The 114,337-nt window shown below is 68.8% G+C and carries 99 protein-coding genes and 3 pseudogenes; 34 read left to right on the top strand and 68 right to left on the bottom strand.

All coding sequences use genetic code 11. The annotated features are described in order from the left end of the window. Positions 1-492: 492 nt before the first annotated feature. Positions 493-1,320, bottom strand: coding sequence for a cyclase family protein (locus tag ABB55_RS24000; RefSeq protein ID WP_054361071.1), 828 nt, complete (start codon positions 1,318-1,320; stop codon positions 493-495). A gap of 164 nt (positions 1,321-1,484) precedes the next feature. Here ABB55_RS24000 and ABB55_RS23995 point away from each other — a divergent pair, with 164 nt between their 5' ends. Next, positions 1,485-2,327, top strand: coding sequence for a hypothetical protein (locus ABB55_RS23995; RefSeq protein ID WP_054361070.1), 843 nt, complete (start codon positions 1,485-1,487; stop codon positions 2,325-2,327). 115 nt (positions 2,328-2,442) lie between these two features. Here ABB55_RS23995 and ABB55_RS23990 read toward each other — a convergent pair whose 3' ends face one another. Next, positions 2,443-2,931: an RICIN domain-containing protein gene (locus ABB55_RS23990; RefSeq protein WP_160321309.1), complete on the bottom strand. Its 489-nt coding sequence runs from the start codon at positions 2,929-2,931 to the stop codon at positions 2,443-2,445. A 215-nt stretch (positions 2,932-3,146) separates the two neighbouring features. Between ABB55_RS23990 and ABB55_RS23985 the strand changes: the two genes are divergently transcribed. Next, positions 3,147-5,054, top strand: a complete 1,908-nt coding sequence (locus tag ABB55_RS23985; protein ID WP_054361068.1) for an ABC-F family ATP-binding cassette domain-containing protein — start codon at positions 3,147-3,149, stop codon at positions 5,052-5,054. A 16-nt stretch (positions 5,055-5,070) separates the two neighbouring features. Here the strand turns inward: ABB55_RS23985 and ABB55_RS23980 are convergent, their stop codons facing one another. The 6 genes from ABB55_RS23980 to ABB55_RS23955 all read right to left on the bottom strand — a co-directional run bounded on the left by ABB55_RS23980 (position 5,071) and on the right by ABB55_RS23955 (position 12,004). Then, on the bottom strand, positions 5,071-6,750 hold the full coding sequence (locus tag ABB55_RS23980) for a methyl-accepting chemotaxis protein (RefSeq protein ID WP_210168261.1): 1,680 nt from the start codon (positions 6,748-6,750) through the stop codon (positions 5,071-5,073). A gap of 450 nt (positions 6,751-7,200) precedes the next feature. Next, on the bottom strand, positions 7,201-7,992 hold the full coding sequence (locus ABB55_RS23975) for a M15 family metallopeptidase (protein ID WP_244472112.1): 792 nt from the start codon (positions 7,990-7,992) through the stop codon (positions 7,201-7,203). Continuing rightward, the gene (locus ABB55_RS23970) at positions 7,989-8,648 is read right to left on the bottom strand and encodes a TetR/AcrR family transcriptional regulator (RefSeq protein WP_054361066.1); all 660 of its coding nucleotides are present in this window, start codon (positions 8,646-8,648) and stop codon (positions 7,989-7,991) included. The genes ABB55_RS23975 and ABB55_RS23970 overlap by 4 nt, the downstream gene beginning before the upstream one ends. Positions 8,649-8,739: 91 nt before the next feature. After that, on the bottom strand, positions 8,740-9,192 hold the full coding sequence (locus ABB55_RS23965; protein ID WP_054361065.1) for a DNA polymerase III subunit chi: 453 nt from the start codon (positions 9,190-9,192) through the stop codon (positions 8,740-8,742). Between the two features lie 59 nt (positions 9,193-9,251). Then, the gene (locus ABB55_RS23960) at positions 9,252-10,226 is read right to left on the bottom strand and encodes a GSU2403 family nucleotidyltransferase fold protein (protein ID WP_160321307.1); all 975 of its coding nucleotides are present in this window, start codon (positions 10,224-10,226) and stop codon (positions 9,252-9,254) included. Positions 10,227-10,501: 275 nt separating this feature from the next. Continuing rightward, entirely contained in the window at positions 10,502-12,004 is a 1,503-nt protein-coding gene (locus ABB55_RS23955; RefSeq protein WP_054361063.1) for a leucyl aminopeptidase, read from the bottom strand. Between the two features lie 291 nt (positions 12,005-12,295). On the opposite strand from ABB55_RS23955, the gene ABB55_RS23950 reads away from it, so the two are divergent. The 8 genes and pseudogenes from ABB55_RS23950 to ABB55_RS31015 form a co-directional block, all read left to right on the top strand. Next, a complete protein-coding gene (locus ABB55_RS23950) occupies positions 12,296-13,483 on the top strand; it encodes an LptF/LptG family permease (protein WP_054361062.1) in 1,188 nt (395 codons plus the stop codon). Continuing rightward, positions 13,480-14,574 (top strand): LPS export ABC transporter permease LptG, encoded by a 1,095-nt coding sequence (lptG, locus tag ABB55_RS23945; RefSeq protein WP_054361061.1) that lies wholly within the window; start codon positions 13,480-13,482, stop codon positions 14,572-14,574. The genes ABB55_RS23950 and lptG overlap by 4 nt, the downstream gene beginning before the upstream one ends. A 71-nt stretch (positions 14,575-14,645) precedes the next feature. Further along, entirely contained in the window at positions 14,646-17,135 is a 2,490-nt protein-coding gene (locus tag ABB55_RS23940) for an LPS-assembly protein LptD (RefSeq protein WP_054361060.1), read from the top strand. Between the two features lie 458 nt (positions 17,136-17,593). Beyond that, positions 17,594-18,562, top strand: a complete 969-nt coding sequence (locus tag ABB55_RS23935) for a SurA N-terminal domain-containing protein (protein ID WP_054361059.1) — start codon at positions 17,594-17,596, stop codon at positions 18,560-18,562. Positions 18,563-18,635: 73 nt separating this feature from the next. Then, complete coding sequence (gene pdxA / locus ABB55_RS23930) at positions 18,636-19,685, top strand: 4-hydroxythreonine-4-phosphate dehydrogenase PdxA (protein ID WP_054361058.1); 1,050 nt, start codon at positions 18,636-18,638, stop codon at positions 19,683-19,685. Between the two features lies 1 nt (position 19,686). Further along, entirely contained in the window at positions 19,687-20,529 is an 843-nt protein-coding gene (rsmA, locus tag ABB55_RS23925) for a 16S rRNA (adenine(1518)-N(6)/adenine(1519)-N(6))-dimethyltransferase RsmA (protein WP_054361057.1), read from the top strand. Positions 20,530-22,064: 1,535 nt separating this feature from the next. Beyond that, the gene (locus ABB55_RS23920; RefSeq protein ID WP_160321306.1) at positions 22,065-24,089 is read left to right on the top strand and encodes a glycosyltransferase; all 2,025 of its coding nucleotides are present in this window, start codon (positions 22,065-22,067) and stop codon (positions 24,087-24,089) included. Positions 24,090-24,135: 46 nt separating this feature from the next. After that, a pseudogene (locus ABB55_RS31015) lies at positions 24,136-24,396 on the top strand (IS630 family transposase); the annotation flags it as partial. 102 nt (positions 24,397-24,498) lie between these two features. On the opposite strand, the gene ABB55_RS23915 reads toward ABB55_RS31015, so the two are convergent. Then, a protein-coding gene (locus ABB55_RS23915) for an IS3 family transposase (RefSeq protein ID WP_140943327.1) occupies positions 24,499-25,631 on the bottom strand; the annotation gives its coding sequence in 2 pieces (ribosomal slippage) (positions 24,499-25,367 and positions 25,367-25,631; 1,134 coding nt in all). Between the two features lie 222 nt (positions 25,632-25,853). Further along, positions 25,854-26,453, bottom strand: coding sequence for a hypothetical protein (locus tag ABB55_RS29985; protein ID WP_152982158.1), 600 nt, complete (start codon positions 26,451-26,453; stop codon positions 25,854-25,856). A gap of 210 nt (positions 26,454-26,663) precedes the next feature. On the opposite strand from ABB55_RS29985, the pseudogene ABB55_RS31010 reads away from it, so the two are divergent. Further along, positions 26,664-26,969 (top strand): annotated as a pseudogene (locus tag ABB55_RS31010) (helix-turn-helix domain-containing protein); the annotation flags it as partial. Positions 26,970-26,996: 27 nt separating this feature from the next. On the opposite strand, the pseudogene ABB55_RS31235 reads toward ABB55_RS31010, so the two are convergent. Continuing rightward, a pseudogene (locus tag ABB55_RS31235) lies at positions 26,997-27,134 on the bottom strand (IS256 family transposase); the annotation flags it as partial. A 308-nt stretch (positions 27,135-27,442) separates the two neighbouring features. Between ABB55_RS31235 and ABB55_RS23900 the strand changes: the two are divergent. After that, on the top strand, positions 27,443-28,489 hold the full coding sequence (locus ABB55_RS23900; protein WP_054361053.1) for an alcohol dehydrogenase: 1,047 nt from the start codon (positions 27,443-27,445) through the stop codon (positions 28,487-28,489). Between the two features lie 90 nt (positions 28,490-28,579). On the opposite strand, the gene ABB55_RS23895 is transcribed toward ABB55_RS23900, so the two are convergent. The 10 genes from ABB55_RS23895 to ABB55_RS23850 all read right to left on the bottom strand — a co-directional run bounded on the left by ABB55_RS23895 (position 28,580) and on the right by ABB55_RS23850 (position 38,262). Beyond that, positions 28,580-29,353 (bottom strand): type IV pili methyl-accepting chemotaxis transducer N-terminal domain-containing protein, encoded by a 774-nt coding sequence (locus ABB55_RS23895; RefSeq protein ID WP_054361052.1) that lies wholly within the window; start codon positions 29,351-29,353, stop codon positions 28,580-28,582. Positions 29,354-29,514: 161 nt separating this feature from the next. Continuing rightward, positions 29,515-30,189, bottom strand: coding sequence for a guanylate kinase (gene gmk, locus ABB55_RS23890; protein ID WP_054361051.1), 675 nt, complete (start codon positions 30,187-30,189; stop codon positions 29,515-29,517). A gap of 5 nt (positions 30,190-30,194) precedes the next feature. Beyond that, entirely contained in the window at positions 30,195-31,082 is an 888-nt protein-coding gene (locus ABB55_RS23885; RefSeq protein WP_054361050.1) for a YicC/YloC family endoribonuclease, read from the bottom strand. A gap of 168 nt (positions 31,083-31,250) precedes the next feature. Further along, positions 31,251-31,682: an NUDIX hydrolase gene (locus tag ABB55_RS23880; protein WP_054361049.1), complete on the bottom strand. Its 432-nt coding sequence runs from the start codon at positions 31,680-31,682 to the stop codon at positions 31,251-31,253. Positions 31,683-31,883: 201 nt separating this feature from the next. After that, entirely contained in the window at positions 31,884-33,323 is a 1,440-nt protein-coding gene (mltG, locus tag ABB55_RS23875) for an endolytic transglycosylase MltG (RefSeq protein ID WP_244472111.1), read from the bottom strand. A gap of 378 nt (positions 33,324-33,701) precedes the next feature. After that, a complete protein-coding gene (fabF, locus tag ABB55_RS23870) occupies positions 33,702-34,964 on the bottom strand; it encodes a beta-ketoacyl-ACP synthase II (protein WP_054361048.1) in 1,263 nt (420 codons plus the stop codon). 163 nt (positions 34,965-35,127) lie between these two features. Continuing rightward, complete coding sequence (locus ABB55_RS23865) at positions 35,128-35,364, bottom strand: acyl carrier protein (protein ID WP_054361047.1); 237 nt, start codon at positions 35,362-35,364, stop codon at positions 35,128-35,130. Positions 35,365-35,710: 346 nt separating this feature from the next. After that, on the bottom strand, positions 35,711-36,448 hold the full coding sequence (gene fabG, locus ABB55_RS23860) for a 3-oxoacyl-[acyl-carrier-protein] reductase (protein ID WP_054361046.1): 738 nt from the start codon (positions 36,446-36,448) through the stop codon (positions 35,711-35,713). A gap of 37 nt (positions 36,449-36,485) precedes the next feature. Further along, positions 36,486-37,427, bottom strand: coding sequence for an ACP S-malonyltransferase (fabD, locus tag ABB55_RS23855; RefSeq protein ID WP_054361045.1), 942 nt, complete (start codon positions 37,425-37,427; stop codon positions 36,486-36,488). Positions 37,428-37,533: 106 nt separating this feature from the next. Then, positions 37,534-38,262, bottom strand: coding sequence for a superoxide dismutase (locus ABB55_RS23850; protein WP_054362271.1), 729 nt, complete (start codon positions 38,260-38,262; stop codon positions 37,534-37,536). A gap of 198 nt (positions 38,263-38,460) precedes the next feature. On the opposite strand from ABB55_RS23850, the gene ilvD reads away from it, so the two are divergent. Continuing rightward, positions 38,461-40,305, top strand: coding sequence for a dihydroxy-acid dehydratase (ilvD, locus tag ABB55_RS23845; protein WP_054361044.1), 1,845 nt, complete (start codon positions 38,461-38,463; stop codon positions 40,303-40,305). Positions 40,306-40,538: 233 nt separating this feature from the next. On the opposite strand, the gene ABB55_RS23840 is transcribed toward ilvD, so the two are convergent. Both ABB55_RS23840 and ABB55_RS23835 read right to left on the bottom strand, forming a co-directional pair. Beyond that, the gene (locus tag ABB55_RS23840; RefSeq protein ID WP_160321304.1) at positions 40,539-41,729 is read right to left on the bottom strand and encodes a glycosyltransferase family 61 protein; all 1,191 of its coding nucleotides are present in this window, start codon (positions 41,727-41,729) and stop codon (positions 40,539-40,541) included. Between the two features lie 346 nt (positions 41,730-42,075). Next, positions 42,076-42,903 carry a sulfotransferase family 2 domain-containing protein gene (locus ABB55_RS23835; protein ID WP_054361042.1) on the bottom strand — a complete coding sequence of 276 codons (828 nt, stop codon included), beginning with the start codon at positions 42,901-42,903 and terminating at the stop codon, positions 42,076-42,078. Between the two features lie 385 nt (positions 42,904-43,288). Between ABB55_RS23835 and rpsF the strand changes: the two genes are divergently transcribed. The 7 genes from rpsF (at position 43,289) to ABB55_RS31170 (ending at position 48,687) form a co-directional block, all read left to right on the top strand. Next, positions 43,289-43,771 (top strand): 30S ribosomal protein S6, encoded by a 483-nt coding sequence (gene rpsF / locus ABB55_RS23830; RefSeq protein ID WP_054361041.1) that lies wholly within the window; start codon positions 43,289-43,291, stop codon positions 43,769-43,771. Beyond that, positions 43,771-44,019, top strand: a complete 249-nt coding sequence (gene rpsR, locus ABB55_RS23825; RefSeq protein WP_054361040.1) for a 30S ribosomal protein S18 — start codon at positions 43,771-43,773, stop codon at positions 44,017-44,019. The genes rpsF and rpsR overlap by 1 nt, the downstream gene beginning before the upstream one ends. Positions 44,020-44,266: 247 nt before the next feature. Then, the gene (locus ABB55_RS23820; protein ID WP_083463886.1) at positions 44,267-45,223 is read left to right on the top strand and encodes a DUF2232 domain-containing protein; all 957 of its coding nucleotides are present in this window, start codon (positions 44,267-44,269) and stop codon (positions 45,221-45,223) included. 29 nt (positions 45,224-45,252) lie between these two features. Next, positions 45,253-45,807, top strand: a complete 555-nt coding sequence (gene rplI / locus ABB55_RS23815) for a 50S ribosomal protein L9 (protein ID WP_054361038.1) — start codon at positions 45,253-45,255, stop codon at positions 45,805-45,807. Positions 45,808-46,023: 216 nt separating this feature from the next. Continuing rightward, positions 46,024-46,818 carry an extensin-like domain-containing protein gene (locus ABB55_RS23810; RefSeq protein ID WP_160321303.1) on the top strand — a complete coding sequence of 265 codons (795 nt, stop codon included), beginning with the start codon at positions 46,024-46,026 and terminating at the stop codon, positions 46,816-46,818. A 113-nt stretch (positions 46,819-46,931) separates the two neighbouring features. Further along, positions 46,932-48,191, top strand: coding sequence for a type III PLP-dependent enzyme domain-containing protein (locus tag ABB55_RS23805; RefSeq protein ID WP_054362270.1), 1,260 nt, complete (start codon positions 46,932-46,934; stop codon positions 48,189-48,191). Positions 48,192-48,552: 361 nt separating this feature from the next. Further along, entirely contained in the window at positions 48,553-48,687 is a 135-nt protein-coding gene (locus tag ABB55_RS31170; RefSeq protein ID WP_276326412.1) for a hypothetical protein, read from the top strand. Positions 48,688-48,741: 54 nt separating this feature from the next. On the opposite strand, the gene ABB55_RS23800 is transcribed toward ABB55_RS31170, so the two are convergent. From ABB55_RS23800 to ABB55_RS23785, 4 genes are all read right to left on the bottom strand, one after another. Beyond that, positions 48,742-49,554: an ABC transporter permease gene (locus ABB55_RS23800; protein WP_054361036.1), complete on the bottom strand. Its 813-nt coding sequence runs from the start codon at positions 49,552-49,554 to the stop codon at positions 48,742-48,744. Further along, positions 49,551-50,591: an ABC transporter permease gene (locus ABB55_RS23795; protein ID WP_054361035.1), complete on the bottom strand. Its 1,041-nt coding sequence runs from the start codon at positions 50,589-50,591 to the stop codon at positions 49,551-49,553. Before ABB55_RS23795 ends, ABB55_RS23800 begins: the two co-directional genes overlap by 4 nt. Continuing rightward, positions 50,584-51,672, bottom strand: a complete 1,089-nt coding sequence (locus ABB55_RS23790; protein WP_054361034.1) for an ABC transporter ATP-binding protein — start codon at positions 51,670-51,672, stop codon at positions 50,584-50,586. The genes ABB55_RS23795 and ABB55_RS23790 overlap by 8 nt, the downstream gene beginning before the upstream one ends. Positions 51,673-52,043: 371 nt before the next feature. Next, on the bottom strand, positions 52,044-53,162 hold the full coding sequence (locus tag ABB55_RS23785; RefSeq protein WP_054361033.1) for an extracellular solute-binding protein: 1,119 nt from the start codon (positions 53,160-53,162) through the stop codon (positions 52,044-52,046). Positions 53,163-53,439: 277 nt separating this feature from the next. Between ABB55_RS23785 and ABB55_RS23780 the strand changes: the two genes are divergently transcribed. The 4 genes from ABB55_RS23780 to ABB55_RS23765 all read left to right on the top strand — a co-directional run bounded on the left by ABB55_RS23780 (position 53,440) and on the right by ABB55_RS23765 (position 57,393). Further along, positions 53,440-54,957, top strand: coding sequence for an alkaline phosphatase family protein (locus tag ABB55_RS23780; protein WP_054361032.1), 1,518 nt, complete (start codon positions 53,440-53,442; stop codon positions 54,955-54,957). Between the two features lie 157 nt (positions 54,958-55,114). Continuing rightward, positions 55,115-56,098 (top strand): aldo/keto reductase, encoded by a 984-nt coding sequence (locus ABB55_RS23775; protein WP_054361031.1) that lies wholly within the window; start codon positions 55,115-55,117, stop codon positions 56,096-56,098. After that, on the top strand, positions 56,095-56,796 hold the full coding sequence (locus ABB55_RS23770; RefSeq protein ID WP_244472110.1) for an HAD hydrolase-like protein: 702 nt from the start codon (positions 56,095-56,097) through the stop codon (positions 56,794-56,796). Before ABB55_RS23775 ends, ABB55_RS23770 begins: the two co-directional genes overlap by 4 nt. A gap of 309 nt (positions 56,797-57,105) precedes the next feature. Beyond that, positions 57,106-57,393 carry an acylphosphatase gene (locus ABB55_RS23765; protein WP_054361030.1) on the top strand — a complete coding sequence of 96 codons (288 nt, stop codon included), beginning with the start codon at positions 57,106-57,108 and terminating at the stop codon, positions 57,391-57,393. Between the two features lie 186 nt (positions 57,394-57,579). Here the strand turns inward: ABB55_RS23765 and ABB55_RS23760 are convergent, their stop codons facing one another. Further along, a complete protein-coding gene (locus ABB55_RS23760; protein WP_054361029.1) occupies positions 57,580-58,797 on the bottom strand; it encodes an ABC transporter substrate-binding protein in 1,218 nt (405 codons plus the stop codon). A 31-nt stretch (positions 58,798-58,828) separates the two neighbouring features. Further along, positions 58,829-59,785 (bottom strand): alpha/beta fold hydrolase, encoded by a 957-nt coding sequence (locus tag ABB55_RS23755; RefSeq protein ID WP_054362268.1) that lies wholly within the window; start codon positions 59,783-59,785, stop codon positions 58,829-58,831. A 173-nt stretch (positions 59,786-59,958) separates the two neighbouring features. Here ABB55_RS23755 and ABB55_RS23750 point away from each other — a divergent pair, with 173 nt between their 5' ends. Continuing rightward, on the top strand, positions 59,959-60,420 hold the full coding sequence (locus ABB55_RS23750; RefSeq protein ID WP_244472109.1) for a MarR family winged helix-turn-helix transcriptional regulator: 462 nt from the start codon (positions 59,959-59,961) through the stop codon (positions 60,418-60,420). 565 nt (positions 60,421-60,985) lie between these two features. Here ABB55_RS23750 and ABB55_RS23745 read toward each other — a convergent pair. The 4 genes from ABB55_RS23745 to ABB55_RS23730 form a co-directional block, all read right to left on the bottom strand. Further along, positions 60,986-61,678 (bottom strand): SDR family oxidoreductase, encoded by a 693-nt coding sequence (locus ABB55_RS23745; RefSeq protein WP_054361028.1) that lies wholly within the window; start codon positions 61,676-61,678, stop codon positions 60,986-60,988. A gap of 298 nt (positions 61,679-61,976) precedes the next feature. Then, a complete protein-coding gene (locus tag ABB55_RS23740) occupies positions 61,977-63,251 on the bottom strand; it encodes an amidase (protein WP_054361027.1) in 1,275 nt (424 codons plus the stop codon). 346 nt (positions 63,252-63,597) lie between these two features. Then, entirely contained in the window at positions 63,598-64,122 is a 525-nt protein-coding gene (locus ABB55_RS23735; protein WP_054361026.1) for a GNAT family N-acetyltransferase, read from the bottom strand. Then, positions 64,119-65,606: a replicative DNA helicase gene (locus ABB55_RS23730; RefSeq protein ID WP_054361025.1), complete on the bottom strand. Its 1,488-nt coding sequence runs from the start codon at positions 65,604-65,606 to the stop codon at positions 64,119-64,121. Before ABB55_RS23730 ends, ABB55_RS23735 begins: the two co-directional genes overlap by 4 nt. Positions 65,607-65,696: 90 nt before the next feature. Between ABB55_RS23730 and ABB55_RS23725 the strand changes: the two genes are divergently transcribed. The 3 genes from ABB55_RS23725 (at position 65,697) to alr (ending at position 68,161) form a co-directional block, all read left to right on the top strand. Beyond that, positions 65,697-66,326, top strand: coding sequence for a hypothetical protein (locus ABB55_RS23725; protein WP_210168260.1), 630 nt, complete (start codon positions 65,697-65,699; stop codon positions 66,324-66,326). Between the two features lie 230 nt (positions 66,327-66,556). Beyond that, the gene (gene copM / locus ABB55_RS23720) at positions 66,557-66,898 is read left to right on the top strand and encodes a CopM family metallochaperone (protein ID WP_083464193.1); all 342 of its coding nucleotides are present in this window, start codon (positions 66,557-66,559) and stop codon (positions 66,896-66,898) included. Positions 66,899-67,036: 138 nt separating this feature from the next. Continuing rightward, positions 67,037-68,161 (top strand): alanine racemase, encoded by a 1,125-nt coding sequence (alr, locus tag ABB55_RS23715; protein WP_054361023.1) that lies wholly within the window; start codon positions 67,037-67,039, stop codon positions 68,159-68,161. 37 nt (positions 68,162-68,198) lie between these two features. Here alr and ABB55_RS23710 read toward each other — a convergent pair whose 3' ends face one another. The 13 genes from ABB55_RS23710 to yajC form a co-directional block, all read right to left on the bottom strand. Beyond that, positions 68,199-69,167, bottom strand: coding sequence for a transglycosylase SLT domain-containing protein (locus ABB55_RS23710; RefSeq protein WP_054361022.1), 969 nt, complete (start codon positions 69,165-69,167; stop codon positions 68,199-68,201). Between the two features lie 776 nt (positions 69,168-69,943). Next, entirely contained in the window at positions 69,944-70,954 is a 1,011-nt protein-coding gene (locus ABB55_RS23705) for a lytic transglycosylase domain-containing protein (RefSeq protein ID WP_054361021.1), read from the bottom strand. Positions 70,955-70,965: 11 nt separating this feature from the next. After that, positions 70,966-71,826 carry a peptidoglycan recognition protein family protein gene (locus tag ABB55_RS23700; protein WP_054361020.1) on the bottom strand — a complete coding sequence of 287 codons (861 nt, stop codon included), beginning with the start codon at positions 71,824-71,826 and terminating at the stop codon, positions 70,966-70,968. A 31-nt stretch (positions 71,827-71,857) separates the two neighbouring features. Next, positions 71,858-72,559 (bottom strand): J domain-containing protein, encoded by a 702-nt coding sequence (locus ABB55_RS23695; RefSeq protein ID WP_054361019.1) that lies wholly within the window; start codon positions 72,557-72,559, stop codon positions 71,858-71,860. Between the two features lie 47 nt (positions 72,560-72,606). Next, positions 72,607-73,494, bottom strand: coding sequence for a cation diffusion facilitator family transporter (locus ABB55_RS23690; protein ID WP_054361018.1), 888 nt, complete (start codon positions 73,492-73,494; stop codon positions 72,607-72,609). A gap of 270 nt (positions 73,495-73,764) precedes the next feature. Further along, on the bottom strand, positions 73,765-75,780 hold the full coding sequence (locus ABB55_RS23685; protein WP_054361017.1) for an acetyl-CoA carboxylase biotin carboxylase subunit: 2,016 nt from the start codon (positions 75,778-75,780) through the stop codon (positions 73,765-73,767). Positions 75,781-76,033: 253 nt separating this feature from the next. Beyond that, a complete protein-coding gene (locus tag ABB55_RS23680; protein ID WP_152982156.1) occupies positions 76,034-76,837 on the bottom strand; it encodes a transglutaminase-like cysteine peptidase in 804 nt (267 codons plus the stop codon). Between the two features lie 471 nt (positions 76,838-77,308). Then, the gene (locus ABB55_RS23675; protein WP_054361015.1) at positions 77,309-78,406 is read right to left on the bottom strand and encodes a TRAP transporter substrate-binding protein; all 1,098 of its coding nucleotides are present in this window, start codon (positions 78,404-78,406) and stop codon (positions 77,309-77,311) included. Positions 78,407-78,614: 208 nt separating this feature from the next. Continuing rightward, positions 78,615-79,472, bottom strand: a complete 858-nt coding sequence (locus ABB55_RS23670) for a phytoene/squalene synthase family protein (RefSeq protein ID WP_054362265.1) — start codon at positions 79,470-79,472, stop codon at positions 78,615-78,617. A 44-nt stretch (positions 79,473-79,516) separates the two neighbouring features. Next, a complete protein-coding gene (locus ABB55_RS23665; protein ID WP_054361014.1) occupies positions 79,517-79,903 on the bottom strand; it encodes an Mth938-like domain-containing protein in 387 nt (128 codons plus the stop codon). Between the two features lie 9 nt (positions 79,904-79,912). Then, positions 79,913-80,860 carry a protein translocase subunit SecF gene (gene secF, locus ABB55_RS31005; RefSeq protein ID WP_054361013.1) on the bottom strand — a complete coding sequence of 316 codons (948 nt, stop codon included), beginning with the start codon at positions 80,858-80,860 and terminating at the stop codon, positions 79,913-79,915. A 65-nt stretch (positions 80,861-80,925) separates the two neighbouring features. Then, positions 80,926-82,527 carry a protein translocase subunit SecD gene (gene secD / locus ABB55_RS31000; protein ID WP_054361012.1) on the bottom strand — a complete coding sequence of 534 codons (1,602 nt, stop codon included), beginning with the start codon at positions 82,525-82,527 and terminating at the stop codon, positions 80,926-80,928. 87 nt (positions 82,528-82,614) lie between these two features. Further along, positions 82,615-82,950: a preprotein translocase subunit YajC gene (gene yajC, locus ABB55_RS23650; protein WP_054361011.1), complete on the bottom strand. Its 336-nt coding sequence runs from the start codon at positions 82,948-82,950 to the stop codon at positions 82,615-82,617. Between the two features lie 374 nt (positions 82,951-83,324). On the opposite strand from yajC, the gene ABB55_RS23645 reads away from it, so the two are divergent. Both ABB55_RS23645 and ABB55_RS23640 read left to right on the top strand, forming a co-directional pair. Further along, positions 83,325-84,161, top strand: coding sequence for an ATP-binding protein (locus ABB55_RS23645; protein WP_244472197.1), 837 nt, complete (start codon positions 83,325-83,327; stop codon positions 84,159-84,161). A gap of 427 nt (positions 84,162-84,588) precedes the next feature. After that, positions 84,589-86,172: a peroxidase family protein gene (locus tag ABB55_RS23640; protein WP_054361010.1), complete on the top strand. Its 1,584-nt coding sequence runs from the start codon at positions 84,589-84,591 to the stop codon at positions 86,170-86,172. A gap of 258 nt (positions 86,173-86,430) precedes the next feature. On the opposite strand, the gene ABB55_RS23635 is transcribed toward ABB55_RS23640, so the two are convergent. From ABB55_RS23635 to nifB, 8 genes are all read right to left on the bottom strand, one after another. After that, positions 86,431-87,897 (bottom strand): peptidoglycan DD-metalloendopeptidase family protein, encoded by a 1,467-nt coding sequence (locus tag ABB55_RS23635; protein WP_160321302.1) that lies wholly within the window; start codon positions 87,895-87,897, stop codon positions 86,431-86,433. Positions 87,898-88,098: 201 nt separating this feature from the next. Then, positions 88,099-88,896, bottom strand: a complete 798-nt coding sequence (locus ABB55_RS23630) for a glucose 1-dehydrogenase (protein WP_054361008.1) — start codon at positions 88,894-88,896, stop codon at positions 88,099-88,101. A 93-nt stretch (positions 88,897-88,989) separates the two neighbouring features. After that, positions 88,990-89,859, bottom strand: coding sequence for an SIR2 family NAD-dependent protein deacylase (locus tag ABB55_RS23625; RefSeq protein ID WP_054361007.1), 870 nt, complete (start codon positions 89,857-89,859; stop codon positions 88,990-88,992). A gap of 1 nt (position 89,860) precedes the next feature. Further along, positions 89,861-90,073 (bottom strand): putative nitrogen fixation protein NifT, encoded by a 213-nt coding sequence (gene nifT / locus ABB55_RS23620; protein ID WP_054361006.1) that lies wholly within the window; start codon positions 90,071-90,073, stop codon positions 89,861-89,863. Positions 90,074-90,131: 58 nt separating this feature from the next. Then, positions 90,132-90,488, bottom strand: coding sequence for a nitrogen fixation protein NifZ (locus ABB55_RS23615; protein WP_054361005.1), 357 nt, complete (start codon positions 90,486-90,488; stop codon positions 90,132-90,134). Beyond that, entirely contained in the window at positions 90,488-91,258 is a 771-nt protein-coding gene (locus ABB55_RS23610) for a 4Fe4S-binding leucine-rich repeat protein (protein ID WP_054361004.1), read from the bottom strand. Before ABB55_RS23610 ends, ABB55_RS23615 begins: the two co-directional genes overlap by 1 nt. A gap of 48 nt (positions 91,259-91,306) precedes the next feature. Then, positions 91,307-91,504 (bottom strand): 4Fe-4S dicluster domain-containing protein, encoded by a 198-nt coding sequence (locus ABB55_RS23605; RefSeq protein WP_054361003.1) that lies wholly within the window; start codon positions 91,502-91,504, stop codon positions 91,307-91,309. Between the two features lie 65 nt (positions 91,505-91,569). Then, positions 91,570-93,057, bottom strand: a complete 1,488-nt coding sequence (gene nifB, locus ABB55_RS23600) for a nitrogenase cofactor biosynthesis protein NifB (protein ID WP_054361002.1) — start codon at positions 93,055-93,057, stop codon at positions 91,570-91,572. 228 nt (positions 93,058-93,285) lie between these two features. On the opposite strand from nifB, the gene ABB55_RS23595 reads away from it, so the two are divergent. After that, positions 93,286-93,981: a DUF2239 family protein gene (locus ABB55_RS23595; protein ID WP_083463880.1), complete on the top strand. Its 696-nt coding sequence runs from the start codon at positions 93,286-93,288 to the stop codon at positions 93,979-93,981. A 40-nt stretch (positions 93,982-94,021) separates the two neighbouring features. On the opposite strand, the gene nifA is transcribed toward ABB55_RS23595, so the two are convergent. Next, positions 94,022-95,914 carry a nif-specific transcriptional activator NifA gene (gene nifA / locus ABB55_RS23590; RefSeq protein ID WP_152982155.1) on the bottom strand — a complete coding sequence of 631 codons (1,893 nt, stop codon included), beginning with the start codon at positions 95,912-95,914 and terminating at the stop codon, positions 94,022-94,024. Between the two features lie 236 nt (positions 95,915-96,150). Continuing rightward, positions 96,151-96,963: an SDR family NAD(P)-dependent oxidoreductase gene (locus ABB55_RS23585; protein ID WP_054361000.1), complete on the bottom strand. Its 813-nt coding sequence runs from the start codon at positions 96,961-96,963 to the stop codon at positions 96,151-96,153. Positions 96,964-97,677: 714 nt separating this feature from the next. Here ABB55_RS23585 and ABB55_RS23580 point away from each other — a divergent pair. After that, the gene (locus ABB55_RS23580) at positions 97,678-98,160 is read left to right on the top strand and encodes a hypothetical protein (RefSeq protein WP_152982154.1); all 483 of its coding nucleotides are present in this window, start codon (positions 97,678-97,680) and stop codon (positions 98,158-98,160) included. Positions 98,161-98,238: 78 nt separating this feature from the next. Here ABB55_RS23580 and ABB55_RS23575 read toward each other — a convergent pair whose 3' ends face one another. From ABB55_RS23575 to ABB55_RS23545, 7 genes are all read right to left on the bottom strand, one after another. Beyond that, entirely contained in the window at positions 98,239-99,258 is a 1,020-nt protein-coding gene (locus ABB55_RS23575; protein WP_054360998.1) for an ABC transporter ATP-binding protein, read from the bottom strand. Then, positions 99,245-100,315 carry an ABC transporter ATP-binding protein gene (locus ABB55_RS23570; RefSeq protein ID WP_054360997.1) on the bottom strand — a complete coding sequence of 357 codons (1,071 nt, stop codon included), beginning with the start codon at positions 100,313-100,315 and terminating at the stop codon, positions 99,245-99,247. Before ABB55_RS23570 ends, ABB55_RS23575 begins: the two co-directional genes overlap by 14 nt. After that, positions 100,312-101,832: a chlorohydrolase family protein gene (locus tag ABB55_RS23565; protein WP_054360996.1), complete on the bottom strand. Its 1,521-nt coding sequence runs from the start codon at positions 101,830-101,832 to the stop codon at positions 100,312-100,314. Before ABB55_RS23565 ends, ABB55_RS23570 begins: the two co-directional genes overlap by 4 nt. After that, positions 101,832-103,031 carry an amidohydrolase family protein gene (locus ABB55_RS23560; protein ID WP_054360995.1) on the bottom strand — a complete coding sequence of 400 codons (1,200 nt, stop codon included), beginning with the start codon at positions 103,029-103,031 and terminating at the stop codon, positions 101,832-101,834. The genes ABB55_RS23565 and ABB55_RS23560 overlap by 1 nt, the downstream gene beginning before the upstream one ends. Positions 103,032-103,072: 41 nt before the next feature. Further along, entirely contained in the window at positions 103,073-104,017 is a 945-nt protein-coding gene (locus ABB55_RS23555) for an ABC transporter permease (protein ID WP_054362262.1), read from the bottom strand. Next, the gene (locus ABB55_RS23550; protein ID WP_054360994.1) at positions 104,007-104,996 is read right to left on the bottom strand and encodes an ABC transporter permease; all 990 of its coding nucleotides are present in this window, start codon (positions 104,994-104,996) and stop codon (positions 104,007-104,009) included. Before ABB55_RS23550 ends, ABB55_RS23555 begins: the two co-directional genes overlap by 11 nt. Before the next feature lie 87 nt (positions 104,997-105,083). Next, positions 105,084-106,664: an ABC transporter substrate-binding protein gene (locus tag ABB55_RS23545; protein ID WP_152982153.1), complete on the bottom strand. Its 1,581-nt coding sequence runs from the start codon at positions 106,662-106,664 to the stop codon at positions 105,084-105,086. 406 nt (positions 106,665-107,070) lie between these two features. Here ABB55_RS23545 and ABB55_RS23540 point away from each other — a divergent pair, with 406 nt between their 5' ends. Together ABB55_RS23540 and ABB55_RS23535 are read left to right on the top strand one after the other, a co-directional pair. Beyond that, on the top strand, positions 107,071-107,769 hold the full coding sequence (locus tag ABB55_RS23540; RefSeq protein WP_054362260.1) for a GntR family transcriptional regulator: 699 nt from the start codon (positions 107,071-107,073) through the stop codon (positions 107,767-107,769). Then, entirely contained in the window at positions 107,769-108,464 is a 696-nt protein-coding gene (locus ABB55_RS23535) for a flavin reductase family protein (RefSeq protein WP_083463878.1), read from the top strand. The genes ABB55_RS23540 and ABB55_RS23535 overlap by 1 nt, the downstream gene beginning before the upstream one ends. A gap of 58 nt (positions 108,465-108,522) precedes the next feature. Here ABB55_RS23535 and ABB55_RS23530 read toward each other — a convergent pair whose 3' ends face one another. The 5 genes from ABB55_RS23530 to ABB55_RS23510 form a co-directional block, all read right to left on the bottom strand. After that, positions 108,523-109,293: an SDR family NAD(P)-dependent oxidoreductase gene (locus ABB55_RS23530; protein ID WP_054360993.1), complete on the bottom strand. Its 771-nt coding sequence runs from the start codon at positions 109,291-109,293 to the stop codon at positions 108,523-108,525. A 4-nt stretch (positions 109,294-109,297) separates the two neighbouring features. Then, the gene (locus ABB55_RS23525; protein ID WP_054360992.1) at positions 109,298-110,779 is read right to left on the bottom strand and encodes an aldehyde dehydrogenase family protein; all 1,482 of its coding nucleotides are present in this window, start codon (positions 110,777-110,779) and stop codon (positions 109,298-109,300) included. 8 nt (positions 110,780-110,787) lie between these two features. Further along, a complete protein-coding gene (locus ABB55_RS23520; protein WP_054360991.1) occupies positions 110,788-112,239 on the bottom strand; it encodes an aldehyde dehydrogenase family protein in 1,452 nt (483 codons plus the stop codon). Positions 112,240-112,277: 38 nt separating this feature from the next. Then, positions 112,278-113,243 carry an aldo/keto reductase gene (locus ABB55_RS23515; protein ID WP_054360990.1) on the bottom strand — a complete coding sequence of 322 codons (966 nt, stop codon included), beginning with the start codon at positions 113,241-113,243 and terminating at the stop codon, positions 112,278-112,280. Between the two features lie 268 nt (positions 113,244-113,511). Further along, positions 113,512-114,258 (bottom strand): GntR family transcriptional regulator, encoded by a 747-nt coding sequence (locus ABB55_RS23510; RefSeq protein ID WP_244472107.1) that lies wholly within the window; start codon positions 114,256-114,258, stop codon positions 113,512-113,514. Positions 114,259-114,337: the final 79 nt, after the last annotated feature.

The raw sequence follows: 114,337 nt of genomic DNA, 5'->3' as shown, positions 1-114,337 counted from the left end.
CGGGGCACCCGCTGGGCCGCACTTTCCTCGCCGCCTTTCAAAGACCCTCAAGGTTACCGAATTCCTAACATCCACCGCCGTCCACAGGACATGCGCGGGCGGGCCGGACCCGGCCGGATCGGCGCCCTTTGAACCCAAACACGGACATCGCGGGCGCCGCGAGGCGACCCGTCCGCGCCGCCAAGAGCGGATCGGGGCCAAAATCTTGGATACGATCGGAAACAGGGTCCGTGCCGCGCCGGCACGGGGCGCCCGCCATGGCGCAGTAGCGTCGATGCCGCCCGGGCGGGACCGCGCCCGGCGGACATGGCCGATGTACGGGTGCGGGGCGGCGCCGGTCGCAGAGACCACCCGCCGCCCCTCTCTGCCTCATACCAACGGCCCAGGATGCTGACGCATCGGGCCGTTGAAGCAACGCGAATTTCTCATAGGCGTCAGAAGCATGAGAAATTCGCGTATCGAATACCGACGATCATTCCATGACCGTCGGTATCAGACCAGGGCGAGGATGCGGCTCGGGCCGCCGGTGGCGTCCTTGACCTTGGGCTGGCCGACCACGATGGTCGCGCCGACCGGCGGCACGGCGCCGAGATTGGCGACGCATTCCAGGCCGAAGCGGCCCGACGGCAGCCACATGTAGTGGACCTTGAAGTCCTTCGACGGGCCGTGATCGAGCGAGGCGGAATCGACCGCCATGCCGCGCACGGTGCGGTTCTTGATCAGGAATTCCGCCGCCTCGGCCGAGAAGCCGGGGAAATGCAGCACCCCGCCGGCATCCTTGCCCATGAATTTCGGGGTGGTGACATGCTTGTCCCAGCCGGAATTCATCGCCACCACGCAATTGTCCGGCAGCTTGCCGTGCGCCTTCTCCCAGGCCTCGATATCGGCGACGGTGACCAGGGCGTCGACATCCGCCGCCGCCTTGGCGCTGATGTCGATCACGGCCAGCGGCGCGACCAGCTGGTCGGCGGCGATCTTGTCGATCGTGGCGCCGGCCTCGGAGAAGTGGATCGGGGCATCCATGTGGGTGCCGGCATGCTCGATGATACGCCACCAATAGAGATTGAAGCCGTCCTTCTTGAAGTCGAACTGCTTCTGCATCTCGATGCCGGGCACGCCGAAGAAGGTCGGGAAGTCCGGGCTCATCGTATGGGTCAGGTCGACCACCTTGGAGAAGCTGCGCGCGGGCGCCTGGGCCGCCGCGACGCCCGGTACCGCCGTTGCCGCGAAGCCGGCCGCCGTGACCGCACCGAAGCCCTTGAAGAGACCGCGCCGGGACAGGCGCTTCAGCACCGCTTCCTCACATCCGGGTACGCACATTCGGTCATCTCCCTCGCTGACGGACCTGTCATGTCCGGCCCGTTCACCCGGAGACTATTGCCCTTAACCGTGGATCGTCATCCCGTTATTAAGTAACACTCGGCTGTCGGCCGGCGGCCCTGCGCCGAGGCAAGAGAGAACCGGCAGCGACGGGAGGATTACGCGTGAGAAGGCCCATCAGCCGCGTCGTCGGCCTCGCACTCGGTGGCCTGATGCTGCCCGCCCTGCCCGCCCTGACCGCCCTGGCCGCCCCGGCCGGGCCGGCGCCCACGACTTCGACCGCCGGGATCCTGGCCGATCCGGCCGCCGGCTATGGGCTGATCAAGCGGCTGGTCGCCGGGATGCCGGAGGTCGCCGAGCGCCTCGCCGCCCCAGAGGCGGTCGGAACCGGCAGCGCAGAGTGGAATTTCGGCTGCCCGATCGTCACGGCCGCGGTGGGTCCGGACGCCGACCATGCCGGACTTCTGACCGATCTCGCCCTGATGTCGGTCGTCGAGCGCGCCGAGATCGTCAAGCTCGGCTATGCCAAGGCCGAGGTCGACCGGATTTTCGACGGGCTAGAGGCGAAGCGCCTCGCCGCCCTCAAGGCCGTGCTGCGGAACGCGGCCGATGCCGACATCGCCTATGGAAAAGTCCAGCGCGACACCGAGAAGGCCGCCGTCGCCGCCTTCGCCAGGCTGCGGGCCGGCATGAAGCGCAAGCCGATGCGGATCGTCGTGCCGGAGGAGTGCTTCGACGAGGGCTTCTCGAAATCCGTCGTCACCGAGCCGCCCGGCGGCAAGGTGCGGTTGCTGGCCGACTTCGCCGAACGCCTGTGCCGCGCCCAGGGTCTCGATCCGACCGATCCGGCGCGCTGCGACCGCTGGACGGAGGCCGACGCCGAGGCTTCCGCCGCGCATTGGGGCCGCTACCGCTTCACCATCGTCTGGACCGACGGGCGCTCGGCAAGCGGGACCGTCGACATCGCCGTCGACGGCAGCGAGACGGTGACGATCCCGCCCCGCTGAACCGTGAGGCGCAGGCCGGCAGCCGCCCGCGGCACGACCTGGTCAGTTTGCGGCCGGGCGCCTTCGCGCGCGACGTCGTCCGGCCGGATGGCCGTCCGCGCCGGTCTTTCGCCGCTCAGTAGCGCCAGCGCTGGTCGGTCACCGAACCGTTCGGGTTGCGGCCGCTATTCTCGCAGTCCCAGAGCTGGACCGGGGCGCCGTTGCCGACGCCCGGCGCGCCCGACACGTCGATGCACTTGCCGGAATTCTGGTTGACGATGAAGCCGTCCGGACGCAGGGCCCAGAGCTGATCGGTCAGGGCTCCGTTGGAACTGCGGCCCGAGGTTTCGCAGTCCCAGAGCTGCAGCCGCGCCCCGTTGACCACGCCCGGCGCACCCGACACGTCGATGCACTTGCCCGACAAAGCGTTGCGGATGAAGCCGCCGGAAAAGACCCAGAACTGGTCTGACGGCGTGCCGTTCGGATTGTATCCGGAGCGCTCGCAATCATAGAGAATCAGCGGTGCGCCACGATTGACGCCGGGCGCGCCGGAAACGTCCAGGCACTTGCCCGAGAGCGTGTTGACGATCATCCGGCCCTGCTGCTGGGCCTCGGCGGCCGGCACGACCAGGAGGGCGGCGACGGCGATGGCGAAGAGACGCTACATTATGGTTCCCCGTTGACCGGCGCAGGGATCCCGACGCCCGCCACGAAGTCAACACGGGCAGGCGGCCGCGTTACCCGACCTGGGTCCGGGTCCGGCGATCCCACACCGCATTCCGGCGGCCCGCCGCCGTTTCGGTCTCGACGGGGCGCCGTTCCGCGGCTATGCCCTGCCGCATGATCAGCATCTCCGAACTCACCTACCGGATCGCCGGGCGCACGCTCCTGGACAAGGCCTCCGTCGTGGTGCCGACCGGCGCCAAGGTCGGGCTCGTCGGCAAGAACGGGACCGGCAAGACCACCCTGTTCAAGCTGATCACCGGCGACATCGCCGCCGAATCCGGCGCGATCGGCATGCCGCGCGCCGCGCGCATCGGCGGCGTCGCCCAGGAGGCGCCCGGCAGCGCGATCACGCTGATCGATTTCGTGCTCGCCGCCGATACCGAGCGGGCCGCGCTCATGGCCGAGGCCGAGCATGCCACCGACCCGCACCGGATCGCCGAGATCCACACAAGGCTGGCCGACATCCGCGCCCATTCGGCCGAAGCCCGCGCCGCCACGATCCTGGCCGGCCTCGGCTTCGACCACGAGGCGCAGCGGCGCCCCTGCTCGGACTTCTCCGGCGGCTGGCGCATGCGCGTCGCGCTCGCCGCGGTGCTGTTCGCCGAGCCGGACCTGCTGCTGCTCGACGAGCCGACCAACTATCTCGACCTCGAAGGCACGCTCTGGCTCGAGACCTATGTGGCGCGCTACCCGCACACCGTGCTGATCATCAGCCACGACCGCGACCTGCTCAACGTCGCGGTCGACACGATCGTGCATCTCGACCAGGGCAAGCTCGTCGCCTATCGCGGCGGCTATGACAGCTTCGAGCGGCAGCGGCGGGAAAAGATGATCCTGACGCAGAAGATGCGCGAGAAGCAGGACGCCCAGCGCGCCCATCTGCAGGCCTTCATCGACCGCTTCAAGGCCAAGGCGACCAAGGCGCGCCAGGCGCAGAGCCGCGTCAAGGCGCTCGCCCGGATGGAGCCGATCGCCGCGCTCGCCGCCGACGAGGTGATGCCCTTCACCTTCCAGGCGCCGGCCGTGAAGCTGTCGCCGCCGATCATCGCCCTCGACAAGGCCTCGGTCGGCTACGAGCCGGGCCGGCCGATCCTGAAGAACCTGACGCTGCGCATCGACGACGACGACCGGATCGGCCTGCTCGGCGCCAACGGCAACGGCAAGTCGACGCTCGCCAAGCTGATCGCCGGCCGGCTCGATCCGATGGGCGGCGAGATCCGGCGCGCGACCAAGCTCGACATCGCCTTCTTCGCCCAGCACCAGCTCGACGACCTGATGCCGAACGGCTCGCCGGTCGACCATGTCGCGCCGCTGATGAAGGACCAGCCGGAGGCGCGCATCCGCTCGCGCGTCGCCCAGATGGGCCTGCCGACCAGCCGCATGGACACGCCCGCCAAGGATCTCTCCGGCGGCGAGAAGGCGCGCCTGCTGATGGGGCTCGCGACCTTCGCCGGCCCCAACCTGATGATCCTCGACGAGCCGACCAACCATCTCGACATCGACAGCCGCGAGGCGCTGGTCCAGGCGCTCGCCGACTACGACGGCGCCGTCATCCTGATCAGCCACGACCGGCATCTGGTCGAGGCGACCGTCGACCGCCTGCTGATCGTCGCCGACGGCACCGTCTCGGCCTTCGACGGCGACATGGACGACTACAAGAAGTTCATCCTCGACCGCGCCAGCCGCGAGGCGCGCCAGGACGGCCAGGCCGGCGCCGCCGAGGCGCCGAAGCTCTCCGCCCAGGACCGCCGCCGCATCGCCGCCACCCTGCGCGAGCAGATGGCGCCGCTGCGCAAGAAGATCCGCGAGGCCGAACAGCGGATCGAGAAGCTCCAAATCGAGCTCGCCAAACTCGACCGCGACCTCGCCGACCCGGCCCTCTTCACCAAGGACCCAGCCCGCGGCACCCGCCTCTCCAAGCAGCGCGCCGACACCGAGAAGGCGATCGCCGAGACCGAAGAGGCCTGGCTGATAATGTCCGCCGAATACGAGGCGGCCGAGAAGGCGGCGGTCGAGGGCTGAGGATCGCGGGACCGCCTCAGGCGGCCCGGACCATCGACAGGAACGAGGAAACCTCGGCGGCGAGATTGCCGGCCTCCGCGGTCAGGCTGTTCGCCGAGGCCAGCACGTCGTGGGCGCCGAGGCCGGTCCCCCGGGCGGATTCGCTGACGCCCGCAATGTTGCGCGTGACGTCCTGGGTTCCTTTCGCGGCCTCCTGGACGTTGCGGGCGATCTCGCTGGTGGCCGCCGATTGCTCTTCGACGGCGGCGGCAATGGCCGACGCGATGGCGCTGATCTCGCCGATGCGGTCGACGATGCCGCTGATCGCGTGAACCGCCTCGCCGGCGGCGGCCTGCACGGCGTCGATCTGCTGGCCGATCTCGTCGGTCGCCTTGGCGGTCTGGCTGGCGAGGCTCTTGACCTCGCTGGCGACGACCGCGAAGCCGCGGCCGGCCTCTCCGGCCCGCGCGGCCTCGATGGTGGCGTTCAAGGCCAGAAGATTCGTCTGGCTGGCGATGTCGTTGATCAGATTGACGACGGCGCCGATCCGGCCGGACATCTCGGCGAGGCTCTTCATGGTCGCATCGGCGGCTTTCGCATCGCTCGATGCGGCCGCCGCGACGCGCGACGAGCGGTCCATCTGATGGCCGATTTCCTTGATCGAGACGGCGAGTTCCTCCGCGGCGCTGGCGACCGTTTGCACGTTGCCGGCAGCCTGATTGGAGGCGGCCGCAACGGCCGATGTCTGGCGGGAGGTCTGTTCGGCCATGGCACTGAGCGAGGTCGCCATGGTCTGCATCCGATCGGCATTGCCCGATACCGAGGTCACCACGCCGCCGATCGCGCGTTCGAAATGTTCGGCCATCTGGCGCATCTCCGTGCTGCGCTGGGCCGCCGTCTCCTCCCTTTGGCGCGTGAAACGCATCTCGGCCTCGCGGGCCGCGGCGAGGCTGCTGCGCAAGTGATCGAAGGAGCGCGCGAGACTGCCGATTTCGTCGGATCGGTTCGAACCGGCCGCCTGGACCGCGAGATCGCCACGGGCAAGCGCCCCGATCGCCGCGGTGAGCTCGGCGATCGGACCGGTGACGAGGCGCCGGCTGGCCAGAACCGATGTCACCAGAGACAGAATGGTGATGACCGCAATGGCCGAAATCGCCAGCGTCACATCGCGATGGGCCGTGGCGGACACCTCGGCGCCGAGATCCTGGGCGATGCCCCGGATCCGTTGGGAGGCCTCGGTCAAAAGCTCCGTCGGCGCGCGGTCGATCCCGGCGACAGCCTTGTCGCCGACCTGCACGTTGAAGTCGGAGGACTTGAACTTCTCGAAGCCTTCCTTGTAGGCCACCCCCATGCGCTCATGGGCGAGCACGAACTTGTTGATCAGGTCGCGCGACTGAGGATCGCTGCTGGTTGCGAGAATCGCATTCACGCTTTTTCGAACGGACTGCTCTCGGGCCAGAAATTCACTCCAGTGCCGCTTCAGCGCCACGGGGTCGGCACCGCGAATGAGCGTATTCTTCCACTCCTGGACTTGCGTCTTGAACTCGACCTGCGCCATCAAGATTTGGGCGGCCTCGGATTGGCGGGCGGCCACGCTATCGGAAAAGTCGTCGATACTTTCCCAAAGGCGCCAATAGCCGAATGTCGATGCGGCAAGACAGAGCGACATGAACAGACAGGTCAAAATCGTCAGTTTTTTACCAAGAGTGCTGCCCACGCTGCCACCCTCCATATTCAAAAAGTAATGACCAACAATTGGATTCACTCATTAATATCAGTTTAACATATCGATATATTTCAAAATGATGATCTGGACGTTCCGCAACCGCGCCGCCCCGCTATTCGCAACGATGCCTCCCCCCGAAGGCGCGACCGGCCCCCATAGCCCTAGCCCAACCCGCCGAAGACGCGGCACCGCCGGGACCTGCGGGCGCCGTCATACGGCCGAGCGATGCACACCCGCCATTGGTGCAAACGCACCGGCCACATATTCTGAAATATCCACTCGGCAGTTTCAAATGTCGAAGTTCACCACCCAGGGTCGATGCCACCTTGCGGATGGCGACGCCGGAATGGCTGCGGAAAATCTCCGATCTGCAGGAGCAGATGGATGCGGGATACCGGCCCTGGCGAACCGGGCGGATGGCCGTGAAGCCCGCCGTCCCCCTCACCGCACCGGGAAGTCGAAATAGGTCTCGGGGAACGGCTCCGGCGACAGCGTGAAATGCCACCATTCCGTTGCGTAGCCGACGAAGCCGGCGGCCTGCATGGCCCGGGCGAGGTGGGCGCGGTTCTCGGCCGGGGTGCCGGTGACGGCGGGGTGGCGGGTCGCTGCGCGCGGGTCGAAGCAGTCGAAGGCGGTGCCCATGTCGAGACTGTCGTCGGGCGCGCGCTCGGCGTGAGGGGCGACGCAGGCACCGTGAGGACCGGCGGCGCCGCGCAGGCCCGACGAGCCGGCCGGCACGAGCGTGAGATCGACGGTCGAGCCGCGCGAATGGCCGGACCGGCCGGAGATGTAGCCGTGGCCGAACAGACGCGACTTGTCGACCTCCGGATAGAATTCCGGCTTGGTCGTCTGGTCGGGCGAGCGCGCCCAGCGGCCGAAATCGGCGACCGCCCGGGCCGGGCGGTAGCAGTCGTAGACCTTGAGCGACAGCCCGTCGGCGGCAAGCCGCTTCTGCACCTGCGACAGCGCCAGCGCGGCTGCCCGGGTCAGGATGCAGACCGGCTTCTCGTAGCCGGCGACCGGCCGGCCGACGAAATTGTGCGCGCCGGCATAGCGCATGTCCTGGCGGATGCTCGGGTCGATCTCGGCGAGCCTGACGAAGCCGGGCGGCAGATCGTCGGCCGCATGGGCGGGCGCGGCAGCGGCGACGGACGCCGCCGTCAGCGCTACGGCAAGGACCCGGCACGATCGCGTCGGCATTCGGTCGGCCGCGCCGCGCTTCACGGCCGTCATCGCCCTGCCCCCGCTGCGGAACCGGGACCGCGCCCGGCAGGGCGCGCGACCCGCCCGGCGGGACCGGGATCCCGCTCGGCGCGCGCGCCGGCCAGGAAGGTGACCACCAGCCGATCGGCCAGCGCGCCGGCGGATTCCGCCGTGACGATGCCGAGCTTGCCGCGCAGCGCCAGCGCGGTGATGCCGTGGACCGAGGCCCAGAGCACGTCGACCGAGGCCTTCACGTCGGCGCCCGAGCCGTCCAGTGCCGCCGCCGCATGCGCCTGCACGTCGGCGACCAGGCGCGCGATCCGTTCCAGATGCCAGTCCGGCATCGGCCGCTCCGAGGCGGTGGTATATTCGAACAGCATGGTCCAGAGCCGCGGATGGGCGACCGCGAAGGCGAGATAGCGCTGGGCGAGATCGCGCAGCGCCGCCACCGGCTCGTCCGGCAGCGGCGCGGCGAACAGCGCGTCGTGCATCTCGTCGAGCACGGTCGCGGCGACATGGACGATCAGGTCGTCGAGATCGGCGAAGATGTTGTAGATCGTGCCGACCGAGCAGCCGATCGCCTCGGCGACCCGGCGCACGGTCAGCGCCGCCGTCCCCTCCCCGACCACCAGCCCACGCGCCACCGCAACGGCGTCCCGACGCAGGTCGTCATGCGACTTTGCCATCCGCCTCGCCATGGTGCGCCCGTCCTGTCATTGCTCCGAACCGGATCTAGAGCGGAAATGAGCACCGTTCAATGACGATCCGCGGCGTCCCTCAGGCCTTCTTGATCCAGCGGCCGCGCTCGTCCTGCTGCCAGTAGGTGACATCGAAGCCGGCCGCCTTGGCCTCGCGCCAGCGGCGGCGGGCATCCTGCAGGGCATCGGGGTCGTTGCCGTCGAAGATGTAGACCGCGCGGGCATAGCCGGCGAGGTCGGGCGGCTCGGCCCGGTCGACCAGGAAGCGCACCGTGGCGCCGTTCGGATTGTCGGTCTCCGCGGTCAGGTAGACCGGCTGCAGGGCCGGATCGCCGTCCTTCCGGGTGCCGTGCGGCAGGAAGGACTCGTCGGCATAGGTCCAAAGATGCGCGTCGAGCGCATCGCGCCGCTCCTCGGAGCCGGCCTGCACCACCACCCGCCAGCCGCGCTCCAGAGAGCGTTCGACGAGGCCCGGCAGGACCTGTTCGAGCGTGCGGTCACGCAGGTGATAGAACCAGGCTTCGACGGGCACGGCGGCTGGTCCCACGATTCAAGGATTGAAGAGGCGCCCGAGTCCCGGGCCGCCTCGCCTCACCATTCTAGCTTCGGCGGCCTGTGCGCGGCAAATAGCGGCGCGGCCGCCTCGACCAGCTCGCGCGGCATCATGCGCAAGGCCTCCGCCTCGAACGGCAGATGCAGGAGCCGCGTCGCCACGATTTCCGCCACCGCCCGCGCCTGCCCGGCATCGCGCTGGCGCTTCGCGGGGTCGCGGGCCGGATCCTTCGCGATCCAATCCTTGTGGATGGCGAAGACGCGCGGATCGACCGCGACGATCCGGAGCGGCAGGCCCCTCTGGTCGATGGCGATCGCTTCGAAGGACGGGGCGCTCTCCAGCCAGGCGAGCTTTTCGATCTCGACGGCGATCAGATCGTCCGCGCCGCCGATGGTCTCCCGTTCGCGCGTCCATGGTGGATCGCGCATCGGCTTGATCAGGTCGACCATGAAGCCCGCATCGTTGGCTGCCGTGAAGGTTCGCGGCAAGCGCCGATAGCTCTTGTCGACCTGGCGCAGAACGGCGAGCAGCGTCCGCTCGTCGAGATCGGCCTGGGCACTGAAGCGCAGGCGCGATCGGGCATCGAACAGAAGATCGAGGTCGGCCGTCGCCATCAAATGGGAGGAGAGATGGACCGCCGCCGCGGCCTCGTAGGCATAGACGGCGTTGGTCCCGACCACCCTGAGCCCCGCCCCGAGCAGCCCGGCACGATCGACCGCGCGCATCACCCGCGCCGCCTGGAGCGGCACGCGGCCAAGCCCGAGCGCGACATTCACCCGGGCCAGCACGGCCAACCGAGCTTCAACGGCCTCCAGCGAGGCGTCCGCTTCGGCCTTGCCGGCATCGAACCGAGCCTTCATGCCCTCCGTCTCGGGACTTCGACGGCCGAGCGAGCGGTTGCGCCGGACACGGGTGGCGGGTTCGCGGACCGATCGCGTCAGATAGTCCTGTCCGCGAACGGCATTCCAGTACATCGTGCCGTCATAGGCCGCAGCCCGACGCCGAGCCGCCACGGCGATTTCATAGGCTTGGCGGGCATCGATGAGCGCGCGCGCCTGATCATCGCTCAAATCTTTGATAAGATTGGATTTGTGCAGATCGCTCATAAGAACAGTGTATCTGCACAAACCCTTTGAAATCAAGAGGCTATGGTCAGAACCTTGAAATACCGCACTCAAGGCGCGCAATTTCATTTTTCAACAGTCGAGTGCCGTTTTCCCACTCGACTGTTGAAATCGTTGCAAACGTTCAAGAATGTGCCGTCGGCGGATCGCCCGAGCGGCTCATTCTACCCCTCATAGTTGTCTTTTACCATCCGGTCGAGCAGGCGCACGCCCCAGCCGGAGGACCAGGCCTTGTTGATCTCGGAGGCGCTGGCCTCCATGCCGGTGCCGGCGATGTCGAGATGCACCCAGGGCACGTCGTTGGTGAAGCGCTTGATGAACTGCGCCGCGGTGATCGAGCCGCCGTAGCGGCCGCCGGTATTCTTCATGTCGGCGAAGGTGGAATCGATCATCTTGTCGTAGTCGGGCCCGAGCGGCATGCGCCAGACGCGCTCGCCGGTCGCCTCGCCGGCGGCCGAGACCTGGGCGGCGAGTTCGTCGGAGGTCGAGAACAGGCCCGCATGGGACTTGCCGAGCGCGACCAGAATCGCGCCGGTCAGGGTCGCCAGATCGAGCATGAAGCGCGGCTTGAAGCGATCCTGGACGTACCAGACCACATCGGCCAGCACGAGCCGGCCCTCGGCATCGGTGTTGATGATCTCGATGGTCTGGCCCGACATCGAGGTGACGATGTCGCCCGGACGCTGCGCGTTGCCGTCGGGCATGTTCTCGACCAGACCGATCGCGCCGATCACGTTCGCCTTGGCCTTGCGGGCGGCGAGCGCGTGCATCAGTCCGGTGACGCAGGCCGCGCCGGCCATGTCGCCCTTCATGTCCTCCATGCCGGCGGCCGGCTTGATCGAGATGCCGCCGGTGTCGAACACCACGCCCTTGCCGATGAAGGCGATCGGCTGATCCTTCTCCTTGCCGCCGTTCCAGCGCATCACCACCAGCCGCGGCGGCCGCGTCGAGCCCTGGCCGACGCCCAGAAAGGCGCCCATGCCGAGCTTCTTCATCTCCTTCTCGGTCAGGATCTCGACCTCAACGCCGAGCTTCTGCAGTTCCTTGGCGCGGCGGGCGAACTCCTCCGGCGAGAGCACGTTCGGCGGCTCGATGACCAGGTCGCGCGCGATCGTCACGCCATCGGCGACCGCCTGCCGGCCGGCCCAGGCCTTCTTCGCCGCCGCATGGCCCTCGACCGCGAGCGAGAGCTTCAAGCCCTTGGCGCCGTTGGCCTCGTCGTCCTTCTTCTTGGTCTTGTAGCGGTCGAAACGGTAGTGGCGCAGCGACGCGCCGAGCGCGATGTCGGCCGCCTGGGCCGCCTCGACCGCGACGCCGTCCGGCCGCTCGACGACCAGCGTGGCGGCCTCGGCCTTGATCTCGCCGAGCTTGCCGGCGATCGCACCGCCAAGCCGGGTCCAGTCATATTCCGTCATCTCGGCCGGCTTACCGAGTCCGACCACCAGCACCCGGTCGAGGCTGGAGCCGGCCGGCGCGATCAGGTCGAGCACCGCGAACTGCTTGCCCTTGTAGGCCGCCGCCGCGATCGCCCGCGCCAGCGTTCCGCCCGTGGCGGTGTCGAGTTCGCCGGCCAGCGGACCGAGCGCCGCGCCGTCGCCGGCGAGAAGAACGACGATGCCGGCCTCCGGGAGGACAGGTTTCTGGAACGCAATCGTGGCGGCGGACATCGGCTCTCCTCCGAGGCGGGTATCGGTCTCAGCCGCGCGGCAAGGGCGCGCGAATGGGGCGGGACAGCGAAGATGGCGGGGCGGAGCCCGGACGGCAAGGGCTGCGGCGCATCTGTGGCCTGCACGCGACACCGGCACGCAGACGTTCGGGCGCCGCCGGGCCACGACAGGAATCCGCTGCGTCATCCGGGCATTAACCATAACTCTTGGTCAAGCATTAGGTCTTCTTCGGTGGCATGGGGATAGGGTAAAGAGGGCGTACCGGCCGCGCGCGCCGGGGTCGGACGGTGCATGGGACTGATCGAGCGATACCTGCTCAAACGGCTGACGGCAGCGTTTCTCACGACGCTGGTCGCCCTGGCCGGCGTCGTCTGGACCACCCAGGCGCTGCGGCAGATGAGTCTCGTCACCGCCAAGGGGCAGACGCTGCTGATCCTGGTCGAGATCTCGGTTCTGGCGCTGCCCTATCTGTCGGTCGTGATCGCCCCCTTCGCGCTTCTGGTTGCCGCGATCTTCACGCTCAATGCGCTCAACGCCGACAGCGAACTGGTCGTGATCAATGCCAGCGGCGGATCGCGCATGGTCGTGTTGCGCCCGCTCCTGATTCTCGCCGGCCTGGTCGGCGTGGCCATGCTGGCGATCGCCACGGTCGCGGCGCCGGAGGCCCAGAAGCTGCTGCGCACCGAGATCACCAAGGTCAACGTCGATCTGATCGCCACCATCGTCCGGCCCGGCCGGTTCACCGAGATCGAGCCCGGCCTGACCTTCCACATCCGCAGCCGCGGCGGCGACGGGTCGCTGGTCGGGCTGGTCATCGACGACCGGCGCGACAAGGAGATCGCCTACACCTACATCGCCGACCGCGCCGTGGTCCTGGAAACGCCCGGCCGGACGCTGCTCGTCATGCGCGACGGCGTGCTGCAGCGCATCCAGACGCGCGACGATTCGCTGTCGATCGTGAAGTTCGAGGCCTATGCCTTCGATCTGTCCGAACTGACGCCGCAGAATGCCAAGCCGGTCTTCCGCGCCAACGAACGCAGCACGGCGGAACTTCTGGCGCCGGATCTCGCCGACGAATACACCGCGAAGAATCTCGGCCGCTTCCGCTACGAACTCAACGACCGCCTGTCGCAGCCGCTGCTGCCGGTCGCCTTCGCGGTGATCGCCTTCCTGTTCCTCGGCGATGCCCGGACCAACCGCCAGGGCCGCGGCCTGGCGGTCGCGCTGACCCTGGTGGCGGCCGTGCTGGTGCGCGGCCTGCATTTCGCGGCGCTGAGCGGCTCGATCGGTTCGGCCGCCGCCGCCGGGCTGACCTATGTCGTTCCCGTGGCGGTGATCGTGGCCGGCCTTGCCATGATCCGGCTCGACCGCCAGTTCGCGCTGCCACGCACCGCCGAGCGCCTCCTCGAGGCGCTGGCCGATTTCGGCCAGTCGATCGTCGACCGCTTCGGTCCGCGCACGCGGGGGGAGCCCGGATGATCGGTCGCACCCTCGCCACCTATTTCGCCAGCCGCTTCGTCCGCGCGATCCTGATCGTGTTCGGCTTCTCCTGCGCGATCATCTGGCTGTTCGACTTCCTGGAGCTGTTCCGGCGCACCGCCGACGCCAAGGCCTTCTCGGCCGGCGGGATCGCGCTGATCTCGCTGTTCCGGGTGCCGTCGATCGCCGAGCAGGTGTTGCCCTTCGCCACCCTGTTCGGCGCCATCGCGGCCTTCCTGGGCCTGTCGCGCAACCTCGAACTGGTCGTGGCGCGCGCGGCCGGCATATCGGTCTGGCAGTTCATCGCGCCGGCCCTGGTCGTGGCGGTGACGCTCGGCGCGGTCGGCACCACGCTGTGGAACCCGATCGCCGCCGGCCTGAAGGACCGGGCGGAAGAGCAGCTCTATGAGCTGACCGGGCGCGACAAGCGCCTGAACCCGATCGCATCGACCAGCGATGTCTGGCTGCGACAGGACGGGCCGAACGGCGAGTCGGTGATCAGGGCCCGGCAGTCGCTTGACCAGGGCGCCCGGCTCGGCGACGTGACCGTGATGAGCTTCGACCGGCAGGGCCGCTTCCGGGCGCGAATCGATGCCCGCGAGGCGGTCTTTGCCGACGGCGCCTGGGTGCTTTCGCAAGCGCTGGTGCGCAGCGAGGATCAGGCGCCCGCGGAACATGCGACCTATACGATCCCGACCTATCTGACGATCGAGCAGATCCGGGAGAGCCTGTCGACGCCGGAGACCATCTCGTTCTGGGCCCTGCGGAGCTATGTGGAGATCGCCCGAAATGCCGGATTGCCCGCCTACGGCTACGAACTGCAGTATCAGATGCTGATGGCGCGCCCGCTTCTGCTGGCCGCCATGGTGCTGATCGCGGCGACCGTTTCCCTGGGAGTGTTCCGGTTCGGCAATGTCGGCCGCTTGATTCTCGGTGGCGTGTCCGCGGGCTTCGTGCTTTATGTCGTGGTCGAGGTAGCCCGGGATCTGGGCGGGGTCGGAATCGTCAATCCGGCGCTCGCAGCCTGGACACCGGCAGTGATCGGTTCCTTGATGGGATTTACGATTTTGCTGTACCGGGAGGATGGCTAGGCATGTCGCCGCCCCTCCATGAACGGCGCCAAAGCCGAGCCGCGGAACCCGTCGTTCCGCGGAACGGGAAGTTGCGTGCCGACGAACGGACCCGTGATCCGGGCGGTTCCGGCGCCCCGGCTTCGGCCCGCGCCCAAACCCGGCTCCATGCCCCATCCTGGGGTCGCGCCGCGGCGCTCGGTGCCGTCGTGCTGACGGCGCTGACGCTCGCCGATGCGGGACTTGCCGGCGGGGTCGCCGCGCAGGACATCATGAAGCGCCTGACGCAGCCGAAGAACGGCGCGGCTGCGAAGATGTTCCTGGAGTCCGATCAGGTCGTCTACGACAACAAGCGCAACACCGTGACGGCGGTCGGCAAGGTCGAGATCCGCTACAACGGCTACACGCTGACCGCCGCCCGGGTGACCTTCCATCGCGTGACCAAGCGCGTTGTGGCCGAGGGCTCGGCCCGGCTGGTCGAGCCTCAGGGCAACGTCATCAACGGCGAGACCATCGACGTCACGGAGAATTTCCGCGACGGCTTCGTCACGTCGCTGGCCATCGACACCACCGAACGGTCGCGCTTCTCGGCCGGCAAGGCCGACCGCCGGGACGGCAACGTCACGGTCTTCGAGAACGGCGTCTATTCGGCCTGCCAGACCTGCGTCAACGAGCCGACCAAGCCGCCCTTCTGGCAGATCCGCGCCGCCAAGATCATCCACAATCAGCAGGAGAAGACGGTCTACTACGAGGATGCGAAACTGGAATTCCTGGGCACGCCGATCGCCTACGTGCCCTATTTCTCGCTTCCCGACCCGACCGTCGCCCGCAAGACCGGCTTCCTGGCGCCCGGCTTCCTCGCCTCCAGCACGCTCGGTTTCGGCATGCAGGCGCCCTATTTCTGGGCGCCGACGCACGACTGGGACGTGACCCTGGCACCGACGCTGCTGTCGCGCCAGGGCGTGCTCGGCGACGTGGAGGTGCGCAACCGCCTGGAGACCGGCAAGTGGTCGGTCCGCCTCGTCGGCATCAACCAGAACGATCCGGGCGCCTTTTCCGGCACGAGCGGCGACCGCGTCTCGCGCGGCGCCGTCTTCACCAAGGGCGAGTTCAACATCAACGAGCAGTGGAAGTGGGGCTGGGATGCCGTCCTGCTGTCCGATCGCAAGTTCCTGCTCGACTACAAGCTGGTTCCGTCCGACCGGCAGGAAGCAACCTCGACCATCTATATGACCGGCAAGGGCGAGCGGAACTATTTCGACGCGCGCATCTACCAGTTCCAGGTGTTCGAGGACGACTACTACGTCTTCCGCAAGGACAACGGCAAGCCCCTGCCCTATGGCCGCTTCCTGGAACAGAAGCAGCCGCTGGTGGCGCCGGTCATCGACTATGACTTCGTCTATCCCGACCCGGTCATGGGCGGCGAGCTGGCGGGTCGCTTCAACTTCACCAGCCTCAGCCGGCTGAAGACCGACATCGATCAGATGCGTCAGGTCTATGGCGCATCGGGCAACTACACCCGCATGTCGGCTGATGTGACCTGGCGACGCCAGTATATCGACTCGATCGGCCAGATCTTCACGCCGTTCCTCGGCCTGCGGGCCGACGTATTCTCGTCCCAGAGCACCAATCCGCATATCGGCTGGGTCGATACCGGCACCTATGCGCGCATCATGCCGACCGTCGGCATCGAATACCGCTATCCGTTCATCGCAAACACCACCTTCGGCAACCACATCTTCGAGCCGATCGCCCAGTTGGTGGCACGACCGAACGAGCAGTATGTCGGTCGCCTGCCGAACGAGGACGCGCAGAGCTTCGTCTTCGACACGAGCAATCTGTTCGACCCGGACAAGTTCTCCGGATTCGACCGGGCCGAAGGCGCGACGCGGGCCAATATGGGCTTCCGTTACACCTTCCTGCCGACCGGCGGCGGGTCGGTGACCCTGCTGGCCGGGCAGTCCTACCTGCTCGCCGGGACCAACAGCTTCGCCGACCCGCAGATCGCCCGGATCATGGCCATGGATCCGCGCCCGCTGACCGGATACGGCTCCGGCCTCGACACCGATCGGTCCGACTATGTCACCTCGATCGCCATCGATACCGGGCGCGGCTTCCGGTTCGGGTCGAGCGCCCGCTTCGACAACCGCAGCCTGGCGCTGAACCGCGCCGAGGTTCAGGCGACCGGCACCAGCGGCCCGCTGAGCGGCTCGCTGACCTATGCCTACCTGCGCACGCCGCAGTATTTCTACAACCTTCTGAACAACACGCCCTATCAGATCGGCAAGCTCGACCCCGCACGCGAGGAAGTGCAGAGCGCCCTCAACCTGCGCATGGCCCAGAACTGGCGCCTGTTCGGCGGCATCCGCTACGATGTCGAGAACTCCTTCGTGGTCAACAACACACTCGGGCTCGGCTTCGACAACGACAGCTTCTCGGCATCGCTCGCCTATACGGAGGATACCGACCGGGCGCTGACCAAGTCGAAGGACAGCCGCATCCTGTCCGACCGCGTGCTCTATTTCCGCTTCGGCCTGCGCACGATCGGCGACGGCGCGGTCTCGAACAGCCTGATGCGCTGAGCGGCCGGCCGCGCGCCGCCTCCGGGTGCCGCGCGAATCGGATCGCATCGGGCTTGCGGGCGACGCCGCTGCGTCGCCGACCGGTCGGGGCGCAGGCGGAGGTCGGGCGGGTATCCCGGTTGCAGGCCCGCCGAAACTGGGCACGCCGATCCGGCGCAAAGGCCGCCCGGCGTGGAATTCCGGGCTCAGCCGCATTTCGTCCGGCTCGAAGTTGCGCTACAGCGGAACCGTTCGGGATGACGGTCGGCCGGCGGGCACGAAACCATGCTTTCGCCACGTCCCGAAGGCATAGGGCGTTCGGGCCTGTCCCGTTCGGATCGTCACGATCCGAACGGGACAGGCCCAAGCGATCGACCTCAGCAGCGAATGACGAGCGGTTCGGGTCCATGGACGGGGCGGATGGTGTCGCCCCGATCGGATCGACGGATGGGTGCCGGACCAAGAGAGGGCTTCGAAGAATGCATCGCATCGGCAGCGCGTTCCTGGGATGCGGCATCGCCGTGGCGGCCTTCGTCATGGCGACGGGCGCAACAACCACCGGCGCTGCGGCGCAATCGGCGATCAAGGCCATCGTCAACGGCGAACCGGTCACCACCAACGAGATCGCGCAGCGCGCCCGCTTCCTGCGCCTGGTGCAGCGCGACCTGTCCGGCGACGCCCTGATGAAGCAGGCGACCGAGGAGATGGTCGAGGAGAAGCTGAAGCTGCAGGAGGCCAAGCGGCTCAAGATCACCGTCAACGAAGCCCAGGTCGATGCCGCGGTGGCGACCATCGCGCAGCGCGTCCGCCTGACGCCCGATCAGCTGCGCATGGCGCTCGGCCAGCAGGGCATCGACTTCGCCACCCTGCGCGGGCGGCTGCGCACCCAGGTGATCTGGCAGCAGATGGTGGTGCAGCGGTTCCAGCGCACCGTCTCGATCACCGACAGCCAGATCGCCGCCGCCCTCAGCAAGCAGCGCGCCAAGGACGGCGGCAAGACGCCGGACAGCGCCGATCGCACGACGGCCGAATACGCCCTCCAGCAGGTCACCTTCGTGGTGTCCAAGTCGCAGCCCGGCTCCGGCGCGCAGCGCCTCAAGGAGGCCGAAGCCTTCCGCGCCAAGGTCAACGGTTGCGAGGGCATGGTGGCGGTCGCCAAGGGCTTCTCGGAAGTCGTGATCAAGGGCATCGGCAAGCGGACCGAAGACGAACTGCCGCCGCAGTTCCGCGGCGTGCTCGCCGAGACCGGCGTCGGCAAGGTCTCCAAGCCGGTCCCGACCCCGACCGGCGTCGAAATGCTGGCCGTCTGCGGCCGGCGCGACATCAAGGGCGACTTCTCGGTGCGCGGCAAGATCGAGGACGAACTGCGCGAGCAGGAAGGCCAGCTGCTCGCCCGGCAATACATCACCGAACTGCGGCGCATCGCCGTGATCGACTACAAGCGGTGACCCCATGGCCGATGCGCGCGCGACCGCTGCGACCGGATCGATCCCCGGGCGATCGGGCCACGGGCGATCGGGCTTGTCCGCCGCTCCCCTGCCGCTGGCCCTGACGCTCGGAGAACCGGGCGGCATCGGCCTCGACGTGACCCTTCAGGCCTATCACCGCCACCGCGACCTGCCGCCCTTCTATCTTCTCGGCGATGCCGACGCCCTCGCGCGCCGCGCCGCCTGCCTCGGTATCGAGGTCCCGATCGAGGCCACGGAGCCGTCCGCCGCCGCCGGGATCTTCGCCCGCGCGCTGCCGGTGGTCGCGGTCGGCCATCCGGTCGTCGGCGAACCGGGCCGTCTGGTCCCGGCCGACGCGCCGGCTGTGATCGCCTCGATCGAGACGGCGGTCGAGCATGTCCGGACCGGCCTCGCCGCGGCGGTCGTCACCAACCCGATCAACAAGCACGCGCTCTACGGCGCCGGTTTCCGCTTCCCCGGCCATACCGAGTTCCTCGGCGAACTCGCCCGCCGATTCGGACCCGGCCCCTCTGCGGGTGGCGCCTGGACGCCGATCATGATGCTGGCCGGCCCGGAATTGCGCACCGTGCCGGTGACGGTGCATGTCGCGCTCGCCGCCGTGCCGGGGCTGCTGACGACGGACCTGATCGTCGAGACCGGCCGCATCGTCGCCGCCGATCTTGCCGCCCGATTCGGGCTCAAGACGCCGCGCCTGGCCGTCGGCGGGCTCAACCCGCATGCCGGCGAGAACGGCACGATGGGCCGGGAGGACGACGAGATCGTCGCCCCGGCGGTCGCCGCCCTGAAGGGCCTCGGCATCGACGCCTTCGGGCCCCTGCCCTCCGATACGATGTTCCACCCGGCCGCGCGCCGCGGCTATGACGCCGCGCTGCTGATGTATCACGATCAGGCCCTCATCCCGGTCAAGACCATCGCGTTCGACGAGACCGTCAACGTCACGCTCGGCCTGCCCTTCGTGCGCACGTCGCCGGATCACGGCACGGCGCTCGATATCGCCGGCACCGGCCGGGCGCGGCCGGACAGCCTCGTGGCCGCCCTGCGCATGGCCGCCCGCATGGCCGCAGCGGATGCCGCGGGCAGCCCTGCCGGGGCGGCCGCCTGACATGGCGCAGATCGACGATTTGCCGCCGCTGCGCGACGTGATCAGCCGGTTCGGGCTCGATGCGCGCAAGTCGCTCGGCCAGAATTTCCTGCTCGACCTGAACCTGACGGCCCGAATCGCCCGGGCCTCCGGCGACCTCGAAGGCGCCACGGTGGTCGAGGTCGGCCCCGGGCCGGGCGGGCTGACGCGGGCGCTGCTGGCCGGCGGCGCACGCCGCGTCGTGGCCATCGAGCGCGACGAACGCTGCCTGGCGGCGCTCGCCGAGATCGCCGCCCACTATCCCGGCCGGCTCGAGGTGGTCTCGGGCGACGCGCTGGCGGTCGACATGGCCGCACTGGCCGGCGGCCCGGCCCGTATCGTCGCCAACCTGCCCTACAATGTCGCGACCCCGCTTCTGGTCGGGTGGCTGCGCACCGAGCCCTGGCCGCCATGGTGGACGAGCGCGACGCTGATGTTCCAGCGCGAGGTCGCCGAACGGATCGTGGCCGCCGCCGGCGACGATGCCTATGGCCGGCTCGGCGTGCTCGCCGGCTGGCGCTCGGAGGCCCGCATCCTGTTCGAGGTCGGCCCCAAGGCCTTCGTGCCGCCGCCCAAGGTGACCTCGGCGATCGTCCATCTGGTGCCGCGCCCGGCGCCGCTCGCCGCCGATCCGGACCGGCTCGAAAAGGTCGTCGCCGCCGCCTTCAACCAGCGCCGCAAGATGCTGCGCTCCAGCCTGAAGTCCGTCTTCGCCGACCCGGAAGCCGCGCTCGCCGCCGCCGGCATCGAGCCGACCCGGCGCGCCGAGGAGATCGACGTGGCCGGCTTCGCCGCCCTGGCGCGAACCGGTTCGCCTGAGACCTGACATCGGCGGCCGGCGGATCGGGCACCCGCCCGCCGCCCCGGCCCCGCCAACGGTCTTCCCACGCCGTCGCGCACGAACACAGCCCGGTCTCGTCAGCCGACCGGCGGACCGGCGATCGGCGGCGGCCGCATGCGAGCCGGCGTCGTCGGAGCGACGGCCATCCCGAGGCGACGGCGAAATCCGCCGCGCGGCTCCGCGCCTTCCCCGGAGCCAGGATCCGGCCAACCCGCCGATCCGCCGCCGATGTGCGTCCTGCCCCCGAGCAGCCGATCCCGACCCGGCACCCAGGCCCGGAACTCCGTGCCGCGCGATCGCGCCGGAGATCATCCGGCGCGATTCCGCGCCCCCGCGCCCCAGCGCCGCAGCGCCCCAGCGCCCCAGCGCCCCAGCGGACTGCGATCAAGGCGACCGGCCCTGGTCGGGAAATATTCCGGCCCATCGGCAAGATGCCGGGGATTCTCCGATCCCTGCAGCTCGGAAGCCGTCTTCGATCGAGAGCCTCATCGCCCTTCTGACGATCGGTCCACGGCCAGGGCGCGGCAAGAGCCGGATCGACCCAGCCTGCGATCGGGCGGGTGGCGACAAGCGGGTGGCGACAGGCCGTTGGTGACGGGCGCGCCGGATTGCCGAGATTCGTATTCGAGCGCCGGTCTCACATATATCTCGAAATCATGTAATTGAGAATGTGTTAAAATTTCTTTTTCTTGCGCAACTCAATGTATATATTCAATGCTGTTGACCATACAATGGAACACTTGTTGTAAATTTGGAATGAATACTATGCGGCTCCAACTGTTTTCCCGAACGCACAAATCTGCGGAGCGGAATGGAAAGTATGCCGGCTGTCTCAGGACCCGCGGGATGCAAAGCCGATGATCGAGCGCCGGTCCGGGGATTTCGACGCGATCGCAATGCCCGCTATTCAATCAGGAAGAGATTTGAAATCCGCATGCAATCAAGATCATGCGGAGCCGACTGACCCCTCGCCGATGCGACTCGATCCTCCCCCTTCGCCACACACAAGCCCGGCCGATCCGGCGGCGGAGTCGATCGATCCGGTCGCCCCTGTGGCATCGGCAGGCGCCGCCACTGCGCCGGCATCGGGCTCACGCGCGGCCCCCGCGCGCAGTCGCCGCCCCGCGCGCCAAGGCGGCTTTCTGACCCGGCTGCTGACCACGGTCGGCGCGCTGCTGTCCCGGCGGGGGATCTCCGGCACCGTGCGGACCCGCTTCGCTTCGGTGTCCCTCCGCAACCGCAGGACGGATGCGGACGCGAAGCCATCGCAGCGCCCGGCCGCCGCGGAGCCAACGCCCGACCAGCGTGCCGTTGTCGCCTCCGCACCGGAGCCATCGGCCAATGCCGGGCTGCCGCCGATCGATCGGGAGACGGTCCCGACGCAAGACCGCACGCCTGTTCCCCCCGAGGGGATCGCGTCCGATCGCGACGCGCAGGCACTCGCGGACGAGATCGCCGGATCCGATCTGTTCGACGCGGATTTCTATGTCGGGCGCAACCAGGGTCACCCGATCGGGGCGATGAGCCCCGCCCTCCACTACATCCTGTTCGGTGCAGCGCGCGGGATGGCGCCGTCGGCACGCTTCGACGGCGAACTCTATCTCGAGCTCAACACCGACGTTCGCGCGTCGGGGATGAACCCGCTGGTCCACTACCTACGTCATGGCCGAGCCGAACGACGACCGATCGCGAAAGACGAACCGACGCGCCCCCTCGAACCGGCCCGCAAGCGCGCCAAGCGCGCGGCCGCCGAGGACGAGGCCAACAGAAGCACCTATTCGCGTCGACGGCTCTATGAATTCGCCGCTCCGGAGCGCCTGGAGACGGACCGCATCCACTACTTCGCTGCGCGCCACGACCGCCGTCGCGTCGGCGTGTTCACGGCCAATGTCGATGCCTATGAGAGCATAAAATACCACGAATACGTCAATCCAGGCTACGACTACATCCTCTTTACGGACCAGCCTCCGCTCTACTGGCATGTCTATGACGTCCGGCCGGTTCCGATGCACGACCAGGACCCGACCCGGAGGGTGCGATACATCAAGAACCATCCGCACCTTCTGATGGCCGACTACGAGATCGCGGTCTGGATCGACAGCAACATCCTGATCCGGGGCGACATCGAGCCGATCGTGCAGGCCTTCAGGGACTCGGGCGAGCCGATCGGCACCATCCCGCACCCCCTGCGCCGATCGGTCTACGAGGAGGGCGAGGCGTGCATCGAGAGGAGCAAGGACGACGCGGACGTCATCCGCGCCCAGATGCTGCGCTATCGCCAGGAGGGCTTCGACTGCGACGATCTGGTCGAAAGCTGCTTGATCCTCTATCGCATCGGGCATCCTCGATTGATGCCGGCCATGGGCAACTGGTGGAAGGAAATCGACGGCGGTTCGCGGCGCGACCAGCTCTCCTTCAACATCGCCCTGGCCCGTGCCGGGGCATCGTATTATCCGGTGATGCAGCGCCCGGTCAGCGCCCGCAACCACCCGGCCCTCGCCTTCTTTCACCATGACTGCGACGGGAGCCCGATCAGCACGTTCCGGGCGGCCGGATGGGAGCCCGTTCCGGCGCGGCGCGACGACCTCGACCGGCGCATCGCCGCCCAGGCGGAGCGGACCGCCGATATCGTCGTCTGCGTCCACAACGCCCCCGACTGGGTCCGACGCTGCCTCGCCTCCGTGGTGGCGACCCGCACGGCCCATCGCCACCGCATCATCCTGATCGACGACGGCTCGGACGCCGAAACGGCCGCCCTGCTGCAGGCTTTCGCCGCCGCAACCGACAATGTCCTGCTCGTCCGCCACGACGTGGCGCTCGGCTACACCAAGGCGGCCAATGTCGGATTGAGGCTCTCCGAGGCCGCGCTTGTGGTGCTGCTGAACAGCGACACCGTCGTGACGCGGCACTGGATCGAGAAGCTGATGGATGTGGCCTTCTCGAAGCCGCAGATCGGCCTGGTCGGCCCCCTGTCCAATGCGGCCTCCAACCAATCCCTGCCCGATTTCCGCGGCACGGCCGGACAGACGGCGGTCAACGATCTGCCGCCCGGGATGGAGCCGGAAGACATGAACGCCTGGTGCGAGGCGCATGCGCGCCGCGAGGGCTGCGTCCATGCCGCCCTGATCCATGGCTTCTGCCTGGGCATCACCCGCGCGTTGATCGATCGGATCGGCGTCTTCGACGAGGAGAACTTCAAGTTCGGCTACGGCGAGGAGGACGACTACAGCTTCCGGGCCGTCGACGCCGGCTTTGCGCTGGCGATCGCGACCCACACCTTCGTCTATCATGCGAAGACCCAGAGCTACGGAACCGACCGGCGCAAGGCGCTCTCCAAGGCCGGCGGCGTCCGGCTGCGCGAACTGCACGGCCGCGTCCGGGTCGATCGCGCGACCAGAAATCTCGCCGAGGACCCCGAGCTGGTGCGGCTGCGGGCGCTCAGCGCGCTGCTCTTTCCGGCGGCCTCGCCGGACGCGGCCGACACGGCCGGGACACCCGAGCCAGCCGTGGCGCCGGCGCTGCCTGCCGGGATGCCGGCACGCTAGGTCACCGACTCATAATCCACATCCGGATTTTGACAGCGGCAAGTTTCACGAGGGCGAGGGCGTTGGCATCGCGTTTCTCGAAGCGGCCGGCACCGAACGGCGCGACCTGCCGCCCGACAGCCTCGACTTCAACCCGATCGAAACGCCTTCTCAAAGCTCAAGGCGCTGCTCAGGAAGGCCGCGGCGCGAACCGTCACGGACCTTCTGGACCACCATCGGCCACCTCATCGACCTCGTTCCGCCCACCGCGTGCGCCAACGACTTAGAGGTGGCCCCGCTTGATTGGACAGCGCCCCGCGAAATCTGAGTGGATCTCCTGCCGGGGTGTCAGATGCGGGGCTTGGCGATTTTGTCGCGGCGTCGGGAGGGCGTAGCCCGACCAGAGCTGCGACAAAATCGCGGGCGATGATCAGGCGGCCAAGGCGATCTGCCGGTCACCGAAATAGGCCTCGTCGGGCGTGCGTCCGTCAAGGCTCGAGTGCGGGCGTCCGGAATTGTAGAAGGTTATGTATTTCGAGATCGACGATCTCGCTTCCGGGACGCTGTCGTAGGCTTTGAGGTAGACCTCTTCGTATTTGATCGACCGCCAGAACCGCTCGACGAAGACATTGTCCCGCCAGGCCCCCTTGCCGTCCATGCTGATCGAAATACCGGCCGCCGTGAGCAGGCTCGTGAACGCGTGGCTGGTGAACTGGCTGCCCTGGTCTGTATTGAAGATCATGGGCTTGCCGTGGTGAACCATGGCCTCTTCGAGAACTTCGATGCAGAACGCCGTTTCCATCGTGATCGACACTCGATGCGCCAGCACCCGCCGGCTCGCCACATCGACGACCGCGGCCAGATAGACGAAACCGCGTCGCATCGGGATATAGCTGATATCCATGGCCCAGACGTGGTCCGCCGCCTCGACCTTCACCCCGCGCAGCAGATACGGGTAGATCTTGTGTCCCGGCGCCGGTTTGCTGGTGTTCGGACGACGATAGATCGCGGCTATACCCATACGCTTCATCAGCGTCGCGACATGTCGGCGGCCGACCGACACGCCCTCGCGCCGTAACAGAGACCGTAGCATCCGCGCTCCGGCGAACGGAAAATCGAGGTGCAGTTCGTCGAGGCGGCGCATCAGCGCCAGGTCTTCCGCCGACACCGGCCGCGGCTTGTAGTAGGCCGTCGACCGGGCGAGGTTCAAAACCTCCGCCTGACGCGAAACCGGCAGGTCGTGCTCCCGATCGATCATCGCTTTGCGCTCGGCAGTCCGGCCTTGCCGAGCGCGCCGGCTAAAAAATCGTTCTCCAATGCCAATTGGCCGATCTTGGCGTGAAGCGACTTCACGTCCACCGGAACCGTGCTCGCCTCGGCCTTGTCCGAGCCGAACACACCGGCAGCCCCTTCCAGGAGCTGGTTCTTCCAGGTCGTGATCTGGTTCGGATGCACGTCATACTGTTGCGCCAGATCGCTGAGGGTCTTCTCCCCCTTCACGGCGGCCAACGCCACCTTCGCCTTGAAGGCCGGTGAATGCGTCCGGCGGATTCTCTTGGACATCGAATGCTCCTGATCGGCGGCGAAATCCTCGCCGCTCTCAGGCAGAAAATCCACTCGCGCTACCGTCCGAATTTGCGGGGCCACCTCTCTTCGCCGCTGCAGGATACGATGCAAACTGATCGGATTCCGCTTTGGTAATTTGCAAATAATTATACAAATTATATTGATATAATCAAATCTATAAAGATAAAAACCACAAACGATTCTTAAAATACAACAAAACTATGGACACGCCCATCCAGGTGCGCATATATCTTTGGGCAATCGAAAGTCGATATTTCTGTCTATACTAGCAATTTTATCTTTCATCGGCGTCGCAAATATGGCTTGACTCGGCTGGCAAGCGTCACGGGCAATCAAAGCATCCTGGAGACAACCCGGGAAATATTCAAAATAAGTCGCATCATTGATCCTAATGAAGCCACCATACCGAGAGTATGATAAAATGCCTTTGGATTCAAGATTCACACAATTAACGGTCCGATGAATTAGCAAAATATAATAACCGCCAACGGTATCGAAGCGACATTCAATTTTCACCGGGCAAAACTGAACATCTTTAGCCGATAGACCTTGCTCCTCGATTGCATCTTTTATTTTATTATCCACTACAATGCCGCTGAACGTCGGCAGAACATGTCTACCTTTTAATGCACTGGAATGCGATCGCGTTCTATAAACGGGAACGCCCACGTCTTCAACGGCAATTATTTCTGATCCCAATATTGAACCCAAAGCCTCTTGATTATAAGAATTATAGTCGAGCTCCAAATCTCCTCCTGGTAAGGACTTAACGTCCCACAATATCCATGCATCTGACATAGATGGTCTCCTTTTCACTGATCATTTGAGGAGCGCCCAGACGTACCGTTTGGTGCGGGATCGGTCGCAGGGGTCCTTTGAGCCTTCATGCGCGCTGCTTTCTCTGCTTCTGTAACGCTAGAACGGAACCCGATCTGACGGAATCGGAAGGGATTCCCAAATCGACTGGAAGCGGATTCAGGCTGTTTGACGGACTGTAGGCTGGCAGGTCTGTCGCGAGCCCTTTCGGTGGACCTTCGAATCCGTGTCTTGGCGTCGGTCGCCGCTGGGGCGACACACCGTGAGGCTGGAGAGCGCTTCGGGGTGAGTGCCGCAAGCGTGAGCCGATGGCGGGCGAGGGAGCGCGAACAGGGCGATCCGCGCCCCAAGGCCCTTAGAGGCGATCGACGCTGCGGTCGGATCGAGGCCCATCGGGACGCCGTCCCGGCGGCGCCGGGGCCGGACCGCGACGCCACGATCGACGAGGTTCGGGCGAGCCTGGCGGCAAAGGGCCTCGTCGGGACTGTCAGGAATTTCGTGTGCGGGCGTGCGGTTGAACATCGCTTACGCCCTTGCGGCCTGGAATCGGTCCGCGAAGAGAATGGCGAACTGGCTCTTGGCCATGACCCCTTCCCTTGGCGCCATCTTCTACTCCTTCTCCGACCGGTTCAAGACCAGGAAGAGCAGCTTCATGGCGACTTCCCCGCTGCAGGATAGGATGCAACCTGAGCGGATTCCGCTCTACCGGCGGGGCCGTAAGGCGCTGCACGGCCCGTTCGGCTCGCGACCCGGCCCGCGGTCGCAGCACGATGACGCCTGAGGCGCCGACGCGTCCGGCAGCCCTGCCCCCGCCCCGGCCCCTCCCCCTACCCCGGCCCCGATCTGAGGATCGGCGGGCACGGCCGCCGGGATTGCGGGGCGCCGGGTTCGGCAGCCTCGCCGGGCCGCTTGATTCGCCTGTCCGCTCCGGCTCTATTCCGTTGCACGACAACGAGAAGGAAGGCGGAGGGATGCTGCGTCAGGCGATCGTCGAATACGGAATGCCGCTCTGCGAGGCGATCGAGCCGACGCCCGAGCCGCGCGGGCGGGAAGTGCTGCTGCGCATCCGCCATTGCGGCGTCTGCCATTCCGACCTGCACCTGCTCGACGGCCATTTCGATCTCGGCGGCGGCAAGAGCCTCGACGTGCGCGGCGGCCGCGAACTGCCGTTCACGCTCGGCCACGAGATCGAGGGCGAAGTCGAGGCGGTCGGGCCGGAGGCGACCGGGGTCGCGATCGGCCAGCGCCGCGTGGTGTTTCCCTGGATCGGCTGCGGCCAGTGCGACAGCTGCCGGGCCGGCGAAGAACAGATCTGCGTCAAGCCGCAGCAGATGGGCATCCAGGTCGACGGCGGCTATGCGACCCATCTCCTGGTGCCGGACGCGCGCTATCTGATCGACTATGCCGGCATCCCGGCCGAGCGCGCCGGCAGCCTGATGTGCTCCGGCCTGACCGCCTATGCGGCGCTGAGGCGGCTCGGCAATCTCGCCGAGCGCGGCCCGGTCCTGATCATGGGGCTCGGCGGGGTCGGCATGATGGGCTTCGCCTTCGCCAAGGCGATGTTCGCCCATGCGCCGGTGGTCGCCGACATCTCCGCGGCCAAGCGCGAGGCGGCGCTCGCCGCCGGTGCCGCCTCGGCCTGGGATCCGTCCGACCCGGAAGCCCGCCGCGCCTTCCTGAAGGCGACCGGCGGCGTCTTCGGCGCGGTCGATTTCGTCGGCGCCGAGGTCTCGTTCAACTTCGCCCAGGCGGCTTTGAAGAAGGGCGGCAAGCTGGTCGTGGCCGGCCTGTTCGGCGGCTCCTTCTCGATGCCGATTCCGTTCCTGCCGATGCGGGCGATCGCCATCGAGGGCAGCTATGTCGGCACGCTCGCCGAGGCCGAGGCGATGATCGATCTGGTCCGCTCCGGCAAGGTGCCGCCGCTGCCGATCGAGACGCGCCCGCTCGCCGCTGCCAACCAGGCCCTGGACGACCTGCGCGGCGGCCGGGTGATGGGTCGGATCGTGCTGACGACCTGACGGAAGCGACGACCGGGTCGGCGGCCGCGCGCCTTCGGCCGGCCTCGACCGGGCCGGCGGCTTCGCGCCTACGGCCGACCGGCAGCGGGCTCAGGCGGACCGGGCGCGCTTGCGGTTCGGACGGGCGCGCTCGGCCTTCTCGGCCGGATCAGCCGGACGGGGCGCGACCTCCGTTGGGACCGACGCGGCAGGCTCCGGTGCCTGGCCGTGCAACGCTTCGGACATCATCTTCAATTCCTCGGTCAGCGCCGCCAGGGCGGTGCCGAGCGGGCCGATCCGGGCGGCCGCAACCTTGGCGTTGAAGGCGACGGAGAGGCCGGCCGCGGCCTCGCCGGTCGCCGCCGGGGACGCGTTCGGTTCGGAGGGCTGCCGACCGCCGCCGGCACGCGGACGCGCGGCCAGGATGGCTGCGCGCTCGGCCTCCAGGGTGACGACGACCTCGCCGAGCGCCGCCAGCACGGCGTCGCAGCGGCGCTGGACCAGGCGGGTCACCGAGAGCGCGACCGGCGTCCCGTCGGCAGGCGCCTCCGCCATCGCACGCACTTCTTCCAGGAAGGTGGTGACCTTCTCGCCGACCGACGCCGTGCCGCCCTCGAACAGGCTGCGGGCGGCGCCGGCGGGCAGCGGCGGAACGCCCATCGCCGGATCGCCGGCGAGCAGATCGCGTTGTCCGGCCTCGAACTGGCCGACGGCCGTCAGCAGGCGCTCGCGCATCGCCGCGCGATCGTCCAGGCCGCCGAACAGCAGGAGTTGCAGCCCGATGCGCTGGCTCAGCATGCGCAGGCGGCCGGCCAGGCTGATCCAATGCGCATAGAGGGCCGCGCCATCATCCTCGCGGCAGTCTGGTTCGCGGTCGGTCGGCATGGACGGCGTCCCTCGGACGAAGCGTTGGCGTGTTTCGATACCGCCATGCTCTAGCCGTCAGGGTTAATGCCGCGTTAACGCCGCGGACCGTCCGTTACGTTTCGTTAAAGACGATGACGGCGCACGGAAGGCGGTCACGCAACGCCGCCGGGCGGCCGGCGTCAGCCGGTCAGTCCTTCGATGAAGCGGCCGATCCCCGTGCGCCGGGCCCGCTTCAGGCGCTCCGCGCGCAGGATGGCGGACACGTCCGCGAAGGCGCCGTCGAGATCGTCGTTGACGATGACATAGTCGAAGCGCTTCCACTCGGCCATTTCGCGCGACGAGTTCTTGAGCCGCTTCTCGATCACCTCCGGGGCATCCTCGGCCCGGCGCTGCAGGCGCAGGCGCAGCTCGGCCATGGTCGGCGGCAGGATGAAGATGGTCGCCACATCGTCCGGCATCCGGTCGATCAATTGCACGGCGCCCTGCCAGTCGATGTCGAACAGCACGTCGCGCCCGGCCGCGATCGCCCGTTCGACCGGCGCGAGGGGCGTGCCGTAATAGTTGCCGTGAACCTCCGCCCATTCGAGCAGGCCGTTGCGGTCGCGCAGCGATTCGAATTCCGGCACCGAGATGAAATGGTAGTGGACGCCGTTGACCTCGCTCTGCCGGCGCTCCCGGGTGGTCACCGAGACCGACAGCACGATCTGCCGGTCGGTGTCGAGCAGCAGCCGCGACAGCGTCCCCTTGCCGGCGCCGGACGGCGAGGACAGCACCAGCATGACGCCGCGCCGGCCGATTTCTGTGCGGGAGCGGCCCGCTTGCTGCAGGCTCTGGGGAAGGTCGGCGGAGGCCATCGGTTTCACTCGACGTTCTGGATCTGCTCGCGGAACTGGTCGACCACCGTCTTCAGGTCGAGACCGATCGCCGTCAATGCCCGATCGTTCGATTTCGAGCAGAGCGTGTTGGATTCGCGATTGAATTCCTGGGCCAGGAAGTCGAGCCGGCGGCCGACCGCACCGCCGTCGCGGATCAGGGCGCGGCCCTGGGCGACATGGGCGAAGAGCCGGTCGAGTTCCTCGCGAATGTCGGCACGCGTGGCGATCAGCACGGCCTCCTGGTGCAGGCGTTGCGGATCGAGCGCCGGCACGGCGTCCAGAAGCGCCCGCACCTGCTCGGCGAGACGCTCGCGGATCGCCTCGACGCTGCGCGCCGGATTGGCCTCCGCGGCCTTGGCCAGCGCCTCGACGGTGTCGAGATGGCCGGTCAGCACGGCGGCCACCGCGGCCCCCTCGCGCGCCCGCGCCTCGACCAGGGCGTCGAGCGCGCGGTCGAGGCCGGCCAGCACCTCGGCATCGAAGGCCGCCCGCGCGGCTTCGTCATCCTCCGCGTCGGCGGTCTCGACCACGCCCTTGACGGCCAGGATGCCGTCGAGGCTCGGCGGCGCGGTCTCGATGCGCTCCGCGATCAGGCGCATGGCCTCGACGACGGCCGCGAGCGCCGCCTCGTTGATGCGGAGCTGGGTCGCCGCATGCTCGCGCAGGACCGTCAGGGTGAAGCTGCAATTGCCGCGCACCAGCCGCTTCCCGGCCCGCTCGCGCGTCGGGATCTCCAGGCGCTCCAGGCCGGGCGGCAGGCGCAGGCGCACGTCGAGGCCCTTGCCGTTGACGCTGCGCAGTTCCCAGGTCCATCGCTGACCCGCACTGGAGCCGTCGGTGCGGGCAAACCCGGTCATGCTGTTGAGGGCCATGACGCCTCCGTGAGTTCAGATTGTCCGACCGATCGTCAGGCCGATTGTCAGCCCGGGCGGCGCCATGCCGATGCCCGCCGAACGGACCGGCACCTTACCGGCTGCCGTTATACGGCGAAATTGCTCATTGGTGTCACGGCCGCCGAATTCTTCCGGGTGCGCGCCCGCTCACCGGCGCCCCCAGCCGGCGCGAAGGGCGGGCATGATGTGGTCGCGCGACAATTCCGCGATCTCGATCGGCGGCAGGTCGAAGGGATCGACCCAGACGATCTCCTCGATCTCGGCCGCCGGCCGGACCGGCCGATCGATCCGGATGCCGAACACCTCAGCCTCGACCCGGTGGCCGGCCTCGTGGGCCGCCCGGGCCGCGAAGCGGCCGAGCGGTTCCGCCACCCCGGCGCCGAGATCGAGAAGCAGTTCCTCGCGCAGTTCCCGGCGGAGCGCCTCGGCCGGGCTTTCGCCAGGTTCGATCTTGCCGCCCGCCTGCATGAAGATGCGGCTGCCGCGCTTGCGCACCAGCAGGACACGGCCGTCCGGATCGGCAATGACCGCTGCGGCAATGCGGATGACCGATTCCTCGGGCGGGTTCGCGGGCGTCATGGCCGATGGAGATCCGGTCGATGCGGCCGAAGACCGGCGCGGCGCCGACAACCGCTACGTTGGCACATAGCCCGTCGGTGGTCCGCGTCGGCACGCGCCCTGCACACACGCGCCCTGAAAACGAGCGCCCCGGAAACGAACTCCGGCGCCGCCGCATCGGCGCGGGCCTTGTCCATGGCTCGGCGTGTCACGTCCGCGTCCCTACTGCGGGGGCGGCGGGGGCGGTGGCGGCGGCGGGGCCGCCGTAGTGCCGGCCGCCGGCGGCCGGACGGTCGCCGGGGCGCCGGGGGTCGCGGGCGTGCCGGAGGATCCGGCCGGACGTGCTGCGGTCCCGGGCGTCGGCCCGACGGGCCGCGGGGTTGCCGCCGTGCCGGCAGCCGGCGTGACCGGACGCGGCGCGACGGCTCCGCCGGCAGCCGGCGGGGTCCCGGCGGGACGGACCGCAGGGGCGCCGCCGACCGGAGGCTTGGCGGCGGGAGCGGCAGTTCCGGCCGGCCTGGTCCCGGCCGGCGCCGGCAGGCCGCCCAGGCCCTGCGCCACCGGTTCGCCCTCGGACCCGGCCGCGCCGCCCCGGCGCGCCGCCTCGATCAGGCGCCAGCGCTGGACGTTGCGGTTGTGCTCTTCGATCGTCTCGGCGAAGGCATGCCCGCCGGTACCGTCGGCGACGAAGAACAGCTCGTTGGTGCGCGACGGGTTGGCGACGGCCTCCAGGGCCGCCCGCCCCGGATTGCCGATCGGCCCCGGGGGCAGGCCGGCATTCTTGTAGGTGTTGTAGGCATTGGGCGCGGCGAGGTCGGCCTTGGTGATCGTCCGTCCCTCGAGCCAGGCCTTGCCGCCATAGAGCCCGTACAGGATGGTCGGATCGGTCTCCAGGCGCATGCCCTTGCGCAGGCGGTTGATGAACACCGCGGCGACGCGCGAGCGCTCGTCGGCGCGCGAGGTCTCCTTCTCGACGATCGAGGCCAGGACGACCATGTCGCGCGGCGTGGCCAGCGGCAGGCCGTCGACGCGCTTGCCCCAGATCTCGGCGAGGCGGCGTTCCTGGGTCGCCTTCATCTGGGCGATCAGGCTCTCGCGGGTCCGGCCGCGCTCGAACTTGTAGGTGTCGGGCATCAGCGAGCCCTCTTCGGGCACCGCCGCGATCTTGCCCGTCAGCATGGTGTTTTCCAGCAGGCGCGCCACGATCTGCTCGCTGGTCCAGCCTTCCGGGAAGGTCAGCGAATGCTGCACCACCTTGCCGTCGGCGATCAGGTCGGCGACCTCGCGCATCGAGATGCCGGCCTTGAACTCGTACTCACCCGGCTTCAGCCGGTCGGCGAGGCCGGACAGCCGCACCCCCCAGGTGAAGACGAGGTCGTAGGTGATGACGCCGTTCTTGGCGAGGATGTCGGAGATTTCGCTCAGGCCGACCCGCTGCGGGATGGCGACCACCTTGGTCTCCTTGAGCGGGCCCGGTTCCTCGAACTCGCTGCGCCCCATATAGACCGCCGCGCCGAGGCCGAGCAGAATCAGCGTCAGGAAGGTGATCAGGCCGCTCATGAAGCCGAGCGTGGAGGAGCGCGCCATCCGGGAGCGGACGCGCTTGGCCGGCGGCGGCGGGACTTCGCCGGTGACGATCGATTCGCGCGGCGATTTCGGCACGGCTTCCCTGACCGCCTTTGGCGCCGGACGCGGCGCGAGTTGATCGGAGCGGTCGGCCATGAGGATGCCAGGATCGCGAGCCGGGCCCGCGGTCGGCCTTCTCTCCTCCGGTTCCGGTGCTACGTCGGACATCGTGCTGGTCAACTCCCCGCGGCCACGGATGCGGGCCGCAGATTCGGCCCAGCCTCGTCGCTTCTCGTACGAGAGGGTGGCGAGAATACGCCGAATCCTCCCGTCACGACGGAGTTAATCCATTTCGCGCCGCAATTGCCAGCCGCACCGTTACGGCAGGGCGAGCATCGAGGGCAGCATCGCGCCACCGGCGGCGCCCGGCAGGACGACCGCCGGACGGGCCGAACGACGCGCCGACGGCGCCGTTCAGGCGACGCGGCGCAGGATCAGGGTGGCGTTGGTGCCGCCGAAACCGAAGGAATTCGACAGCACCGTGTCGATCCGACGCGGCTTGGCCTGCAGCGGGACCAGATCGATCGGCGTCTCCACCGACGGATTGTCGAGATTGATGGTCGGCGGGGCGATCTGGTCGCGGATCGCCAGGATCGAGAAGATCGCCTCGATCGCGCCGGCGGCGCCGAGCAGGTGGCCGGTCATCGACTTGGTCGACGACATCGAGATGCCGGCCGCGGCATTGCCGACCAGACGCTGAACGGCGCCGAGTTCGATCTCGTCGCCGAGCGGCGTCGAGGTGCCGTGGGCGTTGATGTAATCGATGTCGGCGGCCGTGATGCCGGCCCGCTTCATGGCGGCCGACATGCAGCGGAAGGCGCCGTCGCCGTCCTCGGAGGGGGCGGTGATGTGATGGGCATCGCCCGACATGCCGTAGCCGACGACCTCGGCATAGATCTTCGCGCCGCGGGCCTGGGCGTGTTCCAGGCTTTCGAGCACGACGCAGCCGGCGCCCTCGCCCATCACGAAGCCGTCGCGATCCTTGTCGTAGGGCCGCGAGGCGCGGGTCGGATCGTCGTTGAAGCCGGTCGACAGCGCCCGGCAGGCGGCGAAGCCGGCGATCGAGATGCGGTTGACCGGCGATTCGCTGCCGCCGGCGACCATCACCTCGGCATCGCCCAGCGCGACCAGCCGCGCCGCATCGCCGATCGCGTGGGCGCCGGTCGAGCAGGCGGTGACGACGGCGTGGTTGGGTCCCTTCAGGCCGTGCTGGATCGAGACATGGCCGCTGGCCAGGTTGATCAGACGGCCGGGAATGAAGAACGGCGAGACGCGCCGCGGACCGCGCTCCTTGAGCGTGATCGAAGCCTCGTAGATGCCGCCGATGCCGCCGATGCCGGACCCGATCATGACCCCCGAGGCGATCTGCTCCTCATAGGTCTTCGGGTGCCAGTTGGCGTCGTTGAGGGCCTGGGTGGCAGCCGCGACGGCGTAGACGATGAAATCGTCGACCTTGCGCTGCTCCTTCGGCTCCATCCACTGGTCGGCATTGAAGGTGCCGTTGGAGCCGTCGCCGCGCGGAACCTGGCAGGCGATGCGGCAGGCGAGATCGTCGACCTCGATCGAAGTCACCTTGGCGGCACCGCTCTTGCCGGCAAGGATGTTGGCCCAGGTGGCCTCGACGCCGCATCCGAGCGGCGAGACCATGCCCAATCCGGTGATGACGACCCTGCGCATCGTGATGAGATTTTCCCGGTCCGGTCCGGCGCGAGGGACCGCGCCGCTTCAGAAAACCCGGCGCGGTGAATCCGCGCCGCTCCACAAAAAATGCCGACCGGGCACGGTTGCGCCCGGCCTGGCCGGTTCGACGAAGGCCCGCGCGCGAACGCGCGGAAAACCTTCAGCCCGCGTTCTTCTCGAGGAACTTGACGGCGTCGCCGACGGTCAGGATCGTCTCGGCCGCGTCATCCGGGATCTCGACGCCGAACTCTTCCTCGAAGGCCATCACCAGCTCGACAACGTCGAGCGAGTCAGAGCCGAGGTCGTCGATGAAGCTCGCGTTCTCGGTCACCTTCTCGGCGTCGACGCCGAGGTGCTCGATCACGATCTTCTTCACCCGCTCCGCGATATCGCTCATGTCATTCTTCCTCGAAGTGATACGACTGTTTCGACCTAGGTCTTTTGCGAACATCGTCGCCGGGGACCGCAGTCCAGCCGGTTCCGATACCATCCGATCGTCGCGGGGAAAAGGCTCGTGCTCTTTCGACCGATCGCCGCCGGGCCGCTCAGGCCGCCCGGACCCAAGGCCGGACCACCGTCGCTTCCGGCCTCATGGACCGCCCCCAGCCTCGCGACCGCCCTCATCGCACCCGTTTTGCCGACGAGACGCGCGTGGTGCTAGCATACTTTAAATTCCTTGACCAGCCGCCGGAGTGGCCGGAAAGCGCGCTTCCCGCCCCCTGGTCCGGCGGTTGTTTTCGTCGTCAGATCATGGCCATGCCACCGTTGACGTGAAGCGTCTGACCGGTCGTGTAGGCGGCTTCGTCGCTCGCCAGATAGACCGTGGCGGCCGCGATCTCCTCGGAGGAACCGAGCCGGCCGGCCGGCACCACGCCGAGAATCGTTTCCTTCTGCTTCTCGTTCAGCGCATCCGTCATGGCCGTGCCGATGAAGCCCGGCGCGATGCAGTTGACGGTGATGTTGCGGCTGGCGACTTCCTGGGCGAGCGACTTCGACATGCCGATCATGCCGGCCTTGGCGGCCGCATAGTTGCCCTGGCCGGGATTGCCGGTGACGCCGACCACCGAGGTAATGCCGATGATGCGGCCGAAGCGGCGCTTCATCATGCCCCTGAGCGCGGCGCGGGCAAGGCGGAAGCCGGCGGTGAGGTTCACCTCCAGCACCTTGTCCCATTCCTCGTCCTTCATGCGCATGAACAGGTTGTCGCGCGTGATGCCGGCATTGTTGACCAGGATGTCGACCTTGCCGAGGGCCGCCTCGACGGCCGGCACCAGGGCGTCGACCGAGGCGCGGTCGCCGAGATCGGCGACGAAGACATGGGCACGCTCGCCCAATTCGGCGGCCAGGTCCTCGAGCACCGCCGCGCGGGTGCCGGACAGCGCCACCGTGGCGCCCTGGGCATGGAGGGCTCGGGCGATCGCGCCGCCGATGCCCCCGGTCGCGCCGGTCACAAGCGCGGTCTTGCCGGTCAGGTCGAACATGCGGTCGGACTCCAGTGAGAGAACGGAAGAAATCGGATCAGGCGAGCGCCGCGGCGGCCTTGGCCACGTCGTCGGGCGTGTTGACGGCGAGGCCCTCGACGCCGTCGGCGATGCGCTTGACGAGACCGGTCAGCACCTTGCCGGAGCCGATCTCGACGAGCCGCGTGACGCCGTTGGCGGCGAGCCACTGCACGCTCTCGCGCCAGCGCACCGTGCCGGTCACCTGCTCGACCAGGCGGCGCCGGATCTCGTCCGGATCGTTGATCGGCGCGGCGAGCACGTTTGAAATCAGCGGCACGATCGGCGCCTTCAGGTCGACCTCGGCCAGCGCCGCCGCCATGGCGTCGGCGGCCGGCTGCATCAGCGCGCAATGGAACGGGGCGGAGACGTTGAGCAGCATCGCCCGCTTGGCGCCGCGCGCCTTGGCGAGCGCGACCGCGCGCTCGACCGCGGCCTTGCTGCCGGAGACGACCACCTGGCCGTCGGCATTGTCGTTGGCGGCCTGGCAGACTTCGTTTTCGGCCGCCGCGGCGGCGACCTCGGTGGCGGTGGCGAAGTCGAGCCCGAGCAGCGCCGCCATGGCGCCCTCCCCGACCGGCACCGCGGCCTGCATGGCGCGGCCGCGAATCTTCAGGAGCCGCGCCGCATCGGCGATGGTCAGCGAGCCGGCCGCGGCCAGCGCAGAATATTCGCCGAGCGAATGGCCCGCCACATAGGCGACCGCCCCACCGATCCGGACGCCCTCGGCCTCGAGTGCCCGCAGCGCCGCGAGGCTGACGGCCATCAGGGCCGGCTGGGCATTCTCGGTCAGCGTCAGCTCGGCCTCGGGTCCGTCCCACATCAGGGCCGAGAGCTTCTGACCGAGCGCCGCGTCGACCTCCTCGAACACGGCGCGCGCCGCCGGCACGGCCTCGGCCAGCGCCTTGCCCATGCCGACCGCCTGGCTGCCCTGACCCGGAAAGGTGAATGCCGTCGTCATCGCTCGCGTTCCGCCCTGGCTGGATTTTGGCGCGATCAAGCGGAGATACGGAAGCGAGTCAAGACGAGGCGCGCCGTTTTCGCGGGACGGGTCCGGAATATCAGGCTCAGATCGTCAGCGTGCCGGCCTTGGCGGCCGCGTAGCGCTCGGCGACCTTGTCCCAGTTGACGACGTTCCACCAGGCCTTCAGATAGTCGGCGCGCTTGTTCTGATACTTCAGATAGTAGGCGTGTTCCCACACGTCGTTGCCCATCAGCACGCGGGCGCCGTCCATCAGCGGGGTGTCCTGGTTCGGCTTGGCGACGATCGCGAGCTTGCCCTCGCGGGTCACCGTCACGAACACCCAGCCCGAGCCGAAGACGCGGGTGCCGGCGGTGTTGAAATCGGTCTGCAGCTTGTCGAGCCCGCCGAGATCGCGCTCGACAGCGGCGGCGAGTTCGCCCGCCGGGGCGCCGCCCTTGCCGCCCATGATCTGCCAGAACATGGTGTGGTTGGCATGGCCGCCGCCATTGTTGCGCAGCGCCGTGCGGATCGCCTCCGGCATTTCGCCGAGCTTGGCAAGGATATCCTGCAGCGGCAGCTTGGCGGCCTCGCCGTTCTGGGCCAGCGCGGCGTTGAGGTTCGACACATAGGCGGCATGATGGCGGTCGTGATGGATCTCCATCGTCATGGCGTCGATATGCGGCTCGTTGGCGGCCGGCGCATAGGGCAGCGGATCGAGCTTGAACGGCCCCGCGGGCGCCTGCGCCCGGACGCGCGTGCCGGTGCAGGCGGTCAGCGTCAGGGCGGCGGCGCCGAACAGCATGCCGCGGCGGGTGGTCAGGACGGTGGTCATGGTCGTCTCCTCCACGGCCCGCCTTCGGGTGGGCCTGTCGACCAAGAAGCTATCGCGGCGGCGCCGAAGCACAAGGCCGGACCGCGTGCGTCCCGCGGCCGGCCGGTCTCCTTTGCCGAAAACGACCCTTTTCCGGCCGAACTGTTCTGCTATCACGGTCAGCCGATCGAAAGAGCCACGACAATCCGAGGAAACCCCATGCCCGCCTACCGCTCGCGCACGACCACCCACGGACGCAACATGGCCGGTGCCCGCGGCCTCTGGCGCGCGACCGGCATGAAGGACGGCGATTTCGGCAAGCCGATCATCGCGGTGGTCAATTCCTTCACCCAGTTCGTGCCCGGCCACGTGCACCTGAAGGATCTCGGCCAGCTGGTTGCTCGCGAGATCGAGCAGGCCGGCGGCGTCGCCAAGGAATTCAACACCATCGCGGTCGATGACGGCATCGCGATGGGCCATGACGGCATGCTCTATTCGCTGCCCTCGCGCGACCTGATCGCCGACAGCGTCGAATACATGGTCAACGCCCATTGCGCCGACGCGATGGTCTGCATCTCCAACTGCGACAAGATCACGCCCGGCATGCTGATGGCCGCCATGCGGCTCAACATCCCGGTGGTGTTCGTCTCCGGCGGCCCGATGGAGGCCGGCAAGGTCGTGCTGCGCGGCGCCAACCGCGCGCTCGACCTGGTCGACGCCATGGTGGCGGCGGCGGACGAGAAATACACCGACGAGGAGGTCAAGGTGATCGAGCGGTCGGCCTGCCCGACCTGCGGCTCCTGCTCGGGCATGTTCACCGCCAACTCGATGAACTGCCTGACCGAGGCGCTCGGCCTGTCGCTGCCCGGCAACGGCTCGGTGCTCGCCACCCATGCCGACCGGCGCCGCCTGTTCGTCGAGGCCGGCCATCTGATCGTCGATCTCGCCCGCCGCTATTACGAGCAGGACGATGCCAGCGTGCTGCCGCGCTCGATCGGCGGCCTGACGGCCTTCGAGAATGCCATGACGCTCGACATCGCCATGGGCGGATCGACCAACACCGTGCTGCATCTGCTCGCCGCCGCCCATGAGGCCGAGGTGGACTTCACCATGGCCGACATCGACCGGCTGTCGCGGCGCGTGCCGGTGCTGTGCAAGGTCGCCCCGTCGGTGCCGGACGTGCACATGGAGGACGTCCATCGCGCCGGCGGCATCATGGCGATCCTGGGCGAGTTGGAGAAGGCCGGCCTGGTCGACACCAACGTGCCGACCGTCCATGCCGAGACGCTCGGCGCGGCGATCAGCCGCTGGGACATCAGCCGCACCACGTCCGAGACCGCGCTCAAGTTCTTCTCGGCCGCGCCGGGCGGCGTGCCGACCACGGAAGCCTTCAGCCAGGAGGCGCGCTGGGAGCCGGATACCGACCGTGCCAAGGGGGCGATCCGCTCGGTCGAGAACGCCTTCTCGAAGGATGGCGGCCTCGCCGTGCTCTACGGCAACATCGCGGTCGACGGCTGCATCGTGAAGACCGCCGGCGTCGATGCCTCGATCCTGAAGTTCACCGGCCCGGCCAAGGTGTTCGAGAGCCAGGACGATGCCGTCAAGGGCATCCTGGGCGGCAAGGTCGAGGCCGGCGACGTGGTGGTGATCCGCTACGAAGGTCCGCGCGGCGGCCCGGGCATGCAGGAGATGCTCTACCCGACCAGCTACCTGAAGTCGAAGGGCCTCGGCAAGGCCTGCGCGCTGGTCACCGACGGCCGCTTCTCGGGCGGCACCTCGGGCCTGTCCATCGGCCATTGCTCGCCGGAAGCGGCCGAGGGCGGCACGATCGGTCTGGTCGAGGACGGCGACACCGTCGCGATCGACATCCCGAACCGGACGATCAACCTGCTGGTCTCCGACGAGGTGCTGGCCGCCCGCCGTATCGCCCGCGAGGCGGCCGGCTGGAAGCCCGCCAAGCCGCGGCCGCGCAAGGTGACCGCCGCGCTGAAGGCCTATGCGGCCATGGCGACCAGCGCCGCCAAGGGCGCCGTGCGCGATGTCGAGCAGCTGACCCGCAAGTAATTCCGGCGCGGCGATCATCCGATCGGGGCATCTGATGATCGGGAGCATCTGACCGGACGGCGCGGCGGGAGGCCTGGAGCTTCCCGCCGCGCTTTCGTTTCGGCAGGCGCCTAGTGGTCAATTCAATCTGACATTTGCGTCCCGCAAATGTCAGATTGAATTGACCACGTCGTCAAAGAGTTAGTGGTTTGGATTCACGAGACGGATGGGTACCATCCGTCTCGATCAAACCACTAGCCCGCCGCGATCAGGCCGGCGATCCGATCGACCAGCGCCTCGACGTCCAGCCGCCAGTTCGACGGTTCGTCGGGCACGCCGCCGATATCGATGTGCCGGCCGCGCAGTTCGGCCGCATATTCGATCACCGCCTGGTTGACCAGCAGCCGGGTCGCCAGCGAGATCACCATCGTGCCCGGGCGTGCGAACAGCGCCATGTGCAGGGCCGAGCCGTCGAGCCCGGCGACGATCTCGGCATTGCGGATATGGGCGATCTGCCGCTCGACGCTCAGCCCCTCGGGGTAGATGACCTTGAAGCCCAGCGCCTCGGCGAGGCGGGCCTCCAGGGCGCGCTCGTTGACCGGCGTCGGCCGCGTCGGCCTGAAGCGCGATCGCGACAGGTAGATCCGGCGATGGGCCCCGACCGGCGGCAGCAGCATGCGCCGCGCGATGCGCCGGTAGACATCGTGAAATCCGGCCCGGATGCTCTGGCTGATCGCGACCGTCGGCTGCGGCACCAACAGGTCCTCGCACAGGATCGGCCGCCTCACCACCACGATCCGCCGCCGCCCGATGCCGGCGGCCAGGAGCAGCGGCCCGAGATAGGGCCAGACCTCGTCCATGCGGTTCGCCGGCGATTGGACCTGGTGGAACACCACCGGACGCCGGTCGCCCGGATCCGGACAGGCCCAGAGCCGTCCGGGCAGTTCCAGGAGGTTGTGGCCGAACTGCGGATAGATCAGACCGCCATAGACGGCCGGGCGCCGGATGACGCGGCTCGGTACGAATTGGGCGGGATCGATGGCTACGGGCGCGAAGGCCAGGCTTTCGGGCCGCCGTCCCGAAATGGGCACCACGAAGCCGTGGCGATCATAGACCGCCGAGGCGTAGGTCTGCTCCCAATTCGGCGTCGCCTTGGGGGCGATCGGCGGCGTCAGCGGCAGCAGGGCGCCGCCGACCGGCACCATGGTCGGCATCTGGCGGTAACCGTTCGGAATGTCGGCGATCGCCCGCCGCAGACTATCGAATTCGGACGCCTCGAAGCCGATCAGACGGACCCGATCCAAAAGCCCGGTCAGATCGGTCTCGGCCCGGCCGGCCGGCCTGGCGGACCGTCGGCCCGCAACGCGATCGATCGCCGCGCCGGGCGGAGTCCGATCCGCCTCGCCGCGCGACGCCGCACCGCCGCGCACCGACGGCGCAGCCACACCGATTTCCGCCTGCATCGATCCGTCACCGACCGTCCCGCCGTCACAATTCTTGACAGCCGGCCGTCATGATAGAACATCTTGCGTGCAAACAGGAATATCCGGCGTTCGGAACGCGCGTCCCGCCGGGGACGAAGAGGCAGGTGTGCCTGGGCGGCCACAACGCCCCGCCTGCAGACGCGTCACGCCCGAGGCGGCCCCGAGGCCGCCCAAAGGCCGCCCAAAGGCCGCCCCGCCCCGGCCGCGTCCCGAGACGTCCCGTCGGGTCCAACCGCCGGCGTCGCTGCGCGCCGAACGGGCCGGCACCGGCCCCGCAGCGGCCTGTCGGCGGCATCGGGCGGGGCCGTCAGAGCCAGCGGCGATAGGCCTCGAAGTCCCGCGCATAGAGCTGCTCGATGCGCTCGCGCGCCTTGGGCGTCAGCAGCGAGGCTTCGTCCGGCCAAGGGTCGTCCCCCTTGGCATTGCGGATCGTCAGCAGGGTCTGGTCGTCGGCACCGGTCGACGCGATGCGCGCAGGCCGCCGGCTCGCTTCGAGCGAATGCAGCCAGGAGATCGACGAGAAGTCGGTCGCCTTGAGTCCGAGCCGGCGTTCGACCCGGTTCAATTCCTTGAACAGGTTCCGGCGCGAGACGTTGATCACCGTGTCCGGATCGAGATGCTCCTCGATCGGGTGCCATTGCTGCCGGAAATGCGGGTCGCAGGACACGACACCGACATGTTCCATGTAGGTCAGGAAGTCGGACAGCGAATAGCCGCGCACCCGGTGCAGCCGTCCATGCGCCCAGTCGATCGAACCGGCAGCGTTGAGACCATAGATCAGGGAATGGCGAAAGCTGGACAGGAAGCGGGAATAGGGGTCCCGGAACACCCGGACGATCCGATAGGTCGACAGGTTGCGGGCGATCGCCGCCTTGGTCTCCGGCGAGACCTCATAGACGGCGGTGCGATGATCGTGCGGCCACGTGCTGTGGGCGAGGACGTCCTCCAGACGGCCCGTGATCCCGGCGAACCAGGTGTAGACCGTCGTGCAGGCCGATTTCGGCGACCACAACACCATCAGCTTCAGGTGCGGGTCGACCAGTGGCAGATTGGTGCTGCGCAGGATGCGCGGCTGCCCCTTCGGCAGCGGCAACTCGCGCCCCCAGAACCGCAACCATTGCCGTTTCGAGATCATCGCCTACCCGACCCTCCGACGCCGCTGCCATGCCATGACCTTGCGATCGGCAACAGGACGAATGAACCCGTAGTCCAGGCGGACGCCGGATCGCAAGGGCGGCGAGGCCCATCGAACCGGCACGCAGACCGCGATTGCCGCTTGCAATCCGGCCGGGTTTCTGTAGAACCCGCGCATTCCGTCGGGCACCCGGCCGGGGGCTGAACGGACGGTCATGCGCGTATCACGGCAACGTGGCCCGCACATGGCAGGAGCGATAGACGTGCTCCGTCGTCCGGTGTCTCCGCTCTCCGACAGCTGAATTTCTTTCCGTGTGTCCTCGTCCGGGGGCTCCGGGAGGCTTGGCGCCGGTGCCCGATGGCGACGAGGAAAGGTCTGAATATCCATGGCGCTCTACGAGCACGTCTTTATGGCTCGCCAGGACGCGTCGCCCCAGCAGGTCGACGCCCTGATCGAGCAGTTCAAGTCCGTCATCGAATCCAATGGCGGCAAGATCGCGAAGGTCGAGAACTGGGGCCTCAAGTCCCTGGCCTATCGCATCAAGAAGAACCGCAAGGCCTTCTATGCGCTCCTCAACATCGACGCCCCGTCGGCGGCGGTCGTTGAGCTCGAGCGTCAGATGCGCATCAACGAGGACATCCTCCGCTTCATGACCATCCGGGTCGAGGCGCACGAGGAAGGCCTCTCGGCGATGATGCAGAAGCGCGACCGCGACGACCGTCGCGGCGATCGCGACGACCGCCCCGGCGGCCGTGACCGCGACCGTGGCGATCGCGGTGATCGTGGCGACCGCCGCGGCCCGCCGCGCGACCGTGCGCCGCGCCGTGAGGAATTCGTCGCCGCTGTCGAAGCCGAGGAGAACGACTGATGGTCGACATCAACCAGTTGCCCACCCGCCGTCCCTTCTTCCGCCGGCGCAAGACCTGCCCGTTCTCCGGCGCCAACGCCCCGAAGATCGACTACAAGGACGTGAAGCTGCTGCAGCGCTTCATCTCCGAGCGCGGCAAGATCGTGCCGAGCCGCATCACCGCGGTCTCGACCAAGAAGCAGCGCGAGCTCGCCCAGGCGATCAAGCGCGCCCGCTTCCTCGGCCTGCTGCCCTTCGTCATCAAGTGACGGCAGCCGCAAGGCTCTGACCATCGGTGGCCCCGTCGCGACGGGGCCACATCTCTTTCGAAGCCCGTTCCGGTCCGGCGCCTCCGCGGCGCGGTCCGGAACCGGCTTCGAAAGCCGTCGGGCGGTCCCTCCGTTCCGACCCGTGGAAGATCGCGCGCCGCAGCCGGCCGAACCGAACGGGCTGCCATATTTGTCGGGTTGGGGTCCTTGCGGCTCCTAACCGCTCGAAAGGCGGGACAGCTGGACGATGCCCATGCTCGCATCGCCCTATGCACTGATGATGGCGCTCGGCTCCGGCCTGGCGTCCGCGGTGCTGTTCGCCTCGGTGATCGCCGGCACGACGCTGGCGCTGCCGCTGTTCATGATGTCGGCGCTGCCGATCGTGATCGCGGCGCTCGGCTGGGGCACGCGGGCCGGCATCCTGGCCTCGATCGTCGCCGGCGCCGTCGTGGCGGCCGGCCTGACCGGGCTTTCGGCCGCCTCCTATCTGGCCAATATCGCCTTTCCGGCCGTGGTCGCCTCGCACCTGATCGGCCTCGCCCGCACCGAGGGCGACCATGTCGAATGGTATCCGCTCGGCCGCGTCCTGGTCGCCTCGGCGCTGATCATGGCGGTGCTGGCGGTGATCATCGGCAGCGTCTACGGCTACGCGCCGGAAGGGATGCTGCCGCGGCTCGCCGGCATGTTCGCCGAAATGTCGCGCGCGCCGGGCGATACCACCCCGATCGAGACGCTGCGCGTCCAGTACGAGCCGGTCGCCCGGCTGACGCTGCGCATGCTGCCGGTGGTCATCCCGATCGTCTCGACCGTGGTGCTGGTGCTCAATCTCTGGCTCGGCGCCAAGGTCGTGGCGCGCTCCGACCGGCTGGCGCGGCCGTGGGAGGATCTCTCCGCCGTTCGGGCGCCGGGCAGGCTCGGCGTCGCCTACGGGGTGGCGGTCGCCGGAACGGCGCTGCCGGATCCGATCGGCCTCTTCGCCGGCCCCTTCTTCGGCGCCCTCTCGGCCGTCTACACGCTGATCGGCCTCGCCGTGATCCACAACGTCACGCGCGGCGCCGGTCCCCGGCCGATCGTGCTGGCGACCGTCTACGGCCTCCTGTTCCTGATTCCCTTCGCGGCCCTGGTTCCGATCCTGATCGGGCTCCTGGACCCCGTGTTCAAATTTCGCGACCGGCGGCGCAACGGCCCGCCCGCAGCGACCTGACAATCCCGCGCATTCGAAGGAGAGAAGCCATGGAAGTCATTCTGCTGGAACGCGTCGGCCGCCTCGGCCAGATGGGCGACATCGTCCGCGTCAAGGACGGCTATGCCCGTAACTTCCTGCTGCCGCGCCACAAGGCGCTGCGCGCCACCAAGGCCAACAAGGAGCGCTTCGAGGGCCAGCGCGCCCAGCTCGAGGCCCGCAACCTCGAACTCAAGAGCGAAGCCCAGACGATCGCCGAGAAGATCGACGGTCACGTCTCGATCGTGATCCGTTCGGCCGGCGACATGGGCCAGCTCTACGGCTCGGTCTCCGCGCGCGACATCGCCGAACTGCTGACCAAGGACGGCTTCTCGGTCGACCGCTCGCAGGTCGTTCTGCACACGCCGATCAAGACCATCGGCCTGCACAACATCGTCGTTGCCCTGCATGCCGAGGTCCAGGCCAAGGTCGTCGTCAACGTCGCCCGCAGCCAGGACGAAGCCGAGCGCCAGGGCCGCGGTGAGGAAGTCCTCGCCCGCGAGGAGGATGTCTACGAGCGCGAAGTCGGCCCGATCACCGACGAGGAAGGCTATTCCGACCTCTGATCCCGGATCGGCGGCGGCCTCGTGCCGCTGCCGACTGCCGGGCCGTTGTCGGCCTCAATCAGACGCCTCCGGACCCGGCCAGCACGGCCGATCCGGGGGCGTTTTCATGCGCGCGCGGCCGCGAATCGGGCCGGCCGCGCCGCCGCCGGCCGGGCGCGGAGAATCCGATCGCCGTTAACGCATCCTTTCCGGATTGCGCGTCATTTTCGATCCATGATGCGCTCAGCCCCTGGTATTGCGTTGCTGATCGGCGCCTCGCTCCTGCTCACGGGTTGCGCTGGCCTGTTCGGATCCTTCGGGCCGGCCCGCCAGGCATGGCGGGGTGCGGCCGAGAAACAGTGTCTCGCCTCCGGGCGGGTCAAAGTCTCCGCCTATGTCCAGCCGATGAGCGAGATGGACGGCCCGGGCAATTGCGGCGCCGACAACCCGTTCCGCGTCTCTGGCGCCCTGGATGGTCAGGTCGGCATCCGCCCGACCGCCAACATCAACTGCCCGATGACCGCCGCCCTCGACGATTGGCTCTACAATGTCGTCGAGCCGGCCGCGATGCAGACCCACGGCCAGCCGGTCGTCGAGGTCAAGCTGCTGTCCTCCTACAGCTGCCGCCGGATCAACGGCGCCGCCTCGGGCTCGATGTCCGAGCACGCCTACATGAACGCGCTCGATGTCGGCGGCTTCAAATTCGCCGACGGCAAGGACATCAGCGTCAAGAACGGCTGGCGCTCGCAGGATCTGGCCACCGTCACCTTCCTGCAGGAGGTCGGCGACCGGTCCTGCCTGATCTTCAACACCGTGATCGGCCCGGACGGCGACATCCACCATCAGGACCATTTCCACATCGATCTGGCCAACCGGCGCAGCGGCAAATACTGCAAGGGCGGGCCGGTCCGCGGCGGCACCGGCCTGATGTCCTATATGGGCGGCGACAAGTCCTTCTTCCGCAACTCGCCCTTCTTCGGGGCGCTCGCCGACAAGCCCCTGCCCGGCCACGACCCGAACCACGACGACTGACGGCGGCCGCCGGCACCGTCGTCTTCCGGTCACCGTCGTCCCGCATCAGGACCGAGCCGCCGTGACGGACACGGGGCGGCCCGCAGGAGAGATCGATCGTGAACGGACAGGTGATGCAGCGGTTTGCCAGCGGCCGGGAGGCGGCGCTGGCCTTGCGCCCGGACCACCCGGTCTACTGCTTCCGGCCTTCGGTGCTCTACGCCGATACCCGGGCCTTCCTGAAGGCCTTTCCGGGCAAGACCGCCTATGCGGTCAAGACCAACGGCGAACCGATGGTCCTGGAGACCATCGCGGCGGCCGGCGTGACCGCGTTCGATGTCGCCTCGCCGGCGGAGTTCGAGGCGGTCGCCGCCGTCGCCCCGAAGGCCGAACAGCTCTACATGCACCCGGTCAAGGCGCAGGCCGACATCCGCCTGGCGCTCGAAGGCTTCGGCATCCGCACCCTGTCGCTCGACCATCCGGTCGAGTTCGACAAGATCCAGCGCATCGTGCAGGCCTTCGACATCGACCCGGGCGAGGTCAGCCTGTTCGTCCGCCTGCAGACCCGCGGCGCGGCCGCCTACGAATTGTCGAAGAAATTTGGCGCCGCCCCGCGCGAGGCGGTGGAACTCGTGCAGCGGATCGACCGCCAGGGCTTCCGCGTCGGCCTGTGCTTCCATGTCGGCAGCCAGGTCGAGGATGTCGAGACCTATGATGCGGCCCTGAAGGTCGCCGCGCAGGTGCGGGCGCAGGCCGGGGTCGCGCTGGTCGGGCTCGACATCGGCGGCGGCTTCCCCGCCCCCTACGGCCGCGATCCGCGCGGCGCGCAGCGCCCGGTGCCCGATCCGGTCTCGCTGATCGGCGAGATCGGCGCGGATCTGCGCCGCCACGGCTTCGGCGATCTGCCGCTGGTGGCCGAACCGGGCCGGGTCATCGTCGCCCGCTCGCTGTCGGTGATCGTGCGGGTGCTGCTGCGCGACGGCAAGCGGCTCTACATCAACGACGGCATCTGGGGATCGCTGTCGGACAGCTGGACCGGCAAGATCACGCTGCCGGCCCGCCTGATCCCCGATCCGGCCCGCAAGCGCCGCACCGGCGACCCGAACCGGCTCGACGACTTCCGCATCTGCGGCGTCACCTGCGATTCGGTCGACATCCTGTCCCGGCCGTTCTGGCTGCCCGAATCCGTCGATACCGGCGACTTCATCGAGATCGGCCATATCGGCGCCTATTCGCTGTCGCTCAGGACCCGCTTCAACGGCTTCTATCCGGACACCATCGTCGAGGTCGAACATCCTTTCGAGGACGATCGCGACGGTCTGGAAGGCTTCGCCAATGTCGAGACCTGGGGCGAGGCGACCGTCGAGCCGGTCAGCGGCACCGAAGCCGTCTGAGCCGGTCGCAGAAGAAGAAAGGCCCGGCGCTCGATCCCTTGCGGGAGAGCGCCGGGCCTGCGGACGCCTCGAAATGCCGCCCGCCACTACCGTCGATCAGACAACGCAGCTCCGCCGCGCCGGTTCCCGGCCGTTCGCCATGATCCCTCCCCGATCAATGGCGCCCGATCGAGAGCGCCCGATCGAGAGCGCCCCTTCGATACCGACGGCCGCACCACAAGTTGTACACACAGACGTGACGCCGCTGCGGCGGGCGGGCGGAAACCATCCTGGCTCCGGAGTGTTGTATTGATAAGTTTCACGATGGAGCCGAACCATGTGGCCAATGAATAAGCCAGAAGAACTAAAGCTAAGCTTGAGAATGCGAACGATCTATCCGCCGGCCGATTCCAGCGCAATGCCGGAGCGGATGACCGCATTGTTGAACCGGCTGGCCACGATGACCGGCACGGGCAAGCCGGTCGGGACCGATGACTCGCGGCAGGACAAGCGTTGATCGATCCCCGTCCGGGTACCGTCCGGGCGCTGCCCGGGCAGGCCGCTCCGCCGGTCAAGACGCGCGCGCATCCGAAGCCACGTGGCGCCGGCTGAGCAGCACATAGAGGGTCGCGACGGCGACCGTCAGCACGACGAAGACCACGCCGACGACATTGACCACCGGCGACAGGCCGAAGCGCAGGCGCGAACCGACCTCGGTCACCAGCGTCCAGTCGCCGCCGATCGAGAAGACGGTGGTGTTGTAGTTCTCGAAGGACTGCAGAAAGGCGATGGCCGAGGCGGTGATCGCGGTCGGACGCAGGTAGGGAAACAGGATCCGCCGCATCACCATGAACTTGGAGGCCCCGAGATCGAGCGCGGCCTCCTCCAGCGTCAGGTCGAAGCGTTCGAGCCGGGCCAGGAACATCAGCATGCAGTAGGAGGCGATGAAGCTCGCCTGGGCGACCATCGCCAGGAACAGCCCGCCCGGCACGCTGAAATGGCGCCAGAAGATCAGCGTCGACAATCCGATGATCAGGCCCGGCATCAGCACGGGCGAGACCATGATGGCATAGAGCAGCCCGCCGGCGCGCGACTGCAGCCGATGCAGGACCAGGGCGCCGGCCAGGCCGAACGGGATCGACAAGGCGATCACGCCGAGCGCGATCACGATCGAATTGAACAGGCCGCGCATCAGCCGCTCGTCGCGGAACAGCGCCGGAAACCACTCCAGCGTGAAGCCGCGCCACTGCGTCACCGACGGATACGGGTAGGCGTTGAACGCCGCCACCGACATGACCACCAGCGGCGCGAACAGATAGACCAGGAACAGCCCGATATAGACGTCGAGCACGATGCGGGCGGCGCGTCCTTCGGACCGGGTCATCGCGCGATATCCTTCAGCCGGATGCCGAACACCGTCATGACCAGGAACACGAAGACCATGCAGGCGGCCAGCAGCGAGAAGGCATAGGCCGCGCCGATATTCCAGTTGTTGGCTTCGAAGAACTGCCGGTAGACGAGTTGGCTGAACCAGTCGCCGCCCTGCCCGCGCGTCATGATCTGCGGCACCGAATAGGAGCCGGCCGACAGCATGAAGGTCATGATGCAGCCGACCGCGATACCGGGCTTGGCATGCGGGATGATCACCCGGGCGTGGATGCGCGGGACCGAGGCGCCGAGGTCGCGCGCGGCCTCGATCTGGTTGCGGTCGAGCGTCTCCAGCGTGTTGTAGATCGGGAAGACCATGAACAGGACGTAGGTGTAGACCATGGCCATGAACACCGCCGCCGGGCTTTCCAGGAACGGGATCCAGCGCCGCGCGGCCAGGTCGGTCACCCCGAACCACTCCAGCACGCCGTTGATCACGCCCTGGTAGTCGAGGATCATCAGCCAGGCGTAGATGCGCAGAAGCTCGTTCAGCGCGTAGGGAATGACCAGCGCGAGCAGCAGCAGCGTCGCGCGCAGGCCCGACGAGGCGAGCGCCGCCATATAGGCGACCGGATAGCACACGACCAGCGCCAGCAGCGTGACCATCACGGCATAGAAGATGGTCTTCATGAAGATCTGCAGGTGGATGTCGGTCATCCGCGTATAGTTCTGCAGGCCATAGACCTTGTCCGGCCGCTTTTCCTTGAGCTCCAGCTCGGCGATCTTCTGCGTCAGGCCTTGGATGCGGATATCCAGCGCGAGCCGCGCCTCGGCGTCCTTGCTGTGCTCGTAATCGTATTTGGCGGTCGACAGTTCGTTGTAGGTGCGGTCGATCTCGACGGTCAGGTCGGCGGTGCCGCGTTCGAGCGACCACAAGGACTGGTCGAGCATGGTCGCCTGCGGGGCGATCACCATGCCGAGGGTCCAGATCGCCACCAGGAGCAGCAGCACCGTGGTGATCCCGGCGCCGTAGGCGTCGACGAGCTTACGCATCGGACGCCTCCACCGGGAACACGACCGCATCGTCGGCATCGAAGCCGATGGCGTGGACGGAGGCGAGCCAGTGCGAGCGGATGCCGAGATTCGGCGCCTGCGCCACCATGGTGCCGCCGTCCATGGCGAATTCGTGCGTGACGACGGGTCCTTCCAGCACGCGGTTGGTCAGATGCGCCTCGAAGCGGTTGGCGGTCTCCCGGTCGCCGACCAGGCCGACCCGTTCCGGCCGGACCATCGCGAGGGCCGCGGCACCGACCGCGACCGGCTGGGCGGCGCGTCCCCTGATCCGGCCGATCGGCGTATCGACGGCCGCATAGCCGTCCGCCGTTTCGACGACACGGCCGCGATAGCTGTTCTGCTCGCCGACGAAGCCCGCCACGAAGGGCGTCGCCGGCAGCGCATAGAGGCGGTCGGGGGTGTCGACCTGCTCGATCCGCCCGGCATTCATCACCGCGATCCGATCCGACATGGCGAGCGCCTCGGACTGGTCGTGGGTGATGTAGATGAAGGTGACGCCGGTGCGGCGCTGGATCGTCTTCAGCTCCGCGCGCATGTGCTGGCGCAGCTTCAGGTCGAGCGCCGACAGCGGCTCGTCGAGGAGCAGGACGGCCGGTTCGACCGCCAGGGCGCGGGCCACGGCGACGCGCTGGCGCTGACCGCCGGACAACTGCCCCGGCATGCGGTCGCCCATGCCGGACAGCGCGACCAGGTCGAGCAGTTCGTCCGCCCGCCGCCGCCGCTCCTTGCGGCCGACGCCGCGCGCCTCGAGCCCGAAGGCGACATTCTCGGCGACCGTCATCAGCGGAAACAGCGCCAGATTCTGGAAGATCAGCGCGGTCGGCCGCTCGTTGGGGCCGAGATCGGTCATGTCGGTGCCGCCGATCAGGACGCGGCCCGCCGTCGGCGACAGAAAGCCCGAGATCACGCGCAGCAGCGTGGTCTTGCCGCAGCCCGACGGCCCGAGAATCGAGAAGAACTCGCCGGCCTTGACCTCCAGGTGGTTCGGCGCCACGGCCGTGAAGGTGCCGAAGGTGACCGACACGGCCTTGAGGTGAACGTCCCTGCCATGCGTTGCCATGAGCCCCCCCGAGCGCCCGACGGACGCCACGTCCGATCGAGGTGTAACCATCGGCCGTTCCGCGGCTGCCTGGAGGCGGTCCGCGGCGGGCCGATGGCCGACTGTGTTCAATTCCGGACCTTGAGGAAAGACCGCCCGAACGCCGCGACGGCGGGCCACCCCCGCAGGACCGCACCACCGGCCCGCGCCGGGAGGCCGGCCAGGCGCGGCCGCCGCCGGCCAAACGCCCCCGCGAGGACGCACGCGGTCAAAGAGCGAGTGGTTCGGGTTCGCGAGACGGATGGGAACCATCCGTCCCGATCGAACCACGAGGCACGGGCCGGACGCGTTTCCGCCCCGTGCCGATCCGACATGACCGAAGCCCGCGCCGGTCAGGCGTTGGTGAGCTTCTCGACATATTCGCCGCGCAGCTTGCTGAAGAACGGCGTCATGATCGGCCACCACCACAGATTGTCGATGGTGCCCGGCGCATAGGCCATCTCGAAAGCCGCCTTGGCCTCGTCGCTCAGATACTTCTCGGCGCCGACCGCGCAGGAATTGTAGCCGGTCGTGTTGGCGAAGACGCCGCCGGTCTCGGGCGTGAAGATGTAGTTCATGAAGGCATAGGCCTGTTCGACATTGGCGGCGCCGGCCGGCATCGCGACGGTGTCGGTCCAGGCGAGGCCGCCCTCCTTGGGCATGCCGTATTTCCACTTCTTGTTGGTCTTCCGGTTCAGGAGGATACCGGTCGTATCCCAAGTCTGGCCGATCACGCAGCCGGCGTCGGTGAAGGCCGCCGTCGCCTCGGTCGCGTTGTTCCAGTAGGCGCCGAAATTCTTCTTCTTGGAGACGGCGAACTTCAGGCAGGCTTCGAAGATCCGGCGCGAATCATCCTCGGACTTGTACATGTCGAGCGCGCGGTTGGTCTTCAGCTGGCCGGTGGCGTCCAGATAGATGGCGATCGAGGTGAAGATCGACTTCTGGCGCAGCGCCACCTTCTTGTCGAGGCCGTCGGCCCAGAGGTCGGCATAGGAAAGTTCGCCGGATTTCTTCGGCAGGATCGCGCTGTCATAGGTGATCGCCTCGGTGCCCCAGTCGAACGGCACCAGATAGCGCTTGCCGCGATTGGTCGCACCGAGCGTGATCGAGTTGCGGTAGATCGACGGCACCACCGCCGCCACGTTGAACTTCTTCTCGTCGATCTCGGCGAGGAGATTGTCCTTGTAGTAGTTCGGCCCGGTATCGACCGAGGGCGTCACGATGTCGAAGCCCTTGGCGCCGGCGGCGCGGAGCTTGTTCTCGGCCTCTTCGTTCGATCCGAAGGTCGAAAGATTGACCTTGATGCCGGTCTTCTTCTCGAAATCCGCCAGGATGGTGTTCTTGTCGAAATAGTCACCCCAGGCGAACACGTTGACCGAGCCGGACGTGGCCAGCGCGTCGTGGGCGCGCAGGATCGCCGGCAAGGCCACGGCGGCAGCCCCGGTCTTGAGCAGGGAACGACGGTTGATCATGATAGTCCTCCATGGCCTTCCCGGTCCGATCGCGCGGGCGACCGCCCCGAGTGCTCCTCCCCGCGAGCGCCCTTGCGTCCGGTTGGACGGAAGCGGGCGCTCTCTCTTTGGTTCCGGAGCATCCAAAACGCGACCGGGCGATTCTGTCCGATCCCGGGATGCTCTAGTGGTCGACGCTGAAATGCCGATGACACCGGAACGACGATAGGATCGAGTCCCGATGCTGGGCAAGCGATCGCACGGAGCAATCCGCGCAAACCGAGGACAAGTGACACCGATGCGCAATGTCGTCTTCATCACGGCCGACCAGTGGCGTGCCGATTGCGTCGGCGCGGCCGGCCATCCGGTCGTCCGGACGCCGAATATCGACCGGCTGGCCGCCGAGGGCGTGCGCTTCGCCCGGCACTTCACCCAGGCCGCGCCCTGCGCCCCGGCGCGGGCTTGCCTCTATACCGGCCTCTACCAGATGACCAACCGGGTGGTGCGCAACGGCACGCCGCTCGACGCCCGGCACCTGACCCTCGCCCAGGCGATGCGCGCGCTCGGCTACGACCCGACCCTGTTCGGCTATACCGATACCGGCCTCGATCCGCGCTCGACCGTGCCCGAGGATCCGTGGCTGCGAACCTACGAAGGCATCCTGCCGGGCATGACGGTCCGGACCTTCCTGCCCGAATATCCCGGTCCCTGGCTGTCCTGGCTCGCCGCCCGCGGCGTCGACATCCCCGGCTCCTGGCAGAATGTCTACATGCCCGCCGACGGCGAGCCGGCGCTCTGGGGCAAGCCGCCGCGCTACGGTGCCGACGAGACGCAGACCGCCTTCCTGGTCGGCGAATTCGAGCGTTGGGTCTCCGAGCAGCGCGCCCCCTGGTTCTGCCATCTCTCCTTCCTGATGCCGCATCCGCCCTTCGTGGTGCCCGAGCCCTACTGCTCGATGTACGATCCGGCCTCCGGCCCGGCCTTCGCCCGCGCCGCGCATTTCGAGGTCGAGGCGCAGAAGCATCCCTATCTGCGCTACGTCCAGGAGGCCCTGCGCAAGCATGAGCGCATCTACGGCCCGCCCGGCCCGACCACCGACGGCTCGGAGGCTGACGCCCGCCAGGTGCGCGCGACCTATTGGGGCATGGTCAGCGAGGTCGATGCCCAGATCGGCCGCATCCGGTCGATCCTGGAGAAGGCCGGCCAGTGGGACGACACCCTGTTCATCGTCACCTCCGACCATGCCGAACAGCTCGGCGACCATCACCTGTGGGGCAAGCTCGGCTTCTACGATCAGAGCTATGCGGTGCCGCTGATCATCCGCGATCCGGGCCGCCGCGCGAGCGCCGGCCGGGTGGTCGAGGACTTCACCGAGGCGGTCGACCTGATGCCGACCATCGTCGACCTCCTCGGCGGCGCGGTCCCGAACCATCTCGACGGCCGCCCGCTGACCGCCTATCTCGACGGCGGCGCTCCCGCCGAGCCCCGCCGCGAGGTGCATTGGGAGTTCGATTTCCGCGACGGGGCCAGCCAGCGCCCGGCGAAGCATCTCGGCATCGGCTTCGACGACTGCGCGCTGGCGGTGATCCGCGACGAGCGCTTCAAATATGTCCACTTCGCCGGCCTGCCGCCGCTCCTGTTCGACATCGCCAACGACCCGGCCGAGCTGGTCAATCTGGCCGAGGACCCGGCCTACCAGTCCGTCCGCATCGCCTATGCCGAACGCATGCTCGCCTGGCGCGCCCGCCACCTCGACCGCCGCCTGAGCGGCATCGAACTGACGGAGGCCGGACCGGTCGACGGACGGGCGGAATAGTCGACACCGTGGCTGCGCCGCGATGCCCGGCGCAGCCTCGCCCGCCACGGCCTTTCCCACGGCCGCCCAGGCCGCCGCCACACCGCGCATACCCGGGCTGCGGTTCACTCCGCGGGCTGTTCCCGTTATGGTGCCGCCGGTTCAGGAGTTTCAGACGATGAAATACACCCGCCTCGGCCGGACCGGCCTGGAAGTCTCGCGCATCTGCCTCGGCTGCATGACCTATGGCGACCCGACCTGGCGCGGCTGGAATTGGGTCCTGACCGAAGAGCAGTCGCGTCCCTTCATCGTCAAGGCGCTGGAACTCGGCATCACCATGTTCGACACCGCCGACTATTACAGCGGCGGCGAGAGCGAGCGCATCGTCGGGCGGGCCCTGAAGGACTATGCCCGGCGCGAGGACGTGGTCATCGCCACCAAGGTCTGCCTGCCGATGAACGATCGGCCGAACGGCAAGGGCCTGTCGCGCAAGCACATCATGGAGGGGATCGACGCCAGCCTGAAGCGGCTCGGCACCGACTATGTCGACCTCTACCAGATCCATCGCTTCGACTATGCGACCCCGATCGAGGAGACGCTCGACGCGCTCAACGACGTGGTCAAGGCCGGCAAGGCGCTCTATCTCGGCGCCTCGTCGATGTGGGCACGCCAGTTCGCCCGCATGGTCATGACCCAGCGCGCCAAGGGCTGGGCCGAGTTCGTCTCGATGCAGAACTTCTACAACCTCGCCTATCGCGAGGAGGAGCGCGAGATGATCCCCTTCTGCCAGGAGGAGGGCATCGGCCTGATCCCGTGGTCGCCGCTCGCCCGCGGCTTCCTGGCCGGCAACCGGCCGAAGGACGGCGAGGCCTCGACCCGCGCCAAGGTCGACACCCTGGCGCAGGGCTATTTCGGCACCGAGCAGGACTATCGGGTCAAGGACCGGCTCGACGAGACCGCCGCGAAGCTCGGCCTGAAGCCGACCGTGCTGGCGCTCGCCTGGGTGCTGGCGCGCGACGGTCTGACCGCGCCGATCGTCGGCGCCTCGAAGCCCTACCATCTCGACGACGCCGTCGCCGCGCTCGACGTGACGCTCGATGCCGAGACCATCGCGGCCCTGGAAGAGCCCTACGCGCCGCGCGCCGTACAGGGCCACCAGTGACCGTGCCGGCCGCGGCCCCGCTCTCCCTCGAAGGCCGCCGTATCGAGGCCCTGCTGGTCGATCTCGACGGCACGCTGACCGACCCGTTCGATGGCATCACGCGCTCGCTGCGCGAGGCCGCGGCGGCGATCGGATACCCGGTCTCGCCGGCCGACGATCTCGCCTGGGCGATCGGGCCGCCGCTGTTCGAGAATATCCGCCGCGTCGCGCCCGGCGCCGACGAGGCGACCGTGTGGGCCGGCGTCGCCGCCTACCGGGCCCGCTACGGCGCGGTCGGCAAGTTCGAGAATGCCGTCTATCCGGGCATCCCGGAGGCGCTCGCCGCGCTCAAGGCAGCCGGGCTGACGCTGCATCTCGCGACCTCGAAGCTGGAAGCCCACGCCATCGAGATCCTCGAGCATTTCGGGCTCGCCGGCTATTTCGCCTCCGCCCACGGCTCGCAACTCGACGGCTCGCGCGGCAACAAGGCCGAGTTGATCGCCCATATCCTGGCCGATCGCGGCCTTCCCGCCGGGCGCCTCGCCATGGTCGGCGACCGCAAGCACGACTGCCTCGGCGCCGCCGCCCACGGCATTCCGACCATCGGGGTCGCATGGGGCTATGGCGGACGCGCGGAACTGACGTCGGCCGGCGCCGCGGCGATCGTGGCGACGCCGGAAGACTGGGTGACGGTCGCCAGGACGGCGGCGGGCGTCTAGCAGATAGCTGAAAAACACGTCGGAACGCGATCAGACGCGGGTCGTTTCAACTCTGTCATCCCCGGGCTTGTCCCGGGGATCCAGACTTTCCAAGGACTTGGCCATCGCACTGGATCCCCGGGACGAGCCCGGGGATGACAGAATGGCGGGTTCGGAGTGATTTTCAGCAGCCTGCTAGAGCAAGATCCGATCGGAGCGACCAGCTCTGATCGAAAAAAGCTTGCGCAAACAAAAACATCCAGAGCATTGTCCGAGCCCTTCAGGTCGGACGACGCTCTGACGGCGGCCACCAGCGGGGAGCAGGCCAGCATGGCGGATCGAACGGTGCACGCGACGGTGTCGGGCCGGGTGCAGGGCGTCGGCTATCGCGAATGGACCCGGCGCAAGGCCGTCGCGGCGGGCCTGGCCGGCTGGGTGCGCAACCGGCGCGAGGGGACGGTCGAAGCCGTCCTGTCCGGGACCGACGCGGCGGTCGCCGAACTGGTCGAGCGGCTGCGGCACGGACCGCGCAGCGCCGAGGTGACCGACATCGCGATCGAGGAGATCGAGACACCCGAAGGCCTTCCGGCGGACTTCGAAATCCGCCCGACGGTCTGACCGGCCGACCGCTCGCGGTACCGACGCCCACCATCCCGCCGCCGCCACCCAGACGCGCGCCATTCCGAGGGGCCACGCCCGCGACGGCCGGAGCCGCCGGGAGCGTCGGGTGCGTCGGGTGCCGACGACCCGTCGTCGAGACGGGCCGCCGCTGCGCCGTTCGTGCCGGCCGGACCGGCCCGGCCCTCAGCCCTTGTCGGCCGCCTTGACCAGCGGGCACTTGCTGTCGGCGAGCGGCCAGACGGTCTCCTCCGGCGGGATCTTGCGGACGATCTCCAGATAGTCCCACGGATATTTCGAGGCGGCCGGCGCCTTGACCCGGGCCAGATACATGGTCCGCGTCACGCGGCCGTCCGGACGGATGCGGGCATCCTGCGAGAAGAGATCGTCGACCGGGATCTCGCGCATCGCGGCCGCGACCTTGTCGGCATCGTCGGTGCCGGCCTTGGCGACGGCCTTCAGATAGTGCCGCACCGCGCCGTAGACGCCGGCATGCAGCATCGAGGGCATCATGCCGGTGCGCGCCATGAAGCCTTTCGACCAGGCACGCGTCTCGTCGTTCAGGTCCCAATAGGAGGCCGTGGTCAGGTAGGTGCCCTGCGCGGCGGCGAGGCCGAGGCCGTGGATGTCCTGGAGGAAGAGGATCAGCGCCGCCAGGCTCTGCCCGCCCTGGACGAGGCCGAAATCGTTGGCCTGCTTCATCGCCGTGACCGTGTCGTTGCCGGCATTGGCGAGGCCGACCACCTTGGCGCCGGACGCCTGCGCCTGCAGCAGATAGGAGGAGAAATCGGCCGTGTTGAGCGGGTGGCGCACCGCCCCCTTCACGCTGCCGCCGGCCGCCGTCACGACCGCGGTGGCATCGGCCTGCAGCTGATGCCCGAAGGCGTAGTCCGACGCCAGGAAGAACCAGGACGTGCCGCCGGCCTTCACCACCGCGGAGGCCGTGCCGTGCGACACCGCGTAGGTGTCGTAGGTCCAGTGGAAGCCGTAGGGCGAGCAGCGGTCGTTGGTCAGCGCCGTGGTGCCGGCGCCGGAATAGAGCACGATGCGCTTCTTCTCGCGCGCCAGGTCCTGGATGGCCAGCGCGACGCCCGAATTGGGCACGTCGGCGATCGCGTCGACCCCATCGACATCGAACCAGCGCCGGGCGATGCCGGTGCCGATATCGGCCTTGTGCTGGTGGTCGGCCGAGACGATCTCGATCCGCTTGCCGAGCACCGTCCCGCCGAACTCCGCGACGGCGATCTCGGCGGCGGCGAGCGAGCCCTTGCCGGTGATGTCCGCGGTCACGCCGTTCATGTCGGTCAGAACGCCGATCTTGACCACGTCCCCGCTTACCTGCGCTTCGGCGGCTGGCGTCATCAGCAGGCCGGCCAGGCCTGCCGCAAGTAGTGCCGGCTTCATGACATATCCTCCCTTGGTGCTTCTTGGTCGTTCAGGCCCGATCGACCGGCAGCCCGTCGAGCCATTGGCCGATCAGGCGGGCGATCGCATCGGAATTGTCCTCGATCATCATCATGTGCCCGTTGCCGGTGATGCCGTGATCCGGCAGCCAGAGGAACGTGGCGCCGAGATAGGCGGCGGTCGCGCCATCGACGGCCCGCGGGTGGCGGCGGTCGTGGTCGCCGGTGACGATCAGGATCGGCCGGCCGGCGACGTTGGCCGGATCGCGGATCCGCAGGCCGCGCCCGCCGATGTTGAAGCGCTCGTTGAGCACGCGCGCGCTCTCCGGGACGATCGAGCGCAGATAGGCGGCGAGGCCGGCCTGCGGGAAGCGCGGGGCATTCGCCCAGTAGGCGGCCGCAAAGGCCTCGCCGAACCAGACCGGCCGGTCCTCGGGCGCGTAGACCGGGCAGCCGACGCTCTCGTCGTCCTTGAGCGCCAGGATGGCGGCCGGATCCCCCGGCAGATCGGGCAGCAGATTGGCCGGCGGCCCCGGCGCGATGCCGACGATGGCGGCGACGAGGTCGGGCCGCTGCTCCGCCATCCACCAGCCGATCGGACCGGCGGCCGAATGGGTCATCAGGATCGCGGGGCCGACATCCTCGAGCACGGCCAGCAGGGCGCGGGCGATGTCCTCGGTGCCGAGGCCGGCGAAATCGGCCGCCATGGGCGAGCGGCCGTGACCGGGCCAGTCGGCCACCAACACGTCCCGCCCGCCGGCGGCGAAAATCGGCGCCCAGCCGGGTCGGCCGTCGGGCGTCGCCATCCAGCAGGTGCCGGTATGACCGCCGCCATGCAGCATGACGAGCGGCAGGCGCCCGGCCGCTGCGGACGGCGGAAAGAAGCGGTCGACATAGACCGGGTGGCGCCTGGTGCCGGAATAGAAGCACCGCGCGCGTGCGCCTTCGACGGCCGCCGGGACCGCCGCCCCTTCCGGAGCCTCGCCCATCATCCCCTCCCCTTCGATCTCTGCGGATCGTTTCTTGTGATCGGGCGCGATGCTAGGATGCGGCCTCCGAAACCGCAAGAGTAATGTCTCATATGAGACTATTATCGATCGCAGATGAGACCAACTCCCCGCCGGCCTCTTTGCCCGACGACCCGGCGCAGGGCAGTCCCGGCATGGCCGGCGTGCTGGGCGGCACCGAAATCGCGATCGCCTACAAGATCGGCTATGTGCTGAACTTCTACCGCGAACCGTCTTTCCGGCGGATCGAAACCGAGTTCGGCATCACGCGCCCGGAGATCGTGACCCTGATCGTCCTGAACTACCGGGAGGGGGTGACGGCGAGCGACATCTGCGAGTTCTCGGGCCATCTGAAGGCGAATATCAGCCGCGGCATCCTGGCCCTGGAGAAGAAGGGGCTGCTGCGCCGCGAGGCCGACGCGGCGGACCGGCGGCGGCAGTTCCTGTTCATGACCGAGGCCGGCCGCGCGCTCTATGCGCGCTACATCCCGATGCTGCGCGAGCGGGAGAAGGCGATGCTCGCCTGCCTCACGGCCGCCGAAAGACGCAGTTTCGAGCGCATCCTGGACAAGCTCGCCGCGCATGTGCCGGACTGGGCCGCGGCCGGAGAATTGTAGTGGCCGGAGAATTGTAGCGGTCAGAGAACTGTAGCGGCCGGTCGCCACGGCCGGCTTGCCGCTGCCGGCTTTCAACTGCCGGCTTTCCGCTGCCGGGTCGGCGGCGCCGCTTGACGCAGTGCGGCATGAACGCGGCCGCCGAAAAGCGAAATCGGCCGATCCAGGGGGCGGAACCGGCCGATTTGCTTGATTCTCTTCCATCCAACCGATGGTGCCTTGACCGGCTCTTGTTGGGTCCGGGACCGCCGCCGCTGGTGCCCCGTCTCCGCCGTCGGGACGCCCCCTTCAGAGCGCTCCAACCAGAACTGCGCCAACAAACGCGAACGCGGCGCAGATCATGAAGAACTCCATGCTACGGGTCATGGTCATGAGTGGCCTCCGCAGTCGTTCTCCGATGGGATGACCTTAAGGCGTGGCGCGGCCGCAACGAAGCAAAAAAGTTTGTGCGCCGCCGCGCGATGTGGCGGAGATTGGGCCATGACGCCCGGGTCCGCCAGATTTGTGCCACAGAGATTGACGCTTAGACCATGCTGCAGTGCAGCAACGATTCTGCGTGGCGGCGGCCTCACCAGGGCAGTTCGGAGCCGTCGTAGTTGTAGAAGCGCGGACTGTCCTTGGCCCGCATCTTGTCGATCACCCGGACGATTCCCGCCGCGCTGACATCCGGCGACAGGTCGGCGCCGGTGCCGCCCATGTCGGTCGCGACCCAGCCGGGATGCACCACCGAGACCGCGATCCCCTCCCCGCGCAGATCGGTAGCAAGGCCCTGCATGACCTTGTTGACCGCCGATTTCGAGGAGCGGTAGGCGATCCGGTCGGAGCGATTGTAGGCGAGCGAGCCCATCCGGCTGGAGACGGTCAGGATCTTGGCGGCGGCGGACAGGCGGAGATTGGCCAGGAAGGCCTGCACGACGCGCAGCGGCGAGATGGTGTTGATCTCGAAGGTCCGGAGCCAGCCGTCGAAATCGATGTCGAGCGTCGACTGACGCTCCGGACCGAGCACGCCGGCATTGTTGACCAGAATGTCGATCGGCTGGCCGGCGAGCGCGGCGGCGGCCGCCCGGATCGAGACCGGGTCGGCGACGTCCATGCCGATCACCTCGACGGCGAAACCGGGGCTTGCGGCGAGCGCCTTCAGGTCGACGGCCTCGGCCGGCCGCCGGCAGGTCGCGTGGATGCGGTCTCCGCGCATGGCGAGACTCCTGACGAGCGCCAGACCGATGCCTCGGTTCGCTCCCGTGATCAGGACCTCAGCCACGCCGTGCCTCCGACACGCCTTCGAGCCGGTACGGCCGTCGGGCCGCCCATGCTTCTCTCGTCTTGACCGGCACCGCGTCCCTTTCCTCCGGCCTATCCGGACGAGACGGCGCGAGCCTTGGATCGGACTTATAGCGCAAAGCGCCCTCGGCCACCTCTGCTGTCGGATCACCGTGCCCTGAGGACATGGACGGCGGCGCAAGCGTGGCCGCGACGACACAGAAATCCCACCGTAGTCGGTGGATGGCCCCGGTGGAACAGGCCCGCATCGATTCCCGCCGGCAAATTTCCGAGACCGGTCAGGTCGCGGACAGTTGCCGCTCCAGGAAGCGACCCGCTTCGAGGCAGGCGCGATCGCGGCCGAACGGGGCGACGATCTGGACGCCGAGCGGCAGGCCGCCCGCGCCGGTCAGGCCCGGCACGTTGAGGGCCGGCGTGCCCATCAGGGTCCACAGGCGGTTGAAGATCGACGTGCCGGTGGTGGCGAGCCCCTCCGGCGCGGCACCGGGCGCCGACGGCGTCAGGATGACGTCGATATCGGCAAAGAGATCCCTGAGCGCCAGGCGGGCCTGCCGGGCTGTGCGGCGGGCGCGGTCGTAGTCCTCGGGCTTTAACATCCGTCCGAGCGCCAGGGCATCGCGCAGGATCGGGCTCAGCGCCTGCGCGTGATGATCGTATTCCCAGGCGAGCGCCTGCGCGGCCTGGAAGTCCTGGATCACCTGATGGGCCGCGAAGGCATCGGCGAAGAGGCCGGGCAGCTCGATGTCGACGAGGCGCGCGCCGCCGGCTTCCGCCAGCCGTCCGGCGGTCTCGACCGCCTGGCGCATCTCGCCGCTCGCCTCCTCCCAGAGATGCGTGCGCACGAGGCCGATGCGCGGGGCGGCCGGGTCGCGGCCGTCGACGCGCAGGTCGCGGCCGGTCAGCGCGGCCATGAAATAGGCCGCGTCCGCCACGCCGGCGCCGAACACGCCGACCGTGTCGAGCGACCAGGAGAAGCATTTCACCCCGACCGTCGGGATCAGCCGGAACGACGGCTTGAACCCCGCCACCCCGCAGAAGGCGGCCGGACGGACGACCGAACCGCCGGTCTGGGTGCCGAAGGCGAGCGGGATCAGGCCGGCCGCCACCGCCGCCGCCGAGCCCGATGAGGAGCCGCCGGGCGTATGGTCGAGCCGCGCCGGATTGCGCGTCGGCCCCGGCTGCAGATAGGCGAACTCGGTCGTCACCGTCTTGCCGATCACCGCCGCGCCGGCGCGCCGCGCCAGGGCGACGACCGGGGCGTCGGCGCGCGGCCGGTTGCCGGCATAGAGGGGCGAGCCCATCTCGGTCGCCAGGCCGGCGGTATCGATGATGTCCTTGACGCCGAGCGCCAGCCCGGCCAGCGGACCCGAGGTCGCCGCCGCGGCCCGGGCCTCGTCGAAGCCGGTCGTGACGAAGGCCGACAGCATCTCGTCATGCGCCTCGACCGCCGCGATCGACCGCTCGATGGCTGCGGCGGCGGTCGTCCGGCCGGCCTCGACGGCGGCGGCGACGGCGACGGCGGAGACAGGCGCGGGAAAGCGCGATCCGGACATGGCGACATTCTCCTCAAGGCGGCGGACGGAGGCGATGTCTGCCACGCCAGCGGCCGGAGCGCCACCTCCGGACAACCCCTCCCGCCGCGCCAATGCGCGGTCTCCGGCGGACCCGGGGGTCTCGAACGGCCCGGAAGTCTCGACCAGCCCCGGGGGGGTCCGTCGGCCTCGGGGGTCTCGACCAAACCCGGAAGTCCAGAACGGCCCGGGGGTCCCGACCAACCCCGGAGGTCCCGAACGGCCCGGGGTCCCGAGCGGCCCGGGGGTCTCGACCAACCCCGGGGGCCCGAACGGCCGGGGGTCCCGACCACCCCGGAGGTCCCGACCCACCCGGCGGCCCTGGCTTTCAGGCGCCCGGCGCCGCAAGCCGACGGCGCAGGAAGATTTCCGTCGTGCCGGTCACGGCGAGATCGGGGATCGGCCCGACCGCCTCGAAGCCGAGCCCCTCATAGAAGGCGCGCGCGGGCGCGTTCCAGTCGGAGACGCAGAGCCAGAGATTGGTGCCGCCGGCCTTGAGCCCCTCCCCGGCCAGCCAGTCCATCACCGCCCGCCCGATGCCGCGGCCCTGAAAAGCCGGCAGCACGGCGAGAAGCTCCAGATAGGGCCCGCGCATGAACGGATCACGCACCGCGACCGCTCCGGCAAGCGCACCGTCGGCCAGGATCGCGAACCTGAAGGTCGTCGGATCCCGCCGCCGCCAATAGGCCTCCAGCGAGGCCGCCGGCCGCCCAACCCGCGCCCAGGGGTCGATCGCCGCCAGCGCGAGCCCGAGCGCAGCCTCGTGGCAGTCGACGGGGACCAGCCGGAGGGAGGATCCGAGATCGTAAGCGTCGGCCCGAAGCGGGGCCGGCGCAGGCTCGGCCGCGCTCACCCCATGCGCTCCGGCAGCTGTTCGTCGCGGATCAGGTCGGAGAAGCGGGTGTACTCGCCGGCGAAGTGCAGTTCGACCGTGCCGGTCGGGCCGTGGCGCTGCTTGCCGACGATGACTTCGGCGACGCCGCGCATGCGGTTCATGTCGGCTTCCCACTTGAACCAGGCTTCCGAGCCCTTCTCGGCCGGTTCCTTGCTCTTCAGGTAGTATTCCTCGCGGTAGATGAACATGACCACGTCGGCGTCCTGCTCGATCGAGCCGGATTCGCGCAGGTCGGACAGCTGCGGGCGCTTGTCGTCGCGCGATTCGACCTGGCGGGAGAGCTGGGACAGCGCCAGGATCGGCACCGACAGTTCCTTGGCCAGCGCCTTGAGGCCGGTGGTGATCTCGGTGATCTCCTGGACGCGGCCCTCGCCGGTGCGCTTGGAGCCGGTCAGGAGCTGCAGGTAGTCGACGATCAGCACGTCCAGGCCGCGCTGCCGCTTCAGCCGGCGGGCGCGGGCGGAGAGCTGGGCGATCGAGATGCCGCCGGTCTGGTCCACATAGAGCGGGATCTGCTGCATCATCTGCGAGGCGCCGACCAGCTTCTCGAATTCCATGTCGGTGATGTCGCCGCGCCGGATCTTGTTGGACGGGATCTCCGTCTGCTCCGACATGATGCGGGTGGCGAGCTGCTCGGACGACATTTCGAGCGAGAAGAAGCCGACCACGCCGCCGTCCATGGTCTTGTAGCTGCCGTCCTGCTGCTCCTCGGCGCGGAAGGCGGCGGCGATGTTGAAGGCGATGTTGGTGGCGAGCGAGGTCTTGCCCATGGCCGGGCGGGCCGCGAGCACGATCAGGTCGGAATGCTGCAGGCCGCCCATCATGCGGTCGAGGCTCGAAATGCCGGTCGAGATGCCGGACAGCTTGCCCTGCCGCTGGAAGGCCGCCGCCGCCATGTCGATCGAGCCCTTGAGGGCGTCGGCGAAGGAGACGAAGCCGCCGTCGTAGCGGCCGGTCTCGGCCAGTTCGAACAGCCGCCGCTCGGCATCCTCGATCTGGATCCGCGGCGGCCGGTCGACCGGTGCGTCATAGGCGACGTTGACCATGTCCTCGCCGATGCGGATCAGGTTCCGGCGCATGGCGAGGTCGCGCACCAGGCGGCCGTAATCCTCGGCATTGATGATGGTGGTCGCGTCGGAGGCCAGCCGCAGCAGATACTGCGTCACCGACAGGTCGGCGATCTGGTGATCGGCGGGGAAGAAGGTCTTGACCGTGATCGGCGAGGCGACCTTGCCAGCGCGGATCAGCTGGGTGACGCGCTCGTAGATCTGCCGGTGCGGCTCCAGGAAGAAGTGCAGCGGCTCCAGGAAGTCGGAGACCCGGTAGAAGGTCTCGTTGTTGACCAGGATCGCGCCGAGCAGCTGCCGCTCCGCCTCCGCATTGTGCGGGGCGTGGCGCTCCAGGGTCGGTTCCTGCTCGACGCGGCGGATGGGCAGTTTCATCTGAAATCCCGGTTCTCTCGGAGCCTTCTTAACGGCTCGTTGACGGCTTTGAAGCGGGCGGCCGCTTATACAGGCCGATCCACAGGTATTTTGCGCGCCGCCACGACGGCGCTTGACCGCTGCCGCCCGGCGCCCCGCCGACGGATCGAGGCCAGGTCCGCCGGTATGCGAATCGGGCTTGCGGTTCTGGCCCCCGAGCTTACATCTCAGAGCATGCGGCAACGGCACACCGACATCCTGCGGCGGATCGCGATGCTGGCGATCACGCTGGTGCTCGCCGTCGCGCCGATGCTCGCCCAGGCGCAGACCGCGCTGGCCGCCTGCCACGCGCTGGCGATTCCGGCGCCCGCGTCCCTGCATGCAGCCGCCGGCCCGCCAGGGCACCGGCATCAAGGCCATCAGCACGCCGGACATCAGGCATCCGCGGGGGCCCCCGCCGCGCCGGCCGCAATGACCCCGGCCGCGATGGTCCAGGCCGCGACGACCCCGCCGGATCACGGCAGCGCCGTCGCGGCGGAGAAGGGTCGGCCTGCATCGCCGGAGCCGGGTCCGGCGCGGATGATCGCCGGCCTCGCCTGCGTGCTGCACTGCTCGGTCCTGGCCGATGCCCATCCCGTCCTCGGACCCGCCGCGCATGTCCTGGCCCGGACCGCGCCGGTGGCGCCCCTCAGGCTCGCCTCGCTCGACGCCGAACCGGCCGTGCCGCCGCCCCGTCGCTAAGCCTGCGGCACCATTCTCCCGAACCTAACAGTCATCCCGGCGGACCGAAGCATCCGCGCCTGTCGGACAGTCCCGGCCGTTCCCGCCGGGTCCGCGCGCGGCCGGCCGCCTCCCAACCCGATTGCGGAGTTTCAGACATGAAGACCACCACCCTCGCCGCCACCGCGCTCGCCTTGGGCCTCCTCGCCGTCGGCCCCCTCGCCACTGCGGCCTTCGCCCAATCCCCTGGCATGCCGATGCAAGGCCATGGCGGCATGCACGGCGCAGGTCACGGCGCCATGGCGGGTGCCCCCGCCGCCAAGCCCAAGGGCGACACCAGCCCGTCCAGCCTCGCCTTCGCGGCGGTCAATGCCAAGATGCACGAGGGCATGGACATCGCCTTCTCGGGCAATGCCGACATCGATTTCGTCAAGGGCATGATCGCCCATCACCAGGGCGCGATCGACATGGCCAAGGTGCAGCTCGCCTTCGGCCGCGACGACAAGATCAAGAAGCTCTCCGAGGAGATCATCAAGGCCCAGGAGGGCGAGATCGCGATGATGAAGGACTGGCTCGCCAAGAACGCGCGCTGAGGCCCCACGCCGGCCGTGCTCCCTGAGGCGGACGGACGGCGCCCGGACGGGTTCGCCGCCCGCCCGCATGGGGGCCGTTCCGCAGCACCGCCGGGGTGCCGGGTTGACAGGCCCGCGCCCCGGGGGCACCCAGGTGCGATGCACGATCATGTCCTTGATGCCGGGCGCGCCGGCGCCCGGTTGACGATCGACCTCGCCGCCCTCGAGGCGAACTGGCGCGACCTCGCCGCCCGCGCCGCACCGGCCGAATGCGCCGCGGCCGTCAAGGCGGACGCCTACGGGCTCGGGCTCGAACCCGTCGTCCGCCGCCTGCACGATGCGGGCTGCCTGACCTTCTTCGTCGCCCTGCCCGAGGAGGCGCTGCGCCTGCGCGCCGTCGCTCCCGACGCGACCGTCTATCTCCTCAACGGCCTGCTGCCCGGCTGGGTCGATACGATCGCCGACGCCGGCATCCGCCCGGTGCTCGGCTCGCCGGAAGAATGGGACGACTGGGCCGCCGCGGGCGCACGCGCCGGCCGCCCCCTGCCCGCCGCGCTGCATATCGATACCGGCATGAATCGGCTCGGATTGACGCAGGCGGAAGCCGAGCGCCTGGCAGCCGACCCCACCCGGCGCGCCGCCGTCGCCTTGGCGCTGGTGATGAGCCATCTGGCCACCGCAGACGAGCCCGGCCATGCCCTGATCGGCCGGCAACTGGCCCGCTTCCGGGCCGCGACGGCGCTCTTTCCGGGCGTGCCGGCCTCGCTCGCCAATTCGGCCGGCATCTTCGCCGGGGCGGACTTCCATTTCGGGCTGGTCCGCCCGGGCGTCGCGCTCTATGGCGGCGCGGTGCAGGCCGGGCGCCCCTCGCCGATGATGCCGGTGGTGCGGCTGGACGCGCCGATCCTGCGCGTCCGGCCGGTGCCGGCCGGCGAGCCGATCGGCTACGGCGCGGCCCGGACGCTTCCGCGCGACAGCCGCATCGCCATCCTGTCGGTCGGCTATGCCGACGGCTACCACCGCCTCGCCTCGTCGACCGACGCTCGGCCCGGCGGCCACGTCGCCATCGAGGGCCGCCCGGCACCGGTCGTCGGCCGCATCTCGATGGACCTGATGGCGGTCGACGTGACCGATCACGAGCAGGCCCATCGCGGCACGCGGGTCGAACTGATCGGGCCGCATGTGCCGCTCACGTCGATCGCGGCCGCCATGGGCACGATCGACTACGAGGTGCTGACCAGCCTCGGCCGGCGCTATCGGCGGGTCTATCTGGACGAAGCCTGACGACGCGCCGCCGTCCGGACGCCCCGACCGGCGGCCGTCAGGGCAGCGACGCCATCGCCTGCTTGACCCGGCCGCAATAGGCGAGATGCAGCTGCGTCTGCTTCTCGACATAGTGGCCGCCCTGGAACTTCATGGTCGTGCGGCAGATGTCGCCGTCGGCGCGCTTGTAGGCGCCGGCGAGATATTTCATGCCCCAGCGGATGTTGGTCTCCGGATCCGACAGGGCCTTCTCGCTGCCCTGGTAGCCGAGCGCCCTGGCGATGCGGTAGCTGACCTGGGTCACGCCGATGCGCCCGTCCGGGCCGCGCTTGCCGGCATCGAGCCCGCTTTCCGTCACGAAGACCGCCAGCGCCAGCTTCGGCGGCACCTTGAGCGCCTCCGCCTCGCGCTCGATCAGGGATCGGACGCGGCCGTCGTCCGGCTCGCCGGCGGCCGCCCGGGTCGGCTTCGGCGTCGGCGTGGCGCGCTCGAGGGCGCGGGCGGCGGGATCGGCCGGCGACGCATCGACGTCGATCCTGTCGACCGCCGCCAGGGCGAACGGAACGGGCTCGGCCTCGGGAACCGGCGGCTCGCGCGTGACGCCCGCCGGCAGGTCCGGCGCCGGCTTGCCGAGGGCGATTGGACCGGGCGGCAGCAGCATCCGCGCGGCCGACGGCGGCGGCGCGGCGACGGCGTCGAAGCCGGCGGCGACGCGCGCGGCGATCTGGGCGTCGGCACTCGGCGCCGATCCGCTTCCGGACCCGGTCGTGGCGAGCCGCGGCGCCACCACGCCGGGCGCGGCGGCACCGGTCGGCAAGCCGGGCGCGGCCGCGCCAGTCGGCCCCGGCCGGAAGGCCGGATCGTCGAAATCCGCCCGGCCTTGGGCTTTCGGCAGCGTCGCGGACACGACCACCGAGGTCGCAGCCGGCTCGATCGGGTCGAAGGTTTCGACCAGGATGACCGAGGCCGGCACCGCCGCCGCAACCGCGGCGCCGGCAGCCAGTCCGAGCTTGATCGGCGTGAGCATGTCGAGGTCCCCTCGTTTTGGGTCGGGCAGCGGGAGCCCGGCGGCCGGATCCGATCGGATCCGGTCGTCCCGCGCGGACCGGGCGCCCGACCCTCGCGTCGGGCGCGGAGGCGGGCGGGCGGCCTGAACGGCGCAAGCCTTTCAGAGCCCCTGCACCGACCGTGGTATCGCGCCAGAAGAGACCGTGAATCGTGCGGCAAGGCGGACCGAATGAGGAATCATTGCGGGCGGCGCGTGGTGAATCCGGCGGAATCGCGGCTTGAGCGCCACCGTGGGCGAATGTTTTGCCGCTGTGCTGCGGACGCATCGCCCCGTCGCCGCAAGCGGTTGCCCGGCCCGTCGGGCAGGCGTGGCGACACTCTCAGGAGAATCGGGTCGGGACCTGGGCTGACCGGGAGAGCCGCGCCATGGCGGGCGAGACGGTCTGTGAGACCCGCCCTGCGGAGGCCCGATGCTGGCTGGGAGAGGCGCCCGCCCGCGGGCGATCAGTCCGGATGAGGCCGGCGCGCGATGGCCGGACCGGTCTGGGCCCGGCTCGAACCGACGCGATCCGAACCCTGATCACCGTGGCGATCCGGACGATCGCACCCGGCCAGGCCTGTCGATCAGGTGCATGACGAGAGCGGTCGGGACGCGCCTGCCCGCGCCCGTCAAGTCCCGGCCGTTCGATCGAGACGGATGGCCCCATCCGTCACGTCAATCCGAATCCCCTACGCCTTGACCCGGCAGCCCATTCGATCCGACAGTCGCGGACCGCAAATGTCCGATTTCGGCGCCTAGCGATAGGCCGTCTTGGTGTCGTAGAGCGGCGCGCCGAGCTTGACGTAGTTGACGCCGTCCATGCCGGTCACGGCGCGCAGCTGGTCGCAATAGCGGCGGGCGCCGGCATTGATCGTCTTGGTCATGAAGCCGCCCTTGTACTTGGCGACGGCCAGGCACAATTCGCCCTTGGCGTATTGCAGGTCCTTGGCCAGCTCCTTCATGCCCCATTTCACGTTGACCTCGGGCTTCAGCAGGTCCTGGTTGGAGCCGCGATAGCCGAGATAGCGCGCCGTCGAGGGCATCACCTGCATCAGGCCGACCACCGAATGGGTGCCGCGCAGGTTGGGATCGTATTTGCTTTCCACCCAGATCACGCCGAGCGGGACCCAGACCGGCACACCGTTGGCGGCGGCTTCCCGCTTGATGATGTCGAGATAGGGCGCGGCGCCCTTCGGCATCTTGCGCGGCATGCCCTCGGCCAGGATCGGCGCGGCCTCGGCGGGCGCATTGGGACGGGCGGCGGCGGCCGGAGCCGGCATGGCGAGCGAGGCGACCTGGACTTCGCCGGCCGTCTCGGTCGGCTTGCGCCGCGGGGTGCGGAAGGCGAGCGTCGGGGCGGTCGCCACCGGCAGCACGGTGAAGCGCGCACTCGCGCCGTCGAAGGCCTGGAACACCTCGTCGAAGCGGGCCGCGCCCGCCACCGGATGCCCGGCCGGCTCGCCGGCGGCATCGCCGCCGAGATCGAAGGCCGCGAAGGCGGACACGGTGGCATCGGCCGACGCCGCCGCGAACCGTCCCGAGGGCGGCACGGCGATTTCAGGCACCGCCGCCGACACGTCGCCGGTGCGGATGGCCCAGCCTTCGCCGTCGACCTTGACGGTCTGCACCGTGATGCCGACCCGCGACGCCCGCGCGGGGCCGCCGAGATCGGCCAGGGCAGCCGCCGCGACGGCGCCGCCGGCGATTGCCAGACTGCCCGTCGCGACAAGGGCGAAACCGGCACGGGGAACGGGGAAAAAAGCCATGGCTCGTGCCCTCACGCTGCGTCCGCCAACCGGCAGGCACGCAGGAGCCGGTGGAGGGTCGTTACGGTGGACTGGTCGGCAACGCCGTCGACCAGGGCGGGGCGCCAGTGGCGCTGGAAAGCGGCAACCACGTCGGCGGTGCGCTCGTCGAACACGCCGTCGATCTCGATGCCGTAGCCGAACAGGCCGAACAGGGCCTGCATGGCGGCGACAGGTTCGCCCCGGTCGCCACGGGTCATGAACCGGCCGCCGCCGACCGGTTCGGGGTCGAGCCACAGCCCGACGCCGGACGCAGCCAGCTGCGCCCAGGGAAACTTCTCGCCCGGATCGCGCTTGCGGCCCGGAGCCACATCGGAATGGGCCAGCACGCGCTCGGCCGCAATGCCGTTGCGGGCGACGATGTCGGCGGCGAGCCGGGTCACCGCGTCGATCTGAACGGCGGGGAAATCGCCATAGCCCGGATGGACCGGCGCAGGATCGCGCGGGTCGGCGTCGGGCGCCTTGGCGAGGTCCCAGGGATGGCCCGGATGGGCGATCTCGACGCCGACGGAGCGGGAATTGATGTCGCTGTCGCCCATCCAGGACGAGACGCCGGCATGCCAGGCGCGCCGGCTCTCGGCGACCATCTGGGTGATGCGGCCGTCCTCGGCGACGACGTAATGGCAGGAGACCTGGCTCTCCGGCGCGGCCAGCCAGCGGATGGCGCGCTCGGCCATGTCCATCCCGCGACCGGCCGGCATGCCGGTGTAATGGAGAATCAGGGTGTCGATAGGGGCATGCCCCCTGCGCTCGCCGTGGTTCGGCGAGGGGCGGAGATCCTGGACGAGGCCCGTGTCGGGTTGCTCGATCGATGGTGCGATCTCGACGGTCATCCACACCTTAATAACCGATGAACGACGAAATTCACATCCCCCGTTCGGCCCGTATGGTTTCGTAGGCCTTATTGAGCTCGGCGACCCGGTCGGTGAGCAGTTGCAGGGCCTCTTCCGGCACCCCCTTGGCGAAGTGCAGGTCGGGATGGCTCTCGGTCACGAGCTGTCGCCAGCGCCGCTTGACCGCCTCGTCGGTCGCCTCGCGGGCGAGGCCGAGCACCCGGTAGGGGTCGGGTCCGCCGAGCCGGACATGGCGCGCGGCGGCACGCTCGAAGGCGTTCCGGTCCAGCCCGAAAATCTCTGCCACCCGTTCGAGATAGGCGATTTCCAGGTGGTGCACGAAGAGGTCCGCGGTGGCGATGTGGAAGAGCCCGTCGAGCACATCGGCGAGGAAGATGCCGTCGCCCTCGGCAAGGTCGGCCATGCGCGCCGCATAGTGCTCGAAGCCCGCCACGTCGGCCTTGGCGAGATCGAACAGGCGCTGCACGTTGGCCTCCTCGCCGGGCGGGATCTCGACCACGCGACGGAACGCCGCGACCTCGTCATGGGAGACGATTCCGTCGGCCTTGGCCATCTTGGCGGAGAGCGCGATCAGCGCGACCGTGAAGGCGACCGGCTTCGAATCGGCCCCGAGCCGGCGGATCGCCGTGACCAGCCGATCGATCAGCGGCACGATCCCGGTCGCCTGGCCGAGCGCGGCGACCACATCGCTGACGGCAGTCCAGATCGCCACGTCCCGTTCCCCCGTCAGAGCGCATCCATGCGAGGCCCGGACCGGCCTCAGAGCACCACGATACCGTGATGCTTGGCCTTTTCCTCCGGCTCGATGTGGATGGTCACGATCGAATCCGGCACGTCGGCCTCGATCGCGTCCTCGATCCGGTCGCAGATGTCGTGGGCGTCGGAGACCGTCATGCCGCCGGGCACGACCAGGTGGAAGTCGACGAAGGTGACGCGGCCGGCATGGCGGGTTCTGAGGTCGTGGGCCTCGATGGCGCCCTCCCCGTGGGTCGAAACCGCCTTGCGGATCTTCTCCTGGATGTCCGGCGCCGCCGCCGCATCCATCAGCCCGCCGACCGATTCGGTGACCAGGCTCCAGCCCGACCAGAGGATGTTGATCGCCACCAGACCGGCCAGCAGCGGGTCGAGCACCTGCCAGCCGGTCACCACCGCCAGGCCGACGCCGATGAGCACGCCGACCGAGGAGACCACGTCGGTCAAGAGATGACGCCCGTCGGCGATCAGCGCCGGCGACCGGTTGCGGCGGCCGTAGCCGATCAGGAGCCAGCACCACAGGCCGTTGATCGCGCTCGCCGCCACGTTGACGGCCAGGCCGCGCCAGTCGGCATTGAGCGGCTTCGGGTCGACATAGGCGCCCCAGGCCTCGCGCGCGATCGACAGCGCCGCGATCAGGATCAGCGCGCCTTCCAGCACGGCGGCGAAATACTCGACCTTGTGGTGGCCGTAGGGATGGTTGCGATCGGCCGGCTTGGCCGACAGGCTGACGGCGATGAAGGCCGCCACCGCGGCGACCACGTTGATCACGCTCTCCAGCGCATCCGAATAGAGCGCGATCGATCCGGTCCACAGATAGGCCAGATATTTGAGGCCCAGCACCACGACGCCGACCACGATGCTGCCGAACGCAATCTTGCCGGTCGTGGTCATGACGCCATCCTCGCTTGCGACGGGTTCCGTCCGGGGCGGCCCGTGCCGCCCCATCCGCGCCCCCAATGACGGAAGGGCATGACACGGCCGCTCAGGACCGCATCATGCCCTCATGGGCACCGGCGCCGACCCCTCGATCAAACCGCCTGCGGCGAGGGAATGGCGAAGAAAAAGAAAGAGTTCAACCTCTTTTTTTGCACCTGCGAACGAGTTGCACAGACAACGGTGGACAGCGGATCGATGGTCGATCCGCGTCCGCTCGCCTTCAAATCATTCGAATTCCATGATCACGGCGTCGACCGCGAGGCTATCGCCCGGTTTCGCCTTGACGGCCTTGACGGTCAGGTCGCGTTCGGCGCGCAGAACATTCTGCATCTTCATGGCTTCGACCACCGCCAGCGTCTCGCCGGCCTTGACCTCCTGGCCCTCGACCACCTCGATGGTGACGACCAGACCCGGCATCGGGCAGAGCAGGAAGCGCGAGGTGTCCGGCGGCGCCTTCTCGGGCATCAGCGCCTCGAGCTTGGCGACGCGCGGCGTCATCACCTTGGCGACGACCGAGATGCCGCGATAGCGCAGTTCCGCACCGTTCGGCACCGGGCGCACCTGCACGGTCAGGCTCTCCTCGCCGACGATCCCGGTCCACAGGAGATCGCCCGGCTGCCAGCGCGACACGACGTTGACCGGCGCCGCACCCTCGCCGACCGAGAGATCGAGTTCCAGCGGGATGGCCGCGAAGCCCTCATGGATGGTGACCGGGATATAGTCCTTGTCGAGCCGGACCACCCAGTCCTTGCGCAGGTCGCCGGAGGCCGGACGCAGCCGGCCGGGCAGCGCCTCCAGGCGGTCCTGGCGGATCACCTCCATGGCGACCGCCGCCGCGGCCAGCAGCGGCTTGGCGGCCGCATCGACCGCGCGCACGCCGAAGCCGTCGGGATATTCCTCACGGATGAAGCCGGTCGAGAGCCGGCCCTCGCGCCAGCGCGGATGGTGGTGCAGCGAGGTCAGGAACGGGATGTTGTGCTGGATGCCGTCGATCACGAAGGCGTCGAGCGCATCGGACTGCGCCTCGATGGCCTCCAGGCGGGTCGGCCCGTGGGTCACCAGCTTGGCGATCATCGGATCGTAGAACATCGAGATCTCGGAGCCCTCGACCACGCCGGTGTCGTTGCGCACCGTGATCTCGCCGTCGCTGCCCTCCTCCGGCGGCCGGTAGCGGACCAACCGGCCGATCGACGGCAGGAAGTTGCGGAACGGATCCTCGGCATAGATGCGGCTTTCCACCGCCCAGCCGGTCAGCGTCACGTCCTTCTGGCGGAACGAGAGTTCCTCCCCGGCGGCGACGCGGATCATCTGCTCGACGAGGTCGATGCCGGTGACCAGTTCGGTGACCGGATGCTCGACCTGGAGGCGGGTGTTCATCTCCAGGAAATAGAAGTTCCGGTTCTGGTCGGCGACGAATTCGACCGTGCCGGCGCTGTCATAGGCGACCGCCTTGGCCAGCGCGACCGACTGCTCGCCCATCGCGGCGCGCGTCGCGGCATCGATCAGCGGCGACGGCGCCTCCTCGATGACCTTCTGGTTGCGGCGCTGGATCGAGCATTCGCGCTCGCCCAGATAGACCACGTTGCCGTGCTTGTCGCCGAGCACCTGGATTTCGATATGGCGCGGGTCGACGATGAACTTCTCGACGAAGACACGGTCGTCGCCGAAGCTCGCCGCCGCCTCGTTCTTGGACAGCGTGTAGCCTTCGCGGCATTCGGCATCGTTCCAGGCGATGCGCATGCCCTTGCCGCCGCCGCCGGCCGAGGCCTTGATCATCACCGGATAGCCGATCTCGCGGGCGATCTCGACGGCGTGGTCGGCGCTCTCGATCGTGCCGAGGAAGCCCGGCACGGTCGACACGCTGGCGGCATTGGCGAATTTCTTGGATTCGATCTTGTCGCCCATCGCCTCGATGGCGCGCGGATTGGGACCGATGAAGACGATCCCCTTCTCGGCCAGCGCGACCGGGAAGGCCGCCCGCTCGGACAGGAAGCCGTAGCCGGGATGGACCGCCTCGGCGCCGGTCTGCAGGCAGGCGTCGACGATCTTGTCGATCAGCAGATAGGACTGGGCGGCGGCCGGCGGGCCGATATGGACGCGCTCGTCGGCCATCTCGACATGGACGGCATCCCGGTCGGCGTCGGAATAGACCGCCACCGTCCGGATCCCCATCTTGCGCGCGGTCTTGATGACCCGGCAGGCGATCTCGCCACGGTTGGCGATCAGGATCTTCTTGAACATCGTGGCGAATGCCCCCGCGTGACATGTCGAAGTCGGCTGGTTCTAGGCGGTTCCCAGGAGCGCCGCAACATGGCCGAAGGATTGAGCGGCGCGGCGCACCGGCGCATCGGCGGGATCGGATGCGCCCGTCGGCGTCGGGACGGCACCGAGCGACGGGGAAAGCGGAATCCGGCCCCCGAAATCCGCCCCTTTGGTTGCCGCGCTCAATCCTGGCCGGCGGTGCCGTGTTCAATCCTGGCCGGCGGTGCCGTGTTCAATCCTGGCCGGCGGTGCCGGCGGGGGTCGGCGGTGCGGGGGCGCGGGCGACGAATTCGCGGGCCGACCAGGCGACCCAGCGGTTCGGGTGCTCGCGGCTCTGGCTGGAATGGAAGCGGTGGCCGGTCTTTTCGGGCGGCAGGACCTGATCGGTCATGTTGTCGAGGATCAGGGGGCCCTGGTCGGTGTCGACGGTCAGCACCGCATGCCATTCGCCGTTAAAGGCGAGCACGACCGTCATCAGGAGCGCGGCGCGCGGCCAGCCGAGCGCCATCAGGCGGCGGCGCTTCTCCAGGGCGAAATCCTCGCAATCGCCGGTGCCGTCGATCGGCAGGCTCCAATATTCCTCGCGGCCGAGGAAGGCCTGGTCGGTGACGTAGCGGATCGTATGGTTGACGTCCTGATTGACGTCGACCAGCTGCTGCATCGTCGCCGCGCCGAGCCGGACCCGGCCGAGCGCGCGGTTGTGATGGCTGCAGAGGCTCGGGCTGCGCTTGCACAGATCCGCCCAGCCGGCCGGCGCATCGACCGGACGCAGCCCGGCCCCCTGCCCGCCGTCCAGCGCCTTGGCCGTCGAAACGGTCAGGCCGACGCCCAAGCCGGCGAGGAGAACGCAGCGGAGGGCCCAGCCGGCCGGGACCGGCCCGATCGGCCCGGCCCGCATCGCGATCGCGTCGCGCCCGAAGGCCGCGCCCGGCACGGTGCGGGCGACATGGGAGGCCGCCCCCGTCCGTCCGACCGGCAGGCGCAGGGCGCGCAACAAGGCACCCGCGCGGCGCTTTGCTGCATCCGCAACGTCCACGGCAAACCCCGTCGAATGATCTTGGCAGACTTCTTGAGCAGAGCGTTCAGCGATCGTCTGAATCGCAAAGGCTCTTTTGTTCCCATCACTATGCAAAAAATTTTTGCCGTGTCACACGGATTTCGGCCCGTGTTGGGGACCCGCCGGAAGGCGATGAATTGTCCGTGGCATTCGAGACACAGCGGGTTGTGGCATTCTAGTGATCGATTCGACTGGGCGGTCCGTGCCGGTAACTTGGCCGTGACCATGGCGATGCCTGCAATTCACCGCAACTTTTACCGGTACCGCCCAGACGCCCCCGGGGCGCTGCCTGCCGCCCCCCGGGCGCCGCCGAGGCGCCGCCGCCGAATTTGCCGCCCCCCGGGGGAATCGATCGCGCCGACGGCGCCCGCGGCAACCGGTCCGGCGAACGGCACGAGGGCCGCGCGGCTTGCGCCGGCGGCCCTCGTCACACCCCAAACGGACCTTCGGTCAGATGGCGCGCTTGCGCTGCTGCACCATCATGAAGGTGTCGTAGGTATATTCGGAGATCTGGAACCACAGATACTGATCGCCGCGGAAGGCGGTGATCGAGTCGTAGATCTTCTTGAAGCCAGGGTTCTTGGCGACGACCTCGGCATAGATCTCGTTGGAGGCCTTGAAGCAGGCTTCCATCACCTCGCTCGGGAACGGCTTCAGCTGCGCGCCGCCGGCCGCCAGGCGCTTGATCGCGGCCGGATTGACCGCGTCATACTTGGCCTGCATGTGGACGTTGGCCATCGCGGCCGCCGACTGGACCGCCGCCTGATAGGGCTTCGGCAGTTCGGCATAGGCGTCCTTGTTGATGAAGAATTCGAGCATGGCGCCGCCTTCCCACCAACCCGGATAGTAGTAGTAGGGCGCCACCTTGACGAAGCCGAGCTTCTCGTCGTCATAGGGGCCGACCCACTCGGCCGCGTCGATCGTGCCCTTCTCCAGCGCCGGGTAGATGTCGCCGCCGGCCAGCTGCTGCGGCACGCCACCGAGCTTGGCGAGCACCTGACCGGCAAAGCCGGCGATGCGCATCTTGAGGCCCTTCAGGTCGTCGACGGTCTTGATCTCCTTGCGGAACCAGCCGCCCATCTGCGAACCGGTATTGCCGCCCGGAAGGCCGATGAAGTTATACTTGGCATAGAACTCGTTCATCAGATCGATGCCGCCGCCGTAATAGCGCCAGGCATTCTGCATGCGCGAATTCAAGAGGAACGGCGCCGCGGTGCCGAGCGCGAAGGTCGGATCCTTGCCGACATAGTAGTAGGCGGCGCTGTGCGCCATCTCGACGGTGCGGTTGGTGACCGCATCGGCGGCCTGCAGGCCGGGCACCAGCTCGCCGGCGGCGAAGACCTGGATCTGGAAATTGTTGTCGGTGGCTTCCGCGATGTTCTTGGCGAACAGTTCGGCGGCGCCGAAGATGGTGTCGAGCGACTTCGGGAAGCTCGAGGTCAGGCGCCACTTGATCGGCGGGGTGGACTGGGCGATGGCCGGCATGGCCAGGCCGGTCGAGGCGACGGCGCCGACGGCGGCCGTCTTCAAGAACTGACGACGGGACATTGTTGCTCCTCCACGAGGCCGGCGCTGCATGGACGCGGGCCGATAGTCCGAAGCGGTTGGAACTTCGGGGTTTCCGGGTATAGCGAAGCCGCGGCAACCCGGCTGGCCGGCCGGTGCATGGCAGCCCCCCGGTCGCGCCGAGATCTCGTTGCGGCACCTCGCCGTCACCCCGCGATCCGGCCTGCCGGCGCCATCCGGCCTGCCGGCGCTATCCGGCCTGCCGGGCCGCGCGCCAGAGCACCCATTGCTTGCGCCATTGCGGCAGATCGACGATCTCGCGGAACGGATCCCGGGCCGGCCTGGCCAAGGCTCGCAGGAAGGGCTCGACCAGCGCGACCGGCAGGAAGGCCGGCCGGATCGCCGGACCGACGCGGCCGATCAGCGCCCGGGTCCGCTCCAGATGATCGCGCGCCAGGTCCGCCGCCTCCGCCAGCGCGGCGGCGAGGCCCGGTGTCGAGCGCCCGGACAGGATGTCGGCGCGCGCGACGCCGTGCCGGGCGAGCAGGTCCTCCGGCAGGAAGACCTGGCCGCGCGCGGCGTGGAACGGAAAGGTGCGCAGCAGGCCGGTCAGCGCATAGGCGACCCCGGCATGGCCGGCGACCTCGGCCGTGCCCGGATCCTTGCCGCCGGCCAGCACGATCGCGGCGAGTTGCAGGAGCGCCGAAGCGGTATCCCCGGCATAGCCCTCCAGGTCGTTCACGGTCGGCATCGGATCGTCGTAGAGGTCGAAGATGCGCGCATCGATCAGCCGGATCAGCGCCGCCCGCGGCAGGGCGAAGCGCTCGACCGTATCGAGGAGGGCGGCGGCGAGCGGGTTGGCGTTCGCCTCGCCATGGGCCGAGCCTTCGATCAGGTCGCGCCACCATTGCAGGCGCACCTCGCCGGGCAGCGGGTCGGAGACCACGTCGCGCACCCGCGCGATCTCGGCCGAGAAGGCATAGAGCGCATAGACATGCGGCCGCGCCTCGGCGGGCACGAACAGGCCGGCGAGCCAGCGGTCCTTGTCGAGCGCACGCACGCGCTCCGCAGCCTGGGCGTAGGCGTCGGTCAGGGACGGGGAGATCATGGATGGGGAGATAGGGGCCGATGGCGCCGCGGCGACCGGCTCGGTCATATTTCAACCGCCAGAAAGGCCCCGGCGACCCGCCGATTCTCGGCCAGCAGCACGTTGTAGGTGCTGACCGCAGCGCCGGTCGCCATGGAATCGGAACTGATGCCGCGCTCCCGGAAGCGGGCCTTGAGGGCCGGCGGCAGCGGCACGAGACCGGTTCCGGTGCCGACCAGCAGGATGTCGATCGGCTGCGTCTCGTCGAAGATCAGCCGGAACGCGGCCGGCGTCAGATCGGCCGGCGCGACGGCCGTCCAGGCATGGATCCCGGACGGCAGGCACAGGATCGAGCCGCGATGGCTCATGCCGGCGAAGCGGAAGCCGCCGCTGCCATAGGCCTCGACGGCGGCCCGTCCGGGAAAGAAGCCTGGGGCCGGTGCGCTCGCCATGGCGGCGGATCAGGGCCGGGCCTTGGCGGCGGCCGCCGCATCGGACTTGGCCACCCCCTCGGGGCTGCCGCCGGTGCGCAGCTTGAGGAAGATCAGCATCGGCGCCGAGACCACGATCGACGAATAGGTGCCGATCAGGATGCCGACCAGCATGGTGAAGTTGAAGCCGCGCAGCGCCTCGCCGCCGAAGACGAACAGGGCGAGGACGGCCATGAAGGTGGTCAACGCCGTGCAGATGGTCCGCGACAGGGTCTGGTTGATCGACAGGTCGATAAGCTCCGGCAGCGGCATCTTTTTGTATTTCCGAAGACTTTCGCGGATGCGGTCATACACCACGACGGTGTCGTTGAGCGAATAGCCGACGATCGTCAGAACCGCGGCCAGGGACTGCAGGTCGAACTGCAGCTGGAAGATGATGATCACCCCCATGGTCAGGACGATGTCATGGGCGGTGGTCAGCACGGCGCCGATGGCGAACTGCCACTCGAAGCGGAACCAGAGATAGATCAGCACCAGACCGAGCGAGACCACGACCGCGATGGCGCCGTCGCGGCGCAGATCGGCCGAGACGCTCGGGCCGACCACCTCGGTGCGGCGGATCTCGTAGGCGTCGCCGAGCTTGTCCTTGACCTTGTTCAGCGCCACCTGCTGGGCGGCGTCGCCGCCGGGCTGCTCCGGCAGGCGGATCATCACGTCGTCGCCCTGGCCGAAGCCCTGCACCTGGGCCTCGCCGAGTTCCAGGCCGCCGATCACCTTGCGCAGCTCGGACAGATCGGCCGGCCCGCCCTTGTGGCGCACCTCGATCAGATTGCCGCCTGTGAAGTCGATGCCGTAGTTGATGCCCATGGCGCCCCAGGCCAGGACGGTCAGGACGAGCAGGCAGACCGAGATCGTGAAGGTGACGGACCGCCACCTCATGAAGGGGATCTTGGTATCGTCCGGTATGAGCCGCAGCATGGGTCAATCCATCCGGGGCGGGCGACGTTCGAAGGAGCGCCGCGCCTGGGTGATAAGAAACGGGATCAGAGCGGAACGCGCGCGGGGCGGTAGTGCCGCACCCACAGCGCCACCATCAGCCGGGTGACGGTCACGGCGGTGAAGAAGCTGGTGATGTTGCCGATCGCCAGCGTCACCGCGAAGCCGCGGATCGGGCCGGTGCCGAGGAAGAACAGCACCGCGGCGGCGATCAGCGTCGTCAGGTTGGAGTCGGTGATCGTTCCGATGGCCCGCGTGAAGCCGGTATCGATGGCCGAGATGGCGGACCGGCCGAGCCGTTGTTCCTCGCGCACGCGCTCGTAGATCAGCACGTTGGCGTCGACCGCCATGCCGATCGACAGCGCGATGCCGGCGATGCCCGGCAGCGACAGGGTCGCCCCGAGACTGGACAGGATCGCGAAGGTAAAGAAGACGTTGATGATCATCGCGACATTCGCGAAGATCCCGAGCAGTCCGTAGCTCGCCACCATGAACACGATCACGGCGACGCCGCCGATCACGGTCGCGAGCTTGCCGGCCGCGATCGAGTCCGCGCCGAGGCCCGGGCCGACGGTGCGTTCCTCGACGATGGTCAGCGTCGCCGGCAGCGCGCCGGCGCGCAGCAGAAGCGCGAGGTCGTTGGCCGACTGGACGGTGAAGTTGCCCGAGATCTGGCCGGAGCCGCCGAGGATCGGCTCGCGGATGACCGGATCGCTGATCACGGTGCGGTCGAGCACGATCGCGAAGGGCCGGCCGACATTCTGCTGCGAGATGGTCGCGAATTTCTGCGCGCCCGAGGTGTTGAAGCGGAAGGAGACCACCGCCTCGCTCGACTGCTGGCTGAAGGTCGCCTGCGCGTCGACCAGTTCCTCGCCGGTCAGCATGGCGCGGCGCTGGATCAGCACCGGCACCGGGGTCGGGTCGTTGGTGTAGAGCACCTCGGTGTCGGACGACTTGGCGCCTTCGAGCACGCTCGGGCCGCGGTCTTCGACCATGTGGAAGGTGAGCCGCGCGGTCTGCTGCAGGATCGCCTTCAGCCGGTCGGTATCCTGCAGGCCGGGCACCTGGACCAGGATACGGTTGGCGCCCTGCCGCGCGATCGACGGTTCGGTCGTGCCGAGCTGGTCGACGCGGCGGCGGATGACCTCGATCGACTGCTCGACGGCGCGCCGGACGCGGTGGTCGAGACCGGCCTGGGTCAGCGTGAGGCGGAACAGGCCCGGTTCCGGGGCTTCGACCGTCAGGTCGTTGACCGGCTTGCCGCCGAAGGTGGTGTCGGCGAGATTCTGGATCAGGCCGTTGAGCTTGGTGGTGGCCTTCTCGATCTGGTTCTGGTCGGTGATGCGCACCTGCACGCTGGTCTGCTGGCTGCCGAGACCGGTATAGCCGATGCGGTCTTCGCGCAGCACGCGGCGCACGTCGTCGCGCAGGATCTCGACCCGGTCCTTGACCAGCGCCGGCGTATCGACCTCGAGCACCACATGGGCGCCGCCCTGCAGGTCGAGACCGAGCGTCATCTGGCGCGCCGGCACCCAGGAGGGCAATCCGGCCAGCGTCTCGCGCGAGAAGAAGTTCGGCAGCGTGAATAGGATGCCGGCGAGGCAGACCGCCACGATGGCGATGATTTTCCAGCGCGAGAAATACAGCATGTCTCACCGTTCATTGCCGCCCGGCGCATCCGGGCTGGACATCGGCCGGCCCTGCTCGGCCGGCCGGTCGGGGTTGCCCCGGTGGCGTCACGCCTCCTTGGCGGGCTCGCCCTTGGTGCGGACCTCGGCGATCGCGCTGCGGACGACGCGCACCTTGGTGCTCTCGCCGAGATCGACTTCGAGTTCGGTTTCGCTCACCACCTTGGAGACCTTGCCGATCAGACCACCCGTGGTCACGATCGTATCGCCACGGCGGACGCCGGCGAGCATCTCCTGATGACGCTTGGCCTGCTGGCGCTGCGGGCGGATGATCATGAAGTACATGATCGGCAGAATGAAGAGGAACGGGGCCAACGTCATGAACAGGTCGTTGGCTCCGGCTCCGGGCGCCGCCGCTTGAGCGAAGGCAGGCGTGACGAACATCGAAGACTCCTCGGAGGGCGGACGGGATAGCGCGCCTGATATGGTCCGGGCCGGGCGGTCCGGCAAGCGCGCGGAAACTTGTTTTCGGGACGGAGGCCCCATCCCGAAGCGCGGCGGACTATAGCGACAGTGCGGATCTTTGCAAACGCCGCGTGCCGGCCTTCGACGAATCCGGGTTCCGGATCGCCCTGAAGCGGTCCTCTCGCCGATTCCGGTGCCGAGCGACCATGCAGGCGGCCGGCTTTCGCGCGGCGCGCGGGCCGTGCTATGGCGGCGGCCCGGTTCCGACCGCCCTGCCCCAAGACTGCGCCCGGGAGGCCCCCTTGTCCGACCCATCCGCCGATTTCGCCGCCCTCGCCGCCCGGCTCGACACGCTGATCGGGCTGATCGCCCGCGCGGTTCCGGCCGCCCCGAAGCCGGTCGACCTCGCCGTCGCCGACGCCTTCGTGTGGCATCCGGTCGGCGACCGGCTGCAGCCGGTGCCCAAGGTCAACCGGGTCGAGATGACGCTGCTGCAGGGCATCGACCGGGCGCGCGACACGCTGCTCGCCAACACCGAGCGCTTCGCGCGCGGGCTGCCGGCCAACAACGCCCTGCTCTGGGGCGCGCGCGGCATGGGCAAGTCGTCGCTGGTCAAGGCGGCGCACGCGACCGTCAATCAGACGCTGCGCCAGGAAGGCGCGCTGCCGTTGAAGCTCGTCGAGATCCACCGCGAGGACATCGAGTCCCTGCCGGTGCTGATGGGGCTGGTGCGCGACGATCCGCACCGCTTCATCGTCTTCTGCGACGACCTCTCCTTCGACAGCGACGACACCTCCTACAAGTCGCTGAAGGCGGTGCTGGAAGGCGGCATCGAGGGGCGGCCGGCCAATGTGATCTTCTACGCGACCTCCAACCGGCGCCATCTGCTGCCGCGCGACATGATGGAGAACGAGCGCTCGACGGCCATCAACCCGCACGAGGCGGTCGAAGAGAAGGTCTCGCTGTCCGACCGCTTCGGCCTCTGGCTCGGCTTCCACAAATGCAGCCAGGACGAATATCTGGCCATGGTGCGCGGCTACGCGGCCCATCTCGGGCTGGTGCTGGACGACGAGCGCCTGGTGCGCGACTCGCTCGAATGGTCGACCACCCGCGGCTCCCGCTCCGGCCGCACCGCCTGGCAATACATCCAGGACCTCGCCGGCCGCCAGGGCGTCCGCATCGACGGGTGAGATCGAGGGCGTCGGCCGAAGGCCTATCGCCATCTTGGCTTCAGGCCGAAGCGGGCCGTGCCGGCATCGACCCGGGGATCGGATTCACGAGACCGATGGTTCTCATACGTCTTATGTATCCAAGCCTATAACCCTCTGACCACAAAGGCGATGACCGGCCGTCTTGTCGACGGCCGACCGCCGTTCCCATAAATTCAGCCGGCACCGCAATGGCAGCACTTTCGCCGCGAGGCCTGCAAGGGACACCCCATTTGGTTGTCCATTCGATTGACAAATTCTTTAAGTGGTAATACCACTCTTCGGATAATTAAAAAGTCTTAACACCTTCCGGACGCACCTATTGTCCGTTCCGGACTTTCGTCAGTACGCGCCCGATCGAATTCAATCCGCCCCCGCACGACAACCGGGGCGCGGCAGGGAGGATTCCATGGCCCATGGTGTGACGTTTCGGAATGTTGAAACCGCCAAAGACAAGGGTTTGAAGTCGATCGAGGAAATCCTTGATCCCGGTCGCTTCGGCATCATGTTTCCGTCCCTGCCCGAGTTCCATCCCGACCGGGACCGGCTCGAACAGGTTGCGCTCGGCATGATCGATCCGGCCATCGGACCCGGCGCCGACGGGCAGCCCCACGAGGACCCCGAGGGCGACAACCCGGACATTCCTTCCGGCTTCACCTATCTGGGACAGTTCATCGACCACGACATCACGCTCGATCTCACGTCGCTGAGCGAGCAGATCGAGGACCCCCGCCAGACTGTCAACTTCCGGACGCCCGGCCTCGATCTCGACAGCGTATACGGCCGGGGTCCAGGCGGCAGCCCGCATCTCTATGACCGGCTGTCCGGTTTCACCAAACTCCTGGTCGGCACGGCGGAGGCGTCGCCTTTCCCGAACGGGGGGATCCCTGCGATCGATGGCGGAGACCTTCCGCGCGGTCCGCAGGGCACGGCCCTGATCGGCGATCACCGCAACGACGAGAACTTGCTCGTCGCGCAGACCCATGTCGCGTTCCTGCATTTCCACAACGCCATGGTCGACAGGTTGGCCGGGACGGTGCCCGACGGCGAACTCTTCGACGCGGCGCGCAAGGAAGTCGTCTGGCACTATCAGTGGATGGTCCTGAACGATTTCGTCGCCCGGCTGGCCGGGCCCGAACTGATCAACCGCATTCTCGACGACGGACGGAAACTCTATCGCTTTCCCAGGCACCCCTTCATGCCGACGGAATTCGCCGGCGCGGTCTACCGACTCGGCCACAGCATGGTTCGCCAGATCTACAGCCACAACCGGGTCTTCACAGCCGAGGCGGGGCGGCCAGCCACCTTCGATTTGCTGTTCCATTTCTCGGCTTTGTCAGGACACATCGTCGGCCAACTGGGTAACAAGATCCCGAGTGTCGATCCCGGGAACTTCGCCAGCCTCCCGTCCAACTGGGTGATCGACTGGAAGCGCTTCTACCAGTTCGACACGCCGAATCCGGACGGCATTCCGATCAATCAAAGCCGCAGGCTCGACTGTCGCCTGGTCCACGAATTGGCCGTTCTGAGGGGCTTCCCCGGTGGTCGCGAGCAGAACCTTGCGTTCCGGAATCTGGCGCGCGGAAGCAAGCTTGGATTGCCGACCGGCCAGAATGTGGCTCTCCTCGTGCGGATGCACTATCCGGAGGTCCAGCCGTTGACGACGGCCGAGATCATCTCCGGACACGCTGGCGCGGCGATTCATGATGCGGGTCTCGCCGAAGAGACCCCGCTGTGGTTCTACATTCTCAAGGAAGCCGAAATTCGGGAAAACGGCCAACGGCTTGGCCCGATCGGCGCGCGGATCCTCGCGGAAGTCTTCATCGGGCTGCTGCAAGGCGGCACGCTGGAAAAGGAAGGCAATATGTCCTTCCTGTCCGATCCGGGCTGGCGCCCGTCCATCGGTCCCGACGCCAACACCTTCCGGATGGTCGATCTTCTGACCTTTGCCGATGTCGTCGACCAGATCGACAAGGTTGTTCCGAAGACCTAACGCCACGCCAGATCGAACGGGAGATCAGACACCGACGCCCGATCATCTGCAAAGCGCCCCTCTGTCCGGCGCGGCAGCCGCAAGGTCTGATCTGCCGCTGCGGTCGGGTCCGATTCCCGTCGACCGGTTCGGGCCGAGGGTCCGGGTCGGGCGGCTGCTTTTGGCGCCCCTCAAAAAACAATGGAGGCGGCGGGGGCCTTTCGTGGGACCCTGGTCGCCGCCTCGAGGCTGCCGTCGATCCGGGCGGATCGGCGGCGGTCAGTTGGATGCGAGGAACTGCTTCGGATCGACCGGACGCTGTCCCTTGCGGATTTCGAAATGCAGCTGCGGCTGGTTGACGCCGCCGGTGGCACCGGCCCGGGCAATGATCTGGCCGCGGGTGATGCGCTCGCCCTTGTTGACCAGAAGCTCGCTCGCATGGGCGTAGGCGGTGACCCAGCCGTCCTGGTGGCGGACCAGCACGAGGTTGCCGTAGCCCTTGAGCTCGTTGCCCGAATAGATCACCTCGCCGTCCTCGGCCGCCTTGATCGAGGTGCCTTCGGGAACCGCGAGGTTGATGCCGTCGTTGCGCTCGCCGTTGGCGGAGCCGAACTCCTTGATCACGCGGCCGCGCACCGGCCAGCGGAACGACGGGGTGCCGCTCTTGGCCTCGCCGCGGGTGGCCTGGCCGTCGACGCCGGGCTCCTTGGCGATGGCGATGGTCTCCGGCGTGGACGGGGCCGGGGCGGCGGACGGCGGGGCGCCGATCGCGGCAACCCGGGTCTCACCGGGCTTGCCCGGCATCGGCTTCACGGCGATCTGCGGCGCGGGCACCACGACGGCAGGGGCCGGCGCCGCGACGACGGCCGGCATCGGCTTGACGGCGACCTGGGGCGCCGGAGCGGGCGCGGCGGCCCCCTTGTCGGCGAGGCGCAGCACCGCGCCCGACGGCAGCAGGAGCTTCTGGCCGGGCTTCACGTCGTCATGCTTGAGGCCGTTGGCCTCCTTCAGCTTCGCCTTGGAGATGCCGTAGCTGGCGGCGATCCGCTCCAGGCTCTCGCCGCTGCGCACGATATGCGGACCGACCTTGACGCCGGTCACCGCGGTGGCGGTCACGCTCGGGGCCTTGACGGTCGCGGTCACCACCGGAGCGGGCGCCGGCTTCACGACCACGGTCGGGGCGGCGGCCAGGCGCGGCGGCGCCACGGCGACGTGGGGCGCCGGCGCGGCGGCGACCGCCGGGGCCGGCACCGAATAGGTCGGGATGACGATGCGGGTGCCCGGCGTCACGCGCGAACCATCGGCGAAATTGTTCGCCTGCAGGATCGCCGAGGACGGAATGCCGTAGCGACGCGACAGGGTGTCGATCGTCTCGCCCTGCTTCAGCACGACCGCGTTCGGACCGACCTGCCAGCCATTGGCGGTCGGGGTCGCGATCGGGGCCGGCGCGGCGGCGACGGGCGGCGGGGGGTAGGTCGGCGTGCCGTAGGCCGGAGCCGAGTAGGTCGGCTGGGTGGCGACGCGCGGCGGCTGATAGACCGGGGCGTTCTGGGCGGGCGGCGGCGCATAGCCCTGGGTGGCCGGGGGCGGCAGCACCGCCCGGCTGACCGGCGCGGGTGCCGCGTTGATCGACCCGGTGGTGTCGGACGGGGCCGGCGCCGGGCTGCCCGAAAGGATGGAGCGCTGGTTATCCGTGTCGCCGAAGCGGGCGATTTCAGAGCTGCAGCCGGCCACCGTGGAAGCCATCAGGGCGACCGCGACCGCATGCGAAATCTTAGGAGACCGGGAAATCGTGACGGGCATACGCATCGCAACTCACTCACGCGCACTGGATCAACTTCCGCATGATTAAGCCGCTGTAACGTTGACAAAGCCTTAAGCCGACGGTTGGACTGTTGAAATATCGGACGCGATCGTGGCCGTTCGGCCACAGTCGAGTCGGAATCGTCAGCGCGGCGACGCCGCCGTTCCGGCCAGCAGGCCGCCGTCGATGACCAGTTCGGCGCCGGTCATATAGGCCGCCTCGTCCGAGGCGGCGAGCACGCACAAGGCGGCGACCTCCTCGGGCCGGCCGAAGCGCCTGAGCGGCGTATCGGCCACGAAAGCCGCCATCCGGGCCGCGCGATCGGGTCCGTCGCCGAGCATCGGCTCCCACATCGGCGTCAAGACGGCGGCCGGGTGAATCGAATTGCAGCGGATGGCGAGACCCTGCCCGGCACACCACAGCGCCACCGTCTTGGTATGGTTGCGCACCGCCGCCTTGGAGGCCGCGTAGGCGGCCGCGGCCGGGATGCCGACCAGGCCGGATCGGGACGAGATGTTAACGATCGCCCCCTGCCCGGCCGGCCGCATCGCCCGGATGGCATGCTTGCAGCCGAGAAAGACGCCGTCGAGATTGGTCGCGTGCACGGCGCGCCAGTCCTCGAGGCTGGCATGCTCGGGATCGTGGGCGACGACGCCGGCCTCGAAGCCGGTGATGCCGGCATTGTTGACCAGGATGTCGAGCCGGCCATGCGCGGCGACCGTCGCCCCGACGACCCGCTCCCAGTCCGCCTCGAGGCGCACGTCCAGGCGCGCGAAACGGTGCGGGGCGCCGAGCGCGGCGGCCACGGCCCGGCCGCCGGCCTCGTCGATGTCGGTCACCCAGACGATCGCCCCCTCGGCCGCGAAGGCCGCGGCCACCGCCGCGCCGATGCCGCGTGCGGCCCCGGTGACGATCGCGATCCTGTCCTTCAGCCGTCCCATGCCGCCCTCCGGGTTCGGTTTCGAGGGCCCGGGATTGCGAGTGAAGGCGGCGGAACCATGGCGGCCGCCGCTTTTGGAGGCCCGGCCCGCCGGTCAGCCGACCAGCGCGTCGACCGCGGCGCCGAGCGGCAGGTCGATCGTCCGGATATCCTGGTCGGCGAGAAATTTCGCCTCGTTGCGGGTCAGGGCGGCGGCCGCGACGATGGCGAAATGCGGCCCCGCCGACCGCTTCATGATCTGGCGGGCATAGGTGCGCAGCATCTGGTCGTGGAAGCGGCAGCCGACGAACAGGAAGCCACGCGTCGCCCGCCGCGCCTTCACGGCCGCAGGGATCGGCGACTGGATGTCGATCTCGGTCAGCACCTCGACATAGTCGGAATCGGCGACCAGGAAGTTCCGCGCCGGCCGGATGCCGCCATGCGGCGCATAGAGCACCGTCGCCGCCGTCTCGGCGGCCTCGGGCAGGATCTCGGCGCCCGACGGGTCGTAGGTCCGGGTCCAGATGTCGCGGAACTCGCCGGCGCGGGTCACGCCCTGGATCTCGGCGAAATCGGTCCGGCCGGCATGCCTGAGGCCCGCCGCCATGGCGCCCTCGTACCAGGTGTCGACGATCAGCGAGAGCGGCAGGGCGGCAAGGCCGGCATGCAGCCGGTTCGGGGCGACCGGCGTGGCGAAGATGTCGGCCATGAAGGCCTGCAGCGTCTTGCGGTGGCGCCGGCTCTCGATGAACTGGGCGACCGACCACATCGAAGTCCGGATGCGTCCGGGCGCCGGCGCCCGCTTGTGCAGTTCGTCGGCGACCGCCTCCGGCGTCGCCGGCACCGGCGCGGGGCCGTCCAGGCCGAGCAGGGCCGGCCCGAGATAGGGGACAAGTTCGTCGGCGGCGAGCCGCGCGCGAATGTCGGCCAGCACGGCCGGGGCGGCGGCGGGGGCGACGATGTCGAGATCGATCGTGGCGGCCATGTCAGTCCTCCCCACCGAGCTTGCGGGCATTGACGGTGATCGGCAGCCGGGTATCGGCCGGCATGTCGGGCAGGATCAGGGTCCAGCCGTTCTTCAGGCGCACCGAACCGCCCCAGAGGGTGTCCCTCTCGGTCTCCACGATCGGCTCCTCCAGGTCCTTCTTCGGCACATAGGCCGACAGTCCCTTGTCGCCGCGGCGGATCATCACTTTCATCGGCTCACTCCCGGCAGGTCGCTGCGGCCGGAGCGGGAAGCCCCGGCGCCCTCAGATGTCAGGCGGTCGCCTCGGGCCCGCCGGCCTCGGCCGCGGCGCCCGCTTCGGCCCCGGCCTGGGTCCTGGGGCGCGCCCGGACCGGTTCGGGCTTGTCGAGGCTGACCAGTTCCTTGCCGCGCATGCCCACGATGGTGCCGCGGTCGATCCACTCGACGGCATAGATATAGAATTGCTGCAGGAAGGTTCCGATGTCGCGCACATAGCCGACATCGCCTTTGGCGACCAGCATCTCGCCGATATCCTTGCCCCGATAGGTACCGTCATTCTTGACATACTTGGTCGACCGCACCTTCTCGCCCGGCATGAAGACCGGGGCCTTGCGGATTTCGATCTCCTGTTCGACGCCGAGACCCATCATCGCTCTCCCTGTCCCAGTCGTGATTGCGCCATCTCGCGTACGCCTTCGTCGGCATCGGCCAGCAGGCGCACGACGAGGGCGGCCGGCAGCCGCTCCGCACACAGAAATCGGACCCGGAAATCCGGATCGCCGGTCATCAGCACCAGCCGATCCGGCGCCAGCCGGCGCGCCACCTCGACCCGGACCAGCGGATCGGGATCGGCGACCAACCCGGGCAGCACATAGTCGGGCGCCCGCCGGGCGACCTCGCGGCGCACCGAGGCGTCGACATCGCGGGCGAGCCGGACCAGCAGCGCCGGTTCCGCCCGCCGGGCCGCAGCCAGCCGCACGGTATAATCGGGGTCCTCGAACAGCATGCCGAGGTCGTCGCCGGCGAGCCGCATGGCCAGCGCGATGCGGACGCGCGGTTCCGGATCGTCCTTCAGCGCCCGAACCCGGTTGAGCGGCAGCCGCAGGGCGACCATCGCTCTTACGTCCGGCTCGGGATCGCTCATCAGGCCGACCAGCCGGAACGGCGAGGCATAGCGGGCGGCGAGCGTGCGGACCTCGAAATAGGGATGCTCGAGATAGCGTTCGGCCTGGCGCGGATTGGCCGCGAAGAAGCGGTCGATCCGCCGGCCGCGCCGGTCCATCACACAGGTCCGGCCGAACTCGCAACGGCCCGCTGCCCGGGTCTCCTCGTGCGGACAATCCGAACAGGAGACCGGGTTGCCGAGCCAGTCGGTCGGCCCCTCCTCGGGATCGCATTCGGCACCCGCATCCGCCATGGCGGCCGGTCTCCCCGCTCATCGTCGCGCCGGACCCGAAGGTCCGGCTCAGGCCGCCTTCACGCAGGTGTTCGGCACCGGGCAGACATTGGCGCATTGCTGCACGTCGAAGGCGCCCTCGCATTCCGTGCACTTCTTCGGATCGATGATGTAGGTCTCGCCCTTGAACCGGATGGCCGCCGAGGGGCACTCGAATTCGCAGGCGCCGCAGGCGGTGCACTGGGAGGCGATGATCTTGAACGCCATGGGTCTCTCCTAGGCTTTGGGGGGTGGGCGACCGGCGGCGGGTTCCGCCGGACCGGGGGGCTGGATCAGGCGACGGCCTGCTCGATCGCGCGTCCGAAGGTCGCCGCGTAGAGGGCGCCGATCGCGGTTTCGATGTAGTCGAGGGCGTAGCGGTCGGTCGCCGTGATGCCGGCCGCGGTCAGCATGTCCTGCGGGCAGTCGCCGATCTTGGCGCACAGCACCACCGCGATGCCTTCCAGCGCCGCGATCACACCGTCGAGCGTCGCGTCCTCGCCGAAGCCGCCCATGCAGTAATTGTCGACCTTGCGGTGGCCGACGAAGACGATGCCCTTCGCCGACGCCTCGTAGACCTGGAATTCGCGGGCATGGCCGAAATGCTCGTTGACCCGGCCGCCGCCCTTGGTCGCCACCGCCACCAACAGCGTGCCGCCCTCCTGGGCGCTGTCCTTGACGGCCGCCACGGCGGATTGCTTGGCCGCGACATGATCGCCGCGCTCGCGGGCGACGACCTCGCGATAGGCCGCCCGTTTGGCCGGATCGTAGGCGACGGCCTCGGGCAGCTGGTCGAGCGTGAATTCCTGGCCGCGATCCTCGCCGAGCAGGCCGACCGCATCGGCGCGGCACTGGCGGCAATGGCGCATCAGCTTGGCGCCGCCCTCGAGCCGATCCTGCAGCGCCTTCAGCTCCATGGCGGTCGGCCCGCGCTGGCCGGTCAGGCCGTAATGGGTGCCGTGCGCCGGATCGGAGATCAGCGGCATGACATTGTGCAGGAAGGCGCCGCGCGCCTTGACCCAGCGATTGACCTCGATCAGGTGCTCGTCGTTGACGCCGGGGATCATGACCGAGTTGATCTTGGTCAGGATGCCGCGTGCGGTCAGCATCTCCAGGCCGAGCATCTGCCGCTCGTGCAGGATGCGCGCGGCCTCGACGCCGTGCCAGCGCCTGTGCTGGTAGAAGATCCAGGGATAGATCTTCGCCCCGATCTCCGGATCGACCATGTTGATCGTGATCGTGACGTGATCGACATTCATCGCCGCCAGCTCGTCGACATGGTCCGGCAGGGCCAGACCGTTGGTCGAGATGCACAGCTTGATGTCGGGAATGTCCTTGGAGATCTCATCGAAGGTCGCCCTGGTCTTGTTCCAGTCGTAGCAGGCGTCACCCGGGCCGGCGATGCCGAGCACGGAGAGCTGCGGCACTTCGTTGGCGACCGCGATCACCTTGCGCCGGGCCTGGTCGGGGGTCAGCTTCTCGGAGACGACGCCGGGCCGGCTCTCGTTGGCGCAGTCGTATTTCCGGTTGCAGTAGTGGCACTGGATATTGCAGGCCGGCGCGACCGCGACATGCATGCGGGCGAAATAGTGGTGCGCCTCTTCCGAATAGCAGGGATGGTCCTTGATCCGCTCCCAGACATCCGCGTCCATGTCGTCCGGCTTGGCGGACGATCCGCAGGACGAGGACGCGCAGCCGCCGGACTTGGCGGCGGCCTCGAGCGCCGCGAAGTCGATCGGCTGGGCCAGACTGTCGAGCGAGATCATCAGCGGCTGGTTCATCCTGGTCACTCCCCTCCGAGTGTGGTCGGGAACCGGATCGCAAGCCGCGTGCCAGGATATTTCTCTAGTAATTTCAGGTAGATGATCGAGACCGACACGGCCGCGACACGACACCCGACAGGCCTGTGTCGAGACCCCGACAAAGGCGGACGATATTTTTACCCGGATGATATTGCGTTTGGAATTCTATCCGGGTAGAAATCGCGACCCTTCTGGAGGTTCCCGACGATGACGACGACGACGACGATGACGACCGCAGCGACGACCGTGACCGCCTTCCTGGACGGCCGGCGCCTGGCGGCCGGCCCGCGGGCGGTCGTGGCGCAGGCCTTGGCCGCCCTGTCCGCGGAGGGGCAGGTCATGGCGCTGGTCTTCGACGACAGGTCGGGCGCGCAAGTCGATCTCGATCTGAGCGGGGGGCCCGAGGCGATCGCGGCCCGCTACGCCGAGGTCGCGCCGGCGTCCGGCGCGCCGGACAACAGCAACGACGAAACCGGCAGAGCCGGCACTTTCGACGAGGCCGGCAAGACCGGTGCATTCGACGAAGCCGGCAAGGCCGGTGCTTTCGACGAAGCCGGCAAGGCCGGCAGGGGCCGCCCGAAGCTCGGCGTGGTGGCCCGCGAAATCACGCTTCTGCCCCGGCATTGGGATTGGCTCGCCAGCCAGCCGGGCGGCGCGTCCGTCGTCTTGCGCAAGCTGGTCGACCGGGAACGCAAGCAGGCCGCCTGGGACGACATGGTCCGCGACCTGCGCGCCGCCACGCAGCGCTTCATGACCGCCATGGCCGGCGACCTACCCGGCTACGAGGAGGCCAGCCGCGCCCTCTATGCCGGCGACCACGCCCGCTTCGTCGCCGAGACCGAAGCCTGGCCCGCCGACATCCGCGACCACGCCCGCCGCCTGGCCGAGGGCGCGCTCGCCTGACCGGAGGCTGCGGATCGCTGAGCGCCGCCCGGCCCGTCGGTCAATACCGCTTCATCTCGACGCCGTAGCGCTTCAGGGCGTAGCCGATCTGGCGGGGGGTGATGCCGAGCAGGCGGGCGGCCTTGGCCTGGACCCAGCCGGTCCGCTCCATGGCGTCGATCAGCCGGTCCTTCTCGGTCAGCCGCGAGCCGAGCGCCGGACAGGTGCCGTCGCCGGCATGCTCGCAGGTCTGCGGGTCGGCGGCGCGCGGCGCGGATGGAGCGGTACCCGCAGACGGGATCCCCGGCGCCGCCGGGCCGTGGGATGGGCCGTGGGGGCCGTGGGGGCCGTGGGGGCCGTGGGCCGGGCCGCCGGGGAACGCGGCGGCAGCGGACGGGTGTGCGAGCGGGGCGGCCGAACCGGTCTCCGCCGCGGGCGTCCGGGCGGGTGCCGGAGACGGTGCGGGGGTAGGGGCCGGAGCGCGCGCCAGCACCGGCGTGACCGCGCGGCCGGCCGCAAGTTCGCCGACCGCATCGGCGGGTGCGCGCTTGCCGTGTCCGGTCCAGAGCAGCGCCGACAGGCAGTTTCCGGAGGCGCAGGCGAAGTCGTCATGCTGGATCAGGCTGCCGCGCGCCAAAGTCGCGGTGCGGCGGATGCAGTTCTCCAGTTCGCGCACATTGCCGGGAAAATAGCAGGACTTGAGCAGGTCCATGGCCTGCCCGGAGATGTCCAGCTTGCGCCCGTTCTCGCGGTTGAAGCGATCCAGAAAGGAACGGGCGAGCAGCGCGATGTCGCCGGGCCGCTCGCGCAGCGGCGGCAGGAAGACCGGCACGACGTTGATGCGATAGTAGAGATCGGCGCGGAATTCGCCCTTCGCCACGGCCTCTTCGAGATTCTTGTTGGTGGCGCAGATGAGGCGCACGTCGACCTTCAGCGTGCGATTGCCGCCGACCCGTTCGAACTCGCCCTCCTGCAGCACGCGCAACAGCTTGGCCTGGAAGCTCGCCGAGATCTCGCCGATCTCGTCGAGCAGCAGCGTGCCGCCATGCGCCATCTCGAACCGGCCGGCCCGCTGCGCCAACGCGCCCGTGAAGGCGCCCTTCTCGTGGCCGAACAGTTCCGATTCCAGCACGCTCTCGGGCAGCGCGGCGCAGTTCAGCTTGACGAAAGGCTTGGCCTTGCGCGGGGACAGGTCGTGGATCGCGCGAGCGAACAGCTCCTTGCCGGTGCCGCTTTCGCCGCGCAGCAGCACGGTCGAATTGGACCGGGCGACGATCGCGATCGTCTCCAGCACCTTGCGCACCGGCAGGCTCTCGCCGACGATGCCGCCGACCTTCGGCGCCGGCACCCGCCCGCGCGCGGCCAACTCGTCGCCGAGCGCCTTTTCCAGCGACCGGCGCTCGTCGAGCAGGCGCTGGCGGTCGGCTGCCAGAATCTTGTGCAACCGCACCGTTTGCCCGACCAGGTTCGCCACCATGGCCAGGAAGCGCAGATCCTCGTCGAACCGGAATTGCGCGCCGCCATCCCAGACCCGATCGATGGTCAGCGTGCCGAGCACGCGGTCGTCGGCCTTGATCGGCACGCCCAGGAAGGAGACGCGGCCCTTCAGATCGCGCCCGCCGGAGCCGGCGCTGCCTGCGAACAGCGGATCGTTGGCGATGTCCTGCACCACCATCGGGGTCGCGGTGGCGACCAGCCGGTCGATCACCGCCTGCGGCAGCGTCTCGATCGGTCGCCCCTTGGCGTCGCCGGCCCAGCCGGCGGTGGCGACGATCTCCGGATCGCCCGCCCCGTCCAGGATGACGATCATGCCGAGCCGCATCTGCAGGAACGAACTCATCACATTGACGACGCCGGTCAGCAGGCGTTCGAGGCGGACCGGCTCCGTCAGAATCTTCGAGATCTCGTAGATGCCAAGAAGCGCGATGTCCGACGATGTCTGGCTGCGTCGCATGGGAGCTTTCGCGGGTTCAAATTGACACGCATTTTCGACGAGCGTCACGGCGTGTTGCATGGCCGGTCCCCGTATACGAAAGGCCTGACGGCATTGCGAAGCTTTCAATTGCTATCAGGTTGCCACCGAACGACGGTACTGTCTTGCGCGAATTGCCGGCAAACGCATTCATTACTGCTTATTCGCACTGCACATCGAGACGCCGACTGTCCGTCTTTTTGCGTAGACCGCCGCCGTCAAAGCAGTTGCCCGCCGTTGATGTTGATCTCCTCGCCGGTGACGTAGCTGGCGGCCTCCGAACACAGGAAGGAGACCACGGCGGCGACCTCCTCCGGCCGGCCGAGGCGCTTCATCGGGATCAGCGGCACGAAGCGCTCCTCGGTTCCGGGCGACAGGATGTCGGTGACGATCTCTCCGGGCGCGACCGCATTGACGCGGATGCCGTAGGGGGCGAAGTCGACCGCCATCTCGCGGGTCAGCGCCGACAGCGCGGCCTTCGAGGTCGCATAGGCGGCGCCCGCGAAGGGATGCACGCGGGTGCCGACCACCGAGGTGATGTTGACGACCGAGCCGCGCGCCCGGGCCAGTTCCTCGAACAGCCCGCGGGCGAGCAGCAGCGGCGCCAGGAAGTTGACGTGGAAGACGCCCATCCACAGCGCATCGGGGGTGGTCAGCGCGTTGAGCCTTTCGCCGGCCGCGCCCTTCGGCGAGATGCCGGCATTGTTGACCAGCGCGTCGAGCGGGGCACCGGCGAGCCGCCGGCGGATCTCGGCGATGCCCTCCGGCAGGCCGTTGCGATCGGCGAGGTCGAGGCGGATATGGTCGTCAGCCCCTGTCTCCCAGGGGCAGAGACCGGCATCGAAGGGCTGCCGGGAGCAGGTCATGATGCGCCAGCCCTCGGCGGCGAAGCGCTTGACGATGGCGTGGCCGATGCCGCGGCTGCCGCCGGTGACCACGACGGTGCGCCGGCGCTCCGGTTCGGGGCCGGCGGGCTCGCCATGCGGAAACGGGCAACGGCCGGCGGGGGCGAAATCCGATCGGGCCAGCATGCGCGCCTCCCCTACCCGTCCGCGGCCGCAGCGGCGGCCGCAGCCGATCCACGCGGCACACCGACCCGCTCGAAGGCCGGCAGCTTGTCACCAATTCCGGGCATGGCACCCTCTCCGCAATGCACCGAGGGGCGAAATGCAGGCATCATGCCATCCGGCATGCCATTGATTTCATGATATCTTCCGGCGCGACCGGAATTGTCGGATGTCGCCCCTGTCGGAAAGCCGACAGGCCCCGGGCGGTGCGCGCGAAGGGTCGAGGCGGCCACCGCCCCCGCCTCCGGGGCATGGCCGCCTCTGTGTGCCCCCGGCGACGCGCAAGCCCCGATGACGAAACTGCAAGGCATGCCCGCAATGCGAAAACGTCGCATTGTGCAGTGCCGCAAAATTGGCTATATCCATCCTCGCAACGGTGACGTTGCAGCCCTCCTTGGGCGTTTCCTCCCTAGACTTAAGACCGCCCTCGAAAGAGCCGGCGGTCTTTTTTTTGACCTCGTGGAACGACCCGGCGCCGGGTCGTCGCAGCCGGCAGCGACGGGAGCCCGGCGGCGCGAGCGAGACCGGCCCGGCGGGACGCCGTAAGGCGCTGCCCGGCGGCAAGCCCCAGGGCGGGCGCACGAGGGTGCAGACTCCGGTGGAAAACCTTTGTTAACTTTTCCGTGCCGGGCGGGCTCCTGTACTCTTCAACGAGTCGCGGTTTGGCGAGGGGCGGCCATGGACGACGACATCGATCTTGAAATCGATACCATGTTCGCGCGAACCGCGTTCACGCATCTTCTGCCGCTTAAACGTTTGGGCGTGCCGGTCGCATCGTTGACCGCCTGCGCCCCTGCGGTGGGGGAACGGTCCATGCGAATCCTCGAGACTTTGCTCGAGGAGGCCGGATTCTCGATCAACGATCTGGCCGTCACCCGCGACGGCATGACCTACCGGGTCAAGCCGCATGTCGCGCGTGAACTCGGCTTCCGGCCGATGGTGCTCGACACCCTGTTGCGGAGGGTCGACGGGCGGCGGGTGTGGTCCGCCGTCACGGCCGATCAGCGGCGCGGCCTCGCCGTGACGGAGGCCGGAATCGTGGTCGGGCTGCGCTTCACCGCCGCCGCCGCCGTGCTGCCCATCCAGGCCGCGCCCGCCCAGGCCACGTCCGACCGGATCGCACCCGCGTCCATCACGCCGGTCCGCATCGCGGCGGAATAGGCCGCCGGGCCGGCGCGGCGCCGCTCGCAGCCCGGCACCGACCGCCCGGCACCGACCGCCCGGCCCCCTGATCTTCCGTTACGGTACCATCGCCGCCACGGGACCGGCCGCGTCCGCCCGTGCAGGGACCAGCCGGCAGGCGACGCGGGTGTCGGCATCGACCGCCACCAGGGGCGGCGGCGCCAGGCGGCAGGCCGGCTCGACCTGCGGGCAGCGGCTGGCGAAGGCGCAGCCCGCCGGGCGGTCGATCGGGTTCGGCACCTCGCCGGCCATCGGCGCGCGGTCGCGATTGGGCGCCTCGACATCCGGCACGGTCTCGATCAGCAGGCGGCTGTAGGGGTGGCGCGGGGTCGTGAAGACCGCATCGGCCGGGCCGGATTCCACGAAGCGGCCGAGATACATCACCGCGATATCGTCGGACAGGTGCCGCACCACCGAGAGATTGTGGCTGATGAACAGGTAGGTCAGCCCCAGTTCGGCCTGCAGCTGGCGCATCAGGTTGAGCACCTGCGCCTGGACCGAGACGTCGAGCGCCGAGGTCGGCTCGTCGCAGACCAGGAGATCGGCCTCGGTGGCGAGCGCCCGGGCGATCGAGATGCGCTGGCGCTGGCCGCCGGAGAATTCGTGCGGAAACTTGGCCGCGTCCGAGGCGGCGAGCCCGACCAGGCCGAGCAGCGCGCGCACCCGCGCCGAGATGGCGGCCGCGCCGGTCACGAGGCCCAGTTCCACCAGCGGCTCGGCGACGATGTCCTCCACCCGCCAGCGCGGATTGAGGCTGGCATAGGGGTCCTGGAAGATCATCTGCAGCCGCGGCCGGCGCGGCCGGCCTTCGGCGTCGGGCACGTCGTGGAGACGGATCGAGCCCGATGTCGGCCGCTCCAGTCCGACCACCAGCCTGGCGAGGGTCGACTTGCCGCAACCCGATTCGCCGACCACGCTGAAGGTGCGGCCGCGGCGGACCTGGAACGAGACCCCGTCGACCGCCTTCAGGATGCGGCGCGGCCGGCGCTCGACGATGCGCGTGATCAGCGGCGCGGAGACGTCGAAATGGCAGGCCGCGTCGACGGCCTCGAGCAGGATGGCGTCAGGCGCGGACATCGGCGGCCTCCGGAAGGAATGCGGCCGCCGACGCCGCGTCGGCATGGATGCAGGCGGCGCGATGGCTGGGCGCCGCCCGGAGGCCGGGCTCGGCCCGGGGCCCCTCCCCATGCTGGGCGCCGGCCACGATCTCGGCCAGCAGCGGCACCGCGGCGCGGCAGGCCGGCTCGGCCTTGGGGCAGCGCGGATGGAAGGCGCAGCCCTGCGGCATGGCGTCGAGGCGCGGCATGGAGCCGTCGATCTGGGCGAGCGCGGCGTTGCGCCGGCGCATCGACGGGATCGAGGCCATCAGGCCGGCCGTGTAGGGGTGACGCGGGCGGCGCAGCACCTCGGCGACCGGCCCGATCTCGACGACCCGCCCGGCATACATCACCGCGACCCGGTCGGCGGTCTCGGCGATCACGCCCATGTCGTGGGTGACCAGCATCACCGCCATGCCGCGTTCGCGGCAGAGCCGCTTGATCAGGCTGGTGATCTGCGCCTGGATCGACACGTCGAGCGCGGTCGTCGGCTCGTCGGCGACGAGCAGGATCGGATCGGCGGCAAGCGCCAGGGCGATCACCACGCGCTGGCGCATGCCGCCGGAGAACTGGTGCGGATACTGGCCGATGCGCTCTTCGGCGGCCGGAATGCCGACCTCCTTGAGGAGTGCCAGGGCGCGCGCCTCCGCCGCCGTGCGGTCGAGCGGCAGATGGGCCCGGATCGTCTCGACCAATTGGTCGCCGACCCGGATCAGCGGGTTGAGCGAGGTCAGCGGATCCTGGAACACGACGCCGATGCGCCGACCGCGGATGCGCCGCATGGCGTTGGCATCGAGCCCGTCGATGCGCGCGCCCTCCAGCATCACGGCGCCGCCGGCGACCCGGCCGGGCGGCTCCAGGAGGCCGATCACGGCCGTGCCGGTCAGCGACTTGCCGGCCCCCGATTCGCCGACCACGCCCAGGATCTCGCCCGCCGCGATCTCGAAGCTGACGCCGCGCAGCGCCGGCAGCACGCCGCGGCGCGTGTCGAAGGCGACCTCCAGGCCGCGGATGTCCAGAACCGGTCCCGCGCTCATGGCGTGCCCCTCACAACCGGACCGCTCACCACCGGATAGGCCGAGGAGAAGATGTCCTCGACCGGCGGATGGCCCCAGGTCCGGACCGGATATAGCGCCATCAGCCGCTCGAACTGCGCCTGCGCGCGGCGCTTGTCCGCCGCCTCGTCGACGCCCGGGATGACGCCGTCGAACATCGACCAGCGCCCGTCGACCATGACGTGGCGCACGTCGCGGCCATGGCCGGCGAGCAACAAGGTCTGGATCGGGTCGATCTGCTGGCCGATATGCGGCCGGTCGAAATCCACGACGATCAGGTCGGCCTTGCCGCCTGGCGCCAGCCGGCCGAGATCGGGCCGCCGCAGCGCGTCGGCACCGTTGAGGGTGGCGGCATCGAAATAATGCTCCGACCGGCAGGCGGTCGAGCCGTCCATGACGCGCGCCAGGATGATGCCGACCTGCATGTTCATGATCATGTCGGGCGGCGCGGTGTCGGTGCCCATGGCGATGTTCAGGCCCATCTCCCGGTAGCGCGTGAAGGAGCGGATGGTGTTGCCGTGCCGCCCGGAGACCAGCGGGCAATGCACCACCGTCGCGCCGTGGTCGCGGATGATCTCCAGATCGCGGCCGGGGCGGTCGATGCCGGGCACGCCGGAGACCCAGGTGGCATGCGGCAGCAGCGTCATGGCGCCGAAGAAGCCGAGGCTTTCCAGCCATTCCGGCGGGCTCATGCCGCGCAGCTTGACGACCATGTCGTATTCGATCTTCGACTGGCAGCAGTGTAGCCGGACCGGGATGCCCATTTCGCGCGCGGCCGCCGCGGTGCGGGTCAGCAGGTCCGGCGTGCAGGTCTCGATCCGGTCGGGCGCCAGCATGGCGCGGACCAGCCCGCCGGCCGTGCCGTCGACATCGCGCGCGAAGGCGAGCGCCTCCGCGAGGCTTTCGAGCCCGCGCGCCTCGTCGAACCAGGGCTCGATCTGCCCCTCGCCGACCAGCACCTGATTGCCGGTGCGATAGGCCGGGCCGAGATAGACGCGCAGGCCCAGATCCTCGGCCGCCGCCGCGGCGCCCTCGAACTCGGCGCGCGTCTCGCCCCAGGCCCGATAGAACAGCGAGGCGATCGGCAGCGCCGTGGTGATGCCGTTGCGCAGGAGCGACGCGAAGGCATAGCGCTTCTGGAAGACCAGATCGTCCTCCGACAGCATCTCGAACGGGCCGGCCTTCAGATAGTCCTCCGGCCAGACGCGGCCCTTCTTCCAGGCCGGCTGGTTGTCGAAGCCGAGGATGGTCGTGTCGAGATCCGACAGCGCATCGAGATCGACGAAGCCGGGCGCGATCATGGCATTGCCGAAATCGAGCCGCCGGGCGACCTCGCCGGAGAAGCCGTGGCCGACGAAGACCACACGGTCGTCCTCGACCACCACCTCACCGTCGGCAAAGAGGACGTGCCCGCCGCGCCCGCCGGCGGGATCGGCGCGGTGGCCGACGACCCAGCGGGCGGTCAGGAGCGTGCGGCCGGACAGACGCGCCGGCGCCATCACGGCGCCTCCCGGAGCACGGCGCCGTTGCGGGCGACGACCCGGCCGCGCTTGATCACGATCCGGTTCGAAGGCCGCGACACGACCGCCTCGGTGATCGCCTCGCCGGGCACGATCAGGAGATCGGCGACGCAGCCGACATCGAGCCCGTAGCCGGCCAGGCCCATCACCCGCGCGCCACCATGGGTGACCACGTCGAAGGCCAGCTCGACCTCCTCGTCCTTGCGGAAATTGTTGCGCAGGCCGAGGAACATCGCCCGTTCCAGCATGTCGGCATTGCCGTAGGGACCCCAGGTGTCGCGGATGCCGTCGGAGCCCGAGCAGATCCGCACGCCGGCCGCCGCGAGCTTCGCGATCGGCGGCGCCGGCCGGCTGGCCGGGCCGGTGGTCATGATGGCGATGTCGAGTTCGGCGAGCGCCGCGATCAGCGGATCGACCAGCGCCTGGTCGGGATCGCCGAGGCAGAAGGCATGGCTGACCGTGACCTTGCCGGTCATGCCGAGCGCGCGGGTGCGCTCGATGATCAGCTCCATCGAGAAGGCCCCCATCGTGCCGCCCTCGTGCAGATGGATGTCGACCGGCTTGCCGTAGCGCTCGGCGAGCCCGAAGACCACGTCGAGCTGGCCCTTCGGATCGCGGTCGATGGCGCAGGGGTCGAGCCCGCCGACCACGTCGGCGCCCATCTTCATCGCCTGGTCGAGCAGGTCCGCCGTGCCGGGCCGGATCATCAGGCCGGATTGCGGGAAGGCGACGATGTCGATGTCCATGATGTCGGCATAGTCGGCGCGGGTCTGCAGCACGCCCTCCATGCCCCAAAGGCCGATCTCGGTATCCACGTCGACATGGCTGCGGATCGCGGTCGAGCCCATGCGCGAGGACTGCACCACCTGGCGGGCGGACTGGCGTGCCGGATCGATGTTGATCAGCTTCTTCAGCCGGCGCTCGTTGTCGATCTTGTCGATCAGCCGCGGCCCGGCATCGTGCGGGCGCCAGCCCATGCCCCAGAGCGACTTGTCGAGATGGGTGTGGGCCTCGACCAGGCCGGGCGTCAGGATCGCCCCGCCCCCGTCCAGCACCTCGACGCCCGCCGGCGCCGGCAGATTGGGGCCGATCGCGGCGATCCGGCCGGCCTGGACATGGACATCGGCCGCGGCACCGGCCATCGGGCGGACGTTGCGGATGAAGAGATCGTGGCTCATCGGGCGGTCCTCGGCAGGGGCGCGTGGGGTCGGGACGGGGTTCAGCGGAGCTTCGGGTTCAGCGCGTCGCGCAGCCAGTCGCCGATCAGGTTGACGGCGAGCACGATCAGGCCGAGCTGCAGGGCGGGAAAGACGACCACCCACCAGGAGCCGGAGAAGAGATACTGGTTGCCGATGCGGATCAGCGTGCCGAGCGAGGGCCGCGTCACCGGCATGCCGACGCCCAGGAAGGACAGCGTCGCCTCCGACAGGATGGCGAGGCCGAGATTGAGCGTCGCGGCGACCAGCACCGGGGTCAGCGTGTTGGGCAGGATGTGCCGGCGCATGATGCGCGCGGCGCTGACGCCGATGATGCGCGCGGCGAGCACATATTCGCGCCGCCGCTCGACCATGGTCGAGGCACGCACCGTGCGGGCATATTGCACCCAGCCGGTCAGCGCGATCGCGCCGATCAGGATCACGGCCGAGAAATTGTCGCGGATGCCCGCCGGCAGCAGGCCGCGGAAGATGGCGCTGACCAGGATGGCGACCAGCAGCGTCGGGATGCTCAGAACCGTGTCGGCGAAGCGCATCAGGAGCATGTCGGTGCGCCCGCCGAAGAAGCCGGCGACGAGGCCGATCGAGACGCCGATCGCCATGGCGGCGGCGACGCTGGCCAGCCCGATGGCGAGCGAGACGCGCGTGCCGTAGAGGATCGCCGACAGCATGTCGCGGCCCTGCGGGTCGGTGCCGAGAATGAACGGCCATTCGCCGCCCTGGACCCAGACCGGCGGCAGTTCCGCCTTGTCGACGAAGAGCTGCGACAGGTCGTAGGGGTCCTGGGGGGCGAACAGCGGCGCCGCGAAGGCGCTGATCACCAGGATGGCGAGCAGCAGCGCGCCAAGGACCGCGGTCGGCGACCTGCGGAAGCTCCAGCCGAGATCGCTGTCGAGAAACCGCCGCAGCGCATGCGGGCGGGCCGGCGGGGTCGTCGCATCAGCGGCCATGTCCGCCTCCCACGGTGTCGACGCGAAGGCGCGGGTCGACCAGCGCATAGGTCATGTCGACCAGCGTGTTGACGGCCACGAACACCGCCGAGACCACCATCAGGTAGCCGGCCATGACCGGGATATCGACGAAGCTGACCGCCTGCACGAACAGGAGCCCCATGCCGGGCCACTGGAACACGGTCTCGGTGACCAGCGCGAAGGCGATCAGGTTGCCGATCTGCAGGCCGGTGACGGTAATCACCGGCATCAGGCAGTTGCGCAGCGCGTGACGGAACTGGACGGCCGGCTCGGACAGGCCGCGGGCGCGGGCGAAGCGGATGAAGTCGGCCCGCATCACCTCCAGCATCTCCGCGCGCACCAGCCGCATCACCAGCGTGATCTGGAAGAAGGAGAGCGTGACGGCCGGCAGGACCAGCGCGGTCAGGCCGGACTTGGTCAGAAGCCCGGTCGACCACCAGCCGAACTTGACCACCTCGCCGCGCCCGAAGGCCGGCAGCCAGCCGAGCGTCACCGAGAAGACCAGGATCAGCAGGATGCCGACCGCGAAGCTCGGCAGCGAGACGCCGAGCACGGACAGGAACTGCAGCGTCTGCGCCAGGAAAGATTTCCTATGCACCGCCGTATAGACGCCGAGCGGCAGCCCGATCAGGAGCGACAGGACGGTGGCCACGATGACCAGTTCGAAGGTCGCGGGAAAACGCTCTGCGATCAGCGGGAAGACATCCTGCTGATTGCGGTAGGAGATGCCGAAATCGCCGCGCGCCGCATTGGCGACGAAGGCGAAATACTGCTCGGGGACCGAGCGGTTGAGGCCGAGCCGCTCGCGCAGTTCGTCGCGCTGCTGCTGGCTGGCCTGCTCGTTCAGCATCAGTTCGACCGGATCGCCGACGAAGCGGAAGATCGTGAAGGCGATCAGGGCGACGGCGAGCATCACCCCGACCGCCTCGGCCAGGCGCTTCACCAGAAAGGCGAGCATCGACAATCTCCGTTCAGCACATCCGGACCGACGGGCGGGACCGATCGGCGGCGGCGCGTTCTGCGATCCGCGCCGCCGCCGTCATCGTCACTTCACCTTGGCGAGCCAGAGGCGCGGCTTGTTGTCGGGGCTCTGCACCATCACGTCGACGGAGCCGGACCGGATAGCCCAGGCCATCGGCTGCTGGTGCATCGGGATGAACATGATCTCGTCCTTGGCGATCTTGAGCGCCTCGGTCATCATCGGGATGCGCTTCTTCGGATCGAGCTCGACGCCGCCCTTGTCGGTCAGTTCGTCGATGCGCGGATCGCCCCAGCCGGCCCAGTTGAACACGCCCGCCGACCCGCTCTTGGAATGCAGCACCTGCACCAGCAGCGAATAGGTGTCGATCATCGGCTCGGTCGCCCAGCCGAAGGTGATCACGTCGAATTCGCCCTTGACGCGCTTCGGCGTCTGCTGGGCACGCGGCGCGATCGACAGGTTCGGCTTCAGCCCGGCGCGCGACCACATCGAGGCGACCGCCTGGCAGAGCTCCTCCTCGTTGACGAGGCTGTCGTTGTTGCAGTTCATCAGGAACGAGAAGCCGTTCGGATAACCGGCTTCGGCGAGGAGCTTCTTGGCGCCGTCGAGATCGAAGGGCGGGCGCTTGTCGAGCTCCGGCACATAGCCCGGGATGGCGGGGGCGACCAGCGAGCCGGTCGTCCGCGACAGGCCGCGCATGACGCGCTTCTGCACCGCATCGGCATCAATCGCCTGGTAGAGCGCCTGGCGGACGCGCTTGTCCTTGAAGGGATTCTTGTCGGTCACGTCGCTCTCGACAAGCTTGTCCTTCATGTTGAAGACCATGTAGACGGTGCGCAGCTCGTTCGACTGCAGCACCTTCACGTCCGGCGAGGCGGTCAGCCGCGGCAGATCCTGCAGCGGCGCCAGATTGGTGAAGTCGATCTCGCCCGACAGCATCGCGGCGACGCGGGTCGCCGACGAGGTGATCGGCGTGAACTCGATCCGGTCGATATTGTGGACCGGCTTGTCCCACCAGTCCTTGTTGACCACGAACACCGTCTGCGCATCGGCGCGGCGGGATTCGATCTTGAACGGGCCGGTGCCGTTGGTGTTGCGCGTGGCGTAGTTCTCGACGCCCTTGCCGCTGTCGGTCGGCAGCAGCGCGTCGTTGGCGACCATCCACTCCTTGTCGAGGATGTAGATGTTGGTCAGGTCGTTGAGCAGCAGCGGATAGGGGCCGTTGACCTCGATGTCGACGGTGAAGTCGTCGACCTTGGTGGCCGACTTGTAGGCCGGCAGGTTGCCCTTCAGCGGCGAGGTCGGATGGGTGACGCGCTCCAGCGAGGCGACCACGTCGTCGGCCGTGAAGGCATTGCCGTTGTGGAACTTGACGCCCTTGCGCAGGTGGAAGCGCCAGACGGTCGGCGACACGGTCTCCCAGCTTTCCGCCAGCGCCGGCTCGATCTTCAGATCGCCGGTGTAGCGGACCAGGCCTTCATAGACGTGGTTCAGAACCGAGAGGGTGAAGGTCTCGCCGAACGAGTAGGGATCGAGCGACGCGATCTCGCGGCCGGCACCCCATTTCAGCGTCTTGGCCTCGGCCACGCCACCGGCCAGCATGGAGAGCGCGGCCACGGCCGCCAGGAGATTGCGCTTCATCGACATGGGTTCTCCCCCGATCCCGCGTCGCGGCTCCGTTGCCGCGCGCTTCGTCACGACCATGGGCGGTCGATTTCGTCGACCATCCGATACCCATATGGTATGCAGTATTGTCGCCCGCCGGCCAAGAGGCTTGACGCCACAAATAGAGGCAGGATGGCTGTCCGGGCCGCGGCGCGGCGCGGCATTTTGATGCGAGGCGCCTGCATTTCCTGCTGGATTTCGATCGCCCGGGGTGCCAAAAATTTCCTCACTTGGTATGCGATCGAACGTTCTATATGTATGCGAAATGCCATTGTGGGAGCGCACCGTGCGCGAACCGAAAAACAAGACAGAACCGGCGACATCGGCTCCGGCCAGCCCGGAGCCCGATGGCAAGGCCGGATCGCGGGCGGCGCTCGTCTACCGGGCGCTGCGCCGCGCGATCATCGAGCAGGCCCTGATGCCCGGCTCGAAGCTGCCCGAGGACGCGATCGGCGAGCGGCTCGGCGTCAGCCGCACCCTGGTGCGCGAGGCGCTGGCGCGGCTTGCGACCGAGGGCCTGGTCGAGCTGCGGCACAATCGCGGCGCCACCGTCGCCTATCCGAGCCTTGAGGAGGCACGCGACGTCTTCGCCGTGCGCCGGGCGATGGAGCGGCTGGTGGTCGAGGAGCTGTGCGGCCGGCTGACGCGCGCGCAGGCGCAGACCCTGGAGGCCCATGTCGCGGCCGAGGATCGGGCGCAGGGCCGCAACGGCCCGGAATCGATCCGGCTGGCCGGCGAATTCCACCTTCTGCTGGCCGCGATGACCGGCAATGCCCTGCTCGAACGCTACGTCAACGAGGTCGCCTCGCGCTGCTCGCTGATCCTGGCGATCTACGGCCGGCCGCATTCCTCCGAATGCGCCGTCAACGAGCATCGCGAGCTGATCGCCGCGCTGGCCTCCGGCGATGCCGCGCGCGCCACGCATCTGATGGACCACCATCTGGAAGCCGTCATGGGCCGCGCCCTCATCAAGGCGCGTGCCGAACCCGACATCCGCGACGTGCTCGCCGCCTATGCCGAGACCGAGGGCCTGGAGCCCGGTCCCGCCCGCACGCCGCCCAAAGCCCGCTCGCGCGCGAGGACCTGATGACGCTGACCGACACCCTTGCGGCCGCCCCTGCCCGGCCGGAGACCGACCCGCCCTCGATCGGCTTCGATTTCGCCGCGCTGACGCCGCGCGACCGCTACAAGATCCTGATCGGCACCGTCATTCCGCGGCCGATCGCGCTGGTCACCACCGTCGACCGCACCGGCCGCGCCAATGCGGCGCCGTTCAGCTTCTTCAACTGCCTGTCGGCCGACCCGGCCATCCTGGCGCTCGGCGTCGAGTTCCGCTCGGACGGCTCGTCCAAGGATACCGGCCGCAACATCCGCGATACCGGCGCCTTCACGGTGCATATCGTGTCGGATGCGATCATGGACGCGATGAATGTCTGCGCCGTGCCCTTCGCGCCGGAAATCGACGAACTGGCCGAAGCCGGTCTCGCCACCGCGCCGGGCACCAGCGTGCCGAGCCCGCGCATCCTGGCCGCGCCGGCGGCGCTCGAATGCCGGCTGCACAGCTTCCTGGACATCGGCTCGTCGCGCGAGATCATCCTCGGCGAGGTGCTGCACGTCCATATCCATGCCGATGCGGTCGATCCGGTCCGCCTGCATGTCGACCATCGCGGCATGGACGCGATCGGCCGCATGGGCGGCCACGGCTATGCCCGCACGCGCGACTATTTCGACCTGCCGACCATGTCGGTCGCCGACTACGCGGCGCGGCAGGCGAAGGGGTAGAGGCGGCCCCGCACGGGCGCCCTTGGTGCCCCTTGGCGCTCCTGGCGCCCCGCCCGGCTCAGACCGAGCGGCCGCCGTCGACCTCGATGGTCGTGCCGGTGACGATGCGGGCGAGGTCGGAGGCGAGATAGAGCACGGCGGCGGCGACATCCTCGGGGCGGACGATCTCGCCCATCGGGATCATCGCCGCGAAGGACTGCGCCGCCTCCGCCACCGGCCTGCCATGCGTGAAGCCGCTCAGCATCGGCGTCTCGGTGGCGCCCGGATTGACCGCGTTGACGCGTATGCCCTCTTTGGCCAGTTCCAGCGCGAGCGACTGGGTGACCGCGATCGCCGCCGCCTTCGAGCCGGCATAGGCGGCCAGGCCCGGCTTCGGCCGGACGCCGACATTGGAACAGATGTTGACGATCGAGGCCGCGCCGGCTGCCCTCAGCGCCGGCAGGCAGTGCTTCGCGGTCAGGAACAGCGAGCGCACGTTGACCGCCATGATCCGGTCCCAGGCCTCGACCGCCATGGCGTCGATCGCCGTATAGGACTGCGGAATGCCGGCGCAATTGACCAGAATATGCAGCGGCCCGCCGACCCTGGCGGCCAGCCGGGCGACGCTCGCCTCGTCGGCGACATCGCACTGCCAGCCCGCCGACCCGTCGACCGCCGCAGGCGCGTCGCTCTCGGCAAGCCCGATATCGGCGACAATCACCTCCGCGCCGCTCGCCCGGAACTGCGCCGCGATCGCCCGGCCGATGCCGGAGGCGCCGCCGGTGACGAGCGCGCGCTTGCCGGCGAGGAGCGTCGGCATCGCGCCGGTCGGAACGGAGGGCACAGCCATGGGGTCAGGCCTTGTGGATGTTGATGGCGTGAATCTCGGTGAATTCGGCGAGACCGGCCTCGGCATTCTCGGTGCCGATGCCGCTCTGCTTGATGCCGCCGAAGGGCATGTGGCGCCGACCGAGCCGAGACTGGGCATTCTTGTTGATGAAGGTCATGCCCGCTTCCAGCCGCCGCGCGAGCGCGAGGCCGCGGTCGAAATCCGTCGTCCAGATCGACGAGCCGAGGCCGTATTCGGTGCCGTTGGCGAGCGCCACGACTTCGTCCAGGCTGTCATAGGCGATCACCGGCAGGACCGGGCCGAACTGCTCGCAGGTGACGACCTCGAAATCGGGACCCGGGCGGCGCACCAGGGTCGGGCGGATATAGTTGCCCTCCGCCCAGGTCGCCGGGTCGACCGGCTGGCCGAGTTCGACCAGGTCGCCGCCGGCCGCGCGGGTCTTGGCGACCAGCCCGTTCAGGAAGGCCAGCTGGCCGGGATTGTTGATCGGCCCGAAGGTCGTACGCGGGTCGAGCGGATGGCCGATGCGGACCTTGTCGAGATGGGCGGCGAGCCGCTCGAAGAAGGCGTCGTAGATCGCCTCCGGCACGTAGAGCCGCTTGATCGCGAAGCAGAACTGGCCGGAGCGGTGGAAGGCGCCGGCCGCCAGCATCGGGATGCCCTTGTCGAGGTCGAAGTCGTCGAGCACGATCGCCGCATCGTTGCCGCCGAGCTCGAACTGGACGTTCTTCAGCGTGTCGGCGGCCGTGCGCATGATCGCCCGCGCGGCGACGCCGCCGCCCGTGAACGAGATCAGCCGCACCTTGGGATGGGCGGCGAGCGCGGCGCCGACCTCGGCCCCGCCATGCACGACGTTGATCACGCCCTTCGGGAACAGCGGCGCCAGCGCGGCCATCAGCAGCGCGATGCCGGCCGGGGCGGTCGGCGGGGTCTTGATGACCAGCGTGTCGCCGGCGACCAGCGCGGGGGCGAACTTGCGGATCAGGAGCACGATCGGCGCGTTCCAGGGCACGATCGCAGCGACGACGCCGATCGGGCGGCGCTCGATGCGCACGATCGAGGTGGCATCCTCGATCACGACCGGCTCCAGCGCGGCCTGGGCGGCGGTGACGTTGTCGCGCGCCGCGAAGGCGGCGCCGCGCAGTTCCAGGACGATCTCGGCCGGCAGCATGCCGGTCTCGCGCACGACCACGCCCGCGAGCCCGTCGAGCCCCTTCTCGGCCTCGGCCTCGATCAGGTCGGCGGCCTTCAGGACAAGCGCGGCGCGCTCGGCGACCGGCACCCGCGACCAGCTCTTCAGCGCCCCGGCGGCGGCCGCGACGGCGCGGTCGACCAGCGCGGCATCGGCGGCGGCGACCCGCGCCACCACGTCGGCGGTGCGACCGGGATCGCGCACCTCGAAGCGGGTCTCCCCGCCGATCCAGGCGCCGTCGACGAAGTTATCGATCGTGAGCGGCGCGCTGCCGGCCTTGACGATGTCCAGCATGGCGGTCCTCAGCGGTGATAGTTGATGGCGTGGTAGTCGATATATTCGCGCAGGCCGATCGGCGAGCTTTCCCGCCCGATGCCGCTCTGCTTGACCCCGCCGAAGGGGATGTTCTTCTGGCCGAGCCGCGACGTGCCGGCATTGTTGACGAAGGTCATGCCGGTTTCGAGCTCGCGCGCGACCGCGACGGCGCGGTCGGTGTCGCGCGTCCAGATCGACGAGCCGAGGCCGAGTTCGCCGGCATTGATGCTGTCGATGACGGCATCGAGATCGTCATAGCGCACGACCGGCAGGAGCGGCCCGAACTGCTCGACCTGGACCAGTTCGGCTTCCGGATCGATATCCGAGACCAGCACCGGGCGCATGTAGTAGCCGTCGGCCTCGGACTTCTCGGAGACCCAGCTGCCCAGCTCCTCGACCGTCGCCCCGCTCGCCCGGGTGCGCGCCAGGAGCCCCTGCAGGGCGCGGTACTGGCCGGCATTGTTGATCGGCCCGAAGGTGACGCCCGGTTCCAGCGGATGGCCGACGCGGAACTTGTCGACCTCGGCGCGGATGCGCGCGACGACCTCGTCATAGAGCGAAGACGGGGCATAGACCCGCTTGACCGCGAAGCAGAACTGGCCGGAGCGGCGGAAGGCGCCGCCGACGATGCGCGGGATGGCGAGATCGAGATCGGCATCCTCCAGGATGATCGCCGGATCGTTGCCGCCGAGCTCGAACTGCACGCCCTTCAGCCCCTCGGCCGCATCCTTCATGATCGCGCGCGCGACCGTGCCGCCGCCCGTGAACGAGACCTTGCCGACGAGCGGATGGGTGGCGAGCGCCCGGCCGACCTCGGCGCCGCCATGGACGACGTTGATCACGCCCGGCGGGAACAGCGCGGCCATCTTCTCCAGGAGGAGCGAGAGGCCGATCGGCGCGGTCGGGGCCGGCTTGACCACGACCGTGTTGCCGCAGATCAGCGCCGGCGAGACCTTGCGCATGGCCAGGATGATCGGCGCATTCCAGGGCACGATGGCGGCGATCACGCCGATCGGACGCTTCTCGACGCCGACCCAGCTCTCCGCATCCTCGTAGGCCTCGGGCGCCAGGAAGGCGGCACCGGCCTCGGCATTGTCGCGCACGATATTGGCCGCCATGCCGATCTCGGCGGTGTTGGTGGCGACCAGCATGCCGCTCTCGCGCGCCATGATGCCGACCACCGCGGGCGCCTCGGCCTCCAGCAGATCCGCGGCCTGGCGGAGCAGCGCGGCGCGGGTCTCGACCGGAGTCTCGCGCCAGGTCCTGAAGGCCTCGGCCGCGGTCCGGACGGCGAGATCGACCTCATACGCCCCGCCCCGGGCGACCAGGCCGACCATGTCGGCGAGGCGGCCGGGATCGCGCACCTCGTCGCGCGCCGCGGAGGCGACCGGCGCGTTGCCGATCCAATGGTCGATCCGGAGGGGGGAGTCTGTGGTCATGCTCGGTCCTTTGCGGCCGGGGTCCGGCCGTCGTCCGGTCAATCGATGGTGCGTTCGACTTCGTAGTCGGGTCGCGGCGCCAGCGCGGCGATGCGTGCGCGCAAGTCGGGCGTCATCGCGAAATCGGCCGCGTCGAGATAGTTGCGCATCTCGGCGACCGTCTCGGCCCCGATGATCGGCGCGGTGACGGCCGGATGGGAGGCCGCCCAGGCGACCGCCAGCATGGCCGGATCGACGCCGATCTCGTCGGCGATCCGGCAGAATTCGGCCGCGATCTCGAAGTTGCGCCGGTCCTCGTAGCGCTTCAGGTAGCGCGGTTCGGCCAGCCGTCCGCGCCGCGCGCCGTCGGGATCGGCATTGGCGCGGGTCAGGAGACCGCTCGCCAGCGGCGAGAAGATCATCACCGCGAGGCCCTTGGCCTCGGCCAGCGGGAACAGCTCGTATTCGGCCTGGCGCTTGACCAGGTTGTACATCGGCTGGACCACGTCGAAGGCGACCAGCCCTTGCGCCGCCGAGACGCCGAGCGCGTCGGCGATGCGCCAGGCCGACCAGTTCGACACGCCGGCATAGAGGATCTTGCCCTGGCGCCGCAGGTCCTCGAAGGCCTTGAGCGTCTCCTCGACCCGCGTGAAGGGGTCGTAGTGATGGGCGAAATAGACATCGATCCGGTCGGTGTCGAGCCGGCGCAGGCTCGCCTCGACCTCGGCCATGATGTGCCGGCGCGACAGGCCCGAGCCGTTGGTGTCCTTGGACATCGGCCGGCAGACCTTGGAGGTGATGACGATGTCGTCCCGGTCGGCCTTCATGCAGGCGCCGAGCAGGCTCTCGGCCCGGCCGCCGCCCGCATAGGAATTGGCGCAGTCGAAAAAGTTGATGCCGGCTTCGCGGCAGGCGCCGTAGAGGGCATGCGCCGTCTCGGGCGTCGCATAAGAGCCGAACGACATGGTGCCGAAGCACAGAGTGGAGACGCGGGTCCCGGTCCGGCCGAGCTGCACATACTTCACGCCGACATTCCTCCCGGTGCGGTCCGACCGCCTGCCCTCGTCCGGCCGATCCGCCGGCGGGCCTTTCCCGACAATCGCCCGAAGGCGAGCCTCCCTCGGACCCGACCGAAGGCGAGCCTCCCTTGGGCCAGCCCGAAGGCGGGCCTCCCACGAGCCCGCCCGAAGGCGGGCCTCCCACGAGCCCGCCCGAAGGCGGGCCGTCCGAGGTCTGATGTCACGGCCTCGGCAAAAAGTCAATTTTATAGCTTTTACCTTTTTGCAGACCGGCTCAGCGCAGCTTGAAGTCGATCCGGACCTTGTCGCCGCGATAGATGCCGTCGGCCAAGAGCACCAGTTCGCCCTCGGCATCGACCGCGCAGCGCTCGATCTTGGCGACCGGGTGGCTGAGCGGGATGTCGAGCAGGTCGGCGGTGATCAGGTCGGCGCTGCCGATGGTCAGCGTCTGGGTGGCGTCGGTGATGACGAGGCCGGGCACGTCGGCGACCAGCCGCAGGGCGGTCTTGGCCGAATAGGCCTCCTCGGGGATCAGTGGGCAGATGCGTTCGGCGACATAGACATCGGCGATCAGGAAGGCCTCGCCGTCGCGGGTGTGCCGGCGGCGCAGGTGCCGGTAGGCCGCGGCGGGGCGGCCGATGCGCCGGCCGGCGGTCGGCAGCTGCACGCCGCGCTCGTCGTGCAGGATCTCGATCTTCGCCTTGTCGCGGGCGATCAGCATGCCCTTCCAGTCGGTTTCGACCTGGCACCAGAGGTCCTGCGACGGGCGCTCGCGCACGAAGGTGCCCTTGGCGCGGAAGCGCTCGATCAGCCCCTCGCTCTCCAGGATGTCGAAGGCCTGCCGGATGGTCATGGTCGCGACGCCGCAGTCGCGGGCGAGCGATTCGACGGTCGGCACCTGCATGCCGACGGCCCATTCGCCGGTCTCGATGCGCCGCCGGAACAGGGTCGCGAGCTGGATATAGCGGGAGACCGCGCTCTTCTTCAGCGCTTCTGCCGTCGTCTGCCTGCCGCCCGCCACCTCTGGCCTCCTCCCGCCGACCCGCCCGACCGGGCTTATGTCGATCATATAGATTATGGGTGAATGCCGCGCGCCGCCA

Source organism: Prosthecodimorpha hirschii, from assembly GCF_001305515.1.
GTDB lineage: Bacteria > Pseudomonadota > Alphaproteobacteria > Rhizobiales > Ancalomicrobiaceae > Prosthecodimorpha > Prosthecodimorpha hirschii.
The sequence above is the reverse complement of the archived record's forward strand: the minus strand, read 5'-3'. Positions and strand labels throughout refer to the sequence as shown.

What these genes read in the sequence shown, in the direction of transcription:
- rplI (WP_054361038.1), top strand. Translation starts at nt 45,253, where the DNA reads ATGGAAGTCATTCTGCTGGAACGCGTCGGCCGCCTCGGCCAGATGGGC.
- ABB55_RS23670 (WP_054362265.1), bottom strand. Translation starts at nt 79,472, where the DNA reads ATGATCTCCCCGTCCCTGACCGACGCCTACGCCCAGGCTGCGGAGCGC.
- ABB55_RS23985 (WP_054361068.1), top strand. Translation starts at nt 3,147, where the DNA reads ATGATCAGCATCTCCGAACTCACCTACCGGATCGCCGGGCGCACGCTC.
- ABB55_RS23585 (WP_054361000.1), bottom strand. Translation starts at nt 96,963, where the DNA reads ATGCTGGCCCGATCGGATTTCGCCCCCGCCGGCCGTTGCCCGTTTCCG.
- ABB55_RS24000 (WP_054361071.1), bottom strand. Translation starts at nt 1,320, where the DNA reads ATGTGCGTACCCGGATGTGAGGAAGCGGTGCTGAAGCGCCTGTCCCGG.
- ABB55_RS23785 (WP_054361033.1), bottom strand. Translation starts at nt 53,162, where the DNA reads ATGATCAACCGTCGTTCCCTGCTCAAGACCGGGGCTGCCGCCGTGGCC.
- ABB55_RS23750 (WP_244472109.1), top strand. Translation starts at nt 59,959, where the DNA reads ATGGCCGGCGTGCTGGGCGGCACCGAAATCGCGATCGCCTACAAGATC.
- ABB55_RS23550 (WP_054360994.1), bottom strand. Translation starts at nt 104,996, where the DNA reads ATGCTCGCCTTTCTGGTGAAGCGCCTGGCCGAGGCGGTCGGGGTGATG.
- ABB55_RS23700 (WP_054361020.1), bottom strand. Translation starts at nt 71,826, where the DNA reads ATGACCGTCGAGATCGCACCATCGATCGAGCAACCCGACACGGGCCTC.
- ABB55_RS23760 (WP_054361029.1), bottom strand. Translation starts at nt 58,797, where the DNA reads ATGAAGCCGGCACTACTTGCGGCAGGCCTGGCCGGCCTGCTGATGACG.
- yajC (WP_054361011.1), bottom strand. Translation starts at nt 82,950, where the DNA reads ATGTTCGTCACGCCTGCCTTCGCTCAAGCGGCGGCGCCCGGAGCCGGA.
- ABB55_RS23675 (WP_054361015.1), bottom strand. Translation starts at nt 78,406, where the DNA reads ATGTCCCGTCGTCAGTTCTTGAAGACGGCCGCCGTCGGCGCCGTCGCC.
- ABB55_RS23850 (WP_054362271.1), bottom strand. Translation starts at nt 38,262, where the DNA reads ATGACCACCGTCCTGACCACCCGCCGCGGCATGCTGTTCGGCGCCGCC.
- ABB55_RS23665 (WP_054361014.1), bottom strand. Translation starts at nt 79,903, where the DNA reads ATGGCGAGCGCACCGGCCCCAGGCTTCTTTCCCGGACGGGCCGCCGTC.
- copM (WP_083464193.1), top strand. Translation starts at nt 66,557, where the DNA reads ATGCCGATGCAAGGCCATGGCGGCATGCACGGCGCAGGTCACGGCGCC.
- ABB55_RS31170 (WP_276326412.1), top strand. Translation starts at nt 48,553, where the DNA reads ATGCGAACGATCTATCCGCCGGCCGATTCCAGCGCAATGCCGGAGCGG.
- ABB55_RS23595 (WP_083463880.1), top strand. Translation starts at nt 93,286, where the DNA reads ATGACGACGACGACGACGATGACGACCGCAGCGACGACCGTGACCGCC.
- secF (WP_054361013.1), bottom strand. Translation starts at nt 80,860, where the DNA reads ATGCTGCGGCTCATACCGGACGATACCAAGATCCCCTTCATGAGGTGG.
- ABB55_RS23705 (WP_054361021.1), bottom strand. Translation starts at nt 70,954, where the DNA reads ATGGCTTTTTTCCCCGTTCCCCGTGCCGGTTTCGCCCTTGTCGCGACG.
- ABB55_RS23570 (WP_054360997.1), bottom strand. Translation starts at nt 100,315, where the DNA reads ATGAGCGCGGGACCGGTTCTGGACATCCGCGGCCTGGAGGTCGCCTTC.
- ABB55_RS23625 (WP_054361007.1), bottom strand. Translation starts at nt 89,859, where the DNA reads ATGGCCGCCACGATCGATCTCGACATCGTCGCCCCCGCCGCCGCCCCG.
- nifA (WP_152982155.1), bottom strand. Translation starts at nt 95,914, where the DNA reads ATGCGACGCAGCCAGACATCGTCGGACATCGCGCTTCTTGGCATCTAC.
- ABB55_RS29985 (WP_152982158.1), bottom strand. Translation starts at nt 26,453, where the DNA reads ATGTCAGATGCATGGATATTGTGGGACGTTAAGTCCTTACCAGGAGGA.
- alr (WP_054361023.1), top strand. Translation starts at nt 67,037, where the DNA reads ATGCACGATCATGTCCTTGATGCCGGGCGCGCCGGCGCCCGGTTGACG.
- ABB55_RS23530 (WP_054360993.1), bottom strand. Translation starts at nt 109,293, where the DNA reads ATGGCTGTGCCCTCCGTTCCGACCGGCGCGATGCCGACGCTCCTCGCC.
- ABB55_RS23685 (WP_054361017.1), bottom strand. Translation starts at nt 75,780, where the DNA reads ATGTTCAAGAAGATCCTGATCGCCAACCGTGGCGAGATCGCCTGCCGG.
- ABB55_RS23810 (WP_160321303.1), top strand. Translation starts at nt 46,024, where the DNA reads ATGCGCTCAGCCCCTGGTATTGCGTTGCTGATCGGCGCCTCGCTCCTG.
- ABB55_RS23740 (WP_054361027.1), bottom strand. Translation starts at nt 63,251, where the DNA reads ATGTCCGGATCGCGCTTTCCCGCGCCTGTCTCCGCCGTCGCCGTCGCC.
- rsmA (WP_054361057.1), top strand. Translation starts at nt 19,687, where the DNA reads ATGGCGCAGATCGACGATTTGCCGCCGCTGCGCGACGTGATCAGCCGG.
- ABB55_RS23730 (WP_054361025.1), bottom strand. Translation starts at nt 65,606, where the DNA reads ATGAAACTGCCCATCCGCCGCGTCGAGCAGGAACCGACCCTGGAGCGC.
- ABB55_RS23575 (WP_054360998.1), bottom strand. Translation starts at nt 99,258, where the DNA reads ATGTCCGCGCCTGACGCCATCCTGCTCGAGGCCGTCGACGCGGCCTGC.
- rpsR (WP_054361040.1), top strand. Translation starts at nt 43,771, where the DNA reads ATGGTCGACATCAACCAGTTGCCCACCCGCCGTCCCTTCTTCCGCCGG.
- ABB55_RS23525 (WP_054360992.1), bottom strand. Translation starts at nt 110,779, where the DNA reads ATGCTGGACATCGTCAAGGCCGGCAGCGCGCCGCTCACGATCGATAAC.
- ABB55_RS23970 (WP_054361066.1), bottom strand. Translation starts at nt 8,648, where the DNA reads ATGGCAAAGTCGCATGACGACCTGCGTCGGGACGCCGTTGCGGTGGCG.
- ABB55_RS23950 (WP_054361062.1), top strand. Translation starts at nt 12,296, where the DNA reads ATGGGACTGATCGAGCGATACCTGCTCAAACGGCTGACGGCAGCGTTT.
- ABB55_RS23775 (WP_054361031.1), top strand. Translation starts at nt 55,115, where the DNA reads ATGAAATACACCCGCCTCGGCCGGACCGGCCTGGAAGTCTCGCGCATC.
- ABB55_RS23880 (WP_054361049.1), bottom strand. Translation starts at nt 31,682, where the DNA reads ATGACGCCCGCGAACCCGCCCGAGGAATCGGTCATCCGCATTGCCGCA.
- ABB55_RS23635 (WP_160321302.1), bottom strand. Translation starts at nt 87,897, where the DNA reads ATGGCTTCCACGGTGGCCGGCTGCAGCTCTGAAATCGCCCGCTTCGGC.
- ABB55_RS23790 (WP_054361034.1), bottom strand. Translation starts at nt 51,672, where the DNA reads ATGGCAACGCATGGCAGGGACGTTCACCTCAAGGCCGTGTCGGTCACC.
- ABB55_RS23555 (WP_054362262.1), bottom strand. Translation starts at nt 104,017, where the DNA reads ATGGCCGCTGATGCGACGACCCCGCCGGCCCGCCCGCATGCGCTGCGG.
- gmk (WP_054361051.1), bottom strand. Translation starts at nt 30,189, where the DNA reads ATGGCCTCCGCCGACCTTCCCCAGAGCCTGCAGCAAGCGGGCCGCTCC.
- ABB55_RS23900 (WP_054361053.1), top strand. Translation starts at nt 27,443, where the DNA reads ATGCTGCGTCAGGCGATCGTCGAATACGGAATGCCGCTCTGCGAGGCG.
- ABB55_RS23520 (WP_054360991.1), bottom strand. Translation starts at nt 112,239, where the DNA reads ATGACCACAGACTCCCCCCTCCGGATCGACCATTGGATCGGCAACGCG.
- ABB55_RS23895 (WP_054361052.1), bottom strand. Translation starts at nt 29,353, where the DNA reads ATGCCGACCGACCGCGAACCAGACTGCCGCGAGGATGATGGCGCGGCC.
- ABB55_RS23605 (WP_054361003.1), bottom strand. Translation starts at nt 91,504, where the DNA reads ATGGCGTTCAAGATCATCGCCTCCCAGTGCACCGCCTGCGGCGCCTGC.
- ABB55_RS23755 (WP_054362268.1), bottom strand. Translation starts at nt 59,785, where the DNA reads ATGGGCGAGGCTCCGGAAGGGGCGGCGGTCCCGGCGGCCGTCGAAGGC.
- ABB55_RS23780 (WP_054361032.1), top strand. Translation starts at nt 53,440, where the DNA reads ATGCGCAATGTCGTCTTCATCACGGCCGACCAGTGGCGTGCCGATTGC.
- ABB55_RS23640 (WP_054361010.1), top strand. Translation starts at nt 84,589, where the DNA reads ATGGCCCATGGTGTGACGTTTCGGAATGTTGAAACCGCCAAAGACAAG.
- ilvD (WP_054361044.1), top strand. Translation starts at nt 38,461, where the DNA reads ATGCCCGCCTACCGCTCGCGCACGACCACCCACGGACGCAACATGGCC.
- rpsF (WP_054361041.1), top strand. Translation starts at nt 43,289, where the DNA reads ATGGCGCTCTACGAGCACGTCTTTATGGCTCGCCAGGACGCGTCGCCC.
- fabF (WP_054361048.1), bottom strand. Translation starts at nt 34,964, where the DNA reads ATGCGCAGGGTCGTCATCACCGGATTGGGCATGGTCTCGCCGCTCGGA.
- ABB55_RS23560 (WP_054360995.1), bottom strand. Translation starts at nt 103,031, where the DNA reads ATGAGCCACGATCTCTTCATCCGCAACGTCCGCCCGATGGCCGGTGCC.
- ABB55_RS23765 (WP_054361030.1), top strand. Translation starts at nt 57,106, where the DNA reads ATGGCGGATCGAACGGTGCACGCGACGGTGTCGGGCCGGGTGCAGGGC.
- ABB55_RS23545 (WP_152982153.1), bottom strand. Translation starts at nt 106,664, where the DNA reads ATGTCGATGAAGCGCAATCTCCTGGCGGCCGTGGCCGCGCTCTCCATG.
- ABB55_RS23920 (WP_160321306.1), top strand. Translation starts at nt 22,065, where the DNA reads ATGAGCCCCGCCCTCCACTACATCCTGTTCGGTGCAGCGCGCGGGATG.
- fabD (WP_054361045.1), bottom strand. Translation starts at nt 37,427, where the DNA reads ATGACGACGGCATTCACCTTTCCGGGTCAGGGCAGCCAGGCGGTCGGC.
- ABB55_RS23610 (WP_054361004.1), bottom strand. Translation starts at nt 91,258, where the DNA reads ATGGCGGATGCGGGTGCCGAATGCGATCCCGAGGAGGGGCCGACCGAC.
- nifT (WP_054361006.1), bottom strand. Translation starts at nt 90,073, where the DNA reads ATGAAAGTGATGATCCGCCGCGGCGACAAGGGACTGTCGGCCTATGTG.
- ABB55_RS23795 (WP_054361035.1), bottom strand. Translation starts at nt 50,591, where the DNA reads ATGCGTAAGCTCGTCGACGCCTACGGCGCCGGGATCACCACGGTGCTG.
- ABB55_RS23955 (WP_054361063.1), bottom strand. Translation starts at nt 12,004, where the DNA reads ATGTCCGCCGCCACGATTGCGTTCCAGAAACCTGTCCTCCCGGAGGCC.
- secD (WP_054361012.1), bottom strand. Translation starts at nt 82,527, where the DNA reads ATGCTGTATTTCTCGCGCTGGAAAATCATCGCCATCGTGGCGGTCTGC.
- ABB55_RS23690 (WP_054361018.1), bottom strand. Translation starts at nt 73,494, where the DNA reads ATGACCACGACCGGCAAGATTGCGTTCGGCAGCATCGTGGTCGGCGTC.
- ABB55_RS23865 (WP_054361047.1), bottom strand. Translation starts at nt 35,364, where the DNA reads ATGAGCGATATCGCGGAGCGGGTGAAGAAGATCGTGATCGAGCACCTC.
- ABB55_RS23820 (WP_083463886.1), top strand. Translation starts at nt 44,267, where the DNA reads ATGCCCATGCTCGCATCGCCCTATGCACTGATGATGGCGCTCGGCTCC.
- ABB55_RS23835 (WP_054361042.1), bottom strand. Translation starts at nt 42,903, where the DNA reads ATGATCTCGAAACGGCAATGGTTGCGGTTCTGGGGGCGCGAGTTGCCG.
- nifB (WP_054361002.1), bottom strand. Translation starts at nt 93,057, where the DNA reads ATGAACCAGCCGCTGATGATCTCGCTCGACAGTCTGGCCCAGCCGATC.
- ABB55_RS23565 (WP_054360996.1), bottom strand. Translation starts at nt 101,832, where the DNA reads ATGGCGCCGGCGCGTCTGTCCGGCCGCACGCTCCTGACCGCCCGCTGG.
- ABB55_RS23535 (WP_083463878.1), top strand. Translation starts at nt 107,769, where the DNA reads ATGACGCTGACCGACACCCTTGCGGCCGCCCCTGCCCGGCCGGAGACC.
- ABB55_RS23885 (WP_054361050.1), bottom strand. Translation starts at nt 31,082, where the DNA reads ATGGCCCTCAACAGCATGACCGGGTTTGCCCGCACCGACGGCTCCAGT.
- ABB55_RS23800 (WP_054361036.1), bottom strand. Translation starts at nt 49,554, where the DNA reads ATGACCCGGTCCGAAGGACGCGCCGCCCGCATCGTGCTCGACGTCTAT.
- lptG (WP_054361061.1), top strand. Translation starts at nt 13,480, where the DNA reads ATGATCGGTCGCACCCTCGCCACCTATTTCGCCAGCCGCTTCGTCCGC.
- ABB55_RS23935 (WP_054361059.1), top strand. Translation starts at nt 17,594, where the DNA reads ATGCATCGCATCGGCAGCGCGTTCCTGGGATGCGGCATCGCCGTGGCG.
- ABB55_RS23580 (WP_152982154.1), top strand. Translation starts at nt 97,678, where the DNA reads ATGGACGACGACATCGATCTTGAAATCGATACCATGTTCGCGCGAACC.
- ABB55_RS23710 (WP_054361022.1), bottom strand. Translation starts at nt 69,167, where the DNA reads ATGCTCACGCCGATCAAGCTCGGACTGGCTGCCGGCGCCGCGGTTGCG.
- ABB55_RS23615 (WP_054361005.1), bottom strand. Translation starts at nt 90,488, where the DNA reads ATGGGTCTCGGCGTCGAACAGGAGATCGAAATCCGCAAGGCCCCGGTC.
- ABB55_RS23975 (WP_244472112.1), bottom strand. Translation starts at nt 7,992, where the DNA reads ATGACGGCCGTGAAGCGCGGCGCGGCCGACCGAATGCCGACGCGATCG.
- fabG (WP_054361046.1), bottom strand. Translation starts at nt 36,448, where the DNA reads ATGTTCGACCTGACCGGCAAGACCGCGCTTGTGACCGGCGCGACCGGG.
- ABB55_RS23630 (WP_054361008.1), bottom strand. Translation starts at nt 88,896, where the DNA reads ATGGGACGGCTGAAGGACAGGATCGCGATCGTCACCGGGGCCGCACGC.
- ABB55_RS23805 (WP_054362270.1), top strand. Translation starts at nt 46,932, where the DNA reads ATGCAGCGGTTTGCCAGCGGCCGGGAGGCGGCGCTGGCCTTGCGCCCG.